The sequence below is a fragment of the Georgenia sp. SUBG003 genome, assembly GCF_000715355.2.
Classification (GTDB): Bacteria; Actinomycetota; Actinomycetes; order Actinomycetales; family Actinomycetaceae; genus Georgenia.
In genome coordinates this window covers 4008198-4118731 of record NZ_CP180204.1, presented here as the reverse complement: position 1 = coordinate 4118731, position 110534 = coordinate 4008198, and the positions used below count along the sequence as shown (strand labels likewise).

95 protein-coding genes, 61 pseudogenes and 1 other annotated feature (2 of these 157 cut by a window edge) are annotated in these 110534 nt (G+C 75.5%); of the genes and pseudogenes, 69 read left to right on the top strand and 87 right to left on the bottom strand.

Going from position 1 to position 110534, the window contains the following annotated elements:
• Both DA06_RS22640 and DA06_RS22635 read right to left on the bottom strand, forming a co-directional pair.
• Positions 1 to 805, bottom strand: partial view of a glycosyltransferase gene (locus DA06_RS22640; RefSeq protein ID WP_418606100.1) — the 5' portion only. 98 nt of this gene lie to the left of the window's left edge; the window shows 805 of its 903 coding nt (coding positions 1-805); its start codon is at positions 803 to 805; the stop codon falls past the left edge of the window.
• A gap of 543 nt (positions 806 to 1348) precedes the next feature.
• Positions 1349 to 1683, bottom strand: a pseudogene (locus tag DA06_RS22635) (alanine racemase); the annotation flags it as partial.
• Between the two features lie 553 nt (positions 1684 to 2236).
• Here DA06_RS22635 and DA06_RS22630 point away from each other — a divergent pair.
• Positions 2237 to 2506: pseudogene (locus DA06_RS22630) on the top strand (hypothetical protein); the annotation flags it as partial.
• 146 nt (positions 2507 to 2652) lie between these two features.
• On the opposite strand, the pseudogene DA06_RS22625 reads toward DA06_RS22630, so the two are convergent.
• The 7 genes and pseudogenes from DA06_RS22625 to DA06_RS22595 all read right to left on the bottom strand — a co-directional run.
• Positions 2653 to 2712 (bottom strand): annotated as a pseudogene (locus DA06_RS22625) (hypothetical protein); the annotation flags it as partial.
• 122 nt (positions 2713 to 2834) lie between these two features.
• Entirely contained in the window at positions 2835 to 2996 is a 162-nt protein-coding gene (locus DA06_RS22620; protein WP_418606099.1) for a SipW-dependent-type signal peptide-containing protein, read from the bottom strand.
• Positions 2997 to 3207: 211 nt separating this feature from the next.
• Positions 3208 to 3897 carry a hypothetical protein gene (locus tag DA06_RS22615; protein WP_418606098.1) on the bottom strand — a complete coding sequence of 230 codons (690 nt, stop codon included), beginning with the start codon at positions 3895 to 3897 and terminating at the stop codon, positions 3208 to 3210.
• A gap of 494 nt (positions 3898 to 4391) precedes the next feature.
• Positions 4392 to 4880 (bottom strand): annotated as a pseudogene (locus DA06_RS22610) (phytase); the annotation flags it as partial.
• Positions 4881 to 4961: 81 nt separating this feature from the next.
• Positions 4962 to 5591, bottom strand: coding sequence for an SLBB domain-containing protein (locus tag DA06_RS22605; RefSeq protein WP_418606097.1), 630 nt, complete (start codon positions 5589 to 5591; stop codon positions 4962 to 4964).
• A 197-nt stretch (positions 5592 to 5788) separates the two neighbouring features.
• Positions 5789 to 6211, bottom strand: coding sequence for a hypothetical protein (locus tag DA06_RS22600; protein WP_418606096.1), 423 nt, complete (start codon positions 6209 to 6211; stop codon positions 5789 to 5791).
• A 49-nt stretch (positions 6212 to 6260) separates the two neighbouring features.
• Complete coding sequence (locus DA06_RS22595; protein WP_418606095.1) at positions 6261 to 6500, bottom strand: proteasome accessory factor PafA2 family protein; 240 nt, start codon at positions 6498 to 6500, stop codon at positions 6261 to 6263.
• Between the two features lie 367 nt (positions 6501 to 6867).
• Positions 6868 to 7008 (bottom strand) — a sequence feature (His leader region).
• Here DA06_RS22595 and DA06_RS22590 point away from each other — a divergent pair.
• Positions 7005 to 7550, top strand: a complete 546-nt coding sequence (locus tag DA06_RS22590) for a hypothetical protein (RefSeq protein ID WP_418606093.1) — start codon at positions 7005 to 7007, stop codon at positions 7548 to 7550. (Overlaps the previous feature by 4 nt.)
• 63 nt (positions 7551 to 7613) lie before the next feature.
• Here the strand turns inward: DA06_RS22590 and DA06_RS22585 are convergent.
• The 3 genes and pseudogenes from DA06_RS22585 to DA06_RS22575 all read right to left on the bottom strand — a co-directional run.
• Positions 7614 to 8029 (bottom strand): annotated as a pseudogene (locus DA06_RS22585) (TIM-barrel domain-containing protein); the annotation flags it as partial.
• 6 nt (positions 8030 to 8035) lie between these two features.
• Positions 8036 to 8438 (bottom strand): annotated as a pseudogene (locus tag DA06_RS22580) (aconitase family protein); the annotation flags it as partial.
• Positions 8439 to 9326: 888 nt separating this feature from the next.
• A complete protein-coding gene (locus DA06_RS22575) occupies positions 9327 to 9509 on the bottom strand; it encodes a hypothetical protein (protein WP_418606092.1) in 183 nt (60 codons plus the stop codon).
• A gap of 54 nt (positions 9510 to 9563) precedes the next feature.
• Here DA06_RS22575 and DA06_RS22570 point away from each other — a divergent pair.
• Positions 9564 to 9798: pseudogene (locus DA06_RS22570) on the top strand (helix-turn-helix domain-containing protein); the annotation flags it as partial.
• Between the two features lie 444 nt (positions 9799 to 10242).
• Here the strand turns inward: DA06_RS22570 and DA06_RS22565 are convergent.
• From DA06_RS22565 to DA06_RS22545, 5 genes and pseudogenes are all read right to left on the bottom strand, one after another.
• Positions 10243 to 10512: a hypothetical protein gene (locus DA06_RS22565; protein ID WP_418606091.1), complete on the bottom strand. Its 270-nt coding sequence runs from the start codon at positions 10510 to 10512 to the stop codon at positions 10243 to 10245.
• Positions 10513 to 10961: 449 nt separating this feature from the next.
• A pseudogene (locus DA06_RS22560) lies at positions 10962 to 11329 on the bottom strand (ATP-binding cassette domain-containing protein); the annotation flags it as partial.
• 43 nt (positions 11330 to 11372) lie between these two features.
• Positions 11373 to 11687 (bottom strand): annotated as a pseudogene (locus DA06_RS22555) (CCA tRNA nucleotidyltransferase); the annotation flags it as partial.
• Positions 11688 to 12147: 460 nt separating this feature from the next.
• Positions 12148 to 12456 carry a glycosyltransferase gene (locus DA06_RS22550; protein WP_418608175.1) on the bottom strand — a complete coding sequence of 103 codons (309 nt, stop codon included), beginning with the start codon at positions 12454 to 12456 and terminating at the stop codon, positions 12148 to 12150.
• Between the two features lie 488 nt (positions 12457 to 12944).
• A complete protein-coding gene (locus DA06_RS22545) occupies positions 12945 to 13148 on the bottom strand; it encodes a hypothetical protein (protein ID WP_418606090.1) in 204 nt (67 codons plus the stop codon).
• A 185-nt stretch (positions 13149 to 13333) separates the two neighbouring features.
• Here DA06_RS22545 and DA06_RS22540 point away from each other — a divergent pair.
• The 3 genes and pseudogenes from DA06_RS22540 to DA06_RS22530 form a co-directional block, all read left to right on the top strand.
• Positions 13334 to 13516, top strand: a pseudogene (locus DA06_RS22540) (ABC transporter ATP-binding protein); the annotation flags it as partial.
• A gap of 60 nt (positions 13517 to 13576) precedes the next feature.
• Positions 13577 to 13708, top strand: a pseudogene (locus DA06_RS22535) (ATP-binding cassette domain-containing protein); the annotation flags it as partial.
• A gap of 239 nt (positions 13709 to 13947) precedes the next feature.
• On the top strand, positions 13948 to 14688 hold the full coding sequence (locus tag DA06_RS22530) for a hypothetical protein (RefSeq protein ID WP_418606088.1): 741 nt from the start codon (positions 13948 to 13950) through the stop codon (positions 14686 to 14688).
• Here DA06_RS22530 and DA06_RS22525 read toward each other — a convergent pair.
• Positions 14680 to 14922, bottom strand: coding sequence for a DUF1731 domain-containing protein (locus tag DA06_RS22525; protein WP_418606086.1), 243 nt, complete (start codon positions 14920 to 14922; stop codon positions 14680 to 14682). The two genes, DA06_RS22530 and DA06_RS22525, sit on opposite strands and share 9 nt — an antisense overlap.
• Positions 14923 to 15172: 250 nt before the next feature.
• On the opposite strand from DA06_RS22525, the pseudogene DA06_RS22520 reads away from it, so the two are divergent.
• Positions 15173 to 15409: pseudogene (locus tag DA06_RS22520) on the top strand (ABC transporter ATP-binding protein); the annotation flags it as partial.
• An 83-nt stretch (positions 15410 to 15492) separates the two neighbouring features.
• Here DA06_RS22520 and DA06_RS22515 read toward each other — a convergent pair.
• Together DA06_RS22515 and DA06_RS22510 are read right to left on the bottom strand one after the other, a co-directional pair.
• The gene (locus DA06_RS22515) at positions 15493 to 15729 is read right to left on the bottom strand and encodes a hypothetical protein (RefSeq protein WP_418606085.1); all 237 of its coding nucleotides are present in this window, start codon (positions 15727 to 15729) and stop codon (positions 15493 to 15495) included.
• Between the two features lie 386 nt (positions 15730 to 16115).
• A pseudogene (locus DA06_RS22510) lies at positions 16116 to 16400 on the bottom strand (GreA/GreB family elongation factor); the annotation flags it as partial.
• Between DA06_RS22510 and DA06_RS22505 the strand changes: the two are divergent.
• Positions 16384 to 16905, top strand: coding sequence for a hypothetical protein (locus DA06_RS22505; protein ID WP_418606083.1), 522 nt, complete (start codon positions 16384 to 16386; stop codon positions 16903 to 16905). The pseudogene DA06_RS22510 and the gene DA06_RS22505 sit on opposite strands and share 17 nt — an antisense overlap.
• A 184-nt stretch (positions 16906 to 17089) precedes the next feature.
• On the opposite strand, the gene DA06_RS22500 is transcribed toward DA06_RS22505, so the two are convergent.
• From DA06_RS22500 to DA06_RS22490, 3 genes and pseudogenes are all read right to left on the bottom strand, one after another.
• Complete coding sequence (locus DA06_RS22500; RefSeq protein WP_418608383.1) at positions 17090 to 17353, bottom strand: hypothetical protein; 264 nt, start codon at positions 17351 to 17353, stop codon at positions 17090 to 17092.
• 49 nt (positions 17354 to 17402) lie between these two features.
• Positions 17403 to 18215 (bottom strand): hypothetical protein, encoded by an 813-nt coding sequence (locus tag DA06_RS22495; protein ID WP_418608382.1) that lies wholly within the window; start codon positions 18213 to 18215, stop codon positions 17403 to 17405.
• Between the two features lie 188 nt (positions 18216 to 18403).
• A pseudogene (locus DA06_RS22490) lies at positions 18404 to 18783 on the bottom strand (GTP-binding protein); the annotation flags it as partial.
• Between DA06_RS22490 and DA06_RS22485 the strand changes: the two are divergent.
• On the top strand, positions 18767 to 19288 hold the full coding sequence (locus DA06_RS22485; protein WP_418606082.1) for a GNAT family N-acetyltransferase: 522 nt from the start codon (positions 18767 to 18769) through the stop codon (positions 19286 to 19288). The pseudogene DA06_RS22490 and the gene DA06_RS22485 sit on opposite strands and share 17 nt — an antisense overlap.
• A gap of 670 nt (positions 19289 to 19958) precedes the next feature.
• Positions 19959 to 20810: an energy-coupling factor ABC transporter ATP-binding protein gene (locus DA06_RS22480; RefSeq protein ID WP_418606081.1), complete on the top strand. Its 852-nt coding sequence runs from the start codon at positions 19959 to 19961 to the stop codon at positions 20808 to 20810.
• Here DA06_RS22480 and DA06_RS22475 read toward each other — a convergent pair.
• Entirely contained in the window at positions 20707 to 21129 is a 423-nt protein-coding gene (locus DA06_RS22475) for a hypothetical protein (RefSeq protein ID WP_418606080.1), read from the bottom strand. The two genes, DA06_RS22480 and DA06_RS22475, sit on opposite strands and share 104 nt — an antisense overlap.
• A 170-nt stretch (positions 21130 to 21299) precedes the next feature.
• Here DA06_RS22475 and DA06_RS22470 point away from each other — a divergent pair.
• A pseudogene (locus DA06_RS22470) lies at positions 21300 to 21476 on the top strand (ACT domain-containing protein); the annotation flags it as partial.
• A gap of 245 nt (positions 21477 to 21721) precedes the next feature.
• Here DA06_RS22470 and DA06_RS22465 read toward each other — a convergent pair.
• Positions 21722 to 21907 (bottom strand): ComEA family DNA-binding protein, encoded by a 186-nt coding sequence (locus DA06_RS22465; protein ID WP_418608174.1) that lies wholly within the window; start codon positions 21905 to 21907, stop codon positions 21722 to 21724.
• A gap of 54 nt (positions 21908 to 21961) precedes the next feature.
• Between DA06_RS22465 and DA06_RS22460 the strand changes: the two genes are divergently transcribed.
• The 4 genes and pseudogenes from DA06_RS22460 to DA06_RS22445 all read left to right on the top strand — a co-directional run.
• Complete coding sequence (locus DA06_RS22460) at positions 21962 to 22288, top strand: copper transporter (protein ID WP_418606079.1); 327 nt, start codon at positions 21962 to 21964, stop codon at positions 22286 to 22288.
• 54 nt (positions 22289 to 22342) lie between these two features.
• Positions 22343 to 22723, top strand: a complete 381-nt coding sequence (locus DA06_RS22455; protein ID WP_418606078.1) for a (2Fe-2S)-binding protein — start codon at positions 22343 to 22345, stop codon at positions 22721 to 22723.
• Positions 22707 to 22886 (top strand): annotated as a pseudogene (locus DA06_RS22450) (FAD-dependent oxidoreductase); the annotation flags it as partial. The gene DA06_RS22455 and the pseudogene DA06_RS22450, both read left to right, overlap by 17 nt.
• Positions 22883 to 23455, top strand: a pseudogene (locus DA06_RS22445) (lyase family protein); the annotation flags it as partial. The pseudogenes DA06_RS22450 and DA06_RS22445, both read left to right, overlap by 4 nt.
• Positions 23456 to 24082: 627 nt before the next feature.
• Here the strand turns inward: DA06_RS22445 and DA06_RS22440 are convergent.
• On the bottom strand, positions 24083 to 24781 hold the full coding sequence (locus DA06_RS22440; RefSeq protein WP_418606077.1) for an urease accessory protein UreD: 699 nt from the start codon (positions 24779 to 24781) through the stop codon (positions 24083 to 24085).
• Between the two features lie 69 nt (positions 24782 to 24850).
• On the opposite strand from DA06_RS22440, the pseudogene DA06_RS22435 reads away from it, so the two are divergent.
• The 4 genes and pseudogenes from DA06_RS22435 to DA06_RS22420 form a co-directional block, all read left to right on the top strand.
• A pseudogene (locus DA06_RS22435) lies at positions 24851 to 25138 on the top strand (B12-binding domain-containing protein); the annotation flags it as partial.
• A gap of 418 nt (positions 25139 to 25556) precedes the next feature.
• Positions 25557 to 25775 (top strand): annotated as a pseudogene (locus tag DA06_RS22430) (SDR family NAD(P)-dependent oxidoreductase); the annotation flags it as partial.
• A gap of 19 nt (positions 25776 to 25794) precedes the next feature.
• Positions 25795 to 26045 (top strand): annotated as a pseudogene (locus DA06_RS22425) (HisA/HisF-related TIM barrel protein); the annotation flags it as partial.
• A gap of 111 nt (positions 26046 to 26156) precedes the next feature.
• A complete protein-coding gene (locus tag DA06_RS22420) occupies positions 26157 to 26909 on the top strand; it encodes an IS3 family transposase (RefSeq protein WP_418606076.1) in 753 nt (250 codons plus the stop codon).
• On the opposite strand, the gene DA06_RS22415 is transcribed toward DA06_RS22420, so the two are convergent.
• Positions 26873 to 27385, bottom strand: a complete 513-nt coding sequence (locus tag DA06_RS22415; RefSeq protein WP_418608172.1) for a DUF222 domain-containing protein — start codon at positions 27383 to 27385, stop codon at positions 26873 to 26875. The two genes, DA06_RS22420 and DA06_RS22415, sit on opposite strands and share 37 nt — an antisense overlap.
• 74 nt (positions 27386 to 27459) lie before the next feature.
• On the opposite strand from DA06_RS22415, the pseudogene DA06_RS22410 reads away from it, so the two are divergent.
• Positions 27460 to 27906, top strand: a pseudogene (locus tag DA06_RS22410) (helicase-associated domain-containing protein); the annotation flags it as partial.
• A gap of 147 nt (positions 27907 to 28053) precedes the next feature.
• On the opposite strand, the pseudogene DA06_RS22405 reads toward DA06_RS22410, so the two are convergent.
• Positions 28054 to 28122 (bottom strand): annotated as a pseudogene (locus DA06_RS22405) (hypothetical protein); the annotation flags it as partial.
• Positions 28123 to 29354: 1232 nt separating this feature from the next.
• On the opposite strand from DA06_RS22405, the gene DA06_RS22400 reads away from it, so the two are divergent.
• Together DA06_RS22400 and DA06_RS22395 are read left to right on the top strand one after the other, a co-directional pair.
• Positions 29355 to 29744, top strand: a complete 390-nt coding sequence (locus DA06_RS22400) for a hypothetical protein (RefSeq protein WP_418606075.1) — start codon at positions 29355 to 29357, stop codon at positions 29742 to 29744.
• Positions 29745 to 30143: 399 nt separating this feature from the next.
• Complete coding sequence (locus DA06_RS22395; protein WP_418606074.1) at positions 30144 to 30755, top strand: enoyl-CoA hydratase-related protein; 612 nt, start codon at positions 30144 to 30146, stop codon at positions 30753 to 30755.
• Between the two features lie 110 nt (positions 30756 to 30865).
• On the opposite strand, the gene DA06_RS22390 is transcribed toward DA06_RS22395, so the two are convergent.
• Entirely contained in the window at positions 30866 to 32053 is a 1188-nt protein-coding gene (locus DA06_RS22390; protein WP_418606073.1) for a hypothetical protein, read from the bottom strand.
• Between DA06_RS22390 and DA06_RS22385 the strand changes: the two genes are divergently transcribed.
• From DA06_RS22385 to DA06_RS22365, 5 genes and pseudogenes are all read left to right on the top strand, one after another.
• Entirely contained in the window at positions 32030 to 32266 is a 237-nt protein-coding gene (locus tag DA06_RS22385; protein ID WP_418606072.1) for a hypothetical protein, read from the top strand. The genes DA06_RS22390 and DA06_RS22385 overlap by 24 nt on opposite strands.
• A gap of 278 nt (positions 32267 to 32544) precedes the next feature.
• A pseudogene (locus tag DA06_RS22380) lies at positions 32545 to 32658 on the top strand (pentapeptide repeat-containing protein); the annotation flags it as partial.
• 67 nt (positions 32659 to 32725) lie between these two features.
• Positions 32726 to 32902 (top strand): annotated as a pseudogene (locus DA06_RS22375) (pentapeptide repeat-containing protein); the annotation flags it as partial.
• A 43-nt stretch (positions 32903 to 32945) separates the two neighbouring features.
• A pseudogene (locus DA06_RS22370) lies at positions 32946 to 33259 on the top strand (ATP-dependent DNA ligase); the annotation flags it as partial.
• Positions 33260 to 33769: 510 nt separating this feature from the next.
• A pseudogene (locus DA06_RS22365) lies at positions 33770 to 34642 on the top strand (polyprenyl synthetase family protein); the annotation flags it as partial.
• Between the two features lie 90 nt (positions 34643 to 34732).
• On the opposite strand, the pseudogene DA06_RS22360 reads toward DA06_RS22365, so the two are convergent.
• The 3 genes and pseudogenes from DA06_RS22360 to DA06_RS22350 form a co-directional block, all read right to left on the bottom strand.
• Positions 34733 to 35031: pseudogene (locus DA06_RS22360) on the bottom strand (MFS transporter); the annotation flags it as partial.
• A 28-nt stretch (positions 35032 to 35059) separates the two neighbouring features.
• Positions 35060 to 35396: pseudogene (locus tag DA06_RS22355) on the bottom strand (non-canonical purine NTP pyrophosphatase); the annotation flags it as partial.
• A gap of 199 nt (positions 35397 to 35595) precedes the next feature.
• Complete coding sequence (locus DA06_RS22350; protein ID WP_418606071.1) at positions 35596 to 37221, bottom strand: hypothetical protein; 1626 nt, start codon at positions 37219 to 37221, stop codon at positions 35596 to 35598.
• Here DA06_RS22350 and DA06_RS22345 point away from each other — a divergent pair.
• Together DA06_RS22345 and DA06_RS22340 are read left to right on the top strand one after the other, a co-directional pair.
• Positions 37208 to 37648, top strand: coding sequence for a hypothetical protein (locus DA06_RS22345; protein ID WP_418606070.1), 441 nt, complete (start codon positions 37208 to 37210; stop codon positions 37646 to 37648). The two genes, DA06_RS22350 and DA06_RS22345, sit on opposite strands and share 14 nt — an antisense overlap.
• A 462-nt stretch (positions 37649 to 38110) precedes the next feature.
• On the top strand, positions 38111 to 38722 hold the full coding sequence (locus DA06_RS22340) for an NAD(P)/FAD-dependent oxidoreductase (protein ID WP_418606069.1): 612 nt from the start codon (positions 38111 to 38113) through the stop codon (positions 38720 to 38722).
• Positions 38723 to 38744: 22 nt separating this feature from the next.
• Here the strand turns inward: DA06_RS22340 and DA06_RS22335 are convergent.
• Positions 38745 to 38900: pseudogene (locus DA06_RS22335) on the bottom strand (aminotransferase); the annotation flags it as partial.
• 47 nt (positions 38901 to 38947) lie between these two features.
• On the opposite strand from DA06_RS22335, the pseudogene DA06_RS22330 reads away from it, so the two are divergent.
• Positions 38948 to 39143: pseudogene (locus DA06_RS22330) on the top strand (DNA repair protein RecO C-terminal domain-containing protein); the annotation flags it as partial.
• A pseudogene (locus tag DA06_RS22325) lies at positions 39140 to 39439 on the top strand (undecaprenyl diphosphate synthase family protein); the annotation flags it as partial. The pseudogenes DA06_RS22330 and DA06_RS22325, both read left to right, overlap by 4 nt.
• 447 nt (positions 39440 to 39886) lie before the next feature.
• Here the strand turns inward: DA06_RS22325 and DA06_RS22320 are convergent.
• Together DA06_RS22320 and DA06_RS22315 are read right to left on the bottom strand one after the other, a co-directional pair.
• Positions 39887 to 40879, bottom strand: coding sequence for a helicase-related protein (locus tag DA06_RS22320; protein ID WP_418606068.1), 993 nt, complete (start codon positions 40877 to 40879; stop codon positions 39887 to 39889).
• A complete protein-coding gene (locus DA06_RS22315) occupies positions 40819 to 41316 on the bottom strand; it encodes a hypothetical protein (RefSeq protein WP_418608381.1) in 498 nt (165 codons plus the stop codon). The genes DA06_RS22320 and DA06_RS22315 overlap by 61 nt, the downstream gene beginning before the upstream one ends.
• On the opposite strand from DA06_RS22315, the pseudogene DA06_RS22310 reads away from it, so the two are divergent.
• Positions 41249 to 41671: pseudogene (locus tag DA06_RS22310) on the top strand (MFS transporter); the annotation flags it as partial. The gene DA06_RS22315 and the pseudogene DA06_RS22310 sit on opposite strands and share 68 nt — an antisense overlap.
• Here DA06_RS22310 and DA06_RS22305 read toward each other — a convergent pair.
• The 7 genes and pseudogenes from DA06_RS22305 to DA06_RS22275 all read right to left on the bottom strand — a co-directional run.
• A pseudogene (locus DA06_RS22305) lies at positions 41611 to 41871 on the bottom strand (cyclase family protein); the annotation flags it as partial. The pseudogenes DA06_RS22310 and DA06_RS22305 sit on opposite strands and share 61 nt — an antisense overlap.
• A gap of 1235 nt (positions 41872 to 43106) precedes the next feature.
• A complete protein-coding gene (locus DA06_RS22300; RefSeq protein ID WP_418606067.1) occupies positions 43107 to 44039 on the bottom strand; it encodes a DUF222 domain-containing protein in 933 nt (310 codons plus the stop codon).
• Positions 44027 to 44632, bottom strand: coding sequence for a hypothetical protein (locus tag DA06_RS22295; RefSeq protein ID WP_418606066.1), 606 nt, complete (start codon positions 44630 to 44632; stop codon positions 44027 to 44029). The genes DA06_RS22300 and DA06_RS22295 overlap by 13 nt, the downstream gene beginning before the upstream one ends.
• Positions 44629 to 45294, bottom strand: a complete 666-nt coding sequence (locus DA06_RS22290; RefSeq protein ID WP_043505317.1) for a hypothetical protein — start codon at positions 45292 to 45294, stop codon at positions 44629 to 44631. The genes DA06_RS22295 and DA06_RS22290 overlap by 4 nt, the downstream gene beginning before the upstream one ends.
• Positions 45291 to 45593, bottom strand: coding sequence for an ATP-binding cassette domain-containing protein (locus tag DA06_RS22285; protein ID WP_043505315.1), 303 nt, complete (start codon positions 45591 to 45593; stop codon positions 45291 to 45293). Before DA06_RS22285 ends, DA06_RS22290 begins: the two co-directional genes overlap by 4 nt.
• 1221 nt (positions 45594 to 46814) lie before the next feature.
• Positions 46815 to 47684: pseudogene (locus DA06_RS22280) on the bottom strand (ABC transporter permease); the annotation flags it as partial.
• A gap of 116 nt (positions 47685 to 47800) precedes the next feature.
• Positions 47801 to 48406, bottom strand: a complete 606-nt coding sequence (locus DA06_RS22275; RefSeq protein WP_418606064.1) for a hypothetical protein — start codon at positions 48404 to 48406, stop codon at positions 47801 to 47803.
• A gap of 614 nt (positions 48407 to 49020) precedes the next feature.
• On the opposite strand from DA06_RS22275, the gene DA06_RS22270 reads away from it, so the two are divergent.
• Positions 49021 to 49287, top strand: a complete 267-nt coding sequence (locus tag DA06_RS22270; RefSeq protein WP_052437046.1) for an EboA domain-containing protein — start codon at positions 49021 to 49023, stop codon at positions 49285 to 49287.
• Between the two features lie 408 nt (positions 49288 to 49695).
• On the opposite strand, the pseudogene DA06_RS22265 reads toward DA06_RS22270, so the two are convergent.
• Positions 49696 to 50234, bottom strand: a pseudogene (locus tag DA06_RS22265) (FtsW/RodA/SpoVE family cell cycle protein); the annotation flags it as partial.
• A gap of 608 nt (positions 50235 to 50842) precedes the next feature.
• On the opposite strand from DA06_RS22265, the gene DA06_RS22260 reads away from it, so the two are divergent.
• A complete protein-coding gene (locus tag DA06_RS22260) occupies positions 50843 to 51490 on the top strand; it encodes a hypothetical protein (RefSeq protein WP_418606063.1) in 648 nt (215 codons plus the stop codon).
• Between the two features lie 394 nt (positions 51491 to 51884).
• Here DA06_RS22260 and DA06_RS22255 read toward each other — a convergent pair whose 3' ends face one another.
• Both DA06_RS22255 and DA06_RS22250 read right to left on the bottom strand, forming a co-directional pair.
• Complete coding sequence (locus DA06_RS22255) at positions 51885 to 52127, bottom strand: hypothetical protein (RefSeq protein WP_418606062.1); 243 nt, start codon at positions 52125 to 52127, stop codon at positions 51885 to 51887.
• Positions 52128 to 52362: 235 nt separating this feature from the next.
• A pseudogene (locus DA06_RS22250) lies at positions 52363 to 52755 on the bottom strand (RsmE family RNA methyltransferase); the annotation flags it as partial.
• On the opposite strand from DA06_RS22250, the gene DA06_RS22245 reads away from it, so the two are divergent.
• The 3 genes and pseudogenes from DA06_RS22245 to dhaM all read left to right on the top strand — a co-directional run bounded on the left by DA06_RS22245 (position 52694) and on the right by dhaM (position 55116).
• Positions 52694 to 53995, top strand: coding sequence for an amino acid permease (locus DA06_RS22245; protein ID WP_418606061.1), 1302 nt, complete (start codon positions 52694 to 52696; stop codon positions 53993 to 53995). The pseudogene DA06_RS22250 and the gene DA06_RS22245 overlap by 62 nt on opposite strands.
• Positions 53904 to 54161 (top strand): annotated as a pseudogene (locus DA06_RS22240) (thiamine pyrophosphate-dependent enzyme); the annotation flags it as partial. The gene DA06_RS22245 and the pseudogene DA06_RS22240, both read left to right, overlap by 92 nt.
• A gap of 199 nt (positions 54162 to 54360) precedes the next feature.
• Entirely contained in the window at positions 54361 to 55116 is a 756-nt protein-coding gene (gene dhaM, locus DA06_RS22235) for a dihydroxyacetone kinase phosphoryl donor subunit DhaM (protein WP_418606060.1), read from the top strand.
• A 319-nt stretch (positions 55117 to 55435) separates the two neighbouring features.
• Here the strand turns inward: dhaM and DA06_RS22230 are convergent, their stop codons facing one another.
• The 3 genes and pseudogenes from DA06_RS22230 to DA06_RS22220 all read right to left on the bottom strand — a co-directional run.
• Positions 55436 to 55771, bottom strand: coding sequence for an alanine racemase (locus DA06_RS22230; RefSeq protein ID WP_418608171.1), 336 nt, complete (start codon positions 55769 to 55771; stop codon positions 55436 to 55438).
• Positions 55759 to 55971: a hypothetical protein gene (locus DA06_RS22225; protein ID WP_418606059.1), complete on the bottom strand. Its 213-nt coding sequence runs from the start codon at positions 55969 to 55971 to the stop codon at positions 55759 to 55761. The genes DA06_RS22230 and DA06_RS22225 overlap by 13 nt, the downstream gene beginning before the upstream one ends.
• Positions 55972 to 56072: 101 nt before the next feature.
• A pseudogene (locus DA06_RS22220) lies at positions 56073 to 57144 on the bottom strand (DUF3866 family protein); the annotation flags it as partial.
• Between the two features lie 258 nt (positions 57145 to 57402).
• On the opposite strand from DA06_RS22220, the gene DA06_RS22215 reads away from it, so the two are divergent.
• The gene (locus tag DA06_RS22215) at positions 57403 to 58173 is read left to right on the top strand and encodes a hypothetical protein (protein WP_418608170.1); all 771 of its coding nucleotides are present in this window, start codon (positions 57403 to 57405) and stop codon (positions 58171 to 58173) included.
• A 69-nt stretch (positions 58174 to 58242) separates the two neighbouring features.
• On the opposite strand, the gene DA06_RS22210 is transcribed toward DA06_RS22215, so the two are convergent.
• From DA06_RS22210 to DA06_RS22175, 8 genes and pseudogenes are all read right to left on the bottom strand, one after another.
• Positions 58243 to 58731, bottom strand: coding sequence for an MFS transporter (locus DA06_RS22210; RefSeq protein ID WP_418606058.1), 489 nt, complete (start codon positions 58729 to 58731; stop codon positions 58243 to 58245).
• Positions 58677 to 59234, bottom strand: coding sequence for a hypothetical protein (locus tag DA06_RS22205; protein ID WP_418606057.1), 558 nt, complete (start codon positions 59232 to 59234; stop codon positions 58677 to 58679). Before DA06_RS22205 ends, DA06_RS22210 begins: the two co-directional genes overlap by 55 nt.
• The gene (locus DA06_RS22200) at positions 59212 to 59472 is read right to left on the bottom strand and encodes an antitoxin (protein ID WP_418606056.1); all 261 of its coding nucleotides are present in this window, start codon (positions 59470 to 59472) and stop codon (positions 59212 to 59214) included. Before DA06_RS22200 ends, DA06_RS22205 begins: the two co-directional genes overlap by 23 nt.
• A gap of 13 nt (positions 59473 to 59485) precedes the next feature.
• The gene (locus DA06_RS22195) at positions 59486 to 59920 is read right to left on the bottom strand and encodes an iron chelate uptake ABC transporter family permease subunit (protein ID WP_418606055.1); all 435 of its coding nucleotides are present in this window, start codon (positions 59918 to 59920) and stop codon (positions 59486 to 59488) included.
• A 67-nt stretch (positions 59921 to 59987) separates the two neighbouring features.
• Positions 59988 to 60098: pseudogene (locus DA06_RS22190) on the bottom strand (iron chelate uptake ABC transporter family permease subunit); the annotation flags it as partial.
• A gap of 19 nt (positions 60099 to 60117) precedes the next feature.
• Positions 60118 to 60246, bottom strand: a pseudogene (locus tag DA06_RS22185) (iron ABC transporter permease); the annotation flags it as partial.
• Positions 60247 to 61226: 980 nt separating this feature from the next.
• Positions 61227 to 61529, bottom strand: a complete 303-nt coding sequence (locus DA06_RS22180; protein ID WP_418606054.1) for a hypothetical protein — start codon at positions 61527 to 61529, stop codon at positions 61227 to 61229.
• A gap of 194 nt (positions 61530 to 61723) precedes the next feature.
• Positions 61724 to 62470, bottom strand: a complete 747-nt coding sequence (locus DA06_RS22175) for a hypothetical protein (protein ID WP_418606052.1) — start codon at positions 62468 to 62470, stop codon at positions 61724 to 61726.
• A 127-nt stretch (positions 62471 to 62597) separates the two neighbouring features.
• Here DA06_RS22175 and DA06_RS22170 point away from each other — a divergent pair, with 127 nt between their 5' ends.
• Positions 62598 to 63242: a dihydrofolate reductase family protein gene (locus DA06_RS22170; RefSeq protein ID WP_418606051.1), complete on the top strand. Its 645-nt coding sequence runs from the start codon at positions 62598 to 62600 to the stop codon at positions 63240 to 63242.
• Positions 63127 to 63657 carry an ADP-dependent NAD(P)H-hydrate dehydratase gene (locus DA06_RS22165; RefSeq protein WP_418608168.1) on the top strand — a complete coding sequence of 177 codons (531 nt, stop codon included), beginning with the start codon at positions 63127 to 63129 and terminating at the stop codon, positions 63655 to 63657. The genes DA06_RS22170 and DA06_RS22165 overlap by 116 nt, the downstream gene beginning before the upstream one ends.
• 321 nt (positions 63658 to 63978) lie before the next feature.
• Here DA06_RS22165 and DA06_RS22160 read toward each other — a convergent pair.
• From DA06_RS22160 to DA06_RS22145, 4 genes and pseudogenes are all read right to left on the bottom strand, one after another.
• A pseudogene (locus DA06_RS22160) lies at positions 63979 to 65739 on the bottom strand (ComEC/Rec2 family competence protein); the annotation flags it as partial.
• Positions 65740 to 65795: 56 nt separating this feature from the next.
• Positions 65796 to 66119 (bottom strand): hypothetical protein, encoded by a 324-nt coding sequence (locus DA06_RS22155; RefSeq protein ID WP_418606050.1) that lies wholly within the window; start codon positions 66117 to 66119, stop codon positions 65796 to 65798.
• A complete protein-coding gene (locus DA06_RS22150) occupies positions 66116 to 66634 on the bottom strand; it encodes a flavodoxin family protein (protein WP_043505181.1) in 519 nt (172 codons plus the stop codon). The genes DA06_RS22155 and DA06_RS22150 overlap by 4 nt, the downstream gene beginning before the upstream one ends.
• Positions 66635 to 66785: 151 nt before the next feature.
• Positions 66786 to 67034, bottom strand: a complete 249-nt coding sequence (locus DA06_RS22145; RefSeq protein ID WP_418606048.1) for a hypothetical protein — start codon at positions 67032 to 67034, stop codon at positions 66786 to 66788.
• Positions 67035 to 67812: 778 nt separating this feature from the next.
• On the opposite strand from DA06_RS22145, the pseudogene pyrF reads away from it, so the two are divergent.
• Positions 67813 to 68379 (top strand): annotated as a pseudogene (pyrF, locus tag DA06_RS22140) (orotidine-5'-phosphate decarboxylase); the annotation flags it as partial.
• A gap of 163 nt (positions 68380 to 68542) precedes the next feature.
• Here the strand turns inward: pyrF and DA06_RS22135 are convergent.
• Positions 68543 to 68731: pseudogene (locus DA06_RS22135) on the bottom strand (glycosyltransferase); the annotation flags it as partial.
• Between the two features lie 116 nt (positions 68732 to 68847).
• Here DA06_RS22135 and DA06_RS22130 point away from each other — a divergent pair.
• The 5 genes from DA06_RS22130 (at position 68848) to DA06_RS22110 (ending at position 71234) form a co-directional block, all read left to right on the top strand.
• Positions 68848 to 69618: an ATP-binding protein gene (locus tag DA06_RS22130; protein ID WP_418606047.1), complete on the top strand. Its 771-nt coding sequence runs from the start codon at positions 68848 to 68850 to the stop codon at positions 69616 to 69618.
• A complete protein-coding gene (locus DA06_RS22125) occupies positions 69611 to 69847 on the top strand; it encodes a hypothetical protein (protein ID WP_418606046.1) in 237 nt (78 codons plus the stop codon). The genes DA06_RS22130 and DA06_RS22125 overlap by 8 nt, the downstream gene beginning before the upstream one ends.
• A 294-nt stretch (positions 69848 to 70141) precedes the next feature.
• Positions 70142 to 70573 carry an HAD-IIIA family hydrolase gene (locus DA06_RS22120; RefSeq protein WP_418606045.1) on the top strand — a complete coding sequence of 144 codons (432 nt, stop codon included), beginning with the start codon at positions 70142 to 70144 and terminating at the stop codon, positions 70571 to 70573.
• Positions 70510 to 70710 carry a hypothetical protein gene (locus DA06_RS22115; protein WP_418608379.1) on the top strand — a complete coding sequence of 67 codons (201 nt, stop codon included), beginning with the start codon at positions 70510 to 70512 and terminating at the stop codon, positions 70708 to 70710. The genes DA06_RS22120 and DA06_RS22115 overlap by 64 nt, the downstream gene beginning before the upstream one ends.
• On the top strand, positions 70707 to 71234 hold the full coding sequence (locus tag DA06_RS22110) for a glycosyltransferase family 9 protein (protein WP_418606044.1): 528 nt from the start codon (positions 70707 to 70709) through the stop codon (positions 71232 to 71234). Before DA06_RS22115 ends, DA06_RS22110 begins: the two co-directional genes overlap by 4 nt.
• On the opposite strand, the gene DA06_RS22105 is transcribed toward DA06_RS22110, so the two are convergent.
• On the bottom strand, positions 71218 to 71646 hold the full coding sequence (locus DA06_RS22105) for a hypothetical protein (RefSeq protein WP_418606043.1): 429 nt from the start codon (positions 71644 to 71646) through the stop codon (positions 71218 to 71220). The genes DA06_RS22110 and DA06_RS22105 overlap by 17 nt on opposite strands.
• A gap of 59 nt (positions 71647 to 71705) precedes the next feature.
• On the opposite strand from DA06_RS22105, the gene DA06_RS22100 reads away from it, so the two are divergent.
• Positions 71706 to 72566, top strand: coding sequence for a DUF58 domain-containing protein (locus DA06_RS22100; RefSeq protein ID WP_418606042.1), 861 nt, complete (start codon positions 71706 to 71708; stop codon positions 72564 to 72566).
• Between the two features lie 5 nt (positions 72567 to 72571).
• Positions 72572 to 73504 (top strand): GNAT family N-acetyltransferase, encoded by a 933-nt coding sequence (locus DA06_RS22095; protein ID WP_418606041.1) that lies wholly within the window; start codon positions 72572 to 72574, stop codon positions 73502 to 73504.
• 69 nt (positions 73505 to 73573) lie between these two features.
• Here DA06_RS22095 and DA06_RS22090 read toward each other — a convergent pair whose 3' ends face one another.
• Positions 73574 to 74875, bottom strand: coding sequence for a Mur ligase family protein (locus DA06_RS22090; protein WP_418606039.1), 1302 nt, complete (start codon positions 74873 to 74875; stop codon positions 73574 to 73576).
• A gap of 78 nt (positions 74876 to 74953) precedes the next feature.
• Positions 74954 to 75454: a phosphotransferase family protein gene (locus DA06_RS22085; protein WP_418606038.1), complete on the bottom strand. Its 501-nt coding sequence runs from the start codon at positions 75452 to 75454 to the stop codon at positions 74954 to 74956.
• Between DA06_RS22085 and DA06_RS22080 the strand changes: the two genes are divergently transcribed.
• Complete coding sequence (locus DA06_RS22080; RefSeq protein ID WP_418606036.1) at positions 75350 to 77152, top strand: DEAD/DEAH box helicase; 1803 nt, start codon at positions 75350 to 75352, stop codon at positions 77150 to 77152. The genes DA06_RS22085 and DA06_RS22080 overlap by 105 nt on opposite strands.
• On the opposite strand, the gene DA06_RS22075 is transcribed toward DA06_RS22080, so the two are convergent.
• Entirely contained in the window at positions 77085 to 77696 is a 612-nt protein-coding gene (locus DA06_RS22075) for a hypothetical protein (RefSeq protein ID WP_418606035.1), read from the bottom strand. The two genes, DA06_RS22080 and DA06_RS22075, sit on opposite strands and share 68 nt — an antisense overlap.
• On the opposite strand from DA06_RS22075, the gene DA06_RS22070 reads away from it, so the two are divergent.
• Positions 77578 to 77985: a substrate-binding domain-containing protein gene (locus DA06_RS22070; RefSeq protein ID WP_418606033.1), complete on the top strand. Its 408-nt coding sequence runs from the start codon at positions 77578 to 77580 to the stop codon at positions 77983 to 77985. The genes DA06_RS22075 and DA06_RS22070 overlap by 119 nt on opposite strands.
• Here the strand turns inward: DA06_RS22070 and DA06_RS22065 are convergent.
• Positions 77952 to 78563 (bottom strand): NAD(P)-dependent oxidoreductase, encoded by a 612-nt coding sequence (locus DA06_RS22065; RefSeq protein ID WP_418606032.1) that lies wholly within the window; start codon positions 78561 to 78563, stop codon positions 77952 to 77954. The two genes, DA06_RS22070 and DA06_RS22065, sit on opposite strands and share 34 nt — an antisense overlap.
• Here DA06_RS22065 and DA06_RS22060 point away from each other — a divergent pair.
• Positions 78484 to 79398 (top strand): annotated as a pseudogene (locus DA06_RS22060) (YifB family Mg chelatase-like AAA ATPase); the annotation flags it as partial. The gene DA06_RS22065 and the pseudogene DA06_RS22060 overlap by 80 nt on opposite strands.
• On the opposite strand, the pseudogene DA06_RS22055 reads toward DA06_RS22060, so the two are convergent.
• The 5 genes and pseudogenes from DA06_RS22055 to DA06_RS22035 all read right to left on the bottom strand — a co-directional run bounded on the left by DA06_RS22055 (position 79280) and on the right by DA06_RS22035 (position 83716).
• Positions 79280 to 80430: pseudogene (locus DA06_RS22055) on the bottom strand (Rossmann-like and DUF2520 domain-containing protein). The pseudogenes DA06_RS22060 and DA06_RS22055 overlap by 119 nt on opposite strands.
• A gap of 46 nt (positions 80431 to 80476) precedes the next feature.
• Positions 80477 to 81235, bottom strand: a pseudogene (locus DA06_RS22050) (M17 family metallopeptidase); the annotation flags it as partial.
• 148 nt (positions 81236 to 81383) lie between these two features.
• Positions 81384 to 81851, bottom strand: a pseudogene (locus DA06_RS22045) (lipid II flippase MurJ); the annotation flags it as partial.
• A 103-nt stretch (positions 81852 to 81954) separates the two neighbouring features.
• Positions 81955 to 82500 (bottom strand): annotated as a pseudogene (locus DA06_RS22040) (lipid II flippase MurJ); the annotation flags it as partial.
• A 4-nt stretch (positions 82501 to 82504) separates the two neighbouring features.
• Positions 82505 to 83716, bottom strand: a complete 1212-nt coding sequence (locus DA06_RS22035; RefSeq protein WP_418606030.1) for a hypothetical protein — start codon at positions 83714 to 83716, stop codon at positions 82505 to 82507.
• Positions 83717 to 83875: 159 nt separating this feature from the next.
• Between DA06_RS22035 and DA06_RS22030 the strand changes: the two genes are divergently transcribed.
• Both DA06_RS22030 and DA06_RS22025 read left to right on the top strand, forming a co-directional pair.
• Entirely contained in the window at positions 83876 to 84298 is a 423-nt protein-coding gene (locus tag DA06_RS22030; protein ID WP_418606028.1) for a hypothetical protein, read from the top strand.
• A gap of 153 nt (positions 84299 to 84451) precedes the next feature.
• On the top strand, positions 84452 to 84670 hold the full coding sequence (locus DA06_RS22025) for a DUF4244 domain-containing protein (RefSeq protein WP_418606027.1): 219 nt from the start codon (positions 84452 to 84454) through the stop codon (positions 84668 to 84670).
• Positions 84671 to 84870: 200 nt separating this feature from the next.
• Here DA06_RS22025 and DA06_RS22020 read toward each other — a convergent pair.
• Positions 84871 to 85266: pseudogene (locus DA06_RS22020) on the bottom strand (cation transporter); the annotation flags it as partial.
• Positions 85267 to 85408: 142 nt separating this feature from the next.
• On the opposite strand from DA06_RS22020, the gene DA06_RS22015 reads away from it, so the two are divergent.
• Positions 85409 to 86767, top strand: a complete 1359-nt coding sequence (locus tag DA06_RS22015; protein ID WP_418608166.1) for a hypothetical protein — start codon at positions 85409 to 85411, stop codon at positions 86765 to 86767.
• Between the two features lie 188 nt (positions 86768 to 86955).
• On the opposite strand, the pseudogene DA06_RS22010 reads toward DA06_RS22015, so the two are convergent.
• Positions 86956 to 87435, bottom strand: a pseudogene (locus tag DA06_RS22010) (DUF6350 family protein); the annotation flags it as partial.
• 519 nt (positions 87436 to 87954) lie between these two features.
• On the opposite strand from DA06_RS22010, the gene DA06_RS22005 reads away from it, so the two are divergent.
• Complete coding sequence (locus DA06_RS22005) at positions 87955 to 88197, top strand: hypothetical protein (protein WP_418608165.1); 243 nt, start codon at positions 87955 to 87957, stop codon at positions 88195 to 88197.
• 182 nt (positions 88198 to 88379) lie between these two features.
• A complete protein-coding gene (locus DA06_RS22000; protein ID WP_418606026.1) occupies positions 88380 to 88973 on the top strand; it encodes an enoyl-CoA hydratase/isomerase family protein in 594 nt (197 codons plus the stop codon).
• Positions 88974 to 90329: 1356 nt separating this feature from the next.
• Here DA06_RS22000 and DA06_RS21995 read toward each other — a convergent pair.
• The 3 genes and pseudogenes from DA06_RS21995 to DA06_RS21985 all read right to left on the bottom strand — a co-directional run.
• Positions 90330 to 90794: pseudogene (locus DA06_RS21995) on the bottom strand (FAD-dependent monooxygenase); the annotation flags it as partial.
• Between the two features lie 270 nt (positions 90795 to 91064).
• Positions 91065 to 91856, bottom strand: coding sequence for a helix-turn-helix transcriptional regulator (locus tag DA06_RS21990; RefSeq protein ID WP_418608164.1), 792 nt, complete (start codon positions 91854 to 91856; stop codon positions 91065 to 91067).
• Positions 91822 to 92040, bottom strand: coding sequence for a hypothetical protein (locus DA06_RS21985; protein WP_418606025.1), 219 nt, complete (start codon positions 92038 to 92040; stop codon positions 91822 to 91824). The genes DA06_RS21990 and DA06_RS21985 overlap by 35 nt, the downstream gene beginning before the upstream one ends.
• A 26-nt stretch (positions 92041 to 92066) precedes the next feature.
• Between DA06_RS21985 and DA06_RS21980 the strand changes: the two genes are divergently transcribed.
• The 6 genes and pseudogenes from DA06_RS21980 to DA06_RS21955 all read left to right on the top strand — a co-directional run.
• Positions 92067 to 92267 (top strand): hypothetical protein, encoded by a 201-nt coding sequence (locus DA06_RS21980; RefSeq protein ID WP_418606024.1) that lies wholly within the window; start codon positions 92067 to 92069, stop codon positions 92265 to 92267.
• Positions 92225 to 92779, top strand: a pseudogene (locus DA06_RS21975) (UvrD-helicase domain-containing protein); the annotation flags it as partial. The gene DA06_RS21980 and the pseudogene DA06_RS21975, both read left to right, overlap by 43 nt.
• A 325-nt stretch (positions 92780 to 93104) precedes the next feature.
• Positions 93105 to 93401 (top strand): sacsin N-terminal ATP-binding-like domain-containing protein, encoded by a 297-nt coding sequence (locus DA06_RS21970; RefSeq protein WP_418608162.1) that lies wholly within the window; start codon positions 93105 to 93107, stop codon positions 93399 to 93401.
• A 148-nt stretch (positions 93402 to 93549) separates the two neighbouring features.
• Entirely contained in the window at positions 93550 to 93960 is a 411-nt protein-coding gene (locus tag DA06_RS21965; protein ID WP_043505023.1) for a hypothetical protein, read from the top strand.
• A gap of 82 nt (positions 93961 to 94042) precedes the next feature.
• Positions 94043 to 94522: pseudogene (locus DA06_RS21960) on the top strand (Mur ligase family protein); the annotation flags it as partial.
• A gap of 106 nt (positions 94523 to 94628) precedes the next feature.
• A pseudogene (locus DA06_RS21955) lies at positions 94629 to 94934 on the top strand (glutamate ligase domain-containing protein); the annotation flags it as partial.
• Here the strand turns inward: DA06_RS21955 and DA06_RS21950 are convergent.
• On the bottom strand, positions 94874 to 95566 hold the full coding sequence (locus DA06_RS21950; protein WP_418606022.1) for a nucleotidyltransferase family protein: 693 nt from the start codon (positions 95564 to 95566) through the stop codon (positions 94874 to 94876). The pseudogene DA06_RS21955 and the gene DA06_RS21950 overlap by 61 nt on opposite strands.
• Positions 95567 to 95606: 40 nt before the next feature.
• On the opposite strand from DA06_RS21950, the gene DA06_RS21945 reads away from it, so the two are divergent.
• The 3 genes and pseudogenes from DA06_RS21945 to DA06_RS21935 form a co-directional block, all read left to right on the top strand.
• Positions 95607 to 96248: a class I SAM-dependent methyltransferase gene (locus tag DA06_RS21945; RefSeq protein ID WP_418606021.1), complete on the top strand. Its 642-nt coding sequence runs from the start codon at positions 95607 to 95609 to the stop codon at positions 96246 to 96248.
• Positions 96245 to 97471: pseudogene (locus tag DA06_RS21940) on the top strand (DUF3710 domain-containing protein); the annotation flags it as partial. The gene DA06_RS21945 and the pseudogene DA06_RS21940, both read left to right, overlap by 4 nt.
• A 594-nt stretch (positions 97472 to 98065) precedes the next feature.
• Positions 98066 to 98428, top strand: a pseudogene (locus DA06_RS21935) (superoxide dismutase); the annotation flags it as partial.
• 990 nt (positions 98429 to 99418) lie between these two features.
• Here DA06_RS21935 and truB read toward each other — a convergent pair.
• From truB to DA06_RS21915, 4 genes and pseudogenes are all read right to left on the bottom strand, one after another.
• Positions 99419 to 100303: pseudogene (gene truB, locus DA06_RS21930) on the bottom strand (tRNA pseudouridine(55) synthase TruB); the annotation flags it as partial.
• Positions 100304 to 101485: 1182 nt separating this feature from the next.
• The gene (dprA, locus tag DA06_RS21925; protein WP_418606020.1) at positions 101486 to 102358 is read right to left on the bottom strand and encodes a DNA-processing protein DprA; all 873 of its coding nucleotides are present in this window, start codon (positions 102356 to 102358) and stop codon (positions 101486 to 101488) included.
• Positions 102359 to 103718: 1360 nt separating this feature from the next.
• Positions 103719 to 104228 (bottom strand): TIM-barrel domain-containing protein, encoded by a 510-nt coding sequence (locus DA06_RS21920; RefSeq protein WP_418608160.1) that lies wholly within the window; start codon positions 104226 to 104228, stop codon positions 103719 to 103721.
• Entirely contained in the window at positions 104228 to 104698 is a 471-nt protein-coding gene (locus tag DA06_RS21915) for an ROK family protein (RefSeq protein WP_418606018.1), read from the bottom strand. Before DA06_RS21915 ends, DA06_RS21920 begins: the two co-directional genes overlap by 1 nt.
• Positions 104699 to 104929: 231 nt before the next feature.
• Between DA06_RS21915 and DA06_RS21910 the strand changes: the two genes are divergently transcribed.
• A complete protein-coding gene (locus tag DA06_RS21910) occupies positions 104930 to 105100 on the top strand; it encodes a hypothetical protein (RefSeq protein WP_418608377.1) in 171 nt (56 codons plus the stop codon).
• A 287-nt stretch (positions 105101 to 105387) separates the two neighbouring features.
• On the opposite strand, the pseudogene DA06_RS21905 reads toward DA06_RS21910, so the two are convergent.
• Positions 105388 to 105973, bottom strand: a pseudogene (locus DA06_RS21905) (ABC transporter permease); the annotation flags it as partial.
• A 782-nt stretch (positions 105974 to 106755) separates the two neighbouring features.
• Between DA06_RS21905 and DA06_RS21900 the strand changes: the two are divergent.
• Both DA06_RS21900 and DA06_RS21895 read left to right on the top strand, forming a co-directional pair.
• Positions 106756 to 106905: pseudogene (locus DA06_RS21900) on the top strand (AraC family transcriptional regulator); the annotation flags it as partial.
• A gap of 149 nt (positions 106906 to 107054) precedes the next feature.
• Positions 107055 to 107669, top strand: coding sequence for a hypothetical protein (locus DA06_RS21895; protein WP_418608376.1), 615 nt, complete (start codon positions 107055 to 107057; stop codon positions 107667 to 107669).
• 282 nt (positions 107670 to 107951) lie between these two features.
• Here DA06_RS21895 and DA06_RS21890 read toward each other — a convergent pair.
• Positions 107952 to 108116, bottom strand: a pseudogene (locus tag DA06_RS21890) (hypothetical protein); the annotation flags it as partial.
• On the opposite strand from DA06_RS21890, the gene DA06_RS21885 reads away from it, so the two are divergent.
• Positions 108052 to 108426, top strand: a complete 375-nt coding sequence (locus tag DA06_RS21885; protein WP_418608375.1) for a hypothetical protein — start codon at positions 108052 to 108054, stop codon at positions 108424 to 108426. The pseudogene DA06_RS21890 and the gene DA06_RS21885 overlap by 65 nt on opposite strands.
• 286 nt (positions 108427 to 108712) lie before the next feature.
• Here the strand turns inward: DA06_RS21885 and DA06_RS21880 are convergent, their stop codons facing one another.
• The 4 genes and pseudogenes from DA06_RS21880 to DA06_RS21865 form a co-directional block, all read right to left on the bottom strand.
• Positions 108713 to 109033: a lactate racemase domain-containing protein gene (locus DA06_RS21880; RefSeq protein WP_418606017.1), complete on the bottom strand. Its 321-nt coding sequence runs from the start codon at positions 109031 to 109033 to the stop codon at positions 108713 to 108715.
• 263 nt (positions 109034 to 109296) lie between these two features.
• Complete coding sequence (locus DA06_RS21875) at positions 109297 to 109836, bottom strand: hypothetical protein (RefSeq protein WP_418606016.1); 540 nt, start codon at positions 109834 to 109836, stop codon at positions 109297 to 109299.
• 290 nt (positions 109837 to 110126) lie between these two features.
• Positions 110127 to 110438 (bottom strand): annotated as a pseudogene (gene rpsI, locus DA06_RS21870) (30S ribosomal protein S9); the annotation flags it as partial.
• Positions 110378 to 110534, bottom strand: partial view of an Ig-like domain-containing protein gene (locus DA06_RS21865; RefSeq protein ID WP_418606015.1) — the 3' portion only. The gene runs 143 nt beyond the window's last position; the window shows 157 of its 300 coding nt (coding positions 144-300); its start codon lies beyond the right edge, outside the window; the stop codon is at positions 110378 to 110380. The pseudogene rpsI and the gene DA06_RS21865, both read right to left, overlap by 61 nt.

Below are 110534 nucleotides of genomic sequence, written 5' to 3'. Positions count from 1 at the left end.
GGAGCTGCGACGGTTCCTGCGCGACCGCTCCAACATCTTCTTCGTCTTCATCTTCCCGCTGATCCTCGTGCTCCTGATCGGCTCGCAGTTCGGCGGGAGCGGTCCCGGGCGCGTGGTCGTCGTCGGCGAGGGCAGCGACCTTCGCACGGCGATCGTCGAAGCCCTCGAGGACGACGACGTCCGGGTCACGTCCGCGGACGCCGACGACGCCCTCGAGCAGGTGGCGCGGGGACGGACCGACGTCGCCCTCCAGATCGAGCCCGGCGACGCCGACGCGTTCGCCGCGGGAGGGGACGAAGTCGGCGTCGAGGATGACGAAGTAGTCGCCCGTGGTCCTGCCGAGCGCGTGGTTGATGTTGCCGGCCTTCGCGCCCTTGTTGTCAGCTCGCGTGAGATAGCGGACGCCGAGCTCGGCGGCGAGCGCCTCGACCTCGGGCGAGCGGCCGTCGTCGAGGATCCACGTCTCGTGCCTGCCGCGCATGGCACGTGCCGCGGCGGCGGTGGCGCGGATGGTCTCGACCGGTTCGCCGTACGTGGTGATGACGTCGACGGTGACCGGGACGCCGTCGAGCTGCATCTGGTCCGTGGCGAGCGGGGCGTTGAGGTCCCAGTCGACCGGGACGAACAGGTTCCGGCTCGCCTCGTTGTAGGTGAAGTCGCGCGGGCTGTGCGTGGAGGACAGCTGGGTCCACAGGGAGATGAGGACCTGGCCCATCATGATCGACTCGCACACGACGACGAGGAGCCAGGGCAGCAGGTCGCCGGAGTTCCCGGGGCGCAGCAGGAACGAGGCGTAGAGCAGCACGCCGATCGTGGCGAGGTGGGACGATCGCCGGGACGGAGCCTTCGGACCGGTCGTCGGCCGGCAGTGCGCTGACGCCCGACGAGGCGCCCGCCCGCCTGGTCGCCGTCGGCAGCTCGTTCGTCCCCCCGACAGGTCCGTGCGGCCAGGGCGCACGTGACGGGCGTCCGGGTGCTCGCCGTGTCCGCCGCCGTCATGGCGATCACGGTGCTCACCTCGGTCGCCGGCCAGACACCGGCGGTGATCGAGGCCGGTCGCAGCACCCTCTCGTCCGTCGTCGCCAGGCTCGGCGACTCGGTGCAGCCGGACACGCCCGCGGCCGCGGCGGGCGAGAGCGTGGGCGGCCTCGTGACGGGCGGCTTCGTCGGGGGGGATCGAGGTCGACCTCGGCGCGGAGGCGTTCGCCCTGCGCCGTCCAGAGGTGCGCGAGCTGACCGACGAGCTGGGCCTGCCCGTCGAGGTGCCCGCGGGCGGGTCGTGGGTGTACTCGGCCGGTCACGCCTTCCCCATCCCCGCCGAGAGCATCCTCGGGGTCCCGGCCGACCCCCAGGGCGCCGAGGCGGACAGGTCCAGGTCCGCCTCCAGCGCCCGCGCGAGCGGGGCGCCGGGTGCGAAGAGCCACGTGAGGATGCGGGGACGCGGGGAGGCGCCGGCCGGTGGTGCGGCCGCGTCCAGGCCGGCCCGCAGCTCGAGGGCCTCGGCCAGCTGGGCGACGCCGAGCCAGGTGGCGCCGCCGTCGAGCGCGGCGCGTGCCACGGGCAGCAGACCGTGGCCGTACGCGTCGGCCTTGACGACGGCCATGACCTGCGCCGCCGGGGCGGCGTGCCTCAGCACGCCGACGTGTGACGGACCGCGGAGAGGTCGACGACGGCGCGGGCCGGTAGGCCGCGCGCTCCGGCGGCCGGGCGCCGGGGGAGTACCCGCGCTGGTCGGGCGCGAGCGTGCGCAGCCCCTGGCCCTGCAGCGTGGGCGTCACCTCGTCCCAGCAGGACCCGTCCTGGGGGAACCCGTGCAGCAGGAGGACCGTGCCGCCGTCGACGGGGCCCTCGTCCCGCACGTCGAGCACCAGCCGGCCGCGGCGCACCTGCCTGACCCGCACGGCCTACCTCGCCCCGCCGCGCCCGCGGGCGCAGCGCCGAGACGGTTCCCGCCGCGCCGTCGGGTCCACCGCGCCGACGTCGCTACCCCGCATCTCCGACGACCCCACCGCGAGCCTGGCGCCTCGCCTGCTCGCCGCCGTCGTCGCCGCCGCCGTCGCCGTGATCTGGACGATCGACGTCGTCCGCGACGTGATCGTCGTCCTCGCGCCCTACTCGACCTCCTCGGACCTCGGCGTCCTGCTCGCGTCCGCGCTCGGCGCCGCCGTCTCGTGGACCGCGGCCGTCAGCACGTGGCTCGGCCGGCGGCGCGTCCGGAGCGCACTCGCCGGGGAAGCTGGCTCCGGCGCACGAGGCCTCGGCCCTGCACGAGCTGCACGGCGGCGCGGTCACCGCGGGGGGTGCGGCCCGCACCGACCCTCGCGCCGGCCACGTCGTCCTGCTGACCCCGGAGAACGCCCGCTCCACCGCCATCCTCGACCGGTACCCGCCCGATATCACCGCGACCGGCGACCCCGAGCAGCCGTTCGAGACGACGTCGTCGTCCCCGCGCCATCTCCTGCACCCGGAGCTCGCGCTCCTGCTGAGCACCTCCGGCAGCACCGGATCCCCCAAGCTGGTGCGGCTCTCCCACCGCAACGTCGTCAGCAACGCGGCGGCCATCGCCGGCGGAGATCCCGCCGAGGAAGAGGCCTCGGCCACTGCGTACGCCATGATCAGCGCCGGGGACGGCTCACGCTTGAAGGCGTTCACCAGGCCCAGGACGAGGCCGACGATGGCGCCGCCGAACGTCAGGAGCGGGCTGGCGCCCATCACGAGCCAGTTGACGCGCGACGACGATGACGCCGAGGACGAGTCCGGTCTTGACGATGACGTCGTCGTACGTCATCCGGCCGGTGTCCGCCGGGGCGGCTGCCGGGCGCTGGTAGGCCCGCTCAAGGTCCTCGACCTGGCCGGGCTGGTAGGCGCCGTAGCCGGCGGGCTGCCCGTGACCCGGCTGGCCGTACGGGGCCTGGCCGTGGGGCGCCTGGCACGGTGGCCTCGTCGTACCAGTTCGCGAAGGTCCCACCCCCGCCGGCCAGGAGCGCGACGCCCACGCCGGTGGCGACGAGCGCTTGGTGAGCTTCGAGCGGGAGCGGGGCTTCTCAGCGGTGGTCGAGGCCATGAGGGAGGGTCCTTGTCGGTGAGGTTCGGTCTCGGGCACGGGTCTTCCGTGCTGCTGGGAGCAGCCTGGCGGCCCGACCTCAACCGGCAGTTCAGAGCACCTTCGTGTCACCTCAAGAAAGGCGCAAGATCCGGACCGGACCCTCAGGTCCGGACACTTCGCTCCGCGACGGCGGGGTCCGGCACGCCCGCAGCATCGCGAAGGTCTCGTGGTCGGGGCCGAGACCGACCTTGCGACGGGTGCCTCGGTACAGACGGGTCAGCGCCGCCGTCCCGCGCCCGAGACCGTACCGAGCACCGCGTCCCGTACCCCGCCCGGGCGCCACGTGCCGGCAGGAGGCCGAGGCCGGTCGGAGGGATGCCCCTCCCGGGCAGCCACACGGCGATCGGGGAGACGGTCGCCCACCGGGAACGAAGTCGCTCGGCGGCGAAGCGGGTGCCGAGCGCCATCGGGTCACCGGCGATGAGGTCCCACGGCCGTTCCTCGTGGGCGGCGAGCAGGTCGGTGGTCTGGGCGGGGGCGGTGCCGAGGAACAGCTCCCGCAGGTTGACCAGGACCTGCCCGAACCCCTTTCTGCCCCGCATGCGCGGGAACGTGGCGGCGAGGTCGCGCTCGTCGAGGTCCGGAGCGGCCTGCCACGGGACGGGTCGCTCGACGGTCTGGTCTGCCTGCTGCCGGCCGACGCGGTCACGGACCTGGCGCCGGTCGCCCCGGCACCAGAGCTCGGTCCGCTCCACCACCACCTCCTCGACGCGCTCGCCGGCGGCGGAGGGCGCTTCTTCCGCGAGCTGCTGCCCCCGGACAGCGTCGACGAGGCAGGACGCGCCCGCCACGTGCCCCCCTGCCGAGGTGCTCGAGGCCCTGTGGGAGCTCGTCTGGGCCGGCCTGGCCACCAACGACACGCTGGCACCGGTCCGTTCCCGGCTCGGCGCGGGCCGCCCGGCCCATGCCTCACGCGCACAGTCGGCGCGTCCCCGCTCGGTGCGCACGGGGCGCGGGGCTGCGCCGCGGGGCGCTCTCCCGTGCCGGCCTCGCCGGTGCGGCCCGCTCGGGGACGTCCGTGAACCTTCCCGCGGCGGTCGGCCGGTGGTCGCTGCTGCCCCGCGGTCAGGAGGCCGGGCCGGTCCCCCTCGGGGAGCGGGGCCCGGGAGCGGTGTGGTGGTGGTCCAGGGCGGTGACAGCACTGGCGGTTCCCTCCGTGCCGACGCGTACAGCTCTCCCCCGGCCGCCGGTTGCTGCCGGTGCTGTCCTCGACCGACGCTAGGCAGCGCGTGGTGAGCAGATGATGGCGTCATGAGGGCGCTCTCATCGCCTGCACACCTCCCGTTCACCTGCGTCTGACGGGAGAGGTGGCCCGCTCCGGCGGGAGCGGGCCACCGCCGCGGGCGGCCGAGCCGGCTGTCAAGCCCGGGTGTTCACGCTCACCGGCCACGTGCCGGTCCACGGCGTCCAGCCTGGAGGGTCGGTCGTCGACCGCGCACCCCTCCGCCTGGGACCCGGTGCTCAGGTCGCGCACCTTCGTCCCGGTGACCGCGCCCGAGAGGCTGAGCCGGTACTGGTCGAACTGGCCCGAGGCGTCGGTGGCCTGCGTGGCGAAGGCGTACAGCGTGCCGTCCGGGCTGGCGTAGAGGCACGTGCCGTACGGCTCGAACCCGAGCGGGGTGCGGCCCGCGGGCGAGAGGGTCCGGGTGCGCGGGTCGAGGAAGAAGTACGCCAGGGCGTCGTTGGTGCGGTCGCTGGCGACCACCAGCGTCCGCCCGCCCAGGACCCCGGAGCGCAGGTCCGTGTTGTTCGTCTCGCCCGTCTGGAGGAACTGAAGCTGGTTGCCGGGCGTAGGCTACGCAACCGTAACCTTCGGTTCGTGGATTCCTACAGAGATCCGGCCCCTTCCCTGGCGTCACGTGGTGATGTGTGCGGTTCCACAGCGACCGAGCGCGGCCCGCGCCACGGCGTCGCCCCAGCGCGGCGGGTCGCGCCCGGTCGCACCGAGCGCGGCGGGTCGACGAGTGCAGCGGCCGGGTCGGGTGCGGCCGGGCTCGTCGACCGCTACCTTCTCGGCCTGTCGGGGCCGACAGACCCACGACGTCGCACTCGACGCACACGCCCGGGGCAGTGACAGGGCCGGGCAGCTGCAGGGGGGAGCTACAGGACGGAGAGGCCGGCGCGGTCGCGAAGCCAGTCGGCCGCGATGTCGAGGAAGAGGTCGTTGCCCGTCCCGCTCCCCCACCGAGACGCGGACGCCCTCGCCGGCGAAGGCTCGCACGAGCACGCCCTGCGCCCTCGCCGTGTCGGCGAAGGCAGTTGCGCGCCGGCCGAGCTCGAGCCAGACGAAGTTGCCCTGCGCGTCCGGGATCCGCCAGCCCTGCTCGGTCAGGGCGTCGGGTCGCTCGCCCTCGTGGGGCACGTAGACCTGCTCGCCGTCGACCAGAACCCGGGCGAGGTTGACCGCCCCGACGTCCGCGTCGCCCACGGCCCCGCCGGCGGCGTCGACGGCGTCTCCGACCCGCGCGCCGCCCGGCAGCTCCACCACTCGCGGCGCCCCCGACCGCGCCGGCGACGTGGACGACCACCGACGCGGGCGACGACGGCTCTGCCGCGCCTGCCGGAGCCGGCGAGGTCGCGCCGCCCGGACCGGCGGGCGTGGAGACCGCCTCCTCCGGCGCGGCCTCCGTGTCACCGGGCGCGGCCCCGGACCCGGACCCGGGTGGAGGGAGCGGGACGGGCTCACCGGGCCTGCTCAGCCACGCTCCGGCGACGATCGCGAGCGCACACACCAGCACCACCGCGGCCGCGACACCCGCGGACCGTACCGTGAGCGCCCACCTCCGGCGGGCGGGCACGACGTCGTCCTCCGGGGCGACCTCGAGGTGTCCGGCCGTCGCCGTGTAGGCGGCCGCGGTGAGCGCGCGCAGCCGTGCCCCCCGGTCGCGTCGACGAGCCTCCACCCCGCCGACGGTAGGGAGCGCAAGGTCCGTGCGACCCTACACCTGCTCGGCGGGTGGCGCTGCGGTCGAAGGCGTAGGTGCCCTCGCGCGTCCACGCCTCGTTCCAGCGGTCCTCGATCCCGTCGAGGCTGACCTTCTCCGGTACCGGACGGCGGGGGAAGGTCTCGACGTCGACGGAGGGGGCCAGGGATGCATCGCTCATGGTGACCGATTCTTCCACGACGGCGGACGTGGCCGTCGTCACGCTCCGCCTACCCGGTCCCGCTCAGCCGGCCGGCCTCACCCCCGGTCCAGGCGGAACCCGCGGCGTCCGCGAGCGGGTCCTCCCCCGCGTAGTCCCACCGCACCTGGCCGCCGCGCCCGGCGCTGCCGGGGCTGGAGGCGTACGCGGAGACGACGTGCGAGGAGAGCACCATCGGGTTCGCCTGCGGGTTGCCGGGCTCGATGAGGCCGTACTCGGTCTCGATGCCCATCGGGCGGTGGACGCTCACGTATCTCCCTCGCGGTCTACAGGTACCCCGGCACCGGGGTGATCGTCTCGATGCCGTCCTCGGACATCTCCCCGCCCAGCGCCACGCCGCCGTGCAAAAAATTTTTTTCCCCCCGGGGGGAAAATTTTTTCCCCCGGGGGGAAATTTTTTGGGGGGCCCCCCTTTTTTCCCCCCAAAAAGGGGGGAAAACCCCCCGGGGGGGTTTTTTAAAACCCCCCGGGGGGGTTTTTTAAAAGGGGGGCCCCCCTTTTTTGGGGGGTTTTTTTAAAAACCCCCCAAAATTTTTTCCCCCCGGGGGGGAAAATTTTTTTCCCCCCGGGGGGAAAAATTTTTTTGGGGGGCCCCCCTTTTTTCCCCCCAAAAAGGGGGGAAAAACCCCCCGGGGGTTTTTTAAACCCCCCGGGGGGTTTTTTAAAAGGGGGGCCCCCCTTTTTTGGGGGGTTTTTTAAAAACCCCCCAAATTTTCCCCCGGGGGGAAAATTTTTTCCCCCGGGGGGAAATTTTTTGGGGGGCCCTCCAGCCGGGCTATGCCGGGCAGCAGCGGCCTACGGGCAGTCCCAGCCGGGCTACGCCGGGCAGCAGCCGGCCTACGGGCAGTCCCAGCCGGGCTATGCCGGGCAGCAGCCCGCTTACGGGCAGCCCCCCGGCTACGCCTACGGCGGAGCGCCGGTGGCGCCCCCTGCCCAGCAGGCGTACACGCAGCGCAAGGCGTCGGTCGGAGAGGCGTTCCGCTACGCCTGGCAGGGCTTCAAGGCCAACGCCGGGCCCTGGATCGTGGCGGCCCTCGTGCTCCTCGTGGTGTCCGGGATCGGCTCGAGCATCGAGCAGTCGATCCGGAACCGGAACGTCGACGCCAACCGGCTCGACCCGACGATGACCTTCGCGTTCGACCCCGCGGCGACGGCGGTCAACCTGCTCTTCATGGTCATCAACTTCGCCATCACCGCGGGCTGGTCTCCGCGGCGCTGCAGACGGTGGACGGCAGGCGGCTGGCGTTCGGCGACTTCTTCCGGGTACCGAACTTCGCCCAGGCGCTGCTCGCCGCCGTGATCATGGCGATCCTGACCGCCCTGGGTTTCATCCTGCTGGTCATCCCCGGCCTGGTCGTGCTCGTGCTCGCTGGGCGATGTAGGGGTTGAGCCAGACGCTCACCCTGAGCCCGCGCTCACGCAGCCGCGCGAGCATGGCCTCCGGGTGCGGGAGACGCGCGGGTCCCACTCGAAGTCGGTCCAGGAGAAGTCCCGCATCCAGAACGTGTCGAAGTGGAAGACGCTCAGCGGCAGCTCGCGCTCGGCCATGCCGTCGATGAAGCGGTTGACCGTGGCCTCGTCGTAGTCGGTGGTGAACGACGTCGAGAGCCACAGGCCGTAGGACCACGCCGGCACCTGGGCGGGGCGCCCGGTCAGCGCCGTGTACCGCTCGAGCACCTGCGCCGGCGTGGGGCCGTAGATCACGAGGTACTCCAGGGCCTCGCCCGGCACGGAGAACTGGACCTGCTCGACGGCCTCGCTGCCCACCTCGAACGAGACCGTGCTCAGGAACTGGTAGCGCTCCTTGTTGCGGCCGTACTCGATCTCGACGTTGCGCTCGACGCGTCCGCGCGGCCGAAGACGTCGATGACGACCGAGTGGTCGATGACCAGCTCGGCGGGGGCGAGCGGGTTGATGCGGGCGGGTCGCCGCCGAGCTCGGCGACGGCCTCGCGCATGGTCGCGAGGTCGACGACGCAGGGCACGCCGGTGAAGTCCTGCATCACCACGCGGGCCGGGGTGAACTGGATCTCGGTGCTCGGCTCGGCCTTGGGGTCCCAGCCGGCGAGGGCGCGGACGTGGTCGGCCGTGACGTTCTTGCCGTCCTCGGTCCGCAGGAGGTTCTCGGCGAGGACCTTCAGGCTGTACGGCAGGCGCTCCAGCCCCTCGACGGCCGAGAGCCGGAAGATCTCGTAGACGGCGACGCGGCCACCGCCGACGCAGACGCTCCCGTGGTCGTCGTCGGCACGACGGGACTGCGCTGGGAGGACCTCTCGGCGCTCGCCACCCCGAACCTGTGGGAGCTGACCGGCGGGGGCGCCGCGGCCAACCTCGTGGTGCGGTCGGTCCGCTCGACCACCTGCCCGGCCGACGGCTGGCTCGCCCTCTCCGCCGGACGCCGCGCCGCCGACGTCCCGATGGAGGACTACGGCACCTGCCGCCGCCTGCAGAGCGTCGCCGAGGACGGCGCCGTGCCCGCGTGGCAGACCTACCTCGACGCCGCTGCGGGCGACGGTTACGACGCCACCCCCGGCCTGCTCGGCGACCTCCTCGTGTCCACCGGCACGCCGTCGCTCGCCGTCGGCCCCCGGCTCTCTGGAGGACCTCGCTGGCCGTCCAGGTCCCGGGACACCGGCACCCTCCGCGCCTGCGGCGGTCGCCGTCGGAGCTCTTGCCGGACTCACCTGGGCCGCCGGTCTGCGCGGGTACATGCTCGCGCTCGCGGGCACTGCCTCGACGTTCGGGTGGCGCGGCACGTTCCTCGCGCTGCTCCTTCCTGGCGCGGTCACGGGCGCCCTCCTGGGCTGGGCGGAGCACCTGCGCCGCACCGGCGGCCGGCCGCGCTGGCGTGGCTCGCGCTCGCCCCGCTCGTCCTGGCGGTCGCCCCGCTGGTGGCGCTGCCCGGAGCGGTCCAGGCGCTGCTCACCCAGGGCCTCGGCGGCGGCGCCGTCGCCTTCGCGCTGACGGGTGTCGCCGGAGGGTTCGCACTCTCGCGCCGCGGCCCGCGCTCGGCTTCCACCGTACCGGAGGACCCGTCCGGGCCTCGCGGACGACGCGTCATGCGCTACCGCGTCGCGCTAGTCGTGCGTCTGTCTGTCGTGGTCGCGGTCGTACTTCTTGTCGTGGTCGTACCGGTCGTGGTGGTCGCGGTCGTACCGGTGACCGCGGTGGTCGTCGCAGTGGTCCTTGAACTCCTTCACGGCCTTGCGGTACGAGCCGGCGTGCTCGCGGTGCCTGCCGTGGTCGTCGCGCCAGCTCACGTCCCAGTGGCCGCGGTGCTTGAAGAAGTGGACGTTCCAACACTCGTTGTCGTGGAGGTCTCGTCCGCCGCCCGGGTGTCACTCGGATACCTCAGCGAGGTGGAGCGCGGCCAGAAGGGAGGCCTCCTCCGAGCTGCTCGCCTCCATCTGCGAGGCGCTCACGTTCCGCTGAGCTTCGTGCTGCGCGCCGTGTCCGACCGCGTGGCGGTCGCCGAGGGGCGTGCACGTGCCCGACACGGTTCCCGACGAGCTCCTGCGGCGCGAGAGCCTGCTCACGCCCGTCGGCTGACCGTCGGACGGACGCCAGGCAGCTGGTCGTGCCCCTGCGAGCCCCGGAGCGATCCGGCTCGTGGTGTCTCCGGGGGCACGGCGTGCCCCGGGCTGCGGGTGCGCAGGGCATTGGCGCGGGACGTCGCCCTCCCCGCGCCGCGTCGACCTGCGAGCGAGGGAGGGCGTCACCTCCCCCCGCGTGCCGGGCGACCTGCGAGCGAGGGAGTGACGTCCCCCCCGCGTGCCGGGGGCGCCTACCTCTCTGACGGAGGCCCGCCGCCGCCCTCGCGCACCAATGCCGCATGGGGGCGGGTCGGGGGCGTCGCCCCCGACGTGCCGCGCCAACCGGGCTAGAACGGAGGCGGGTCGTCGTCGGAGGTGGGTCCCGACGGCGTCCATCCCGCAGGCTCCACCTGAGGCGAATCGGTGCCCTCGGCCCGGAGGGGATCCCGCCCTGCCTCCGTCACCGGCCACCCCCGCGGCCCCGCGCCAGCTTCGCGCGAACCGTGTCAGCCAGGCGCGCATCGTCGCGTGGGTCGACCGGTGCGAGCAACGCTCGCATCAGTCGCGCGGCGCTGGAAACGCCGAAAAGCATCACGTCGCCCAGACGCTCGGGCCGTCCGGCACGGACCAGCAGGGCGAAGCGGCATCGCCCCGGCATGCGCCGGGCGCGGCACCATTGCCACTTTTGTTTAATAACTTCAGCAACAACCTTTTTGTGACTGAATGCCATGTTTCATTGCTCTCCTCCAGTTGCACATTGGACAAAGCCTGGATTTACAAAAACCACACTCGATACAACTTTTCTTTTCGCCTGTTTTCACGATTTTTGTTTTATACTCTAATATTTTCAGCACAAATCTTTTTACTCTTTTCAGCCTTTTTTAAATTCAAGAATATGCAGAAAGTTCAAAAGTAATCGACATTAGCGATTTTTCTTTTTCTCTCCATGGTCTCACTTTTTCCACTTTTTTGTCTTGTCCACTAAAAACCCCTTGATTTTTTCATCTGAATAAATGCTACTTTAGGACACATAATATTAAAAGAAACCCCCATCTATTTAGTTATTTGTTTGGTCACTTATAACTTTAACAGATGGGGTTTTTCTGTGCAACCAATTTTAAGGGTTTTCAATACTTTAACACATACATACCAACACTTCAACGCACCTTTCAGCAACTAAAGGGTGACCCGGCGGCACAGGGCCTCGATCTCGTCGAACCGGTGGGAGATGAAAGAACCGCAGCGCCGTCGTCCCGCAGAGCCCGCACGACGGTGAAGAGCCGCTCCACCTCGACGCCCGAGAGCGCCGCGGTCGGCTCGTCCATGACCAGGATCCGGGCGCCGCGGGAGATGGCCTTGGCGATCTCGACGATCTGCTGGTCGGCGATGGACAGGCCCTGGGCCAGGCGGTCCGGGGCGATCGGGACGGCGAGCCGGGCGAAGAGCTCGGCGGCCTCGCGGTGCATGGCGCGCCGGTCGATGGCGCGGGCGCGGCCGAGGGGCTGGCGGCCGATGTAGATGTTCTCGGCGACGGTGAGGTCCGGGAAGTCCCTAGCCGCTCCGCCATGGCGGACATGGCGGACATGACGTCGGGTCGACGTCGAAGCCGAGCTGTGCGGTGAACCGCGCCGCCCGCATGATGCGCAGCGGGTCGTCGTCGAAGGACTGGGTGGCGCTCACCGGCGTGCGCAGGAGGTGCTCGGCGAGGTCGCCGAGGCCGTCGTGCGGGTCGACGAAGACCATGTCCGGCACCCGCACGGCCATCGCGTTGACCGTGAAGTCCCGGCGGGAGAGGTCGCCCTCGAGGGTGTCGCCGTACTGCACCTCGGGCTTGCGGGAGCCGACCTCGTACGCCTCGGTGCGGTAGGTCGTCACCTCGACGACGGTGTCTCCCTTGCGGGCGCCGATGGTGTCACGAAGCTGCACGAGCAGCGGCGCGAGGGCCAGCGTCTCGGGCACCCGGGGCGCGTCGACCATCAGCGAGGAGGAGGAGACGGGCACCTCCGCACGCCGTTCGTAGGGCACGGCGATGGCACGGCGCAGGTGGACCAGACCCACGATGTCGTCGTTCCCGTCGCCGATCACGGGAACGCGAGTGGCCGGTCGCGCGGGCGAGGTCGACGCGTCGGCGGCGGTGTGCTCCCGGGTCATGGTGCGGACCCGCCCGCGGTCGGTCATGACGTCGACGGCGGTGAGGGCGCCGAGCCCGTCGACCGGGTGAGCAGGGTCGCCGTCGAGACGTCGAGGGTGCCGTGCTCGGCGGAGCGGCGCACGAGGGCGGCCAGCTCCGAGGCGGACCGGCCGCCGGAGAGCTCCTCGGCGGGCTCGACGCCGAACCGGCGCAGGACCCAGTTCGCGGACTCGTTCAGAGGTACGACGCGCGGGCGTGGTGCACGACCGCGGTGGGCACGACCACCACGCGGTGGCCGGCGAGGCGGGCACGGCGGGAGAGCTCGAGGCCGTCGCCGAACGGGCCCAGGGCCGGGTCGGTCCCGCCGAGCGTCCTCCCACACGCTCGCGCGCACGAGCGCCCCCTGCCCGTGCCGACCGCGAGGACGTCCTCGCGGTGGCGTGCTGGCCCTGGTCGATCTCGCCGGGCTCGATGTCGGCCACGCGGCGGGCGGTGCGGGTGGCGCGCACGCCCACCTCGAGGAGGCGGTCCGGCTCCGACCAGTCACGCTGCTTGGCGCCGACGATCGCGACCGAGCGTCCCGACTCCGCGACGTGCAGGAGCTGGTCGAGGGCCGCGGGGGCGGGCGCCGAGTCGTCGTGGAGCAGCCAGAGCCAGTCGGGCCGGGCGCCCGGGTCGGGGGCGCCGCCCAGGACGCCGACCGCACGGATCTCGCCCGTGGTGACGGGGGTCAGCTCGCCGGTCACCCGCGACCAGGACCCGCTCAGCGAGCCGGTGGCGCGCTCGCGCTTGCGGGCGCGCTCGGCCGAGGACGTGGGCTCCCGGAGACGAGTCGGGATCCTCGTCCGGGACAGGCCAGAGCGCCCAGGAGCTCGTGCACGGCCTCGACGAACGTGCGTCGCGTCCGTCTCGTGGACGGGAACAGCGCCCCCGCAAGGGAAACCCGCTCGCGATGACGATGCACCGCGCCAAGGGCATGGAGTTCGCGAGGCTGGTGCTCTTCGACATCAGCAAGGACCGCGTGCGGCCCACTACGCCGTCGACAAGCTCAGCGGCCGCGCTCCTCGAGCGAGGCGATGGTCCGGGTCATCGAGGGTCGCTGCACATGGTCGTGCTCGGCCAGCGTGCCGGGCCGTCATCGGCCCGAGGTGGTACAGGGCGGAGAGCACGGAGTGCTGCGCCTCCGTCACCTCGAGCGTCGACTCGTTGCGCAGCCGGCGCGAGAGACGGAGCACGGCGATGCGGCACGTTGGTCGCCAGGTCGGGGCGGCGCTCCGCGCGGTGCTGGGGTGTCGAGGTCTCTGTCATTCCGGTCGTTAGTCTAGGTCATTAGTGTTGCTAATTACTAGGGCTAAAGGTGAGGTGGGGCACCGCGCTCACGACGCCGGGCCCCGCGGTGACCGAGCCCGCGCCATCTCTCGTCGAGCACGACATGCACATGGTCCGGCACATCTCCGACTGGGTAGTCGTGATGGCCGAGGGCCGGATCGTGGCGGAGGGCCCCGCGGGCAGCGTGATGCACGACCAGGCCGTCGTCGACGCCTACCTGGGCTCGCACCAGGACCGCGACCTCGGCGACGACTCGCTTCTCGAGGAGGAGTGACCGGCATGACCGCGTCGACGACCGGGAGCGCCCTGCACGCCGGCGCCCGCCGGCGAGCCGATCCTCGCCGCGCGCGACGTCGTGGCGGGCTACCTGCCCGGGGTGAACATCCTCAACGGCTGCAACCTCGAGGTCCACCCCGGCGAGCTCGTCGGGATCATCGGACCGAACGGGGCCGGGAAGTCCACCCTCGGGGCCGAGCTGCTGACCGCGCCCGCCGGCAGCCCCGCCGTCGCCCAGCTGCTCACCGACGTCGCCGCCGGGCTCGGCGAGGCGCAGAACGTCCCCGTGCAGGTCACCGACGTCCGTGCCCCTGCCCGAGGACGACCCGCGCGGCGTGGGCCTGGCGGCCGGTGCGCTGCCGCTCGTGCTCGGCGGCATCGCGACCGCCTCCGCGCTGCGCATGCAGGTGCCCCGGGCAGGGCCGGCGGGTGGCCGGGGTGCTCGCGGTCGGCGTCGTCGGCGGAATGGCGATGGTCGCCATCCTGCAGGGCTGGTTCGGAGCGCTGGAGGGGAGCTACTGGGCCAACGCGGGCGTCGTCGCGCTCGCGATCGCCGCCACCGCGGCCGCCCTCCTCGGCCTGGAATGCGTGGCCGGGCTGCCCGGGATGGTGCTCGGCGGTGCCACCGTGCTGCTGCTCGGCAACCCGCTGTCCGCTCTGACCAGCGCGCCCGAGCTGCTGCCCACCGGCTGGGGCGCGCTCGGCCAGCTGCTGCCGCCCGGCGCGGCGGGCACCGCGCTGCGCTCCACCGCCTACTTCGACGCGCCCGCCGTCGTGCACCGTCTCGTCGGCGCGCGCGACACCGCGCTGAGCCGCGGCGGCACCGGGACGCTCGAAGGGCTGACCGTCCCGGGGTCGCCGGCCGCGGAGGAGGACGACCGGCTGACGGAGCGGCTGCGCACCGCCGGGCTGCGGCCAGAGGGCCTGGTGACCACGGTCGAGGACGTCGCCCTCGTGTCGGCCGACGGCGGGCCGGCACCGCGTGCGGTCGTCGAGGCGGTCCTGCGCCAGGAGGCCTACCGGCTCGTGCCCCTCGACGCCGACCGACTCTCCGGCGCGGAACCGCAGCCCGTGGCGGCGCAGGAGGCCCGCTGCCTCCGGATGGTGCTCGCCGGACCGCGGCCGTGGCGGCTGAGCGAGACGTCGGCGTGCGGCGGCGGGTCAGGCTGACCGGCGGCCGGTCCCGGCGTCCGTCACGGCGGGGCGGCCGCGGTCCGCCACCCACGGCGCGGCCGAGGCCAGGTCCGGGTGGAGGTACGCGAATCCGTCGTCGAGCAGCACATGCGGCACGACCCGGCGGGAGGAGGCGAGGAAGTCGGCGAAGTCTCCGCCGGCCAGGGCGAGCGCGGCCCGCGGGGCCCGCACGACGGCGGGGCGGTGCATCGCCTCGGCCAGGGCCTCCACCAGCTCGGCCTGCCGGACGTCGCGGGCGCGACGAGGTTCACGGGGCCTGTCACGGTCGAGTCGACCAGGTGCAGCTGGGCACGGACGTGGTCGGCCAGGGTGATCCACGGGAACCACTGCCGTCCACCGGCGATCGGCCCGCCGAGCCCGAGCCGGATCAGCATGGTGAGGGGGGCGATCGCCCCGCCGGAGGGCGCCAGGGCCGGCGCGGTGCGCAGGAGGACCACCTCGGCCCCCGGCTCCCGCGCGCGCGGAGGTGCTGTCCTTCCTGCGAACCTGCGTGCGTGAGCTCGGCCAGACCATCGTCATGGTCACCCACGACCCCACGGCCGCGGCCTACGCGCAGCGGGTCGTCCTCATCGCCGACGGCCTGCTGGCCGGCGAGATCACCGACCCCACCCCGGAGTCCGTCCTCACCGGCCTGGACGCGCTGCGCCCGGAGGCGATGGTCCGATGGCGTCGGGCCGGGCGTCGTCGGGACGGATGACGGGCGCGGGGAGGCGGTCGGGGCGGTCGTCGGCCGGGGGCCGGGCTCGTCGTCCAGCCCGTCGACGACGCCGACGCCGACGCTCACCACGACACCGGCGAGAACCAGGACGAGAAGGTTGCGCCGCCGGCGGCCGCCCTGCGCAGGGCCGTCCCGGCCGGGTGGGGTGCGGGCGCCGGGAGCTCGCGCGACTCCTCCTCGGCCGTCGCACCTGACCGCCTCCACTCGGGGTGGCCCGCCGCGTAGACGGTCTCCACGGCGTACTCGGCGAGCACGACGGCACCGTCGCGGACCTGGTCGAACGTCTGCCTCACGCTCATCGGACCTCGCTCGCGGCGGTGCGCGCGTCGACGGGATCTTGCACGCCGGTCCAGGGTACGTCGGCGCCGGCCTCGACCGGGCAGTGCGGAACGGAGGCGGCGGGGACCTACGTCTCTGGCGCACCGCACCCGGGCGGGCCGACCCTGGGGAAGAACGGCACCACCAGGCCGTGGCTGCCGGCTGTGCTCTCGACCACGACCTCGGAGCGCTGAGATGACACTGCACCTTCCCTCAGGAAGTCCCCGCCTCGAGACCGGTCCCTACGGCCCGGCGCCGAGGCAGCACGGCACCGACGCGCATCGTCGCGGACACGTCCGGGCGTGGACGCGCAGACGACGACGGGCCGCCCCCGAGGGCGCGTCGTGAGTTCTCGCTCAGCCCCGGAAGGCTTGACCTCGCCGATCCTGACCTCGATCCGGGCCCCGTTCGGCGCTTCGTAGGTCACGGTGTCGCCGGCCGACCGGCCCACCAGCGCCGCACCGAGCGGAGAGGACTCGGAGACACGTCGATGTCCACGTCCACGGCGCCCTCGCGGGAGCCGAGCAGGAACGTGCGTTCCTTGCCCGCGATGGTCGCGGTGACGACCATGCCCGACTCGACGATGCCGTCGTCCGGCGGCGGCTCGGCCCACGTGCGCGTTGCGGAGCAGCTCGGTGAGCTCCGGCGTTCGGGGTGATCATGGCCCTCGGGGCGTCGGCGCCGCCGCCGGCCCGCTGATCGGCGGGCTGATCACCTCCGCGATCAGCTGGCGGGCGGCCTTCGTCTTCCAGGCCCTGGTCATCGGCGTCATCGTGCTGCTGAGCCGGAGGATCCGGGACCCGCTCCCCGCGGACCCGGGCCGCGAGTTCGACACCGGCGGGGCGGTCGTGTCCGCCGTCGGCCTCGTGCTGATCGTCGCCGGCATCCTGGCGGCCGACGACAACGTCTGGCTGATGCTCGCCCTGCTGGCTCTGGGCGTGCTGGTGCTCCTCTGGTTCTTCCGTGGGGTCCGGGCCAAGGAGGAGCGCGACGCGACCGTCGACAGCACGAGCACGGTGATCTGGACCACGACGAGCGCCTGGAGCTGGGTCACCTCCTGGACCCGTTCCGAGTCCGGCGTGGTGGTGGTGACCACCGCGGACTCCTGGCTGGAGACATCCAGCCACAGGATGAGGGAGCGCCGGCGACCACGTTGAGCAGCGCCAGGCAGCCCCACGCGGTGGAGGCGGGCCGGTTCGCCGCGACGGCGTAGAGCGCCAGGACCGCGGCGATCTCGATGCTCGAGGTGTCCCGGCTGACGGCGAGCGAGACGGCGAGCAGGGCCGCCGTCGTCACGAGCACCCGCACGCGCCCGGCGCCGCCACCACAGGGCCGTCGCAGTCAGCAGGACGACGGCGAGGACGACGACCCGCTCGGCCCGGCCCGGTGCGTCGTCGCCGAGGAGCTCGGGAACGACCTCCCCCGCCCAGCGCGGGGAGGAGGTAGGCCGCGACGACGACGGCGTCGAGGACCCGCGGGTGGTGCAGGAAGAAGCTCCCGCGGCGTCTCCGCCGGCGAGGTGCCGTCCGGGGCCACCGCCCGCGTCGTCCCCTCGCGGGCCGCGGCGTCGTCCCGCTCCGGGTCCGACGTCTGGTCCTCGCGCATCAGTCCACCTCCGTCCGGCGTCGTCGGATCGGCAGCGCCAGCAGCACGGTCAGGCCGACGACGACACCCTGCGCCCACGTCCACGCCCTGGCGCCCGGCGCCCTCGTAGGCCACGGTCAGGGTCCCGGTGTGGGCGGGCAGGTCGAACGCCTGCCGCCACCCGTCGGTGGTCGCCCGCAGCGGGCGCCCGTCGTACCACGCGCGCCAGCCGGCGTCGGCGCGCTCCGCCAGCACAAGCGTGCGCCCCCTCCGGTCCCGAGGGAAGCTCGGTGCCGATCCGGACCTGCCCGGCCTCGACGTCCTGCACCCAGGCACCGTCGGCGTCCACCACCCGGGCGCGGGCCACGGAGTCCGCCGCACCGGGCTGCCCCTCCTCCCGCGAGACCCGCCAGACGGCACCGGAGTCGTTCTCCGTCACCCGCTCGAGGCCCGCGGTGGCGTCGAGCTGCTCCACGAGCGCGGCGCGCTCCGCCGTGGTGGGCTCGGTGCCGGCGGGCACGTACGTCGGCTCGGGCCGGACGAGCACGATCCCGACGGCGTGGCGCCCGAGCACCGCCCCCGACGTCGTCGGCGGCTCCGACAGCCATCGCCGCGACGACCTGGGCGAGCATCGCAGGTCGATCTGGCCGGTGATGGATGATCGAGGTCGGTGGGCAGGGCCAGCAGCAGGATCGGCGCGAGGTCGAGGACGAGGAAGCCGAAGTTCCGCGCGGTGCCGAAGTGCTCGGTCCCGACCGAGGCCACGACGAGGAACAGCACCGTCACCACGATGATCGCGTGGTCGCGTCCCAGCCGGAGGGTCGGCCTGAAGGCGAGGCGCTCCTCGCGTCCGGTCGGGCGAGTTCTTCTGGTCAACGGACACGGGAGGAGCTCCTCCTCAGCGAGGCGGCCAGGCGCAGGGAGACCAGGCGGTCGAGGCCGATCGCACCGATGATGAGCGCGCCGACGATGGCGCGCTGCCAGAACTGGTCGATGCCGAGCGCGGGCAGGGCGTTGTTGATGACGGTGAGGATGAGCGCGCCCAGCGCGGCGCCGAACACGGTGCCGGACGGCGCGCGCGGCTGCGGGTGCCGGGTCGGCCAGGTCGGCGCGGGAGACGGCGACGACGCCGTGACGGACGCCCAGCCCGTCCAGGGCGGCGAGGTGCTCGGCCGTCTGCGGCATCCACGGGTCGTCCGCGGCCACCACCAGCAGCGCCACGGGCACGGGCCCCACGCCGGCGAGCATCGTGGGCACGAAGCGTTCGTGGCCCGGGACGTCGACGAACGCGACGTCGCCGCGCCGGGCAGCGTGGTCCAGCAGAACCCGAGCTCGATGGTCAGGCCGCGGCGGTGCTCCTCGGGCAGCCGGTCGGGGTCGGTGCCGGTCAGGGCGCGGACGAGGGTGGACTTGCCGTGGTCGACGTGGCCCGCCGTGGCGACGACGTGCACGCCTCAGCCCTCGACCGCCGCCGCGGCCGCGCGCACCGCCGCGACCAGCTCCTCGTCCTGCTCCGGCGGCACGGGCGCACAGGTCCAGCAGCAGCCGGTCGCGCTCGACCCGGCCGACGACGGCGGGCGTGCCGCGGCGCAGCGCGGCCGCGAACGGCACGGGGAGGGTGAGAGGGACCCCCGAGATCGAGACGCGGTGCGCGCGCACAACAAGGCCTTCGGCGACCAGTGGGGGTCTCAGCCGCACACCCCCGAGACGTGGGCAGAGGGCCGTACCCATCACGTGCCGAGCTGGAGCTTCGTCGCCCTGGACCGTTCCAGCGACCGCGCGCAGGTGGCCGGCTACCTGATGTCCAGCCGTTACGACCAGGACTGGCCGGCGCTCGGCTGGAGCGAGGGCTACACCGAGATCCTGGGCGTCCTCCCCGACTGGCGGGGCAAGCACGTGGCGACGGCCCTGCTGACCCGCGCGATGCGCGCCTACGCCGACGACGGCATGCAGTAGTGGGTGGACCGCCGCTTCACGGTTCGCGGGGCCGGCACGGTGGTCACCGGCACCCTGCCCGCCGGTCGGGTCGCGCCCGGCGACCGGCTGACCCACGACGGCGGCACCGTGCGCGTCCGGGCGGTGCAGTCGCTCGGCCGTGAGGTCCCCGCGGCCTGCGGGGTCGCGCGGGTTGCGCTCAACCTCACCGGCGACGACGGGGGCCTCGAGCGCGGGTCGGTGCTGGTCACGCCCGGCGCCTGGCACGTCACCGACGCGGTGGACGTCCGCCTCCGGCGGGCCGGTGCCGCGGCACCCCCCGCGCCCCTGTCGCAGCGGCCCCTGCTGCACGTCGGTGCCGCGTCGGTGGAGGTCCACCACCGCCCGCTCGGGGAGGACCTCGCCCGGCTGCGGCTGCGCCGTCCGCTCCCCCTGCGGGTCGGCGACCGCGCCCTGCTGCGTGACCCCGGCAGCCGGGCCCTGTGGGGCGTCGTCGTCCTGGACCCCGCCCCGCCCGAGCTCGTCCGTCGCGGCGCCGCGACCCGCCGGGCGCGGGCGCTGGCAGGGGCCGGCGCCCCGCTCACCGTGGCGGCGCTGGCCGCCGCCCTCGCGCCGTGCCGGACCGGCCGGGCAGCGGCGACCACGGCGGAGCCGCCGGTCCCGGCGTCCCGCACCGGGCGGGGGAGGCGTGATGGCGCTCGTCGAGCTCGAGGACGTCTCCTACAGCTACCCCGGCGGCACGCTCGCCGTGGACCGGGTCTCGCTCGCCGTCGCCGCGGGGGAGTCGGTGGCCGTGATCGGTCAGAACGGTGCGGGCAAGACCACCACCGTGAAGCTGATGAACGGCTTGCTGCGGCCCACGTCGGGCACCGTCCGCGTGGACGGCGTCGACACGCGCACGCGCACGGCCGCGCAGGTGGCCCGCCGGGTCGGGTACGTCTTCCAGAACCCCGACGACCAGATCTTCAACAGCTCCGTGCGCCGGGAGATCGCCTACGGGCTGCGCCGGCTGCGGCTGGAGCCGGCGGAGGCCCGGCGCCGGCTCGGGGAGGCGGCCGACCTGGCCGGCCTGGCGGGCCTCCTCGACGAGAACCCTCACGACCTGCCGCTGTCCGTGCGCAAGTTCGTCACCATCGCCTCGGTGCTGGCGGTCGACCCCGACGCCGTCGTCCTGGACGAGCCGACGGCCGGCCAGGACCGGGCCGGGCTCGAGCGCATCGCCGCCATCGCGGCGCACCTGTCCGCACGCGGGCGCGCGGTCGTGACGATCACCCACGACATGGAGTTCGTCGCCCGCCACTTCACGCGCGTGGTGGTCATGGCGCAGCGTCGGGTGGTCCGCGACGGCGCCGCGGCGACGATCTTCGGGGACGCCGCGGCGATGACGGCGGCACGGCTGGCGCAGCGGCGCGTTCCGTCGGCGGTGGCGTCCGTGACGGTCACGTCTGCGGGGTCCGGTGCCGGCGTGGGTGTGCCGGACTCCGTGGTGGCGTCGCCCGAGGACGCTGACCGCGGCTCCCTCGACGGTCACGGGGGGCGGTGACGGGTGCGACGACCGTGATGTCGTCGGCGATGTCGCCGACCACGTCGCCGTCGGTGGAGCTGTCCGTCGGGGCGTCGGTGCCGGCGCCGGCATGTCGGGGACGTCCTCGACGCTGACGCCCTCCGGGTACGGGGTGTCCTCGCCGCGGGGTGATCCACTGGTGCGGCGTGCCGTCGGAGATCCACGGCGTGATGCCGCCGTGCAGATGCAGGGTCGCCCGATTCTCGGGGTAGCAGTGGCCATGGGCCACCATCGTCTCCTTGCCGGGCTCGCTGCACATGGGCCGCTGCGGGTCGATGGCGGTGGGGTCCTGCTCCATCGCCTCGTGTCGCGGCGCACGGTGAGCAGCTCACCGGCCACGTCCTCCGTGATGAGGTCGATCGTGACGTCGTCCATGCCCCCAGTCTGGCATCCACGGGCCGCGCCGGTGGCCCGTACCCGCAGACCGGAACGCGCCCCGCCGTCGACCGGGCGGCTACCCTGCCGCCGGTGAGCACCCAGAAGGAGCACCTCGTCCTCGCGCTGTCCTGCCCGGACCGGCCGGGCATCGTCCACGCCGTCTCCGGCGCGCTCGCCGAGCACGGCGGCAACATCACGGAGTCGCAGCAGTTCGGCGACCCCTCCACCGGGCTGTTCTTCATGCGGGTGCAGGTCGAGACGACGGCGCCGCGCCGCGAGGTCGAGGACGCGCTCACCGCCATCGCGCACGAGTTCTCGATGACGTTCACGCTCGACGTGGTCGGGCGACCGCCACGTGCGCGCCACCCACGCCCGCGACGGCGCCGGCACGAGCCGGGCGTCCAGCGGTGCGGGCGGCACGGTGCTCTGCTCCTGCACCGGACGACGGCGCCGCACGGTCCTACCCGGTCCCCGCGGCCCGCCCGTGGTCGTCGGCGCAGCCGTCGGGACGGTCACACCGTCACCAGGGGACGCAGCCGCTCGAGGGTGGCGGGGCCGATACCGGAGACCTCGTCGAGATCCTCCACCGAGCCGAAGCCGCCGTTGAGCTCCCGCCACTCCAGGATGCGCTGGGCGATGGCGGGGCCGACGCCGGGCAGCTCGTCGAGCTCGGCCGCCGTGGCGGTGTTGAGGTTCACGGGCCCGCCGCCGCCCTCCGCCGCCTCCGCGCGGCCCGCGGCGCCTCCCGGGCCGTGACGGCCAGCGGTCGCGGGTCCGTGACCGTCGGGGCCGCCGTCGGCGACCTCGACCTCGTGGGCGCCGTGCGCGCCGACGACGAGGCCCGGGACGCCGTGACGACCGTCGACTCGATCGGCGAGGTCACGGCGGCCATCTCCACCCCGCTCGCCCTCGCGGTGTCCATCTCCGGCAGCACGGACGCTACGGCTTCCAGAACGGTGCCGAGCAGGCGGTGCCTCCGCGCGTGGAGATCCCGGCCGCGGAGCCGGCCGCCTCCGCGACCGCGCCCGCCGCCGAGCAGCCCACCGAGGAGCCGACGGACGCATGAGCCGCCGTCCTGACCTCCTTCGCCGTCGAGGGGCGCGTCCGACCGCCCGTCCCCACGAGTACGGGAGGTGCTGCCGTCACCGTCGGACCCGGCTCGGAACTTCTCCGAGGGCGGCCTCGTCCCGGGCGTCCATCACGTCGTCAAGGGCGCCCTCCGTCGAACCACCTCCAGGACGCCCTCGACGTCGAGCACCTCGGGGTGGGAGAGGTTGCTCAGTCCGGTCGTTGCGTCCGCGGCGGCGGCCCGGCTGGCCGCGCAGTGGTCGGTGGGGCGGCCTTGGGCGGTCGCTGGCCTCTCCGGACGCGGCGGCCGGCCGCGCGGGATCTTCTGCGGCATCGGCATCTGCCACGACTGCCTCGTCACGGTCGACGGCGTCCCCAACCAGCGAGCCTGCCTCGTGCCGCTGCGCAGCGGGATGGTCCTGGAGAGCGGTGACGGCCGTGGCTGAGCGTGACGCGACCTTGACGGCCGCCGCCGGGAGCCCCGCGGATCCGGAGGGCTCCGCCGTCGTCCACGACGTCGCGGTGGTCGGTGCCGGGCCCGCCGGGCTCGCCGCTGCCGTCACCGCCGCCGAGGCGGGCGCACGGGTGCTGCTGCTCGACGCCGCTGGCAGGCGGAGCTGTACGCCGACGTCGCGCGCTTCAACCGGGTGCTGCACAACCTCGCCACGGACGTGTGGACCTACATCTCGCTCGGCTACTTCCGCCAGCGCCTGTCCGCCCAGGGCTCCACCGGCTCCTCCACCATGCCGCACAAGGTCAACCCGATCCGGTTCGAGAACGCCGAGGCCAACCTCGAGATCTCCTGCGCGCTCCTCGACACCCTCGCCGCGACGCTGGTGACGTCCCCGCCTGCAGCGCGACCTCACCGACTCGAGCACGCAGCGCAACATCGGCACCGCGTTCGGCCACTCGCTGCTCGCCGTCGACAACGTCCGCCGGGGGCCTCGCCGGCCTCGACGTCGACCACGACGCCCTCGCCCCGCGACCTCGACTCCAACTGGGAGGTGCTCGGCGAGGCCGTCCAGCAGGCCATGCGGGCGGCGTCGATCGCCGGCGCCACCGGCATGGAGGATCCCTACGAGCGCCTCAAGGAGCTCACCCGGGGACGCCGCGTGGACGGCCCGGGCATGCGGGAGTTCATCGCCGGCCTCGGTCTGCCCGACGACGTCGAGGCCCGTCGTCCCTCCGGCCGAGCTCGAGGTGATCCTCAAGGCACGGCTCTCGACCACCTGGTCGCGTCCGGCAGGCAGGTGACGTCGCGCACGACGACCGAACCCCCGGGTTGCCGTGCGTCGCAGGGGCGTCGGCGCGGGCGATCTGATCCCCGGCGTCGGAGCGGTCTCCGGCGCATGGCGCCGGGGCGCCGTCGTGCGTTCGTGATCCGCGCGGTCGAGATCGTCGCCGGACCGAACTTCAGCTGTTGCTCTCGAGGTACTCGTCGTACGGGGGGATCGTGCCGTCGAGCACCGGGATGTCGACGTCCTGCGAGCCGGCGTTGCTGGCGCTGACGCCGCGCGGGAGGCCGTCAAGGCCACGCTCGCGACCATCGCCGCGGCCGCCGCGCACGCCCACGAGGAGGCCGACGCCAAGGGCGGCAAGCCGGCGAAGGCTGAGCCGGCGGGCAGGGCGACAGCAGCCTCCGCCCCGAAGAGTTCCACACCGAAGGTCTCCGTGCCGGAGACGCCTGCAGCCGGGTCGCCGGCGGAGCCTGAGGAGACGGCGGCGGCCACGCCTGCGGTCGAGGCCGGCGGCGCGTCGGAGCCTTCCGCGCCGGAGCTGGTCCCGAGCGGGACGACGGCGGAGACTCAGCGTGCAGCAGCGGCCTCCGAGGGGCAGGCCGCGACGTCTCCCGAGGGCACGCCTGCTGCGGCGCAGCCCACGGAGGAGCCCGCCGCACCGGCCAGGACGGGCAGGACCCGTGCGCGCCGCAAGGCGACGAGCCCGACGACGGCACCCGCCCCGTCGCAGCCCGAGGCCGCGCAGGCGCGATCCCGGGGTCGGTCCGGGAGCCCGGGAGCAGGTCGACGTCCTCGACGAGGAGCTCGCTCCCCGCGGCGGTGACGCGGGTGCGGCTGCGCACCGGGCCGCCTCGCTCCCCCCGTGCGCCCGAGGACGACCGTCTCGCGCAGCAGCGCCCGCGCGCCGTCGTCGAGCATGACGCGGGTGGACCGGGTGACGTCCGCCCCGTCCGCGACGACGAACGGCAGGGCCTCCCACTCGAGACGGGCGCCGGCCTCAAGCGTCACCGTCACCGACCAGGACGACGGCGTCCCGCCGGCGTCGAAGGCCACCGTGCCTGCGGTCTCCACGATCTCCAGCCAGGCGCCGGCGCCGACGCGGACGTCGATGCTCACGTGGTCCCCACCGAGCAGCAGCGCCCGGGTGGCGACCAGGCCCACACGGGCGCCGGCGCCGTCCCCACCGAGCACGCGCGGGCTGAGCGCACCGGGCACGACGGTGCACCGCGCCCGCCCCGCCGCCCGCTCGACGGCGAGCGCGGTCACTAACGCGATCCGGCGCGGGCCTGGACATGGGCATCGTCAACGCCGGGATGCTCGCGGTCTACCGAGGACATCGACCCCCGGCCTGCGCGAGGGCCGTCGAGGACGTCCATCCTGGCCCGCCGCGACGACGCCACCGACCGGCTCCATCGCCCTCGCCGACGGTCCTACCCGGGAGCGGCCCGGGAGGGAGGGCGGCGACGGCGCGGCGCCCGGAACGCCTGGCGGGACGCCGGCGTCCAGGACCGGATCCGTCACGCCCTCGTGCACGGAATCTCCGACCACGTGGTCGAGGACGCCGAGGAGGCCTACCGGGAGCTCGGCTCCGCGCTGGCGGTCATCGAGGGCCCGCTCATGGACGGCATGGACCGCTCTCCCGCGTCGCGTCCATCACCGACGGTCACGGAGAGGGACGTTGCTGGGGAAGGTCGGCGGGTGATCCGGTCAAGTCGCATCGGGCACCTCGCTGTTCGGGATCGTTGGTCCGTCCACTCTCGCGCCACCCGGCGCCCGGACGCCACAGCACCCGGGGCCGGCGCAGGGACCCGGCAGCCGCACGCAGGAACCCCCGCGGAGCCCCACAGGCGCACGAAAGGCCGGCACCTGTACCGGTACCGGCCTCTCGGACGACGGGTCCGCCCGCCCGTCAGGCGGACTTCTCGCGGGGCGTCCGCCGCTTGCTCGCCTTCTCGCGCGGCACGAGCGTCGGGTTGACGTTCTCGAGGACCACCTCGCGGGTGACGACGACGCGGGCCACGTCGTCACGGTCACGTCATGGGTGTCGTGCAGGGCACCCGGGCGGCGCTCGAGCAGATGCTGCACCAGGGTCGGGGTGGTCGTCAACGTCTCGTCGCTGCTCGGTGAGATCCCGGTCCCGTACGCGTCGGCGTACTCGATGTCGAAGTCCGCGCTCCGCGCCCTCGGCGTGAGCCTGCGCGCGGAGCTGCGGCTGGCGGGGGAGTTGGACGTCCACGTGTGCTCGGTGCTGCCGCCCAGCATCGACACCCTGCGCGACCGCCGGAGACCCGGTCGAGCTCGCGCGGCGCTACGACGCCGAGGGCGACGAGATCACGTTCCTCGACGTGTCCGCCTCTGCCGAGCACGGGAGACCACCATGGAGGTCGTCTCGCGCACGGCGGAGCAGGTGTTCGTTCCCCTGACCGTCGGCGGCGGGGTGCGCTCGGTCGAGGACGTCTCCCGGCTGCTCAAGGCCGGCGCGGACAAGGTGGGGGTGAACACGGCGGCGATCGCGCGGCCGGAGCTCATGTGCACGACGGTGGGCTGGAAGGTCTCGGCCAGGCGCACGACGTGGCGGACCATCTGGGCGAGCCGCTCGGCCGGGGCAGCGGCCAGCGACGCGGGGGTGACGCGCCGGTAGGTGACACCGTCGACCCGGTCGGCGCCACGCGCCAACGGGAGTCCCACGGTGACCGGGTATCCGATCCGGGTGACGGCTTCGACAGCGATACCGGCCTGCCGCTGCGAGCGCAGGACAGAGTGGGAGAGGACGGAGTACCGCACCACCGTGCCGGGCAGGGACGGCAAACGGGCTGGGGACCTGCTGAACCGGGACTTCACCGCGCCGGCACCGAACCTGGTGTGGGTCACCGACTTCACCTACGTGCGGACCTGGGAGGGGTTCGTCTACGTCGCTTTCATCGTCGACGTCTTCGCCCAGCGGATCCTGGCCTGGCACGCCCAGCGCACAAAGGTCACCGACCTGGTCATGGTCCCGCTGCGCATGGCGATCTGGCAGCGCGACCGCGAGGAGCGGCCCGTCGCCCGCGGGCAGCTGATCCACCACTCCGACGCGGGCAGCCAGTACACCTCGATCCGACTGACCGAGCACCTGGCCGTGGAGGACATCGCACCCTCGATCGGCACCGTCGGCGACGCCTACGACAACGCCCTGATGGAGTCGATCATCGGCCTGTACAAGACCGAGTGCATCGCCACCACCGTCTTCCACGACGGGGCGTACAAGACCCTCGCCGACGTCGAGTTCGCCACCGCCGGGTGGGTCGCCTGGTACAACAACACCCGGCTGCACTCCAGCATCGGGATGGTCCCGCCCGTCGAGCACGAGCAGGCCCACTACGCTGCCCTCGAGCCCGAGGCCCAGCCAGTATGAGAGCGGCACGAAAACCCGAACGCTTCAATGCGGTGGTCCAGGTCGCACACCACCGACGGCCGCGCGCAGCCGGGGAAGGTGCAGGTGAGGTCCCGGGCCTTGACGGTGCGGGTCAGGTCCGCCCCGGGCCGGTAGGCCGTGGTGGAGAGGTCCGTGAAGTGGCCGTGCTCGTCGGTCAGCAGGGCCCGCCAGGTCGCGTCCTGGGCGAGCTCGCGGGCGAGCTCGGCGGGGATGGGCCCGTATCCGGCGAGGTGGCCGGCCTGGTGGTCCAGGCCGAGCAGGGTGCCGGCGCCGACGGTGATCTGCGCCCCCGCCCGCGCCGTCCGCGTGGGCAGGGGGTGGCCGGCCAGGTCGACGCCGCGGTCCAGGACGGTGGCGAAGAGGTCGACGAACGCGTCGGCCTGCACCTGGGCGCGGGTGCGCTCGTCCTCGCCGAGCCCGGTGCCGTCGGTCGCCGCCCGTGCGAGGGCCCCCAGGGCGCCTTGACGGTGTGGGCGTGGTCGGCGCGCACGTAGGCGGTGATCCAGCCATCGCGTCCGGGGCGGGGGTGATGGTGACCTTGCGGGCGGCGTGCTCGGCCCTGCGCCGCGCCGCCCCCGCCGTGCTGGCCGAGGCCGACGTGCTCGGGATCACCGGGGCCGGGGCCCTCACGGACGTCGGGCGGGCGCTCGTCGACGGCGCCGACGACGACGTCCTCACCGAGACCCTGGACGCCGCCCTCCCGGAGCCGGTGGGCGACCTGCTCGTCCAGGGCGACCTCACCGCCGTCGTCCCCGGACGGCCGCTGCCGGAGCTGCGGGAGCTGCTCGAGTCGTGCTCGGACGTGGAGTCGCGCGGCTCGGCGCTGACCGTGCGCTTCACCGCGGGCTCCGTCCGGCGGGCGCTGGACGCCGGCACGGGCGCCGCGGAGCTCCTCGACGCCCTCGCCTCCTACTCGCGCACGCCGCTGCCGCAGGCGCTGGACTACCTGGTCCGCGACGCCGCGCGTCGCCACGGCCAGGCGGCGTGGGAGTCCCCGAGCACCGCGGCGATCGGAACACCCGCGGGGACGGCACTGCCGGGCGCCGTCGTCCCGAAGTCCCCCGTCCGAGTGTTCCACCTCCGGCAGAGTCTCCATCGGGACGCCGAAGAGCTCGCACAGCTCCGCGTCCCACGCGAGGTCGTGGATGTTGTACAGCAGCGTCCGCGAGGCGTTGCTCGCGTCGCACCGCACGGCGCGCCGCCGGTCAGGCGCGCGACCAGGAACGCGTCGGAGTCCCGACGACGACGTCGCCGGGGGCGGTGGCCGTTCGAGACGACGAGGTCGTGGAGCCACGCCATCTTGGTGGCGGAGTACATCGGGTCCAGGTGCAGCCCGGTGCGGCCGGCGACCAGAGCGGCGGTCTGCGGCGTCGCCCCCGAGCACCTGGCCGAGCGGCTCGACGGACTCGACCGCGCGTCGCCGCCGCGGCGCTCACGGACGACGGCGAGCTTCAGCTGGAGGGCGGCCCGCCTGCAGCTCGTCGACGCGCTGGAGGCCGGCGACCTCACGCTCGCCGATGCCGCCCAGCAGCGCGCGACCGAGCTGGCGACCGGTCTCGGCCGGCCGCTGTACCTGTGGTACCCGCCGATGTGGGACGCGATGCGCGCCCTCCTCGCCGGCCGGTACGCCACCGCCCCGGTTCTGGTCGAGACCTTCGCCGACCAGGCCCGCCGCTCGCACTACGCCGACGCCGGGATGGTGCGGACCATCCAGCTTCTCGAGCTGCACCTGATGACGGGCGGCGCCCCGGAGGTCCTGGCGGAGGTCACGGACCTGGCCGAGGCGGCCCCGGACCGGTGGAGCTTCGCGGTGGCGGTCCTGCACGCCCGGACGGGCGACGCGTCGGCGGCACGGCTGGCCCTCGAGCGGTACGCGGCGGCGGACTTCGACAACGTCGCCGACGACCTCAGCCGGAGCACGACCCTCGCGTGCCTCGCGGAGGCCGCGGCCGCCGTCGGGACGCCGGAGGGGTGCCGGCGGCTCGCCGGCCTGCTGGCGCCGTGGAGCGGGCACGCGGTGGTGCTCGGCTCCGGCGCGCTGTGCCTGGGCGCCGCCGACCACTTCCTCGGGCTCGCGCTGCGCGGGGCGGGGGGCGGTCTCGGCCGCCTCGAGCGCCTGCACGCGGCGGCCGAGCTCGTCGGCCTGCTCGCGGGCGCCCCGCAGTGCCGCGGTCAGCTCGCCGAGGTGCTGGTCGACCTCGGCGGGGGTCGTAGCCGCGCAGGACGGTGCGGAAGGATGTCTGGCTCATCGGGCGTCGCGTTCCTTGTCGTGGTGGGTGGTGAGGTCGTCGGCGGGGCGTCGGGTCGTCGGTGGGGGGCAGGGTCGGGGGTCCGGTACCGCAAGGGCGTCGATGACGCCGGAGAGCTGACCGAGCTCGGTCGCGATCCGGTCGCGGCGCGCGGTGAGGGCGCGCACCTCGGCGCGTGCGCCGTCCAGCAGCTCACGTGCCCGGGTCCGCAGCTCGTGGGCCTCCGCCCGGGCCTCGGCGACGATGCGGGCAGCCTCGTCCGGTCCCGAGCTGGACGGGCCCGAAGGAGATCGACGGCAGGCGGACCGAGGACTCCTGGCGCTCGCACCAGGTGCCCCTCGCCAGCGCCCGCGACACCGACGAGCACCTGCACGATCTGGAGACGTGGCTGAAGAGCTACCGCGCCGACGAGCTGTTCGACGAGGCCGGGAAGCTGCGGCCCGAGATCGCCTCCGTGGCCCCCACCGGGCACCTGCGCATGAGCGCCAACCCTCGCACGAACGGCGGGCTCCTGCTGCGGACTTTCAGATTCCACAAAAAGAGTGTTTCAAAAACTGCTCTGTAAAAAAGAAAAGGTTCATCTCTGTTAGTTGAATACACACATCACAAATAAGTTTCTGAGAATGCTTCTGTCTAGTTTTTTATGGGAAGATATTTCCTTTTTTCACCATAGGCCTGAAAGCGCTCCAAATGTCCACTCCAGATACTACAAAAAAGAGTGTTTCAAACCTGCTCTATGAAAAGGGAATGTTCAACTCTGTGACTTGAATGCAAACATCACAAAGAAGTTTCTGAGAATGCTGCTGTCTACTTTTTATTGTAATCCCGTTTCCAACGAAATCCTCACAGCTATCCAAATATCCACTTGCAGATTCTACAAAAAGAGTGTATCAAAACTGCTCTGTCAAAAGGAAGGTTCTTCTCTGTTAGGTGAGTAGCATACGTCATAAAGGAGTTTCTGAGAATGTTTCTGTCTAGTGGTTATGGGGAAGATATTTGCTTTTTCACCGTAGGCCTCAGAGCGCTCCAAATATCCACTTGCACATACTACAAAAGCGGTGCGGCCGCGGCGGCGTTCGCCTTCCTGCGGGCGCTGGCGGAGTGCCGCAAGCCGGTCGTCGCGGCGGTGCAGGGCCGAGCGGTGGGCGTGGGGCTGACGATGCTGCTGCACTGCGACCTCGTCCACCTGGCCGACGACGCCCTCCTCTCCGCACCGTTCCTCGACCTCGGCCTGGTGCCGGAGGCGGCGTCCACGCTCACGCTGCCGGCCCGGGTGGGGCACGTGCGGGCGTTCTCGGTGTTCGTGCTCGGCGAGACGGTCAGCGCGCAGGAGGCGCACGGGTGGGGCCTCGCCAACACCGTCGTCGCGGTGGACGAGCTCGACAGCTACGCGCGCGCGTCCGCGGCTCAGGTGGCCGCCCGGGCGCCCGGCGCGGTGGCGGTGACCAAGGCGCTGATGCGGGACCCGGACGCCCTCGTCGGGCGGATCGACGTCGAGGGCCGGCACTTTCTCGAGCGGCTGCGCTCGCCGGAGGCGCAGGCGGTGTTCGAGCGGCTGCTGCGCCGGCGGGGCTAGCCGCGGCGAGGTCGGTCGGCGGCAGCCATACCCGGTCGCGCGCCTACGCCCGAGCCGGGTCGCGGGCGCCGCGCAGACCTTGGTCCCTCCCGCACACTCACCCGTGCTCCCTAGCGTGAGAAGCGGACATGGTCGTCCCCTTCGTCAACCGAGGAGCAGTCATGAGGATCGCGGAGAAGGTCTTCGTCGTCACCGGCGGCGGCAACGGCATCGGTCGCGAGGTCGTGCTCGCCCTGCTGGCGCGTGGCGCCCGCGTCGCGGGCCGGCGTGCGCGGCGGCGAGGGACCCGGCGTCTGCGGCGGGAACGGGACCGCCGGAGCGACCTCGCGCGTGCGCCGTCGGGCCTGAGCCAGGTCGTGGTAGGCGAGGTAGCGGCCGACGTCGGCGGCACCCTCGCCCAGGTGGAGCGTGTCGAGGTCGAGCAGGCCGATCCCGTCCGTGAGAGGCACCAGCTGGGCGGGGGTGAAGTCGCCGTGCGAGAGTACGGGCGCGGTGGTGTGGCCGGCCGCGAGGACCCGCCGCGCAGGCGTCAGCGCCCCGTCGACCCGGTTGGCCACGTGCGGCCAGGCGGTCGCGACGACCTCCAGCTCGGCGTCGACCGCCCGGGTCAGGTCGCGCTCGCGGACCGCGCCGGCGGGATGCAGCAGGGCCAGCCGGAGCGCCACCTGCGACCACGCCCCGGACGCCGGCACGCACGCCTCGATCACGGCGGCGCCGCTCGCCACGAGGAGCACCACCGGCGCGAGGACGACGGCGAGCAGGCCGAGGCCCGTCCGCCACCGAGGGTGCCGCGCGATCACCGCCCCAGGGTAACGGTCCCGTCGCGCGCGAGATGTCCGGTTCCGGGACGCCGCGCCGCAGGCCGCGCCGGTGGTCGCGCGGGCCGCCGGCAGTGGTGCGCGCCGAGCGGCGGACCGGTCAGGGCAGGGGCGGCACCGGCAGCGGCGACCAGGTGGGGCGGGTGCGCCGCCGAGCGCGACCTGCACGGCGACGACCGCCGCGACCCCGAGCACGAGGACCACGAGCAGCGCCCGGAAACCCCGGGTGGGCGTGAGGACGTCGATCATCGCCCGGGCCCCGTCCCGGGCGGACCTGCTCGTGGGCATGAGCCAGGCGACCACCAGGGCGAGAAGCGCACCGGCCCACAGCGCGGCAGGCCGCTGGACGCCGCCCTCCAGCGTCAGCGGGGCCTGGAGGCCGACCCAGGTGGTCGCGGCGCCGAGCAGCACGCCGAGCACGACCCCCGGGAGCAGGGCCAGGATCCCGCGTACGAGGTGCCAGGGCAGCCCGGCGAGCATCCTGGCGTCGTCGCCCGGCCGGAGGCCGCGCCGCAGCCGGGACGAGCGGCGGGCGCGCCGGCCCACCCGGTGGTCGCGGCGAGCACGAGGAGCGCCGTCGCCAGGACCGCGAAGGCGCCGGGGAAGGACGCCGGCGGCCGCGCTGACGCCGAGCCCGACCGCGCCACGGTGAGGGTGCGGCGGCGCGGGGGGGCCCCGGTGGGGCGGGCGTGAGCACGGCGCGCCCCGGGCGCGAGGACGGGACGGCGGGCGGCACCACCACGCAAGCGGCGCCCGCACGGGAGTCCCGGCGGTGCCCCGCGTGCCGGAGCCGGACGTCGCACGCCGCCTCGGGCCCGCCCCCGCCGGCGGCCTCGCCGGAGCGACGCTCGCGGGCGTGGACCTGACGGGGGCGGACCTGACCGGGGGTCGAGCTGGACGAGCTCCAGATCGAGGCGTCCGGTCTCGACCGGCTGCGTGGCGCGGACGGGTGGTGGCTGCGCACCACCCTGGTGGACTGCCGTCTGGACGGCGCCGACCTCGCCAACCTCCGCGCGGAGGACCTCTCGCTGCTGCGCTGCAGCCTGCGGGACGTGCGGCTCGTCGGCGCCCAGCTGCCCGGCGCCCGGCTGCGCGGGGTGCGCCTGGACGGGGCGAGGGCGTCCCTGACGAGCTGGCGGGGGGACGACGTGGCAGCACGTGGTGCTGCGGGGCGCGGATCTCAGCGAGGCCGACCTGACCGGCGCCAGCCTGACGGACGTGCTGCTCGAGGACTGCGACCTCACCGGTGCGCAGCTCGCGCGGGCGCGCTGCGAGCGCGTGCGGCTCTCCGGGGCACGCGGCTGGCGGCCGGCGGCCGTCGCGGTCTGACGTCCGCGGTTACAGGTCCGTGGCGGGTGTCCGGACGCGCGTCCTGTGGTGGAGTAGCCCCAGCGGCCAAGCGGCGCCCGCGACCGAGCTCGAGGTGGGCGGGCGGACCGTGCGGATCTCCAACCCCGACCGCGTCTACTTCCCCGGCCCCGGCCACACCAAGCTGGACCTGGCCAGCTACTACGTCGCCGTCGGCGAGGCGTGGTCAACGCCCTGCGCGAGCGGCCCTGCATGCTCCATCGCTTCCCCGAGGGGATCGAGGGGGAGAAGGTCCACCAGAAGCGCCTGCCGCACGGGGCCCCCGACTGGGTGCAGACCGTGCGGGTGCACTTCCCCCGCTACGACCGCGACGCGGACCTCGTCGACGACGGTGCGCCGGACCACGGCGCCGGGCCCGACGCGGACGTCGCCCAGCAGGACGGAGTCGACCACCTCGGCACCGGCCGCGACCCGCACGCCGGCGCCGAGCACGCTCCGCCGCACGGTGCCCTCGACCACGGCGCCCGGGCCGACCACCGCGTCCTCCACCCCGACCGTCCGCGAGGATCCGGGCCGGGGCCTGCCGCCGCACCCGTGTGGTCACCGGCCAGGCCGGATCGTCCAGGTCGAACGGGGCGCGCTCGAGCAGGTCCATGTGGGCACGCCAGTACTCGTCGACGGTGCCGATCTCCTGCCAGTACCCCTGGTGGCGGTGCTCGACCGCCCGGCCCCGGCCCACGAGGGCGGGCAGGAGGTGGTCGCCGAGATCCCCCGAGGCCGTCGGCGCCCCCGGCCACGGCGGACGTCCTCGAGCCCGGCGAGCAGCGCGGCGGGATCCACGGCCAGCACCGTGCGCGTGCCGCGGACCGGTCCGCATAGGGTCGGGGCATGGACAGCGACCTCACCGACCTCCGCGACGCCGTGTCCGCACGCGTCCTGGCCGCCCTGGACGAGCGCACCTCGCCCTTCGCCGACGTCGGCACGCCGCTGGCCGAGTTCCTCGCCCCCGCCCGGTCGCTCCTCGGCGGCGGCAAGCGGCTGCGGGCCCTGCTGTGCGGTGCCGGGTGGGCCTGCGCCACACCGGCTCCCCTCGGGGGCCCCGTCGTTCTCGCCGGCAGCGCCCTCGAGCTGTTCCAGGCTGCCGCGCTGGTGCACGACGACGTCATGGACGACTCCCTCACGCGCCGCGGGATGCCCGCCGCGCACCGCCGGTTCGCCGGCGAGCACGCCGGGCGAGCCTGGCTCGGCAGCGCGGACTCCTACGGCCAGGCCGGCGCCATCGTTCTCGGCGACCTGCTCCTGTCGCTCTCCTCGATGGAGATGGACGCGGCGCACGCGGCGGCCGGACCCGCGGCCGGAGGGCGCGCCCGGCGGCTCTACGACGCCATGACGGCGGAGGTCGCGCTCGGGCAGTTCCTCGACGTCCGGTCCCAGGCCCAGCTCTGGGACGACGACGGCGACGCCGCGCTGGCCCGCGCGCTGCAGGTGGTCCGCCACAAGTCGGCCCGGTACTCGGTCGAGCACCCGCTCGTGCTCGGCGCGGCGCTCGCGGGCGCGGACGACGGCCTCCTCGCCGCGCTCTCCGCCGTGGGCCTGCCGCTCGGCGAGGCGTTCCAGCTCCGCGACGACGAGCTCGGCGTGTTCGGCGACCCCGCCACGACCGGCAAGCCGGCCGGCGACGACCTGCGCGAGGGCAAGCGGACGGCGCTGCTCGCGATGACGCTGCACCGCGCGGACGAGGCGGAGCGGGCGCTCCTCCGCGAACGGGTCGGCGCGCCGACCTGGGGGAGGAGGAGGTCGCGCGCCTGCAGGACGTCATGCGGTCGACCGGTGCGGTCGAGGCTCACGACGTCGGCGGACCGGGGAGTCGAGGGCGGCGGCCACGCCCAGCAGCAGCGCGAACACGTACACGTGCCACAGCTGGGCGGCGTCGGTGAGCACGAGCGCACCCAGACCCGCGGCGAGCAGACCCATGGAGCCCTGGGTCGCGATGAGCATCTTGCGCCGGTCGAGGCGGTCGGCGAGCAGCCCGGCGTAGGGGCTGAGCACGAGCATCGGCAGGAACTGCAGGCCGGTGACGACGCCGACGGCGAACCCGGACCCGCGGGGAGGATCGCCAGCACCAGCCAGTCCTGGGCGACGCGCTGCATCCACGTCCCGACGTTGGCGACCAGCGCGCAGCGCGGCCGCGCACGCGAAGTGCGCCGAGCGGTGCTGCGCGGGCACCTCCGCCAGCTGGGCAAGGAGGAGCTCGAGGTTGGCGCGGTCGTCACCGTGCCGGCCGGACCACCGTGCCGAGAAGACCCCCGGCGCCCCCGAGGACGTCCACGCACAGACCGGAGTCGTCGGCGACGGCGGGCAGGCCGGTCGCCGCGGCGAGCGCCCGGGCCTTGATCAGGGCGTTCTCCGCGAAGGTGACGCCGTCCTCCACCGGAGGCTCCGCGCCGACGTCGCCGGCCCCGACGACGTCGGTGGCCCGGAGCGCGGGCAGCAGGGGGTGGAGGATGTCCCGCAGCGGCGAGCGCGCTCGAGTCGGCGCGGCGCCACGGTGTGCGGCACCTGGCGATGCGACCCGAGTCGCTCCACGTCACGCCCGACGCCGAGGTCCTGATCACCGGACTCGGCACGGACGCCGTGCTGCTCGGTGTCGCGGACCCGGACGGCTCGCCGCTCACGGCCACCCGGCGCGACGCCACCGACCTCGTGCGGCTGCTCTACCTGGGCCTCACCGGCGTCTGGCCGGCCGCCGACGAGGCACCCGCCGCGCCGCGCAGCATCAGCCCCGAGGTCCCTGGTGACCTCGACGAGCTGTGCACCCGCACCCTCGCCGACGGGGAGGGACCGCGCAGCACCGGTGAGCTCATCCGGCTGCTGGCCCCGTGGCCCGACATCGACGCCGCCACCGTCCTCGCCGGGCCGCGGCGCCCGGACCACCCTGGTGGCCCCGCAGGGCGTCCTCGGTGACGGACTCCGCCACCCCCAGCTCCCCGGTGTTCAGGGCCACGAGGGCGGCGAGCACGGCGGGCAGCTCCGGCAGGGGCACGGCGGCGCCGTTGGCGGTGAGAGTGTCGGAGGCCCGGACGAGCATCCACAGCGAACGCGTCGGCTGGCCCCGGACCGACTCCCACAGGCCCTGCGCCATGAGTGCCGACGCCACCGCGAGGGAGGTCGGCGAGCCGTGCCGGGCGCCGCGGCGAGCATGCGCTCGGCCCCCTCGACGTCGCCGGTCCCGAGCATGGACACCGCGCCCAGCGGGGCCGAGGCGCCGAGGCGGTCCTCACCGGCCCAGCGGTAGAGGTCGGCGGCGCGGGCGAGCATCCCCCGCTGCGCCCACACCGACGCCCCCACTCGCCGGTGCTGCTCGAGGCGACCGGTGCGTCGGGGGAGCTGCCCTGCGCGTCCGGCCCCGCCGGAGCGACGGCGGAGCTGTTCCCGGTTCCCGGCTCCGCGACATCCTCGGCGCTCTGGGCCGGGACGTCGAGGACCCGCCCCTCGGCGGGGGAGAGGATCCGCACGTCGGCGAAGGAGCCGAACCGCGGGTCGCCCAGGCGGTCCACCGCGGCGGCCGGGCTGACGACCGGGTAGTCGCCGAGCTCGCCGAGCGGCGCCAGCATGCCGTTGAAGCTCTGCACGCCCGCCGCGGTCACGGTGACGTACCAGGCGGCGCCCGTGCGCTCGCCTTCGACGAGCTGGTGGGCGACGACCTCGGTCATTCGCGGGTCGCCGTAGTCGTTCTCGACGAGCTCGAACGCCGCGGGATCGTGACCGGCTGCCTCGAGGAGAGCGCGGACGGGTGCGAGGGCCTCCTCGCCCCGGGGTGCCGGCGGCGCGTCGGGGTTGTCGCACCACTCGTACGGCGCGGGGGCGCCGCGCGAGGGAGCGTCAGGTGCGGCGCCGCCGCCCGGCTCCGCGGGCATGGTGGCGCCGCCCTGGTCCCCGCGCCGGCACTGGTGGGGGTCCTTGGCGGGGTCGTAGAAGTTGGCGGTCGTCGTCCCGTCGGGTGACACGGTCAGGTACGCGCCGCTGCCGTCCGTGACCCCCATCTGCCACGCGCCGCCCACCTGCTCGGGCTCGCCCTCGAGGCCGAGCGCGGCGCCCAGCGCTGCCGTGCGCTCGGCGCTGAAGCTGGCGGACGGGTCGTAGGTCCACGCGCTGAAGGTGCCCGCCTCGTCCGACAGGCCGACCGCGTGGAAGCTCATGTGCGACACCGCCGGCGCGGGGTAGATGGCGGCGTCCGCCCGGAGGGCCTCGGGTGCGCCCGTGCCGGTGGCACCGTCCGGGTCGCCCAGGCCGATGGCGGGAGACGCGGTCGGTGACGGGACCTCGGTGCTGCGGCCCACCCCCCGGCTCAGCCCCGGCCCCACGCAGGCCGACGGCGTCGTGGAGTACTGCGACGCCGACGTGATGCGGCGGATCCGGCGGCGCTCGCTGTCGAACCTGCGCAGCGAGGTCGAGCCGGTCCCGGCCCGTACCCTCGGGGTGTTCACCCCGCGCTGGCAGCAGGTGGCACCGGTCGGTTCGCGGCCGGAGCTGCGCGGCTCCGACGGCGTCCTGACGGTGGTCGACCAGCTCGCCGGCGCGCTCGTCCCGGCCTCCGCCCTCGAGTCGCTCGTGCTGCCCGCCCGGGTCCGGGACTACCGGCCGGGCCTGCTCGACGAGCTGACCGCCGCGGGCGAGGTCGTCTGGGCGGGACGCAGCGCCGGTCACCGCGACCCGGGGTCCGTGGCCTTCCAGCGGCTGCTGGAGGAGATCGCCGCGGCCCTCTGACGGGGGCCGCCGCCGCACCGAGGAAGGAGCTTCCCCTACAACTTCAGATGTTCCGGAGTCAAGGACGACAAGGAGTCATCATGACCAGGATCTCGACCTCTCGGAAGCTCGCCGCGCTCGCCGTGGGAGCCCTCGCGGTGCCGCTGGCCCTGACCGCCTGCGGCAGCCTCGAGGACGGGCTGGACCTGCACGCCCGGGGCATCTCCACGGTGGTGTGGGCGACGGGCTACCGGCGCGCGTACCCGTGGCTGCACCTGCCGGTGCTCGACGCCGACGGCGAGCTGGTCCACGACGCCGGTCGCACCGCGGTGCCGGGACTCTACGTCGCGGGCGCCGCCTGGCAGACCCGGCGCAGCTCGGCCCTGCTCGACGGGTCCGGCGCGACGCCGCCCTCGTCACGGCCGACATCGCCGAGCGTCACGGCGCGCTCGTCGGCGCGGAGTCGTTCGCGGGGGTGGAGCGATGAGGTGGGACGTCATCGTGGTCGGAGGCCGGGCGGCCGGCGCGGCCACCGCGATGCTCCTGTCCCGGGGCGGCCTGCAGGTGCTGTGCCTCGAACGGACCCGCCTCGGCAGCGACAGCGTGTCCACGCACGCCCTCATGCGCGCCGGCGTGCTGCAGCTCAGCCGCTGGGGGCTGCTCGACGAGGTCGTCGCCGCGGGCACGCCGCGCGTCCGCCGCACGGTGTTCCACTACGGCGCGGACCCGATGGTGGTCACCCTCCGCCCGACCGCCGGCGTCGACGCTCTGTACGCGCCGCGGCGCACCGTCCTCGACGCGATCCTGTCCCGGGCCGCCACGGCCGCGGGGGCGCGGATGGAGCACGGCGCGACGGTGACCGGGCTGCTGCGTGACGCCGGGGGGTGCGGTCACCGGCGTCCGGGTGGAGGAGCGGCGAGGCCGTACGCCTTGGAGAACGTGCGCAGGACCACGAGGTTCTTGTGGTCGTCGACCAGCGCGACGCCGTCGGTCGGGTCGTCCTGCCGGACGGAACTCCAGGTAGGCCTCGTCGAGGAGCACGAGCACCCCCCGGCGGGACGGTCTCGAGGAAGCGGCGCACCTCGGACTGGGTAAGGGCGGGCCCGGTGGGGTTGTTCGGGCTGCACAGCAGAACCGCCCGGGTGCGCTCGGTGACGGCGGCGGCCATGGAGTCCAGGTCGTGCCGGCCGGCGGCGTCCACCGGGACCTGGACCGGGCGGGCGCCGGCCACCTGGGTGGCGATGGGATAGGCCTCGAAGGAGCGCCAGGCCATCACGACCTCGTCGCCCGGCTCGCAGACGGCGGCGAGGACGTGGGCCATGCCGGCCGCCCGGCTCCGCGTCACCGGCCCGGGAGACCATGTCCCTGCTCGGGGCGCTGCTCTCCGGGGAGTGGTCCGAGGCCGACGCGTCCGACCCCCCGGCACCGGAAGGAGGCCTCCGGCCTCGTGGCCTCGTACCTGCAGTGGCACCTCGAGCGGCAGCTGCGCTCCCTGCGTCTGGTGGAGCGCGCATGACGACGACGAGGCCGGTCCCGCCACCGCCGCACCCCTCCGGGGAGGTCGCCCCGCGGATGGACCCGCGGTTCGTGCCCCGGCACGTCGCCGTCGTCATGGACGGCAACGGCCGGTGGGCCAACGCGCGCGGCCTTCCGCGCGTCGAGGGCCACAAGGCGGGGGAGGCGGCGCTGCTCGACGTCGTCGCCGGCGCGATCGAGCTCGGCATCACCCACGTCTCGGCGTACGCGTTCTCGACCGAGAACTGGAAGCGCTCGCCCGAGGAGGTGCGCTTCCTCATGGGGTTCAACCGCGACACCGGCACCCTCAGACCCGCGCCCGCATCCGCCCCCACCTGACCGTCCACGTCCCCTACGACACCCTGACCCGGCTCGTCGCGGCCCAGCGGCCCAGTACCGACCACCCCGGTGCCACCTTCGGCCCGCCAGCCAAACCGGACGCGAAGAAGAGCGGGAGGACCCCCACCTCCCACGGCGACGACGACGCGCCCACGGCGCCCACGGCGCCCACGGCGCCCACGGCGCAACCTACGGTCCGTCATCCCCGGCGACCTCGACCACGCCGCCCTCCTCGGCGCCGAACCCGCCACCCTGGCCGACGGCACCCCCTCTCGCCCCCCCAGCTCCTCGCCCGCCTCACCTGCGCCGGCGCCCTGCACCGCGTCATCTTCGGCCCCCGACTCCCCAGATCCTCGACACCGGCCGCGAAGAACGCCTCTTCACCCCCCGCCCAGACCCGCGCGATCATCGCCCGCGGAGGGTCTCCCGCGCGGTGGCCATCGCGGCCTCCGGCGGCGGGTCGAGCAGGGCCAGGTCCTCGACCGGGCTCCCCCAACGGGCCAGCTCGAGCGCGAACGCGGTCAGGTCCGCCGTCGCGATCTCCGGCTCGGGATGGGGACGCAGCCGGGCGTGGTCGTGCTCGGCCCAGCAGCGGTACACCGCACCAGGTCCCTCGCGCCCGGCCCGGCCGGCGCGCTGCTCGGCGGCGGAACGGCTCACCCCGACCGTCACCAGTCCGGCCAGACCGCGCCGGTGGTCCGTCCGAGGCTCCCGCGAGAGCCCGGCGTCCACGACCACCCGCACGCCGGGCACCGTCAGCGAGGACTCGGCGACGGCGGTGGAGACGACGACGCGACGGCGTGGCCCCGGCGTCAGGGCGAGGTCCTGCTCCCGGTGGGACAGCCGTCCGTGCAGCGGACGTACGTCGGCCCCCGCACCGGCGAGGCGGCGGACGACGCCGTCCACCTCCCCTGCCCCGGGCAGGAACACCAGCAGGTCCCCGTCCCGCTCGACGAGCGCCCGCCGGACGGTGGCGGCCACGTGGTCGAGGAAGGCGGGTGTCACCCCGCGCTCGTCCGTGCGCGGCACGCGTGCCGGCGGCGGGCACCAGGCCGCCTCCACCGGGTGCAGCGTGCCCGCCACCCGGACGACCGGTGCCGGTCCGCCGCCGCGAGCTCCTCCACCACCGCCGAGCAGCGCCGCGGTGCGCTCCGCCTCGACCGTGGCCGACATCGCGACGACGGGCAGGTTCTCGCGCAGGTTGGTGCGCACGTCCACGAGCAGCGCGAGGGCGAGGTCTGCGTCGAGGTGGCGCTCGTGCACCTCGTCGAGCACGACGGCACCGACCCCGGGCAGGTCCGGGTCGCGCTGGAGCCGGCGCAGCAGCACCCCGGTCGTCACCACCTCGACCCGGGTGGCCCGGCTCGTGCGCCGGTCGCCGCGGACCGTGTGGCCCACGGTGCCGCCGACCGGCTCGCCCAGCAGCGACGCCAGCCGTCGCGCGGCCGCCCGGGCGGCGAGGCGCCGGGGGCTGGGGTGACGACGACCGTCCCCTCGACGGCGGCCGCGAGAGCGGGCGGCACCAGGGTGGTCTTCCCGGTGCCGGGCGGTGCCTGGACGACGGCGGCCCCGGCGTCGTGCAGGCCCCGGTCGGGGCGCAGTCCCCGGCGCAGGTCCGGCTCCTGCTGGTCGCCTCGGTGGCGCTCATCACCCTGGCCGCGTTCGAGGCCCTCGCGGTCGCGACGGTGATGCCCGTCGTGGTGGAGGATCTCGGCGACCTGCACCTGTACGCGGTCGCGGCCGGCGCCCCCGCTCGCGGCGCAGCTCGTGGGCACGGCCGTCAGCGGTGCCTGGTCCGACGCCCGGGGGCCTCGCGGCTCGCTCGTGGCGGGCATCCTCCTGTTCTGCGCCGGCCTCGTGGTGGCCGGTCTGGCGCCGGCGATGTCTCTCCTGGCGGTGGGGCGCGCCGTCCAGGGGCTCGGGGCGGGGCTGCTGATGGTTCCCCTGTACGTGCTGGTCGGCGCGATGGTTCCCGCCGAGCGCCAGCCCAGGTTCTTCGCCGCGTTCGCCGCGGCGTGGGTGCTGCCCGCACTGGTGGGCCCCGCGGTCGCGGGCACCGTCGCCGACGCCGCGAGCTGGCGGTGGGTCTTCCTCGCCGTCCCCGGCCTCACCCTGGTGGCCTCCGCAGCCCTGCTGCCGGTGTTGTTGATCATGTCCTCCTGGGTCACCCGCGCGGACCAGCCGGTCCGGCACAGCAGCCACCCGCCGGCGGGCAGCTCCCCGTGCTCGGCGACGAACCCCTCGATGTCGCTGACCTCGATGAGGAAGTTCGGGTTCTCGGCCACGCGGTCGGTGACGTCGAGGACGACGGCGGGGGCGAGCAGCGCCGTCGTCGCGACCTCGTCGACGTTCTCCCGCTCCGCGCCGGTGGCCCAGTGGCTGGGCGCGTCGAAGTGGGTGCCGGTGTGCTCGCCGGTGCGGAAGTTGTTCCAGTACCAGGCCGGGGCCCCGGTCGTCGTAGCGGGGAGATCTCCTCGAGCTGGAACCGGGCCGTCTGCCCGAACTGCTCGGGCAGCTCGAGGATCGGGTGTCGTGGCACAGCGGGGCGGTGAGGTCGACGACGCGGACGGCGCCCGAGGTCAGGGGCTGTTCACCAAGGATCTGATGGGCCTGGACGTCTACGCGCGCGGCTCCCGCCGCCGCCGGGCGGACGCGGACCTCGCCGCGCTGCGTGCGGACCACGAGCGCCTGGTGGCCGGTGAGGGTGATCTGGTCGGCGCGGTGCGGCGGGTCGCCGAGGCCTGCCGGGACGAGGCCGAGGCGTGGGCGTCCGGGGACATGGCCCGGGGCCGGGCGATCCGCGCCGAGGAGCGGCAGCTCGTCGAGGACGGCCTCGTGCCGGGGCTCGCGAACGTCGGCGCCCGTCTGGCGCTGGAGGCCGGCGCGCACGTGTGCCGGACGCTGGGCCGGCTCGTGCTCGCCGTGCTCTCGGTCGAGAGCGGCAAGGACTACCAGCGCGCCGTGCTCCGCGGCGACGAGTAGCCGCGGTGCGCGAGGACGGCGAGAGCCGGCCTCGGCGGGGCCCCGCCGGGCGCGCACGGGCGCGAGCCGGTCTACACCGGTGCCTGAGGCAGCGCCGGCGGGTGATGCTGCGCCGTCGCACCCGGGACCCGAACGGGTGGGTGCGCCGGAAGGTGCAGACCGGGCAGAGCCGCTCGCCCGAGCGGGTGGGGAAGCGGGCGCCGCAGCGCTCGCAGCGGGCCGTGGCCAGGGTGGCGACCGGGGAGCTGGGACGCTCCCGGAGCACCTGCGCCCACGACCAGGCCCCCGTGACGGACAGCACGTCCTGCGGGCACAGCTGGACGCACCGAAGGCACCCGTCGCAGGCGGCGGCGTCCTGCAGGAGGGTCGTCACCGCCGCTCCGCCCGCGGCGCTGTGCCCGAGCCGGAGCGCGTCGGCCGGGGCACCCGCGCACGCATACGCCGCCACGCCGTGCAGCCCCCGGGCCGAAGGCGGACGGAGGGTGCGGCGATCCCGGAGAGCCGCGCCGGTACGGCGCCGTCCGGGGACTCCGCGAGCTCGCCCAGGGCCGCGACGAGCCGCTGGTGCGGATCCGCCTGCTCGTCGGGGAGGTCGTGAAGGCCCCCGGCCCCCGCCGCCGACCTCAGGATCGCGTTGTCCTCCTCAAGCGCCGCACCCGCGCCTTGAGGGCCTTGATCTCCTCGCGTTCCTGCGTCGTCCATCCCCGTCCCGGCGCCGGCGTCGACATCGCCCTGACGCACCCACCCGCGCAACGTCTCCCGGGACATCCCCAGACGCGCCGCGACCGCCTCGCACGCCTTGGTGATCGACCCGTACTCCGGGACCTGCTCCCTGACCATCCGCACCGCGCGCTCCTTCGCCGCGGCGTCGTACTGCTTCGGCATACCTGCATCCTTCCTCGCAAGAAACGATGCGGCACACAAACCCGAACGCTTCATCTGCGCCCCCCGCCCGGCCCCGTGTCCCGGTGGGGAGGGGGTGGCCGGCCAGGTCGACGCCGCGGTCCAGGACGGTGGCGAAGAGGTCGACGAACGCGTCGGCCTGCACCTGGGCGCGGGTGCGCTCGTCCTCGCCGGGCCCGGTGCCGTCGGTCGCCGCCCGTGCGAGGGCCCCTAGGGCGGCCTTGACGGTGTGGGCGTGGTCGGCGCGCACGTAGGCGGTGATCCAGGCCATCGCGTCCGGGGCGGGGGTGATGGTGACCTTGCGGGCGGCGTGCTCGGCCCTGCGCCGCGCCGCCCCCGCCTCCGGGTTCACCGACAGGGCGGCGGCCCGGATCCGGTTGCGCAGCCTCGGCCCGGAGAGCCGGTCGGCGTCCCTCAGCAGCCCGGTGACGACCCGGCGGTGCTGGCGGGCCGTCAGGCCCGGCTCGCGGGTGGTCAGGACGGTGGCCTTGCGGGAGTCGATCCGCCCGGTGCTCAGGGCGTCGGCGACCTCGGGGAAGGAGTCCAGCGCGGCGGCGAGGTTCACCTTCGCCGCCCCGACCGCGTTCGTCGAGCCCAGCCGGGCCGCGATCTCGGCCGCGGCCCGGTCCGCCGCCCTGGCCGAGGTGCCCTGCCGGTCGGTCAGCTCGCGCACGAGGACGGCCTGCCTGGCCAGGGCCCAGGACGCCAGGCGCTCGAACGCGGCGATCGTCTCGACCAGCGTCGCGTGATGACGAAGGCGGCGGTCTGGTCGGACCCGACGTCGAGAACCTGCGCGAGCCTGTGGTCCTCCACCAGGGCGGCGCGGCGGGCGGCGTCGAGCACGTCCGCGACCCCGGAGCCCGCCGGCGGCAGCACGAGCGCCTCCACGGCGCGGTCGAGGATCCGGTCGTGGGCGCGCCGGCGGTCCACGCCGCCGACCGTGGTCTCGAGGGCAGCGCCGAGCTCGTAGCGCTCGTCGAGGACGTGCCGGGTCCCCCTGCCGGCGTCGTCCGTGCGCGCTTCCAGTGCCGTGCTCCCCTTGTCCACGTGCTCCCCAGCCCTGGTGCGGGCATCGTCGCCGAGTGTACGCACCGGGTCGCCCTGGGCCGCGCCGACGGGCGGGACGGTGACGTTCTCGGCGGCCGCCACGGGGACGGGCACCGACGTGCCGCCACCGGGTACGGAGGTGTCGCCCGGACCGCTGCCCGGGCCTGCGCCCGGGCGGCCCGAGACGGTGAGCTCGGCGGCGCCGTCGACCATGGTCATCGCGGTGGCGCTGATCTCGGCACGGCGCCGATCTGCGCCCGCTCCGCCAGACGCGCGGCGCGGACGTTCAGCCAGGGCCCGGCCACGCCGGCGACCAGGAGGCACACGGCCAGCACCGTCCCGGCGCCGAGATTCAGCCAGGCGACCAGCACCACCGAGCCGGCGCCCACCACGGCGGCGACGACCGCCGGAAGCAGGGCGCGGACCACGACGTCCCCGACGGCGTCGACGTCCGTGCCCGTGCGGGCCAGCAGGTCACCGCGGCGCAGCCCGGCGACCGCGTCCGCGCGTCCCGCCGCGAGCGTGGTGTACACGCGTTCACGCAGCGTCGCCATGCCCCGCAGCGCTACCAGGTGGGAGGCCAGCCGCTCGAGGTAGCGCAACAGGGCCCGTGAGATGCCGAAGGTCCGCACCGCCACGGCGGCGACCGACAGCTCGAGCACGGGGGGCATCTGCGAGGCCCGGGCGATCAGCCACGCCGCGGTCGCCGTCAGGGCGATGCCGCTCGCGAGGCTCGCACTGCCGGCGAGGACCGCCCAGAACAGCCGCACCCGGTCGAGGTCGAGCAGGGCGACGGCGCGGCGCAGCGCCCGCCGCTCGTCCGCGGTGAGCACCCCACGCACCTCCGTGGCGGGCGCGTGCGTCGTCTGCGTGGCGGTCATCGGGCCGCTCCCGACGGCGCGGAGGTGCCCACGCCGGCCGCGTCGCCGTCCGGGGCTGTGCCGCCGTCGTCGGGTACGGGTCGCGAGACCACCGCGACGACGTCGTCGGCCGCGGCGACCAGGGAGGGCCGGTGCGCGATCACCAGCACCGTGCGCCCGTCGGCGCGCAGCGCGCCGACCGCGTCGAGGACGTGCTGCTCGGACGCGGCGTCGAGGTGGGCGGTGGGCTCGTCGAGCACCACCAGCTGCTGGTCGCCGAGGAGGGCCGCGGTCAGGGCGAGGCGCTGGCGCTGGCCCACCGACAGTCCCGGCCCCGCCGTGCCCGAGCTCGGTGTCCCAGCCGGCGGGCAGCCCCGCGAGCACGGCGTCCAGGCCCGTGGCCGAGGCCGCCGCACGGACCCGCTCGTCGACGGCGGCGTCGTCGGAGCCCAGCACGTTGGCCCGGACGGTGCCGGGGAGGATGACGGGACGCTGCGGCACCCAGGTGACCTGCGCGTGCCAGGAGGCGGGGGAGACTCCGGCGAGGTCCACGCCGGTCGCCCCGCCGCCGGGGCCCGCCGTCGTCGGCGGGCCGCGCCGGGAGGAGGCGGACGGCGCCGCCGTCTTCGATCCCACAGGCGGCTCCAGGCCAGCGGCCCGGTCACGACGGACAGTCGGACCGCGCCGGCGTTCGGAAAGGGTTCCGTCCTCCCGCGCATTCCGCGGCCCCGTGACCCTCCGGCCCGTCCCAATCACGCCCCGCCCGGCCGACGCTGCGGCCGTGCCATTGTTTGTGGATCTCCGGGGCTGCGCGAGGTGGCCAATTGCCGGGGGATCCACAGAATCCGCGCGACGGCGCGACAGGAAACGCCGCAGGTGGTATGGCCTTCAGGTCACCGACCAGAATCGTCGGTATTTCCGCCCCGGACCACTCAGGTCGCGCAGGCCACGCCGGGGGGGACAGGCCGTGCCGGCCGGGCAGGACGCCGAGGTTCCGCGGGCGGCTTCCGCGCCGCAGGACGTGCGGGCGTCGCAGGAAACGTCCGCCCCGCCGGCTCGGGGGCCCGAGACCACGCCGCCCGGCCCGGACGCCGGAGCGTCGACCGGTCGTCCGGCGGCGCACGGCGGCCAGGTCGGCACGCGGGTCCCCGGCGGGGCAGACTGCCGTACCTCGTACGCCCGCGTCTTCGTCCACGCAGCCCGAGGCCGCTGCCGACGCCGAGATGATCCGGCGCCGCTGGCCCGAGGTCGTCGACATGCTCGCCCGGCTCAAGCGCACCACCTGGGCGCTCGTCACGCAGGACGCCCAACCCGGCCCGGTCGCCGGCGGTGCGCTCCGGCTGCTGTTCAGCACCCCGGGGCTCGCGAGCGCGTTCCGCGGCGGTCCTCACGCCGAGTTCGTCCAGCGGGCCCTCGCGGAGACGCTGGGGGTGCAGCTCCGGGTCGAGGGTGTCGTCGACGACGGTGGACCGGGTGGCGGGCAGCCACGGCCCCCGGCTGGTCCTCACCCTGCGGGGGGCACGCCGGTGAGCGCGGCCACGCCGTCGTCGCGGGCCACCCTGGGTCAGCAGCACCATCACGGCCGCGACGGCCAGGAGCACGACGGCGAGCGCGACCGCGGCGTCCGGGTCGACCTCGCGCTGGAGGTAGATCTCCAGCGGCAGGGTCCGTGTGACGCCCTCGAGCGAGCCGGCGAACGTCAGCGTGGCCCCGAACTCTCCCAGGGAGCGCGCGAAGGCGAGCGCGGCGCCGGTGCCGAGGGCGGGCAGCAGCAGCGGCAGCGTGACGCGGCGCAGCACCGTCGCGGGGCGGGCGCCGAGCGTGGCGGCGACGGCCTCGTACCGGGTGCCGGCGGTGCGTACGGCGCCCTCGACCGAGAGCACCAGGAAGGGCAGCGAGACGAAGGTCTGGGCGAGCACCACCGCCGCGGTGGTGAACGCGACGGAGATCCCCGCGGCCTCGAGCCGCGACCCGAGCGCGCCGGTGCGGCCGAGAGTCGTGAGCAGGGCGAGCCCCGACACCACGGGCGGAAGCACCAGGGGGACCAGCACCAGGGTCCGCAGCGCCCGCAGCCCCGGCAGGCTCGAGCGCGCGAGCACCAGCGCGAGCGGGACCCCGAGCAGCACGCACAGCAGCGTGGCCACGGCGGACGTGCGCAGGCTCAGCCCGAGCGCCGCGAGCGAGGCCGGGGACGTGACGAGCTCGGGGAACCGCGACCACGGCACGCGCATCAGGAGCCCGAGAACGGGCACCGCGACGACGAGCACGGCCGCCGCCGCGGCCACGAGCACGGGGCGCGGCAGGTTGCCGGTCCGCGAGGTCGCCGTCGTCACGGCAGCTCGAATCCGGCGTCGGCCACCCGGACCGGCGGGGCGACCGCACCACCGCGTCCGCAACCGGCTCCACGGCATCACCCGCTCCCGCCGGATCTTCCTGCTACCCGCAGGCGTGTTCCTCGGGCTGTTCAGCCTCTACCCACTCTGGACGCTCGTCAGGATGGCCGTCAGCGCCGTCACCTCCGCGACGCTCAACGCGGAGTGGGCGTGGGTGGGCCTCGACAACTTCGCCCGCGGCGGCGGTGCCGACGCCGCCGGTGGCGGAGGGCGTGCCGGACCAGGTCGCGCAGTGGTTCCGCACCGAGGCGGGCGACGTGGTCGCCACCCAGGGCGGGGCGGAGCTCGAGCTCGACGCCGAGCGGCGCGCCGCCGTCGAGCTCGGGCTCGTGCGTACCGTCACGACCTGGTCCGCAGGCTTCCGCTCCGCCGGCGGAGACCCGCAGCCCCCTCTGGAGACCACGTCGCGGTGGGTCAGTCCGCTGCGCCTCGACGGAGAGGGGATCGGGGTGCTGGTGGCCGGGCTGGACGGCAGCGGCGCCGTCGAGCCGCTGCAGCTGCACGCCCTGCCCGGCCTCGCGGACGCCCTGCTCGGCCTCTCCCCGGAGCGGCCCGCCGTCCACGACGTCCCCCTCGACGCGTGGTTCACGGTGGCTGACGGCGACGTGCTGCCGCTCGACGACGCCGCACGTGCGGCCCTCGCCGGCGCTGTCCCGCTCGAGGTCTACCGGCCCTTCGTCCAGGAGCGCTACGCGGCCTCGAACCCGAACCAGCCCGGCTCCGCCGTGCCCGAGGAGCACTCGTGGGCGCCCGCAGCCTGGGTGGCCGCCGCCCTGCTGCTACTCCTCGGCTGGGCCGGCGTGGTCGTGTGGCTGCGACGCGAGAGCGAGGCGGCGGACGTCCGTGAGCCGCGCCCGCCGTCGCCGCCCGGTCGATGGCCGCCCTGCGGGCCGCCATGGCCACCGCCGGCCTCGCCACGCAAGGAGCACACCAGTGACAGGAGGAAGCATGACCGACCAGCCCACGCAGCTTCTCGGGACGCTGGCGCCGGACGCCCGCGACCGGCTCGCGGCGGCGACCGCCCAGGTCGAGGCGGACCCCGCTGTCCTCACCCGCCTCTTCGCCTCCGCCGGCCGGAAGGTGGGCCGCGGCCCGACCGATCCCGACGACGCCCTGGGCGTCGTCCACCCGCTCGTCGAGGACCTCGCCCGCGCCGAGCTCCTCGTCGCCTACGCCCGCGCCACCGGCGACCGTGCCGCCGTCGTCGAGACCTGCGGGACCTGTACCACCACGGAGACGGCGACGAGCGGCGCGCCGTCCTGCGCGCACTCCCCCGCCTCGACGTCGGCGACGTCGCCGTGGACCTGCTGCGCGACGCGCTGCGCACCAACGCGTCCGGCTCGTCGCCGCGGCGATGGGACCGTACGCGACGGCCCACCTCGACGACGCCGCATGGCGCCACGGCGTGCTCAAGTGCTTGTTCGTCGGCGTGCCGCTCGCCGCCGTGGACGGCCTGGAGACCCGGCGCGACGACGAGCTGGTGCGCATGGTGCGCGCGTTCGCCGACGAGCGCACCGCCGCCGGCCGCGACTTCCCCGCGGACGGCACCCGGCTTCTCGCCGGCCCCGAGGGCGGCGCCCACCGGGCCGGCGGCACCGGCGCCGCCGAGCCGTCGTCCTGACCACCCGCTCCCGGCGCCGCCCCGCGCACTCCGTCGCCGGGTCCGTCCCCGCCGACTGCGCCTGTTTGTGCCCACTGTGCTCGTCCGCGCCAACTGCGCATTGCGTTCCGTGCGCACCCGGCGACGGCGCCAGCGGTGGGTGGCGACGTGCTTCCGCCGGGGTGGAGCACGCAGTGCGACGCGCCCGCGGTGGGTGGTGACGGTGCTCCGCGCGGGGGTGGAGCGACGCGGTGGACGGGGTCCAGCGGCGGGGAACGGCAACGGGGACGGCCGCCGGGGCTGTTGCCGGGTGACCGTCCCCGTGTTCGTGGTCCCGCAGCGCAGGAGGGGCGGAACTGTGAGAGCGCCTAGAAGATCGCGAAGACCGCCAGCGCCAGGACGAAGCCCAGCACGGACTCGATGGTCTTTGTAGATCTCCGGCTCGAGCGCGTGGAGCCAGACGTCGAACCGCGCGCCGACGTGCGGGAACCAGCGCCGCCCGCGACCACGGCGCCGCCGGCGAACAGCGCCGAGGCCGATGAGGACCCAGCTCAGGCGCTCGGTGGCCACGTAGAGCATGGCGACGAACAACCCGAAGAACAGCAGCGAGGTGCCCAGGTCGCGCTCGAGGACGAGGACGGCGAGCGAGCGCCCCAGGCGAGCATGATCGGGCCGAGGTCGCGGGCCCTGGGCAGCTGCAGGCCGAGCACCTTCGGGCCCGCCAGGGCGAGCGTGTCGCGGTTGGTCACCAGGTAGCCGGCGAAGAAGACCGCGAGCACGATCTTCCCCAGCTCGGCGGGCTGGAAGGACATGCCGAGGAGACTGATCCAGATCCGGGCGCCGTTGATGCTCACGCCGAGACCGGGCACGAGCGGGAGCACGAGCAGCACCAGGCCCACCACCATGGCGGTGTACGTGTAGCGGCGCAGGAGCCGGTGGTCGCGCAGGAACCACAGCACCGCGACGGCGCCGGCACCGCAACGCAGCGGAGCTCCCCCGCGCAGGTCCACGACGTCGCCGTGGTCGCAGAAGCCGCGCAGCCGCCGCAGCACGGCGGACTCCACCGCGGACAGCGCCCGCAGCGTCAGCGGCTGGCGTGGCCCCCCGGCCGGCGGCGAGCCTCGCCGCAGAGGCGGGAGCCTCGGCCACCACGAGGTGCGTGATCTCGACGTCGTCCTGCCGGGCGGCCCAGTCCACGAGCGCCTTGGTGTAGACGGTGACGTACGGTTCCGTGCTGATCAGGCCGACCCGGACGCGTCCGTCCACGGCGCCTTCTCCTCGTCTCAGGCGCCCCACGGCGCGGGTCGTCGAGCTTTCCCGCCCCGCGGGGGCGCCGCCGTGCCGTTGCCGGCCGCGCGCAGGCCCTCCGGGTAGTCCGGGGCGACCTGGCGGACGTCGGCGGGAGCCGGGTTGCTCGGGCTGGCGATCCCGGCCCCCGCGGGAACGGCGATCCCGGCCCCCGGAGGACATCCCCACGGGCACGACGGCGGAGACGAGCGCCGCGCGGCGGACGACCGCCGGCGGCGATGTCGAGCACCAGTTCCGCCGCTTCCTCGACGCGCTCGAGCCGGACGTCGTGCGACCGCTGCTGCGCGACGCGCTCGCCGGGACCGACCACGCGAGCGACGGCAGCGGCGCCGACGACGGCCCGTGCGAGGTCCTCGACGCCAAGTACGAACCCGGCAGAGCCTCTGCGGTGCTGTACCGGGCCGGCCCGCACCTCGTGCGCGGAACGGTGACGCCGGACGGCGAGCTGGTGCTGACCGCGTACCCGCAGGACCCCGGCCTGCCGACGCTGCCCGCCGTGGTGGACCGGGGCACCTTCGTCCCCGTGCTCCGCGCCGCGCTCGCACCGCACGGCGCGAACGTGCACGGCGCCGAGCTGTCGCTGCTGCGGTACCGGCCCGGCCGCCGGGCGACGTTCCTGGTCACCGCGGACCTGGGCACCCGCTCGGCGCGGTACGTGGCGAAGGTGTACCACGACCCGCGCAAGGCCGCGGCGGTCGCGTCCGAGGGTCTGTCGCTCAGGGAGCAGGCGGGCGCCGAGCTGGTCCTGGCGCCGCTCGTCGCCCACCTGCCGGGCCTCGCCGTCGTCGTCGGCGCTCCCCCACCGCGCGGCGGGAGGTCGTCAGGTCCGCGGCAGCCCCCGCCAGCGTCTCCTCCGCCCCGGCGAGGCGGGCGCGCAGCTTCTCGGCGGTGTCCTCGGGTCCGTCGAGGTAGGTGAGCCGTTCGCGGGCGCGGTCCGCCCAGGCGAGGGCGCCGTCGACGTCGGGGCCGTGGGCGCGGACGAGCTCGGCCAGCGCCGCCCGGCGCTCGTTGACCCACGCGAGCCGTTGCGGGTCGGCGTCGAGGCCGGAGAGGTAGGAGGCGATCTCGGTGGCGACGTCGGAGAGCAGGTAGGACGCCTCGGCCAGCCGCTCGGCCCAGCCGCCGAGGGAGGCGTCGTCGGCAGCGCCCTGCTCGAGGCTGCGACGGGCGTCCTCGACGAGCGTGGTGGCGTCCCCGGCACCGGGTGCCGTGACGTCGTCGCCGCCGGCGAGGCCCTGGTAGGCACGGCCGGCGGCCTCCCGCAGTTCCTCGACGTTGCCGAGGCGGCCCGACGCCGCCGAGGAGCTGCGTCAGGACGCCGCCGCGGACGCGGCCACGCTGGCCGCCACCGTGTCGGAGGTCACCGCCGAGGGGACCACGGCGACGGTTCTCGACCGCGTCGGAACCGAGGCGGACGCCCACCTGGACGCCCTCGGCGGGGTCTGGGTGGCCTGGCCGGAGGGGGCGCCCGAGGGTGCGGTGACGCCGGAACCGGTGCCGACCGCCCCGCCGGTGCCCGATCCGGGCGTCACCGACGTGCAGGAGCTGCTCACGCGGGGGGCCGCAGAGGCCCGGGAGGGTTCGGTCGAGGCCCCGACGGACGAGCTGGCGGGCGTGCTGGCCGCCGTGTCCGTCTCCCGGGCGCAGTCGGCCGGGGACCTGGCCCGGGCGAGCGGCGGACCGGTGCCGGAGTCGACCGCGACGCCCCTGGACCGGGAGGCGCTCCTGGCGCGCGGCGTCGACGGGCCCGTGCCCGGGCCCGGGCAGCACCGCCGCGGCGAGCGGCACGGTGGCCTGCTCGTGCAGGACCAGCACCGCACCACCGGCGGCGACGGCGGAGGCCACGCCCGCGACCAGGGCGCGGGTGTCGACGAGGTCGTGCACGCCGGGCACCCAGGCGCGCCGGGACTGCTTGGCCGCGGCCAGCGTGACGGCCTCCCAGCGCCGTCGTCCCTTGTCGACCTTGGGTCCGGCCCACACCGAGACGGAGCGAGAGGCCTGCCAGGGGACGACGACGTCGACCCCCAGCTCGGTGGCGGTCTCGACGGCCTGCTCGTCGCGGCCGCCCTTGGCGAGGGCCTGGACCAGGACCAGGCGGACCGCCGGCGGCGGTTCCCGGGTGACGCCCGTGACGGCGACGCTCAGCTCGTCCCTGCCCGCGGCCGTGATCGTCCCGGCCACGCGCAGCCCCGCGCCGTCGACCGGGGGCACGGGGCCCCTGCTCGAGGGAGGCGGGGCGAACGGCTCGGCCGCCGGGACGACGGCGGGAACGACGGCGGCCGGTGCGCCCCCGACCGTCGGCGTCGTCGGGGTCCTGCAGTCCGCGGGCCTCACCTTCTTCGCCCTCGCGGGCTACGCACGCATCGCAACCCTCGGCGAGGAGGTCCGCGAGCCGCGCACCACCATCCCCCGGGCGATCGTGACCACGCTGCTGGCCGTCGCCGGCCTCTACGCCGTCGTGGCGGTCACCCTGCTGGCCGTCCTCGGACCCGACAGCCTCGCCCGCTCCTCGGCGCCGCTGGCCGACGCCGTCGCCGCCGGGTCGTGGAGCTGGGCAGTGCCCGTGGTCCGGGTCGGGGCGGCAGCCGCCTGCCTCCCCGGAGGTGCTCCACCCAGGGCCGCGCACCGTCGTCGTCGCGGGCGACGGCGCGGGTCCTGCGCCCGGGACCTCGCCGAGCGGGCCGGCTGGCCCCTGCTCGCGGAGCCCACGAGCGGAGCGCGGTCCGGCCCGGCGGCGATCGGCCCCTACCGGCTGCTCCTCGCCGACCCCCCGGCTCGGCGGAGCGGTCGAGCGGGTGGTGGTCGTCGGGCACCCGACGCTGTCGAGGCCGGTCAGCTCGCTCCTCGCGCGGCGGGACGTCGAGGTGGTCGTGGTCGCGCCCAGGGGACCGTGGACGGACGTGGCGGGCGCGCCTCGCGAGTGGTCGGCGCGGTCGAGCTCGGCGACGGGGTCAGCGGTGGCGACGCGGCGGCCCTCGGGGGCGGCCGCGCCGGTGGGAGGTCGGGCGGCCCTCAGAGCCGCTGGCGGCGGCGGGAGCTCGGCCGTCCACGCGGGTACGAACCCCTGGCTCGACCTGTGGAGGCGTGCCGCCGACGCGGCGGAGCACGTGATCGGGGCGGTGCTCGCCGGGGAGCTGGACGGGCTCTACGTGGCCCGGGCGGTCGCGGCGGCGGGTGGTGCGCGCACGCTCGTCGTCGGCTCCTCGAACACCGTCCGCGACCTCGACCTGGTCGCTCTCCCGTGGGACCCCGGGGTGGCGCCCCGGGCGGTCGCCAACCGTGGCCTGGCAGGCATCGACGGCACCGTTGCGACCGCCACCGGGCTCGCGCTCGGCACCGGAGCGCCGGTCCGGGCGGTCATGGGGGACCTCACCTTCCTCCACGACGCGGGGGCGCTCGGGCGCGGCCGGCTCGAGCGTGAGGTCGACCTGCAGGTGGTCGTGCTCAACGACGCCGGCGGTGGCATCTTCGCCACCCTCGAGCACGGTGCCCCCGAGCGTGCCGGCGACTTCGAGCGGGTCTTCGGCACGCCGCAGGACGTCGACCTCGCCGCACTCGCCGCGGCCTACGGTGCGCGCCACGCCGTGGCGTCGACACCGGCGGCGCTCGACGCGCTGCTCGCCGAACCCGTCCGTGGCCGTTCGGTGGTCGAGGTGCCGGTGGACCGCGCTCACCTCCGCGAGCGCCGCGCCGCCCTCGCCGACGACGTACGGACGGCGGTCCGGTCCCGGGCGCCCAGTCCTCCGCCCTCCTGCTGGCGGCCGCGGCCGAGGCGGCCGAGGCGCTGTGAGCGCGGGACCGACCACCGCGCTGGTGATCGTCTCCCACTCCGCCCGCCTGGCGGACGGCGTGGTCGAGGTCGCCGCGCAGATGGCCCCGGACGTCCTGCTGCGGGCCGCCGGAGGCACCGACGACGGCGGCATCGGCACGAGCTTCGACGCGGTCGAGACCGCGGTGACGGAGCTGCTCGGCACCGACGGGGTCGCCGGGGTCACGGTCCTCACCGACCTCGGCTCGGCCACCATGACGGCCGAGTCCGTCATCGAGAGCCTCGCGGACGACGACGCCGCGCGGGTGACCCTCGCCGACGGACCGCTGGTCGAGGGCGCCGTCGACGCCGGCGCCGAGGAAGAGCGCGAGCTCGCCCTGGCGGGCGAGCGTGGCCAGCCGCTCCGCCGCGTCCTGGAGCCCCTGGGGCAGACCGCGTTCCGCGGCGGGGCGGCGACGCCGGATCTCCTGGATCGCCGAGTAGTCCGACGGGTGCTTGGCCACGATGACGACGTCGATCGCGGCGTCGGCCACCGCGTCCCGGCAGGTGTCGAGAAGCAGGTCGATGAGGGAGCCGCGCACCGCGTCGAAGCCGCCACCGCCGGTACCCAGGGCGGGCACCGCCACCAGTGCGTGCGGCCGCTGGCGGCGCGGCTCGATCCGGGCGTCGGCGATCTCGCGGAGCGTGGCGGCGAGCCGGCCCGCGAGCTCGCGCGCCGCCGTAGCCGCGTCGTGGCCCGGGGGCCGAGCTCCGGCCGATCGGTGTCCGCGTAGGCCCGGGCCATCCGCTCGATGCGGCTCGCCCCTCCGGTGGCGCCGGTGAGGTGGTCGGCGAGATAGATCCCGAGCAGCTCGCGGTCGATCCCGTCCTGCGTGCGGGAGCCGGCGCCGGACCCGCCCGTCAGCTGGTCTGCCATCGCTGTCCCCTTCCTCCTGGCCGGACGCCTGCCGTCGCTCTTCCGTCTGCCGCTGGCGTTGTCCGCCGGCGGGCTCTTGTACTGCCTGGCGTCCGGGGCCATCGGCACGCTCGGCCGGCCGCGCAGCTCGACCATCCCCTCCAGCAGCTCGCGCAGGGTGGGGCGGGCGGCGCCGCTCAGGGCGCCGGACGCGCCCCGAACACCGAGGTGCCGACCCGGACCATCGTCGCCCCGGCGGCGACGGCGATCTCCAGGTCGCCGCTCATCCCCATGCTCAGCTCGGTCGCCCCGCCGGTCCCGGGCGCGCCGCCGGCGACCACGCTCTCGCGCACCCGGGCGAGAGCCTCGTAGGACGCCCGGACGACGTCGACGTCGGGGGAGTTGGCGCCGATCGTCATGAACCCGCGCAGCCGCAGGTTCGGCAGCGAGCCGACGACGGAGGCGAGCTGCGCGGCCCGCGCCGGGTCCACGCCGGCCTTGGTCGCCTCGCCCGAGGTGTTCACCTGGACCATGACGTCGAGGGCGGAGGCTCCGCCGTCGTCCGCGACGGCGTCCGGCGCGACGCGGGCCTCCCCGTCCACCCCGCGACGCCGCGGGCGACCGCGGCGTCGAGCCGCTGCGCGAGGCGCGCGGTGTCGACCGTCTGCACGCAGGTGGCCCACCGCAGCACCTGGTTGACCTTGTTCGACTGCAGGTGGCCGATGAAGTGCATCTCGTGCGCCGGGGTCCCGGGCTCGGCGAGCGTGGGACCGGTGGCGACCAGCTCCTGGGCCCTGTTGTGGCCGAGCAGGTCCGCGCCGGCGTCCAGGGCGGCGCGGATCGGAGGAAGGCGGCCGGATCCTGCTCGAGCCCGCGCCCCATCGTCGAGAGCCGCACCGGCGACGACGCGAGCGCCTCGCCGAGCCCGGACGTGGAGACCTCGAGGAGCCGGTGGATCCCGTTGGGCGCACCGAGCGCGGCAGCCTGCTCGCGCACGCGGTCTCCCAGCCCGGCCGGCACCGCCCGCTCGAGCGCGGCACCGCCGTCGAACCGGGGCACGACCACGTCGGCCGGTGCCAGCGCCACCCGGCCGTACGCGGTCACGGAGTGGTGGGAGACGCCGAGATGCCGCTCGCGGGGGTCCGCGCCGGAGACGCGCAGCGACGCCACGGCCGCACCTCCCAGGGTGGAGGTGGCGTTGACGGCCTCCCCGCAGGCGGTGCCGGAGAAGCCCCAGCGCGTCCCGGTGCCGAGGTTGCCCGGGCCCTGGGCGACGACGACGACGTCGGCGCCGAGCACCAGCCGCGCCGCGAGCAGCCCGGTGTGGAGGGTCACCGCCTCCAGGTCGCCGCCGAACGCCTGCCCGACCGTCACGGAGCCCGCCAGCCAGCCAGCGCCGCGCAGACCCGCCAGGGAGCGGGAGAACCAGGCCGGCAGGGCACCGCCGTCGCTCATCACGTAGGCGACGCGCAGGGCCGGATCGACCGTGCGCACGCCGGCGAGCACGGCGGGGGACCGCGGAATGGAGGTCGGCGACGACGACGGGCATGCCGCCGAGGTCGTCGGCGTCGCGGAGTGCCTGGTGGTGCTCGGACTCCTGCTCGTCGACCCCGAGCACCATGGTCTGCAGCGGGGTGTAGCGGGCCTTGACGAGGTGCCCGGGACCGGGGGGCGGGTCCGCGGGCAGCCGGTCGGGGACGGCGACGACCATCGCGTAGCCGCCGGTGCCGAGACCGCGGGCGAGCGTCGCGGCGGAGAGCGTGACGCGGTCGCCGACGAGGGGATCGCCGACGAGATGCGTGTACGCCAGCGCGCGGCACGTCGCGGCCGCCGGCGCGCTGGTGCACGTGGCGGTGCACGCCGTCGGCGAGCGGACCTGGCCCCGGCCGGTGGGGACGGTACGCACCGCGGCGCTGCGCCGACGGACGGTTCACGACCTCACGGGTCCGCGCCTCACCCTCCTCCTCGCGACGTCGGCGGTCTTCGCCGTCGCCCTCGTCCTCTTCATGCTCATCGCCACCGGCTCCGGCCGGGCGGTGCCCGCGCTGATCACGTCCGACGCGGCGGCCGCCGGCATGACCGGAGGGGCTTCCGGTCCCTACCCGGGCGCCCCGTACGCGGTTCCGCTGCTTGTGGGCCTGGCGCTCGTGCTGGCGGGAACGGCGTGGGTGCTCCACCTGGTGGTCCGGCGCCCCGCGGTGGCCGGCACGCTCGCCGACGACGACCTCGGGCTCCGCCGCACCAGACCTCACGGACGCGGCCCTCGGCGAGCTGTGGCAGCGCGCGGCGGGCCACCACAGGGCTGGACCTCGGCCGCGGCGCGGCGCTCGTCGCGGTCGGCAGCCTCGGACGTCGCGACGGCGGCCCGGCCGCCGACCTCGACCTCCTCCTCGTCCACGACGGCACCCGCTCCGCCGACGACGTGGCCCGGCTCGCCGACGCCTGTGGTACCCCCCTCTGGGACGCCGGGCTCGACCTCGACCACTCCGTGCGCACGCTCGAGGAGTGCCGGCGGGTCGCGTCCGCCGACCTTCCCGCGGCCGTCGGCCTGCTGCACCTGCGCACCGTCGCGGGCGACCCGGTGGTGGGGGAGGGCGCTCAGCAGGCGGTGCTGGCCGACTGGCGCTCCGGGGCGAGACGCCGCCTGCCGGAGCTGCTCGACTCCGTGGCCGCGCGCGCCGAGCGGTTCGGGGAGGTGGCCTACCTCCTCGAGCCCGACCTGAAGGAGGCGCGCGGGGGGCTGCGTGACGCCGTCGTCGTCGGGGCGCTGGTGGCGAGCTGGCTGACCGACCGGCCCCGCGGCGGACCGGACCTGGCCCGCGCGTACGCCGGCCTGCTGGACGTGCGCGACGCGCTCGCGCTGACGACCGGCCGGCGCACGACGCGCCTGACGCTCGCGGACCAGGACGAGGTCGCGCAGCGGTGCGGCTGTTGACGCCGCGGAAGCCGTCGACGGCGACGATCGGCCCGGCGAGCGCCGCCGCTCCCGCGCCCGCGTACATCATCAGGCGTCGGTGGCACCCTGCAGCGGGACCCGGACGTTCCCGGAGTCGACGCCGGCGAGCAGCGCCGAGGAGGCGATGAGCGCCGCGGACCATCCGAGGCCGAGCAGGACCAGGGCTGTCATCGTCACGGCGAGGGTGCCGCCGGCCGCGGCGAGCAGGCCGAGGGCGACGGCGGCCGCCTGCGTCACGATGCCCAGCACGGCCACACGGACCGCGCCGTACCGGTCGGCCAGCCACCCGAAGACCGGGCTGAGGGCGAACATGCCGAGCACGTGGGCGCTGATGACGATCCCGACCACCTCGAGTCCCATGCCGTCGTGCGTCATGTGCAACGGGGTCATCGACATGATCATGACCATCGTCGCGTGGGCGACGGCGATGAGGACGACGGCGAAGCGGGCGACCGGGTGGCGCATGGCCCAGCGCAGGGCGGTCAGGGCGCCGACCGGCCGGACCGGCGCGGCGGGCGCGTCGGGGGGCCGTCGCACCGTGCAGCACGTCGCCCGCGCCGAGGGTGTCCACGACGTCGACGGCCGGCACCGGGGAGCTCCAGGAGGTCGCCGTCGTGCAGCACGGAGACGGGGCCGGCGCCGTGCGACCGGGCGACCAGACGTGGACCGCGCCGCGTCACCGCGGTCAGGAGGCCGGCGTCGCCGGGTCCCGCACCGACCCAGGGCGGGACGAAGTCGGCGGACAGCACGGCAAGGTCCACGTACGGCAGCAGGTCGCCCAGCCCGTCCTTCCACGAGCCGCCGTCGAGGACGACCGTCGTGCCCCGGGAGCGGGCGGACCGGGCCAGGGCGGCCTGGGCGGCGAGGAGGTGCCCGTCGACCAGGAGGACGCCGGCGCCCGCCAGGATCTCGGGCGCGGGAAACGCCACCCCACGGCCCACCGCGTTGGTCGAGACGACGGCGCGCTCGCCCGTGCCGTGGGTGACCAGCACCGTGGAGACGGGCGGGTCGCCGTCGTCAGCGAGGTCGGCGACGGCCACGCCTGCGTCCTCCGGTGACGTCCGCGCGCGCGGGCGTGCCGATCCGGGCGTCGGCCGCCTCGCGGGCGCCGGCGACCTGGTCCGTGTATCGGCCGCCGGTGACGCGGTCGGCGGCGCCGGCCGCTCTGTCCAGCACCGAGTCGCTCACGCTCTCGGCCTTCTCCGACCTCAGGGCGTTCTGCACCTTCTCGTGCTGCCAGGCCTCCTTGGCCTTGCGAGCCAGGTCGTCGAGTCCCATCTCGTCTCCTCGCTCAGGTCGTCAGTTCCCCGGGACGGACCCCGGCGGCGGCCCGGGGCTGGTCGGCTCCTCGGGCGACTCGGCGTAGCGCACCCCCTCGGTGGGCGGGTTGCCCGGGACCGATCCCGGCGGCGGTCCGGGCGACGGCCAGCGCGAGCACGGCCACCCGCGTCACCTCGACACGCACGCCCAGCCCTCCGGCGGTGTCGTCCCCGAGCTGCAGCACGCGAAGCCGCGGGGCGACCAGCGCGACCGCCGGCGCGAGCACCACCAGCACGCCCGCGAGCACCCCCACGTCCGCCCACCCGGGGGTCCCGAGGCTGCCCACCATCCACACCAGCGCCTCGCGCACGTCGTTCACGTTGGCGCGGGAGATGAGGTAGCCGAGTCCTGCGTTGACGAGGAACGCGATGCCGACGCCCACGAGGACGAACCGGTAGCCGCTCACCCCCCGAGCGCCAGGCGAGGGCGTAGATCGCCACGGCGGCGGCGAGCGCGCCGCCGAGCGCGGCGAGCGAGACCACGGCGCCGGACAGGCCCCCGAGGAGGATCGCGGTCGCCGCGGCGAGGGACGCCCCGCCGCTGACGCCCAGGATGTCCGGGCTCGCCAGGGGGTTGCGCAGCACGGTCGTGGAAAAGGGCGCCGGCGAGGGCGAGCGCCGCACCGACCAGCGCACCCAGCAGCAGCCGCGGCAGCCGCAGGCGGAGGAGCACGAAGTCCTCCCCGCCCTCGCCGCGGCCCGCGAGGGTGCGCACCACGTCACCGGCCGCCATCTCGTTCTCCACGGTCAGGCTCAGCCAGGGCGAGGAGGAGCACCAGCGCGGCGAGCACCGCGACGACGACCGTCGCGCGCCGGCCGCCTCGTCACCGCGCGACGCCCGCGTGGACGCCGGCGCCGTGTGGGGCGCCGAGTCCCTGCCGTCGCGCCCGGTCGCGACCTCACCGGCATCCTCGCCGCGGCGCGGGACGGTCAGCTGGGCGGCCTCGTCGTCGGCGGCCTCGAGCCGCGCGACCTGCCCGACCCAGCCCTCGCCCGCGCGGCGCTCGCAGCGGCCGGGTTCGTCCTCCAGCTCGAGGTGCGCCGCTCCGAGGTGACCGAGCACGCCGACGTCGTGCTGCCGGTCGCCCCGCCCGTGGAGAAGGCCGGCACCTATCTCAACTGGGAGGGCCGCGTCCGCCCGTTCGGGCAGGTCCTCGTCTCCCGGGCGCTGGCTGACCGCCAGGTCCTCGACGCCCTCGCCACGGAGATGGGGCTCGACCTGCGTCTCGGCGACCTCACCGCGGTCCACGACGAGCTGGCCGAGCTCGCCGGCTGGACCGGTGCCCGTCCCCCCGCGCCCGCCGTGGCCGCCGGGCCCCTGCCCGCGCCCGGCGAGGGGCTTACGCCGTCGGGCAGGATCCCCGGACCACAGGGCGGACCACCCCGCGCGAGGTCGGCCGCGACCGCGACCGCGGCGGTTCAGCAGGTCGACGCGGCGCTCCCGGCCGACGTCGGAGACGAGCGTCGGCTCGTGCTTGCGGAACGGGTCCAGGAGGTACCGGGCGCCCGTCTCGACGGCGACGGCGAGGCCGTGCCGCTCCAGCAGGCGGGCGACGTCCCGGGTGCGGGCCGGCAGGTCCGGCGCGAACGGGTCGAGGTGCTGGTGGTCGAGCGTGAGGGCGACCCCGCCGTAGCCGAGGTCGGCGAGGACTGCGAGGGCGTCGGCGAGGCGGTGGTCCACGAAGCCGTTGGTGCCGTAGGCCAGCGTCAGCGTCACGTCGTCGCCAGCTTCCTCGCCGTCGTGCGCAGGGCCGGGACGGCGGTGACGAGGGCGCCGCCGAGCACGGGGTGACCCGCGGCGGCGGTCAGGGCCGCCTGCAGGGGCAGCATGCCGCGGATGCCGGTGCCCGTGGCCCGGCGGACCGTCCCGGCGTCGGGGGGAGCCGACCGCGGCCAGCTGCGCCCGTCCGACGGAGGCTCGACACCACGGGGCTGGACCGGCTCGTCGAGCACGAGGCCGGGGACCTCGTCGTCGTCGCGGAGGCCGGCCTGGCACTGCGCGAGCTGCAGGAGCACGTCGCCGCGCGGGCCAGGAGCTCGTCGCCGACGTCCCGCCCGAGCGCCACGACGCCGGTTCGACGGTCGGCGGGGTGCTGGCCACGGGCGCTCCGGGCCGCGCCGCCTCCAGCGCCTCGCCCTGCGGGACCTGGTCCTGGGCACTACCGTCGTGCTGGCCGACGGCACGGTGGCGGTCTCGGGCGGGAAGGTCGTCAAGAACGTCGCCGGGTACGACCTCGCCAAGCTGATGACCGGCTCCTACGGCACGCTCGGCGTGATCGTCCGTGCCGCGTTCCGCCTGCACCCGGTGCGTCCGGATCGCGCGTTCGTGCTGCGCACCGGGCCGCTGGAGGAGGTCGCCGATCTCGCCCGCGCCGTCGTCGCCTCGCAGCTCGCGCCCGCCGCCGTCGAGCTCGACCGGCCCGCCGGCAGCGACGAGGCGAGCCTCGCCGTCCTCCTCGAGGGCACCGGGGCCCGGTCGGGATGGCGGTGGCGAGCAGGTCGCCGTCACCGCGGCGCCCGAGGCGCCGGCGCGCCAGGAGCGCCCGGGCGAGCAGGACGAGGAAGGACGCCATCGCGGCCAGGCCGAGCATCGACGTCGTCACCCGCACCAGGGACGGTACGGGTAGGACGAACAGGACGAGGCACAGGTTGAGCGTCACCACCCGCGCCACCGCGGCGCGGTCGATCTCCTCGTTGACGGCGCGCACGACGGACGGCCCGCCCCCGAGCATCACCGGGGCGAGGTAGCTCAGCGCCGCGAGGAGCACCTGGGCGGCGAACCCGGCGGCGAACGGGGCGGCGAGCAGTCCGAGGCGCTCGACGGCGTCGGGCCAGGTGGGTGCGGTCAGCACGACGAGCCCGAGGGCCGCGGCGCAGAAGGCGGCCCACACGACTGCGCAGGCTGCCGAGAGCGTGGCGAAGGAGCGGGGCGGCTTCGTGCGCGCGATGGTCACCATCGGGCGCACCAGCGACGCCATGCCCCGCCTGACCGAGGCCGTGCTCGGGCGGCGCGCCCCGGTCGAGCGCCGGCACAACCGCTGAGCCGGCTGGCGGGGCCCCCCGCGGCCCCCGTGAGGAGGAACGATGTTCGACCCCGAGGAGCTGGTCCGCCGGTACGCCGTCGCCGACCGCGGCGCGTGGCACCTGCGCGTGAACTTCATCGCCAGCCTCGACGGCGCCGCCACCCACGCGGGCCTGTCCGCCGGCCTGAACAACGCCGACGACAAGCAGGTCTTCGACACCCTGCGGATGCTCTCCGACGTCGTCCTCGTCGGGGCCGGCACCCTGCGCGCCGAGGGCTACGGGGCGATGCGGCTCGACGGCGACGCCGTCGCGTGGCGCCTGGCGCACGGCCTGCCCGCCCACCCGGTGCTCGCCGTCGTCTCCTCCCGGCTCGCGCTCGAGCCGGACGCCCCCATGTTCACGGACGCGCCCGTCCGCCCGCTCGTCCTCACGCACGAGGCGTCCCCGGCCGCGGCGCGCCTCGCGCTCGCGGACGGAGGCGGGGGTGCGCGGCCTCGCCGAGGACGAGGACGGCGAGGTCAGCGGCGCCGACGCGCAGCAGCTGGAGGGGCACGCGAGCAGGGCGGACGCGGTCCTGGTCGGCCCCGGGCTGGGCGAACCGGAGGGCACGCTGGCCCTGCTGCGGGGGCTCGTGCCGCACGTCGCCGAGGAGGCGGTGGTGGTCCTCGACGCGTTCGCCCTCGGGGTGCTGCCCGGCGCCGGTGACGTCCAGGACCGGCTGCGCGGACGGCTCGTGCTCACCCCGAACCTGGCCGAGACGGCCCGCCTGCTCGAGCGGGAGGAGATCCCGGACGAGGACGCCGCCGACGCCGTGAGAGACGCGGCCGCGCGGTTCGGCGCGGTGGTCTGCGGCCACGGGTTCGTCTCCGACGGCGAGCGGACGTGGCGCTCCTCCACCGGCCACACCGGGCTCGGCACCTCCGGCAGCGGCGACGTCCTCGCGGGCGCGATCGTGGGGCTCCTCGCCCGCGGCGCCGACCCGGCGCAGGCGGCCGTGTGGGCGATGCACCTGCACGCCGCCGCGGGTGACGCGCTCACCGCCCGGGTCGGGAAGGTCGGGTTCCTCGCCCGTGAGCTGGTCGACGAGCTGCCGCACCAGCTGCACGCGCTGACGGCGTGAGCGCGGACCCCGGCCGGGCGTCAATATGCTGCGACGCATGACGCGACCAGGCTCGTCCGCGCGCGGTGCCTCCGCGCGACCGCCTGCGGGTGCCTCCGCGCCGCCCTCCCCAGCACCGTGGCGGGTGGGACGGCCGGGGCGGCGAGGAGGTTCGCGGGCACGGCGTAGAGGGGCAGGGCCGGTGCGAGCAGGACGACCACCGGCCCGCACGCCGCCTGCGCCGCGGCGGGGACCGCGACGGCCGTGGCCAGCCACCGCGGCAGCAGGTGCGAGAGCCAGCGCGCCCAGGGCCGCGCCAGCAGGACCAGCCCCCGCCGTCGCCAGGACCGACAGCACGAAGCCGAACGCGCGGGCGAGCCAGGGGTCCACCAGGAGGAGCGCCACCACGGCTGCGCACAGCGCCGGCAGGGCCCGTGCCGGACGGCCGAGGACGAGCGCCAGCAGGACCACGGCGCCCATGACGGCGGAGCGCAGCACGCTCGGCTCCGGCCGCACCAGCGCGACGAACGCGACGAGGGCCGCCGCACCCACGGCGGTGCGCCAGCGTCGCGGCAGCCACACGAAGGCGCCCAGCACGGCGCCGAGCAGGATCGCCACGTGCGCGCCCGAGACCGCCGTGAGGTGGGTGAGGGAGACGGCCTCCATGTCGGCGCGGAGGTCGTCCGGGAGCTCCCGGTCGTCACCCACGGCGATCCCGGGCACCAGCCCTCTGCCCTGCGGCGAGAGCTCTGCGGTCGCGTCGCGGAGGGAACCCCGCAGGACGTTGACGGCACCCAGGAGCCAGGGTGGCGCGCCGAGCCGCTCCGGGTCGCGCGAGGTGACGAGCAGGGCGGCGGCGTCGTCCCCCGGTTCCGTCGCGACGAGGGAGCCGCGCACCCTGACCTGCTCGCCGAGCGTCAGCGCGCCCCAGGAGGCGGGCCCCAGGACGGCCACGCTCGCCCGCGCCGACGACCGCGCACCGCGCCCGGCCACCTCCTCCACGTCGACGAGCACCCGGAAACGCTCCGTGGTGTCCCACTCCCGGCTCGCCACGACCCGCGGCTCCGCGGCCACCCGGGCGGTCACCTCCGCGCTGGCGCCGTGCGCGACCAGCTCGCAGAGGACACCAGCGGTCCGGGCCTGGACCTGGGCGGCCGGTGGAGGCCAGCACCGCGGCGACCCACCACGATCGTCAGCAGCGCCGCGGCCGACGGCGGACGGCCCGGCCACGTCGATCCCGCGCCGCACCGGCTGGTGCTCGCGCTCCACCAGGTGCGCGGTCAGGTCGCGCACCGTCCAGCCCTCGCACAGCGTCGGTGCGTCGGGGTCGGCCTCCCGCAGGGTCTCGACGAGCGCCGCACGCTCGGCCTCCATCCACGCCGTCCCCATGGCCACCTCTCCTCGCTCTGTGCGGTGCGTCGGGGCTAACGGTGCCACGACGGCGGCGCGGACGCGTTGTGTGCGAGGATCGTCGCCTGCCCCCGCCGTGGAAGTCACCGGAAGGACCCGCCGTGCCCGTCCCAGCGCCGGAGGCCGCGTCCCCGCGCCGCCAGGACGGACCGCGCCCCTACGCGCTGCCCGGCGGCACGCTGCGTCGCAGCCTCGCCCTGATCGCCCGCGGCATCGCCGACTCGCGGCGCACCTCGACCATCGCGATCGTGGCGGCCGCCGTCTACGGCGCGGGCACGGTCGCCGCCCGGCGCAGCGCCTCGGCCGGGTCGGGGCCGGGCAGGTCGCGAGACGTCCGACCGCCGCGAAGAACTCGGTCTCGCGGACCAGACCGTCGTCGTCGTCGCCCGACGGGAGGGGCAGGCCGAGGAGCCGGCGCGCCCGGGTGGAGATCCAGCCGCTGTGCACGTCGCCGGAGAGGAGGACCACCGGGCGGCCGGCGGCGACGGCGTCGAGGGCCGTCAATGTGGGGCGGTCGGCCCAGGTGGCGTGGCGGAAGCCGTACGCGAGGACGGGCTCCTCGGCGGAGAACGGGACGGTGGCGAGGTGCGCGCCCAGGAGCTCCAGCGCCTCGGCGGCGCTGCGCGCCGCGGAGACGTCGAGCCGGGTGAGGGTCTGCGCCCACTGGGTGAGGTGGACGTGGTGGTCCCACAGTCCCGGGACGGCCCAGCGGCCCTCGGCGTCGACCTCCTCCTCGCCCGCCGCCCGCGTCAGCGTGGGGGGCGACGGCGGTGACCGTGCCGTCGGTGATGCGCAGGTCGACCGGCCCGCCGGGGGGGCGACCGGGGTGGACGCCGGCGCGGCGAGCAGCCGCTCCAGGGTGACCAGCCCGCCCAGCCGGTCGCGTCGACCACGGCGACGACGGCGGCGCTGTCGTAGACCCGTCCGGGCATCGCCGCCAGCACCGCCCCCGCCGTGTCGGTGACGGCGGCGACCGGGACGTTGCGCGAGGCGTGCCGGGCGGCCGTTCTCAGCTGCGCGCTCAGCTCGCCGTCGAGGTCGCCCGTGGCGGGCGCCTCGCGGGTCTCCTTCATCCCACCGTCGCGGCCACCTTCCGTGTCAGGGCGGCGCCCCAGTCACGTGCGCGGTCGCGCTCGCCCTCGCGCAGGGGCCCATCCGCCTCCTCGACGACGAACCCCTCAGGATCAGCGACGACGTCGAAGCCGTGCTTGCGCAGGGCGCGCGCCACTCCGTGGGACGCGCCGCCGGCCAGTGCCGACGGCAGGCGGGTGTCGAACGCGGCCGCGCGCTGCCCGGTGCCGGCCGCCGGCAGGCCGACGAGCCACTCGCGCACGCCGTCGTCGATCTCGCCGCCGGTGCCGATCTCCTGCGGGTGAGCCTTGCCGCGGGACCAGGGCCGGCTCATGCCCAGCATGTGGGTCGGTCCGCCGACCACCAGCAGGTCGGCACCGTCGACCTGCTGCGCCGTCGCCTCCTCGACGCCGACGACGGTCACGTCGGCGCCGGCGTCTCGTGCGCCGTCGGCGATGGCCGTGGCGATCTCGCGGGTCTGGCCGTAGTGCGTCTCGTACACCACAACGACATCCATGGCTTCTCCACCTCCGAGCGGGACGTCGTCGTCCCGGCGTTCCCATGGTGCGCGCGTCGGCCGCCGACGCACCAGGGGCCAAGGGCCCGCCGCCCGCGTTCGGCATCCTCGGCGGAGCCGCCACGCGGAGCGCCGGGCGCCCTCCGCTGCCTCAGGGCACGAGCACCGCCGCACCCTCGTAGGCGTCCGACGCCAGGTCGGCGAGCGTGGCGGCCGCCTCCGTCAGCGGCCGCACGAGCGTGGTCGGCCGCAGGTCCGTCCGGGCGGCGATCCGCAGGAACTCCTCACCGTCGGCCCGCGTGTTCGCGGTGACGCTGCGGACCTCCTTCTCGTAGAAGAGCTCGCGTTCGTAGTGAAGCGGCGGCACGTCGCTGAGGTGGATGCCGGCGATCACGAGCACGCCGCCGCGGTCGAGGGCGCGCAGCGCGGTGGGGACGAGGTGGCCGGCGGGCGCGAACAGGATCGCGGCGTCCAGCGGCTCGGGCGGCAGGGCGTCGGCGGGGGCGGCGGAGCTCCGCGGCGTCGAGGTCCGCGCCGGTGCGGGCGAGCCGGTCGCGGGCCGGCTCCGCAGCCTCTGTTGCCACCCGGTCGAGCTCGTCGAGCCGGAGCACGTCGTCGTCGCCGGCGTGGCCGGCCCGGACGTCGCCGGTGAGCAGGTCGGCGTCGAGAAGGAGGGGTCCCACAGTGGTGGCCGGCCAGTACACCTCGCCGAGCAGCTCGGCCGTGGTGTCCTGACCGACCCACTCTCGCCAGGCGCCCGCCAGTTCACGGGCGACGTCGTCGCGGTCCTGACTGCGCTCGTCCGCAGCGGTCTCGTCCGCGGCCCGGCGTTCGTCGGCCTCTCCCGCTGCCTGATCGGCGTGGTCCGCGTCGGTCCTGGCGCGCGCGAGCTCGACGGCGCCCTGCAGACGGTTCCCCGCCTCGCCCGCCCGTGCCTGTGCTGCGGAGGCGACCTCACGGGCGCGAGCGGCGGCGTCCTCGAGGTCGTGCGGCGTGATCAGGAGGTGCTGGGCCGCGGGCCGCTCCTGCGCCTGCGGGTCGCCCACGAGCAGGGTGCGGACCGGTTCTGCGGTGCCCGCGACGGTCTCGGTGCGAGCCTCCAGCCCACCGGGGAAGGGCGGTCGTCGCCAGGTGGGCGCCGCGCAGCCCGGCCCGGGCCTCGTCGAGGACGCCGGCCCATGGACGCCCACGGCCCGGTGTGCGTGGGCATCGACCCGCACCCGGGGCTCCTCGCCGCGTGGGGCCTGCCGGACGACCCGGCCGGCCTGCGCACGTTCGGGCTGCGCGTCGTGGAGGCGCTCGGTGGTCGGGTCGCCGCTCTCAAGCCGCAGTCGGCGTTCTTCGAGCGGCACGGCTCGTCGGGCGTGGCGGCGCTGGAAGAGGTGCTGGCTGCCGCCCGGGCCGCCGGCACGCTGACGATCCTCGACGTCAAGCGCGGGGACATCGGCTCCACGATGTCCGGCTACGCCGCGGCGTACCTCGGCGACGGTCCGCTCGCCGCCGACGCGGTCACCCTGTCGCCCTACCTGGGCTTCGGCTCGCTCCGGCCCGCCCTCGACCTCGCCCGGGAGCGGGGACGCGGGGTGTTCGTGCTGGCGCTGACGTCGAACCCCGAGGGGGCGTCCGTCCAGCACGCCCGGACGGCCCACGGCTCGGTCGCCGGCGACGTCGCGGTCGGCGCCCGTGCGGAGAACGACGAAGCACCCAACCGGCGCCTCGGCTCGGTGGGGCTCGTCGTCGGCGCGTGCGGCCGCCGCGCCACGGCGGCGAAGCTCCTCGCCGTCGGCCAGCATCGCCGTGACGCGCTGGGCCACCCAGGTGGCGTCGAGGGCGGAGTCCTCGACGATGACGCCCCCCGCCGGCGGCCACGACGTCCGCGGCGTTGAGCCGCTGCTCGCCGTTGCCGACGGGCAGGGGCACGTAGACGGCGGGGAGACCGATGGCGGCGAGCTCGGAGACGGTGCCGGCGCCGGAGCGGCACAGCACCAGGTCGGCGCAGGCGTAGGCGAGTTCCATGGCACCGAGATACTCGCGCACGTGGTAACGGTCGGCGACCTCGGGGACGTCCCGGGCAGCGGCGGCGACGGCGGCCCGCACGTCGCCGTCCTTGCCGCGACCGGTGAGGTGGAGCACCTGGGCGCCCGTGCCGACCAGCGCGGCGGCGGCGCCTGCGCGCCGTCGGGGACCAGCTGCGCGGCGCCGGACCCCTGGGCGTGGCCTACTCCGGCGGGGTCGACTCGGCGCTCCTGCTCGCCCTCGCGGTCCGCACGCTGGGCCCGGACGAGGTCGTCGCCCTCCTCGGCGTCTCCCCCTCCCTGGCCCGCTCGGAACGGGCGCGCGCCCACGAGACCGCGGCCTTCATCGGCGCCCGCGTCGTGGAGGTCCCCACCCGCGAGTCCCAGAACCCCGACTACGCGCGCAACGACGTCGACCGGTGCTTCTTCTGCAAGGACGAGCTCTTCACCCGGATCGGCGAGGAGGTCGTCGCCGCCCACGGGCTGGCGGCGGTCGCCTACGGGGAGAACGCCGACGACGCGGGGGCGTCCGGACCGGCCGGGCGCACGGGCGGCGACGAACCACCGGGTCCTGCGTCCGCTGTCCGTGGCCGGGCTGACCAAGGCGCAGGTGCGCCTGGTGGCCCGCGCCCTCGCGCTGCCGGTGGCCGACAAGCCCGCCGCGCCGTGCCTGGCCTCGCGCATCCCGCACGGCGAGGAGGTCACGCCCGAGAAGCTCGGGCAGGTCGAGCGCGCCGAGGAGGTCCTGCGCGAGCTGGGCTTCTCCGACGGCCGCGTGCGCCACCACGGGGACATCGCCCGCATCGAGCTGCCGACGGCGGAGATCGCCCGCGCGGGCGAGGAGACGTCCGCCTGGCCCTGGACGCCGGGATCCGGGAGGCGGGTTTCCGGTTCGTGGCGGTCGACCTGCGCGGGATCCAGTCCGGCGCGTTCACCCTGCCGCTGCTGGCGGTGGGCGGCCGTGGCTGACGGGCCCGGCCCGGTCACGCGGGCCGCGCAGGACACCGCGAGCGGTGATCTCGCCGTCGACGGCGTGGCCGAGCTCGACCACGACCGCGCCCGCTCCGACGCGCTCATGCGCGCCCCTCCCACGGGGCCCCGCGTGGGCGCCCAGGAGGCGGAGACGGGGGCGCGGGGCGGTTCCGCTGGCACCTCGCCACCGTCGCCGCTGGCCTCGCCGGAGCGGCCGCGAGCCTGACCGCCTCGGTCGGTGGCGGCCGCGCAGCCGGGCGGACCGCCGTCGTCGCCGGCGCCACCGCCCTCGGCCTGACCGCGGACTTCGCCCGACGCCGCATCGCGCCCGGCCCGCGCCCCGGCGAGGAGGGCTGGCGCTCCGAGTGGACGCGCATGGCCGTCACCAGCGCCGCCATCCCGTGGCTCGCCGTCTGGCACCGGGCGCGCGGCGCGCTGGCCTACCGCCGGGGGGTCTCCTCCCTGGCCCCCGCCGCTGCGCGCCGTCCTCCTCGACCGCGACGGCACCCTCGTGCACGACGTGCCCTACAACGCCGACCCCGGCAAGGTCCGCCTCGTCGACGGCGCCGCGGACGCGCTGCGCCGGCTGCGCGGCGCTGGGCTGGCCACGGGACTCGTCACCAACCAGTCGGGCGTGGCGCGCGGGCTGCTCACCGAGGGCGACGTCCGCGCGGTGAACGCGCGGCTCCTCGACGAGGTCGGCGGGCTCGACACGGTGCAGCACTGCCCCCACGGGCCTGACGACGGCTGCGCGTGCCGCAAGCCGGGACCGCTCATGGTCCTGCGGGCCGCCGCGGAGCTGGGCGTGGCGCCCTACGAGTGCGCGGTGGTCGGCGACATCGGCGCGGACGTCGCGCGGCCCGGGCCGCCGGCGCCGGTCGGTCCGTCGTGCCGACGGCGGAGACCCTGCCGGAGGAGGTCGAGCAGGCGGACGTCGTCGCCCATGACCTGACCGCGGCGACGGAGCTGCTGCTGGCGGCGGCAGGGGACGCGCGCGAGCACGGTGCTCCCGGCGAGCGCCCCCTCCATGACGACCGCGCCGCTCCCGGCCGCGCCACCCGCACGCCGGACCTGGCGGTGACACGATGACCCGCGTCCTGGCCGTCCGGCTCGACAACGACGGCGACGTCCTCCTGGCGGGCCCCGCCGTCCGCGCCCTCGCCGCCTCCGCCGGCTCGCTCGACCTCCTCGTCAGCCCCGCCGGCCGGTCCGCCGCCCGGCTCCTCCCGGGCGTCGACGACGTGCTCGTCGCGGACGTCCCGTGGTCCGGGTACGTCCCGCCGGCCGCGGACCCCGCACGCCTGCAGGCCCTCGTGACCCTCCTCGCGGAGCGGCACTACGACAGGTGCGTCATCTTCACCTCCTTCCACCAGAGCCCGCTGCCGATGGCGCTTCTCGCCCGCATGGCCGGGATCGGGTACGTCGCCGGCACGAGCGTGGACTACCCCGGCTCGTTGCTCGACGTGCGCCACCGCCGCCCCGAGGGCCTGCACGAGGTGGAGGCCGCCCTCGACCTCGTGCGTGCCACGGGGGGCCTCGCCCGCGGCCGACGACGACGGCCGCCTCGCCCTGCGCCGCCGGTCGGCTGCGGGGCGCTCACCCGTCGAGGGTAGGGCCAGCCGCCGGTGCGTCGCCGTGGCGGCGCACCAGCCGGTACGCCAGGCCGACGGCGAGGACGCCCACCCCCGCCACCACCGAGGCGACCGGCAGGGTGAGCACCAGTATCAGGCAGGCGGCTGCGCCGACAACCTGCACCCAGCGGGGGTAGAGCCGGTGGTCGGCGCCCTGCGTGAACGCCGAGACGTTCGCGACGGCGTAGTACAGCAGCACGCCGGCCGAGCTGAACCCGATGAGCTCGCGCAGGTCCGCGACCGACACGGCGACCACGACGACCGCCGCGACGGCCGCCTCGGCGCGGTGCGGGACACGGAAGCGGGGGTGAACGGCGGCGAGGGGCCGCGGGAGGTCGTCGTGGCGGGCCATCGCCAAGGTCGTGCGCCCGACGCCGGCGAGCAGCGCCAGCAACGCGGCCCGCGTTCTCCTCGCGCCGGCACCTGCCCTCCCGCCTGGCGCGGCTGCGGGAGATGGACGGACGCACGGCCGTGCTCGTGCGTGGGCAGGGCACCGAGTTCGACTCGCTGCGGGAGTACGTCATCGGCGACGACGTCCGGGCGATCGACTGGCGCGCCACCGCCCGGCGCGGCGACGTGGTGGTGCGCACCTGGCGCCCCGAGCGGGACCGGCGCGTCCTCGTCGTGCTGGACACCGCCCGGCTCTCCGCCTCCCGGCTGGGCGACGCGCCGCGGCTGGACGCCCAGATCGAGGCGGCGCTGCTGCTCGCGGCGCTGGCCTCCCGCGCCGGGGACCGGGTGGACCTCGTCGCCGTCGACAACCAGGTCCGTGCCCGGGTGTCCGGGGAGCAGGGCGCCCGGCTGATGAGCGCGCTCGCCCAGGCGATGGCGCCGTTGGAGCCGTCGCTGGTGGAGATCAGCTGGACCACGGTCACCCAGGTGGTGCGGGACACGCTCTCCCAGCGGGCGCTGGTGGTGCTCCTGAGCGCGCTGGAGCCGTCGGCGGTGACCTCGCGGCTGCTGCCGGTGGCGCAGGCCCTCACGGCCGACCACACCGTCGTCCTCGCCTCCGCGTCGGACCCGGAGGTGGCGGCGCTGCGCGCCGACCGGTCCAGCTCGGACGCGGTGTACGACGCCGCGGCCGCCGAGCGCGGCGAGCTCGAGCGCGACGCGGTCGCCCTCCGGCTGCGCCGCCGGGGGGTCGAGGTGGTCGAGGCCGCGCCGGACGACCCGACCCGGCCGTCCTCGCGCGGATCGTCGCGGCGCGGCTCGCGGCCCGGGGAGGACGGCCGGGACGTCGAGCTCGGCACCGAGCCGCGCTACCTGCGCCGGCCCGACGTGCACGTGGCCGGTGCGCCCAAACGGGTGTCCTGACCGGTATGGACGTGCGGCTGCGCGCGCTCCGGCTGGAGGACCTGGACCGGGTCATGCAGCTGGAGGACCAGCTCTTCGGGCCGGGTGCCTGGAGCCGGGGCGCCTACGTCGACGAGCTCACCGACGCGCCCGCTCGCACCTACGTGGCCGCCGTGGTCGACGCGCCGGACGGAGAGCTGGTGGTCGGCTTCGCCGGCCTGGCCGCCGGCGAGGAGGCGCAGGTCATGACCGTCGGCGTCGACGCGGCCTTCCGCCGGCAGGGCATCGGCACCAGGCTCGTCGACGCGCTCCTCGACGCGGCACGCCGGCAGGGCGCCCGTGCCGCCGCGCCGGACCGCTGGCTGCGCGGCATGCGTGAGGCGCCGGTGGTCGTCGTCCCCTTCTCCTCCGAGGCCGCCTACCGCCGTCGCTACGCCGAGCCCGACAAGGCTCGTCCCGCCGCTGCTGCCACTGCCGCTGCCGGCCGTGCGAGAACCGCCGGTCCGGTGGCCGGGTCCGGCGGGGCCGACGCCGGAACGGATCGCGATGCCCGCTGGGGCGTGCCGTACTGGCACGTGGACGCCGGGATGGCCTCGCTCCTCATTCTCCAGACGGCGGTGGACGAGGGGCTCGGGGCGTGCTTCTTCGGCGTCCCGGCCGCGCGGGTGCCGGCCGTGCGGGAGGAGTTCGGCGTCCCGGACGAGTACGCGCCCGTCGGCGCGATCACGGTCGGGCACCCGGCGCCGGAGGAGACCCCGGGTGGCTCACCCACCCGCGCCCGCGCCGTCCGCTCGACGAGGTCGTCCACCGCGGCCGCTGGACGCCGTGACCGCGTCGCCCCGGCACCTGCTCCCGCCCCGGCACCTGCTCCCGCACCTGCACCTGCTCCCGCACCTGCACCTGCATCCCGCGCGCGCTCACAAATCGCCGGCGGCCCCGTGCGCCTCGGGCATCAGTAGGTGGCTCCGCGCAGAGTGAGTCCGCCCAGGCCCACTGATCCTGCTCAGGGTCGCTCCCGGAGCGCTCGGTCAGCGCCGACCGCCCGGGACAGCTGGGCGCGGACCTCCGCCGGGAGCACCGCCCAGTCCGCCGGGGTGTCCAGGTCGGTCGAGGTGCCGGGCCGGAGCACCACGTCCGGCACCACGCCGTGCCGTCGGGCCTCGCGCTCGTGCGCCTCGCGGCTGCCCGGGCCGAAGCGGAACCGGAAGCCGCTGACGGTGCGGTCGAGCACCAGGACGTTCGTGCCGGTGCCCAGCCGGTCCGGGGCCGGGCGACGAGGCGGAAGGCGGCCCGTCCGGCGTCGTCGACGCGCACGTCCTCCGCCCGGCGTCCGCGGCGTCGGAGCGGCCGAAGTACAGCACCTTGCCGGGGGCGAGCGAGGCCATGGCGGCGACCCGGGCGTCGTCGGCGTTCAGGACGGCGGTGCCGCCCGGCGCGAGGCCCGCGACGAGCTCGGACTTGGCGCGGGCGACGTTCTCGATGCCCCCGAACTCGCCGAGGTGGGCGCGGCCGACGGCGAGGACCACCGCGACGTCGGGCGGCGCGACGGACGTGAGGTACTCCAGGTTGCCGACGTGGTCGGCCCCCATCTCCAGCACCAGCGTCCGGGTGGTGCCGGTGGCCCGCAGCACGGTCAGCGGCAGGCCGATCTCGTTGTTGAAGGACCCGGGCGGGGCGATGCGCTCGCCGAGCGGCGCGAGCAGCCGGGCGAGGAGGTCCTTGGTGGTGGTCTTGCCGACCGAGCCGGTCACGGCGACCACCCGCAGCGGGTCGTCGGCGCCGCGGCGCGCGCGGAGCTCGGCGAGGACGTGCCTGGCCAGGCGCCCCAGGGCGGCCGCGACGTCGTCGACGAGGACGGTGCGGCCGGCGACCACCACCGCGGCGAGGTCCGGCCACCGGCCGACGAGGTGCGGAACCAGGGGAGGCGCGCCGTCGGTGGCCCGGGCGAGCGTCTGGTGGTTCTCGACGTAGGCCTGGAAGCCGTGGGCGAGCACCTTGACGAAGAACTCCCGCCCGCCGGTGCGGTCGCCGTCGAGCCGGCACCGGACCACGCACCGCGAGCCCGGCCGGTAGCTCACCGAGCCGACGGTGCAGCGGCGGACGGGCTCGCCGAGCAGCTCCTCGAACCGGCGGCGCGCCTCCTCGGCGTCCAGCAGCACCCCCAGGCCCGGCAGGGCGTCGTCGTCCGCGAGGGTGCGCCGCGTGGTCGTCCCGCCGGCGATCTCGACCACGACCACCTCTCCGCCGGACCGGTCGAACGCCACCCGCACGCTCCGGTCGGGGGCCCAGCGCACCTGGTGCACGCCGCCGCTGCGGGCCTCCGCCGCCACCACGCGGTCCGCGAGGCTGACCAGGTGGTCCAGCTCGCGCCAGTCGGTACCGGCCGGGGGCGCCGGGCCAGGCGGTGGTCATCGCCGCCGCCAGGTGCGGTCCGCCAGCTCGACGCACTCGTCGACCCGCTCCGCCCAGCCCGGCTCGTGCAGCTGGACGCGCCGCCCCGCAGCACGCAGCTGGAAGAGCACGTCGTAGCACGCGGCGCGCGCGAGGCGGCCGGCGTCGTCGCACGGGCCGTACCCCGCGAGGAGGGCGGCGACGAGCTCGTCCCCGTCCGCGGTGCCGACCATGGCCCACCACCGCAGGTCGGCACAGATCTTGCCGACGTCGAGCGCCGGGTCCCCGGACGTGACGCGGTCGAGGTCGACGATCCGGAGGCGGTCGCCGTCGACCAGCACGTTGTCGCACTTCATGTCTCCGTGCAGGAGGTGCCCCGCCTCGGCGGGGAGGTCGAGGAGCTCGGCGAGGACGTGGTCCGTCAGCCGGAGCAGCCGCGCGCCGGTCGGCGGACGCAGGGCGGTGACATGCTCGGTGGCCCGCCGGGTCGCCGCCGCCTCCGCCGTCGGCGCCGACACTCCGGCACGGCCGAGGCCGCCTGGGCCCACCGGCACACGGTCGTCGCCACGGGGACCGGGTCCGGCAAGTCCCTCGCCGCCTGGCTGCCGGCCGTCTCCGCGGTCCGGGCCGGCGCCGCCGACGCCGCGCGTCCCGGTGCGGGCAGCATCGCCGCGTACGACCGCCGCCCCACCACGCTGTACCTCTCCCCCACCAAGGCGCTCGCCGCGGACCAGCTGACCGGGCTGCACCGGCTGCTCGACGCCGCCGGGCTGCGCGCGGTGCGCGTCACCACGTGCGACGGCGACACCCCGCTCGAGGAGCGCGACTGGGCCCGCGACCATGCCGACGTGGTGCTGTCCAACCCGGACTTCCTGCACTTCTCGATGCTCCCCGGCCACCGGCGCTGGCAACGGCTGCTCAAGGGGCTGCGCTACGTCGTCGTGGACGAGTGCCACGCCTACCGCGGCGTGCTGGGTGCCCACGTCGCCCTGGTGCTGCGGCGGCTGCTCCGCCTGGCCGCCCGCTACGGCGCGACGCCGACGGTGCTCGCCGCCTCCGCCACGACCGCCGAGCCGGCGCTGACCGCACGACGCGCTCGCGCACGCCTGCCCGCGACGGTCCGCGGGCACGTCGGCGTGGTGACGTCGGCGGGGCGGGTGGTGCGCCTGGACGTCCTCGACGCGCCCGGGCTCCCGCCCGCCGGAGCCGCGCCGAGCCTGTCCGGCGGTGTGCCGCTCACCGAGCTTCTCGCCCTGGAGAAGGACGAGGAGGTCGTGGGCCTCGCGCGTCTCGACGACGACGCCGCCCCGCTCGTCCTCGCCACCGCGGGCGGAGTGGTCAAGCGTGTCACGAGCGACCGGCCGGCCAACAAGGACAGCTGGCAGGTGATCGCGCTCGGCGACGGGGACCGGGTGGTCGGCTGCGGCCACGCCGCCGACGGCGACCGGCTCGTCCTGGTCTCCTCCGACGCGCACCTGCTGCGCTTCGACGCCTCCGCCGTGCGGCCCCAGGGCCGGGCCGGCCGCGGGATGGCGGGGATGCGGCTCGGGGACCGCGCACGGGTGATCCACCTGGGCATCATCGGCGACGACGACGTGTCCGCCTCCGTCGTCGACGCCGGGCCGGAGGACGAGCGCCGTCCCGGGCGGCTCGTGGTGGTCTGGGGGCCGCCCGGAGCACCCGGCCGGACCACGCTGGCGGTGACGCTCGCCGCGGAGCTCGCCGTCCTCGCCGGATCGGCCAACCTTGTCGACGCCGACACCGAGGCTCCCTCGGTCACGCAGGTGCTGGGGATCCTGGACGACGCCTCCGCCGTGGCCGCCGTCGCCCGTCAGGCCCTCAACGGCAGGCTCGACCCGACGGTGCTGAGACGGCTGTGCCCCGTCGTCGACGGGAACCTGCACGTCATGACCGGGCTGACCAGGGCCGACCGGTGGCGCGAGCTCCCCGCCGCGGCTCTAGAAGTGGTCTGGGACGTCGCCCGTGCCTCGGCGCCGTGGACCGTCGTCGACACCGGCGCGACGCTGGACGGTGATCCGGACGGCGCCTACGGGCCCCGCCGCCACGCGGCCACCGCGTCCGCCCTGGCCGCGGCGGACGTCGTCGTCGTGGTGGGAGCCGGCGAGCCCGTCGGTATGCGACGCCTGGTCATGGCGCTCGGCGAGCTGTCCGACGCGACCTGCTCGCTCCCGGCGCGGCCCGCACGGTGGTCGTGAACCGGGTCCGCGCGCAGGCCCTGCACCAGGTCCGCGCGCCCCAGGAGCAGCCCGGCCTGCGGCCGCCGAGGAGCTTGTCGCCCGACGCGGTCACCAGGGCGGCCCCGGCGCGCAGGGCGGTCGCGGCGTCCGGCTCGTCCGGCAGCCGGGGATGGGGCGCCAGCAGACCGGAGCCGATGTCGGCGACCACGGGCACCGGCAGGCGCGCCAGCTCGCGGACGGGCACGGTCGAGGTGAACCCCGAGACGAGGAAGTTGGACGGGTGGACCTTCAGGACGAAGGCGGTGCCGTCGTCGACGGCGGCGGCGTAGTCGTCCAGGCGGACCCGGTTGGTGGTCCCGACCTCGCGCAGCGTGGCGCCGACGGACTCGAGCAGCTCCGGGATGCGGAACCCGTCGCCGATCTCGACCAGCTCCCCGCGGGCGATGACCACGCTGCGCCCCGCGGCCAGCGCGAGGGTGACCAGCGCGAGGGCGGCGGCACCGTTGTTGACCACGTGGACCCCGCCGGCGTCCGGGACCGCGGCGGCCCTGGTCGTCGCCAACACCGCCCAGGTGCTCCCCGTGCTCGAGCACCTGGCGGCGGCGCGGGTGCGCGTCCCGGAGGACCTGTCCGTCGTCGTGTTCGACGACAACCCGTGGCTGCACCTGCACCGTCCCGCGCTCACCGGGGTCGAGGTGCACGTGCCGCTGCTCGCCGCGCACAGCGTCGAGCGTGCGGTCAACCCGGCGGCCGGCGCCGGGCCGGTGCTCGTGCGCGCGGACCTCGTGGTCCGGAGCTCGACGGCGCCGCCGCAGGGTCACGGCGCCGGTACGGCCTCCGGGACGGCGTAGACGTCGACCACCCGGGAGTCGTCGAGGGAACCGAGGCCCGCGTCGTGCGCGGCGACGAACTGCTCGTGCGCCGCCCTGAGCACAGGCACCGGCAGGCCCGCCGCCTCGGCCGCGTCCGCGACGATCCCCGAGTCCTTGACGAAGATGTCGACGGAGGAGAAGACCTGCTCGCCCGGGGCCGACAGCATCTTCGGGCCCCGGTCCCCGAGCATCCACGAGGCCGCGCCGCCACGGGTGAGGAGGTCCAGCGCCCTTGCCTGGTCCAGGCCCAGCCGTCCGGCGAGCGCGAGGGCCTCGGCCGCGGCGACCAGGTGGACCGAGCAGAGCAGCTGGTTGACGACCTTCATGACCTGGCCGTCCCCCACCCGGTCGCCGACCACCTCCGGGGTGCCAACGGCCTCCAGGACGGCGCGCGCCCGCTCGACGTGCTCGGCGGCGCCGGACACGAAGAGCAGCAGGGTGCCGGCCGTGGCGCCGGCGACCCCACCGGTGACCGGCGCGTCGTTCGCGCTCGAGGTCGCCGCAGCCGGCGGGCACCATCTCTTCCTCCTCGGCGCCCCCGGCGCCGGCAAGACCATGCTCGCCGCCCGGCTGCCCGGCCTGCTTCCCGACCTGGGGGAGGCGGAAGCCGTCGAGGTCTCGGCCGTCCACTCGGTCGCCGGCACGCTCGACCCGGCCGCCGGGCTGCTGCGGCGTCCGCCGTTCGAGGACCCGCACCACACCGCGACACCGGCGGCGGTGATCGGCGGTGGCAGCGGCTTTCCCCGTCCCGGCGCCGCCACGCGCGCGCACCGCGGCGTTCTCCTGCTCGACGAGGCGCCCGAGTTCTCCCCGCGGGTGCTGCAGACGCTGCGCCAGCCCCTGGAGAACGGAGAGCTCGTGCTGCAGCGCGCTGCGGGGGCGGCCCGCTATCCCGCCCGGTTCCAGCTGGTGCTGGCCGCGAACCCCTGCCCGTGCGGGAAGGCGGTCGGCAAGGGGCTGGCGTGCACCTGCAGCGCGGTCGAGCGTCGCCGGTACCTCGGCCGGCTGTCGGGCCCGCTGCTGGACCGCATCGACATCCAGGTGGACGTCGCGCCCGTCACCCGGGCCTCGCTGGCCGTCTCGGCACCCCTCGAGGGCTCCGCCGTCGTCGCCGCCCGGGTGGCCGGGGCCCGCGCACGGCAGAAGGCGCGCCTCGGGGAGACACCGTGGCGCACGAACGCCGAGGTGCCCGGCGCGTGGTTGCGTGGCGCCGAGGGCCGGCTGCCCGCCGACGTCCGCGTGGCCCTCGAACGGGCCCTGGACCGCGGCGCCCTCAGCATGCGCGGAATGGACCGCGTCCTGCGGCTCGCCTGGACCCTCGCCGACCTCGCCGGCCGGGAACGACCCACCACCGCCGACGTCGGCACCGCGCTGGCGCTACGGACCCGAGGAGGAACGGATGGCTGACCTGCCCTTCGACGCCGGCGACCCGCGGCTGGCGGCGGCCGCGTGGAGCCGTATCGCCGAGCCGCCCGACCGGCACGCCGGGGCCCTGGTCGAGAGTCTCGGCCCGGTGGAGGCACTCGGGTGGCTGACCGCGGCGGCGCGTGGTGGCCCGGGCGAGGTGCCGGTAGGTGTCGGCGACGTCGGCGAGCTGCTCCCCCAGCCCGTCGAGCGCGGCGAGGTGGGACTCGACGGTGCCGACGTCACCCCGCACGACCGGCCCGGTCAGGCCCTGCTCGCCGCCGCGCACCGCGCCGTCCAGGGCCGCGGAGAGCAGCGGCGCCAGGTAGGTGCCGGGCTCCTCCAGGCCGGCGGCCTCGAGGACGCGCTCGGCCTGCGCCACCAGGGTGACGAGGTGGTTGGCCCCGTGCGCGAGCGCGGCGTGGTAGACGGGACGGTCGGCCTCCGCCACCACCACGGGCTCGCCGCCGATCTCGACCACGAGGGCTGCGCGATGGGCAGGACGGGCGCGGCGGCCGTCACCGCGAACGGGCAGCCGGTGAGCCGGGAGACGTCCAGGCTCGTGCCCGTGAAGGTCATCGCCGGGTGGACCGCGAGGGTGATGGCCCCCGCCGACCGGGCGGGCGCGAGCACCTCGGTGCCGTAGCGGCCCGACGTGTGGACGACGAGCTGGCCGGGCTGCCAGCGCCCGAGCTCGGCGAGCCCGCGGACGAGGTCGGCGAGGACGTCGTCGGGGACGGTGAGGAGCACCAGCTCGGCGCGCTCGACGACCTCCTCGATCTCCAGCACGGGGACGCCGGGAAGCAGGGCGTCGACACGGTCGCGGCTCTCGGCGGAGACGGCCGTGGCGCCGACGACGGCGTGGCCCACGCTGCGCAGCGCGCTGGCGAGGACGGCTCCGACGCGCCCGGCGCCGACGACTCCGACGCCGAGACGTCCGCGCCCGCGGGCAGCTCGCCCTCGCCCTTTGCCGGCCCGGGCGGGGCCGGCGGCATGTCCAGGTGCCCCACCGTCCCGCACCGACGAACCGCTGGAGGAACAGCGCGGCGACGACGGAGCCGCCGCCGACGTGCACGTCGGTCGCGGTGTGGGCGACGTCGGCGACGGCGGAGTCCAGGGCCGCCCGGTAGTCCTCCACGAGCGGCATGCGCCAGGCCTGCTCTCCGGTCGCCGCGGCGGCCGCGAGCAGCTCGCCCGCGAGGTCGTCGCCGCCCGCGTCACCACCGGCCGAGTAGAGGGCGGCGTGGCCACGGCCGAGCCCGCGTGCGGCCGCGCCGGTCAGCGTGGCGATGTCGACGACGACGTCGGGCGCGAGCGCGGCGGTCGCCCACGCGAGGGCGTCGGCCAGGACGAGGCGGCCCTCGGCGTCGGTGTTCGAGATCTCCACGGTGGTCCCGTCGAAGGTGCGCACGACGTCGCCGGGACGGTAGGAGCTGCCGCCCATGGCGTTCTCGGCGAGCGGCAGCACGGCGGTGACGCGCACCGGCAGGCCGAGCTCGGCCGCGCCGAGCGTGGCGGCGAGAACGGCGCCGGCGCCGGCCATGTCGGTCTTCATCGGCACCATGGCCTCGCGCGGCTTGAGGGACAGACCGCCGGTGTCGAAGGTGATGCCCTTGCCGACCAGGACGACGTGCTGCTCCGCGCGGCCTGGCTCCCAGGTGAGCACCACCAGGCGCGGCGGCGTCACCGAGGCGCCGCCGACGGCGAGGATCGCCTCCATGCCCTGACGGCGCAGCCACGTCTCGTCGTGGACCTCGACGCCCAGGGTGCCGCCCTCCGCGGGGGCGGTCCGGACCAGCTCGGTGACCTGCTCGGCGAGCCACACCGGGTTCTTCGTGCTCGACGGCGTCGCGGCGAGCAGGCGGGCCAGCCACGTGACGCGGGCGGACGCCCGGGCCGCGGCCAGCCCGGCCCCTGTCCACCGCGTACAGCGCCCGCGAGACGTGGAAGATCAGCGCGTAGCCCAGCAGCCCGGGGGCGAACCAGGTGATGGCGCCGGTCATCCCGGCCATGTCGTCGCGCAGCGAGAACACCGCGGTGGCGGCCGGCGCGACGGCGACGAGCAGCGCCAGACCCACCAGCGAGGCGGCGACGACCAGGCGGGTGGACCCTGCCGCCATCCGTGCGAAGCCCGCCCGGTCCCCGGTGCCGGCCCGCTCGGACAGCCGCGGGAACACCGCCGTGGACAGCGGCACCGCGAGCACGGCGTACGGGAGGAAGTACACGGCCTGGGCGTACCCGTAGACGTTGATGGTGCCGGTCTCGCCGTGAACGTTCGCCAGGTACAGCACCACGAGCACGCTCGCCTGCTGGGCGAGCAGGGCCCCGAGGCCGGCGGCGGCCAGATGGCGGGCACGCCGTCCCACCCCTGGCGGCATCCGCAGCGCGGGCCGCAGGCGGACCCCGGTGCGCAGCACGGGCACGAGCTGGCACAGGCTCATCGCCGCGACGCCCGCCGTCGTCCCCCCAGGCGAGCCAGCCGACGGCGGCGGACGGCAGCGCGGCCGGGTCGTCCTGGCTGCCGCCGGCCAGGGCACCGAACGCCACGTAGGTCGTGACGACGACGAGGGAGGAGAGCAGCGGCGCGAAGGCGGGCCAGAAGAACCGCTTCTGGGCCTGCAGCACGCCGGAGAGGACCACTCCGACGCCGTAGAGCGGTATCTGGACCGCGAAGATCCGCAGGAAGGTGACGGTGAGGTCCAGGGTGCCGGCTCCGGCGTCGTCCCCCAGCAGGGCCCGGGCGACGGGACGTGCGACGAGGGCGACCGCGGCGGCGAGCGGCAGCAGGACGCTCAGGGTCCAGGTCAGGAGCGCCGAGGCGGTGCGGTCGACCTCGGCACGCAGGTGCTTCGCCAGCGGGACGGCGAGCAGGGGGACGACGGCGCCGGCGAGCGCCCCGCCCGCGGCCACCTCGAACAGGACGTTGGGGATGCGGTTCGCCGTCTCGTAGGCCTGGGCGGACGCGGACGAGCCGAGCGTCCAGGACTGCACCAGCCAGCGGCCGAACCCGACGGCGCGCGAGAGGAGCGTCAGCACGGTGATGAGCCCCGCGGCGCCGAGGACCCCGCCGGCCAGCCTGCGAGCGGTCATCGCGTCAGCGGGCCCGGCGGCCCAGCGCATCGAGGCGGCGCAGCGGCCCCGTGCGCTCGATCACGCGCGAGAAGCTGACCCGTTCGCTGAGCAGCGTCAGGCCGACGGCGGCGGCCAGCGACCCGCCGCGCACGACGCGGGACGGCTGCGCCGCGAGGGCCGTGCCGACGAGTCCGCCGAGGGCGTTCGCCCCGGTGTCCGCCGAGCATGGTGACCTCGCCGAGGTCGTCGGCCGTCGCCGCGCGCGGCCGAGTCCCCGCCGGGACCGGGACGCCCGCGTCGCCCCCCGACAGCCCGCGTCGCCCTCGACAGGTCGACGCGCCAGAGACCGTCGGGCGAACCGCGTCGACGGCGCGCTCGACCGGCGGAGCACGGCCGCGCCGTCGTCCCAGAGAACTCCCAGGTTCCGGCAAGCGTCGTCCCAGGCGGCGGGTGTCTCATGGATCCATCGACAACGACGGAGGATCCATGAGCAACGACGACGAGCGGTCGACCCCCTGGACCAGGCCGGAGACGCCTGGACCGCGGGCCTGGCAGGGCTCCCACGAGTCCACGGCGCCCTGGCAGGGCAACGAGCAGTCCCCGTACGCGGGCGGTTCCGGCCCCCGGCCGACGGGGCCCTGGGCCGGGTCGTCCCACGCCTCCCACCAGCCGGGGCAGACGCAGACGCAGGCCCTGCCCGGCCACGACCCCGCTCGTCGGCGGCGAGGCTCAGCGCGCCGACGTCCTGCCCGGCGAGGAACGCCGCCGAGGCCTCGACGGGGACGAGCACCCCGGCCCGGGCGGCGAGCATGGCGGTGAGCAGCCCGTCACCGACCCCCACCTGGCACTCGGCGCCCGTCTCGGTGGCCACGGTCCCGACGAGCAGCTCCGCCAGGGCGTCCTCCGACCCGACGTGCCGCACGGGGCCGCGGGCGAGGAAGACGACCATCCCCGGACGGACGACCTCGACCTCGGCGACCACGGTCTCCACTGCCTGGACGAGCGGCTCGAACGCGCGGGCGTCACGGACCGGGTCGACGGGCACGAGCACCAGCTCGGGGCAGAGCTGCTGGGCGCTGCGCCGTCGCATCCCCTGGCGCACCCCGGCGGCGCGGGCGGGCGCGGAGGCGACGACGACGCCCCGGTTGTCGTGGACGGCGACGGGGAGCTGGGGGTCCACCAGCCCCTCGGCGACGGCGGCCGCCACCGGCCAGTCGGGGACCCACAGGACCACCCGGCGCGCGACTCCTGCGGGCGGCACCTCACACCGCCCGCAGGAGAGTCGGTTCCTGGACGAGCCCCGCGGCCCCGGCTCCGGTGTCGGGACGCACCCCAGCACCCCGGTCCTCCTCGGCACCGCCGACGCCGCCGAGGCCGTCGGGCCGACGCGGACGTGGACCTCGCGCGCCACGGCGGCACCGGCCCTGCCGGTGGCCCGGACTGCGAGCTCCTGGTCGACCAGATGGCCCCCACCCCCTGGCCGAGCCCCTCCCAGCCGGACCGGGTGGCCCGCAGCACGAGGTGGGCGCCGGGCCAGTCGTGCGTGCTGAGCAGGACCGCTCCCCTGGTTCGCACGCGGGCGGCGATCGAGCGGCGGTCCCGCTCCCCCAGCGCCGGGCAGCGGCCGACGACGAGGACGTCGAACCCGTCGGCGAGCGCACCGACCACCGCGGGGCACCGGGAGGCGCAGGAGGCCGCCGCCCGGCTCGGCGTGCGGCTCGTGCTGCCGCTCGGCCTGTGCTTCCTGCCTGCGTTCGTGCTGCTCGGTCTGGTCCCGGTGGTCCTCGCGGCCGGTGGCGCCGTGCTGGGCGGCTGAGCCTCCACACGCCCCGCGGGCGCCGCCTCGTCCACAGCCACGGCGGCGCGGCCGGATCCGGGCGGACCGACCGGCGCAGGCTCGGTCCTGACGGACTGCAACGCCGGTCCGCGACACAGGAGGCGCCCACGGGCGCGGGGAGGGAGAGCACGAATGAGCGTTCGACGTCGTTGGGGGAGGGTCCGGGTCGCGCTGACCCGGCGCGTGAGCGCGCTGCGCGCCACCGGGGAGGCCGGGATGGCGACCGCCGAGTACGCGATCGGCACCGTCGCGGCTGCGTCCCTGGCCAGCATCCTGCTGTGGATCCTCAAGAGCGACTGGGTCCGGGAGCTCGTCTCGGACCTGATCCGCAAGGCGCTCGGGCTGGGATGAGAACGCACCGACGTCCGCCGGCGGGCGGGGCATCGCGCCCCCGTCCGCCGGCGGGCGGCCGCGAGCGCGGCGGGGTCACCGCCGAACTGGCTCTCGTCCTGCCCGGGGTCGTCCTGCTGCTCGTCGCCCTGCTGACCGCGGGCCGCCTCGACGGCGGCGACGAGGGCGTCGACGTCCACGTCCTCGGTGAGCGTCACGTGCGCGGACTCGGTGGCGAGGTTCACGGTGGCGGTCGCGCCCGGGACCTTGTTGAGCTTCTTCTCCACGCGTGCCACGCAGGACGAGCAGGTCATCCCGTCGACGGCGAGGTCCACCTCGCGCAGGACGGACGGTTCGGTGGCGTCCGCCGTCGTCCCCGGCGCTGCCGCGGGGGCGGTCGTCGGATGGGACGTCTCGGCGGCCGGGGCGGCGGACCGGCGGCGCGTGACCGTCCCGGTGTACCCGGCGGCCGCCACCGCGTTCAGGAGGTCACCGTCGCTGACGTCCTGGCTGAGCTCCACGTGCGCGGACTCGGTCACCAGGTTCACGGTGGCGCTCACGCCGGGCACCTTGTTGAGCTTCTTCTCCACGCGCGCCACGCAGGACGAGCAGGTCATCCCGTCGACGGCGAGGTCGACCTCGGCGACTGGGGCGAGTGGTGCGCGGGGATCGGTGGAGGTGGGCACGGGGGGACCTTTCGGGGGTCGACGGCGCCGCAACCGGCCCCTGGTCGGGGCGGACGCCCGCGCCCGCGAGCCCATGCCGGAGCCGGACCCGTCCGAGACCCCGAGCCCCTCCGCGGGCGAGGCGTGGCTGCTGCGCTCCCCGGCGCGCACCCAGCAGGTTGCGGTCATCGACCAGCGCATCGGTTCGGTGCTGGAGGCGGTCCGCGAGGTCGCCCCGGACGCCACCGTGCTCGTGGCCTCCCTCGCGGACTCCGGCACCCGGTCGATGATGCAGCTCGCCGTCGCCGACGGGCCGGCGCTCGGGAACGTGCCCGCCGACGGCGCGGTCCTGGACGCCCGGTCGACCCGGCAGCCCGGCATGGTGCAGTCCACCGACCTGATGCCGACCCTGCTCGCGTGGCTCGGGATCGACGGGCCCCCCAGCCTCGTCGGAGCGCCGCTGCAGGTGCAGCCCGACGGCCGCACCGGGGCCGAGCGCGCGGCCCATCTCAAGGACGTCAGCGACCACGCCGTCGCCGTCCGGCCCCTCAAGGGGCCGTTCCACTCCGCGCTCGTCGTCGTCAACCTGCTGCTCTACGCCGCCGTCACGGTCGGCCTCAACCGCAAGAACCTCGACCGGGCCGCGGACCGGCTGGGGCGCCGCGAGTCCCACACCGCACGCCGCGCGGCCGAGGCCCTGCGCTCCCGCCGACCGGCGACGGCACTCGGCGTCGGGCTGTTCTGCCAGTCCGCCTCGGCCGGGCTGGCCCTGCGCTCGACCGCGGCCCGGCGCGGGCTGCCGGTGGCGAGCTTCCTCTCCTCCGGGCTGCGCGTGGACGTCTCCGGCAACGACACGATGCAGTTCTGGTCCGTGCACGAACCCACCGCCGTCGGGGCCGTGTACCTGGAGTCGATCGGCAACCCGCGCAAGTTCTCCCGGATCGCCCGTCGCCTCTCCGCGACCACCCCGCTCGTCGCCGTCGTCTCGGGCCAGACCGGCCAGGCGACCCCGCCCGGCCACGCGGTCCGTACCTCCACCCAGCCGCAGCGGGTGCTCACCGAGATGCTGCGCCAGGCGGGGGTCGTGCGGGCCCGGACGCAGCGGGAGATGCTCGACGTCGCCGGACTGCTCCTGGCCCAGCCCCTGCCCGCGGGGCCGCGCACCGCCGTCGTGTCCTCCTCCGCCTCCCTCGCGGCCCTCGTCGCCGACGTGGCGGCCGCGCAGGGCCTGCAGGTGGCGGGCCGGCCCGTCACCCTCGACCCGCTGGCCGGCGCCGAGGCGTACGAGTCGGCCCTGACCGCCCTGCGGGCGCGGGACGACTGGGACGCCGTCGTCATCGCGGTCTCGCCGCCCCTGGGGCGCACCGACCCCGCCGTGGCCGCGCCGTCGCACGAGCCGCGGCCGACGACCCGCGCACCTGGGTGGCGAGCGTGTACGGCCTGCACGGGCTGACGGCGGACCTGAGCGCGGGGGAGGCGTGCGTGCCGTCCATGACCACGGTGGAGGACGCGGTGACCGCGCTGGCCGGTGCGGTCCGTCATGCGGCCTGGCGCGAGCACGCCGACGACCCGCTCGTCGACCCGTCGGGGATCGACCCCGTGGCCGTCGGCCATCCGCCCGGGGCCGACGGATCCCGACGCCGCGGCGGTCAGCAGACCCGTGAGGACAGCGGCGCCGAGCGCGGCGACGACGGCGCTGCCGGCGGCCCGCGAGAGCGACTCCTCGCGGTGCCGGTGCAGCAGAACGCCCACGACGACTCCCACCAGCGCCGGGACGAGGACGATCCACTGCATCGCGGGCGCCTCCGGGGACGGCAGGGCGCCCAGCGCGGGGACGGCCGGCAGCGGGGCGGTGAGCACCTCCCCGGGGGCGAAGGACGTTCCCGTCCCCACGGAGAACCCCGGACCGGCGACCCAGGACAGCGCCCACACGGCAAGGGTCGGCAGGTAGAGCAGCTGCGCGAACGTCATGAGGGTGGCGCCGAGAGGGTCGAGGACGTACGCCTCGTGGACCAGGAGCACCCGGTCCCACCCGACGACCGTTCCGACGCCCAGGGCGACGACGGCCAGCGCGGCGAGGCCCACCACGGACCAGCGCGCTCCACGCAGCCCGGTCGTCACCCAGCCGGGGGCACGCCCCCACCAGGTCGCCCGGCTCTCCCCGAGCGCGGACCTGCACCGCCGCGGACCTGCGTCGCCGCGCGCACGGCACCCCGCGGGACCGCGAGTGCTGCGCCGGCTGCGTGCCGTTCTGCGGTGACGGCCGGTCCGCACGTAGCCTGGCGGCTCGTCCTGACCCCGAACGCCCTGGAGACCGTGTGACGCGCCCGACCCCGTTGCTCGCCGTTCCGTTGGCCGCAGCGCTGACCCTCACCGCCTGCTCCTCAGCCAGCCACGACGACGCGACACCGGGGACGACGGCGCAGCCCACCACCGCGGAGCCCGCGGTCAGCCGGCCTGCGGCACCCGCCGCGACGACGGTGCTGACGTCCGAGGGGGAGGCGGCGCTCTCCGCCGAGGCGTCGCGAACCTTCTTCGAGGCCGCACCCCTCACCGTCGTCGGGACACCGGAGACGGCCCTGCAGGCCTCGTCGCTCGGGATCAGCCTGGGCGTGCCTGTGCTGATCGACGAGGCCGAGCCTGCCGGCGGGACCGCGGACGCGGCCGCACCTACCGCGGCGGCGGGCGGGGGGTCTGGCCGAGCAGCTCCGGCTGCCGCAGGAGAACCTGCTCTCCCCCGCCACGCAGCGCCGGCTCGCGTGGGAGGTCAAGCCCCGCCCGAGCATCGGCCAGGTGACCGACCGCCTCACCGCCCTCGGCGCCCGCCCCTGGCAGGTCGAGCGGGTGGCCGACGCGATCACCCGGTCGCTCCGGACCGTCTGACCCCCGGCGCGGCAGCCGACCCGCAGCGCCGCCGGACAGCCTTCGGTAGGGTCTCCTCGCAGTACCTGATACCGACAGTGCCGTCTATCTGGAGAGCGTCGTGACCACCACCTCCCGCACCTACACCGAGCGCGCCACCGTGGTGGTCGCCTCCGACGTCCCGGTCCCCCGACCTCGGCACCGTGCTGGTGCTCACCCTCGCGCAGCAGGACGGCAGCGACCGGCCGTGCACCCTCGGGCCGACGGGGCTGGCCAACGTCGAGCGCGCCCTCGCCGAGGCCACCCGGCGTGCCACCACGGGTGCGATCGCCGCCGTCGTGCTGACGGGCAGCGGGCGGACCTTCCTGGCCGGCGCGGACCTGCACTTCGTCCGCACGGTCACGGACGCCGAGCAGGTCCGCGAGCTCGCCGAGGCGGGCCACCGGGTGGTCGCCGCGATCGCCGACCTCCCGGTGCCCACCCTCGCGCACCTGAACGGCTCGGCCCTGGGCGGGGGGCTCGAGCTCGCGCTCGCCTGCGACTACCGCGCCGCCGACCCGGACGTGCGCGCCGTCGGCCTGCCCGAGACCCACCTCGGCCTGCTGCCCGGGTGGGGCGGCTGCACCACGCTGCCGAGGATCGTCGGGCCGGACACCGCGCTGCAGGTGATCGTGCCAGGGCGACGTGGGGGGTGGCGGAGCCCGGTCCGGGCGAGCTCGCGCGCGACGTCGTTCAGGGAGTGCCCGCCCGCGAGCAGCGTGTCGACAAGCGCCCGCTGGAGCGGGCGGACGCGGTAGGCCGGGGTGACGGCCAGCAGCGCGGACCGCACGAGCGGCACCACCGTGCCGTCGTGCAGCATCAGTCCGGCGGCCACCGCCTCGGAGACGAGGGCGTCCCCCTCCGCCGGCGAGCGGGTGAGCACGGGCGGGACGGCCTCGCCGGAGAGGTCGAAGCCGACGGCGGAGGCGAGCAGGAGGTCCCGCAGGCCCGCGTCGAGGTGCTCGAGCTCGTGGCCCACCTGCAGCGCCACCGCCCGCACCACGTCGGCGGCCCACAGCCCGGTGGTGCGCATGGCCGAGACCAGGCGGTTGACCAGCCACGGCATGCCGCCGGTCTCGTGCAGGATCCGGTCGACCTCCGCGGCCGGCACCGGTCCGCGCAGCGTCCGCCCCGCGTACGCGAGGACTTCCGCGGGGCCGAGCGGGCCGAGCACGACCGGTGGCCGCTGCTCGGCGAGGGCGGAGACGAGCCGTCGCAGCCCGGGTGCCACCGGCCACGGGCGGTAGGCGACGACGAGGTCGCCGTCGTGCTGGTCCCAGTGACGCAGCACGTGCTCGAACGCCGGCTCCGGCAGGCTGTGCGCGTCGTCGATGAGCACAGCGCCGAAGGCGGCGAGGTCCTTCAGGTCGAGCTCGGAGCGCGCGAGCCGCGTCTCGACGCCGGCGCTGCGGTACGCGTCGGCGAGGTCGGCCAGCAGCGCCGACTTCCCCGACCCGCCGACGCCGACGAGCGTGGCCGCCCGGCGCGACGGCGGCCCGGTGGTGATCTCCTCGTACAGGGCGGCCGCCGCGGTGCCGCGGGCCTCCCGCAGGACGGCCGGCCGTGAGCCGATCATCCCCCACCCGCCGGAGGGCTCGCGCTGGTGGCGCCCCCGCCCGGCGTCCCGGTGGCCGCGGGGCCGGGCAGCTCGCTCTCGCCCGCGGTGGCGGTCGCGAACGGCGACGGAGCCGGTGGACGAACAGGCCGCGCTCCTGAAGGTCTCGCACCGCCCGTTCCGGCCACGCCCCCGCCGGCCCGCACAGCAGCACGTGGAACCCCGGAGCCGCGACGGCCTGGTGGAGGGTGCCGAGCCGGAGCGGCGCGTCAGGGAGCCGGTCTCCCGCCCGCGGCCCGTGCCGCGGCGCGCCAGGACCCTCGACCGAGAGCGGGCTGCGCCGGTAGCCCACTCCGAGCTCGGCGACGGCGCGAAAGCCTGCCGCCCGCAGGCGCGTCGACCGCAGGACGAGCGGCACGACGGCGGCGGCGAGCCGCGAGCGGGCGAACCTCAAGGGCGCGGCCGAGGACGTCGCCACCGTGAAGGCGCGGTCGGTCAGGCGCAGCACGGCCCGTCCGACCGGGATTCGCTCGGGCTCGTACGTGTCGAGCAGGCTGGCGGGCGCCCGGCCGGAGGCGACGAGCGCCAGCTTCCACCCGAGGTTGACCGCGTCCTGGATGCCGGTGTTCATGCCCTGCGCGCCCGCGGGGCTGTGGATGTGGGCGGCGTCGCCCGCGAGCAGCACCCGCCCCGAGCGGTACCGCGCGGCGTGGCGCAGGTGCAGCCGGAAGTTCGTGGTCCACACCGGGTCGTGCAGGCGCACGCCGCCGACGAACCGCTCCACGAGGGACTGCAGCTCGGTGAGCGCCACCGCTCCCCCGGCGACGGCGTGCTGGCGGCGTGGGCGCATGGCGATCAGCCGCCAGGTCGCCGGGCGGCCGATCGGGAAGAACAGCAGCGTGCCGTGCCCGGAGACGAAGGCGTGCGCCGGTCCGGGCTCGAGGCCGTCGGCCTCGACGTCGGCGAGGACGAAGGTGGGCGGGTAGGTGCCGCCGCGGAAGGCGATCCCCGCCGCCCGCCGCACGGTGCTGTGCGCGCCGTCGCACCCCACGACGAACCGTCCGACCGCTCCCGGGACGTGCGGCGGCCGGGCGGGGGGGACGTCGTCGCCGGCCTGCTCGAGCCTGCCCGCGGCGTCGGACAGGCCGCCGGCCTCGCGCCCGAGCGCCTTGACCTGGCGCCACAGGCGCAGGGCGAGAAGGACGCCGACGCCGAGCGCCGCGAGCACGAGCACGATCCAGGTCAGCCACCACACGGGCGCCAGGATATCGGGCTGCAGGGCAGGGAGCGCCGGTCAGGCGAGGCGACCGTACTCCTCGAGCGCGCGGCGGGCGCGGACCGCGACGTCCCGGGCGAGGTCCGGCGGCGAGACGGCGAGGACGGCGTCGCCGAGAGACAGCAGCAGGTTGCTCACCCACGCGGGGTCGCCGGCGCGGAGCGTCACCCGGAGGTTGCCGTCAGGAAGGTCGGTGACCTCCTCGACCGGGGTGTGCTCGGCGACCCACCGGGCCGGCGACGTGAGCTCGAGCGTGACGAGGCGGCCGTCGCCCTCCCACGGCCGCTCGTCCCGCGCGACCAGGTCCGGGTGGGCGTCCGCCGCGGCGTCGAGCACGTCCACGGCGAGGATGCGGTCCAGGCGGAACGTCCGGGAGCCCTGGGCGCGGTGGCACCAGGCGCGCAGCGACCAGGTCACGCCGTCCGAGCGGACCTCGACCGGGTCGACGTCGCGCTCGGTGACGACGTCGGCGGCCGAGACGTAGCGCAGGTGCAGCCGCCGGCCGCCCGCGATGGCTTCGCGGAGCGCCTGCAGCGTGCCGCTGGGCGCGTCGGCCCGCAGCTCCACCTGGACGGACGCGGCCTGCTCGGCGGCCCGCCCCGTGGCGGCGGAGAGCTTCTCGATCGCGGAGTCCAGCGCGCCGGGCTCGCGCTCGAGGCCCGGGTGGGCCTCGGCGACCTCCCGCAGCGACCGGAGCGCCAGCAGCAGCGCGATCGCCTCGGAGCTGGACAGGCGCAGGGGGCGGTCCATGCCGCGGGCCTCCGTGAGCGTGAGCTCACCGTGATCGAGCGCGTCCGCGGAGAAGTCGATGAGGTCGTCGGGGAAGTACCCGGGGGGTACCGGTCACCCACAGGAGGTTGACGTCGGCGAGGACCTGCGCCTCGGTGGTCCCGAAGCGCGCCGCGACGTCGGCCACGGGGGCGCCGCGGTGCTCGCCCAGGTACGCCACGAGGGCGAGCAGCCGGGTGAGGCGCTCGGCCGTCGTCTCAGCCACGGGCCACCCCCCTGCACGCGCTCGGCGTGGTCCAGCGCGGCGACGGCGCGCAGCCGCCGCAGGACGGCCTCGCGCAGGTCGAGCGGCTCGAGCACGAGCGCGGCCTCGGCGTAGGTCGCGAGCTCCTCGGCGAGCAGCTCGGCGTCGGAGTAGGGCAGCTCGACGACGTCACGCGACGACGCAGGTGCTGGTCCGGACGCCCGCGTCCTTCGCCTACTCCGTGCTGAGGATGCGCGCCGCGGCGCTGCACGAGCCGCCGCCGACGCTGATCACGGGTCCGGAGCAGGACCAGATCCTCGCCGAGCTGCTGGACGGGCACCGCGCCGGGCTCGGCGCCTCGGTGCGCTGGCCGGACTCCGTGGGGCCGGACACGCTGGCGCTCGGGGCGTTCCGCGACGAGCTGCGCGACCTCTTCATGCGCGCCGCGGAGCTCGGGCTGGGCCCGGAGGAGCTGGCGGAGCGCGGGGAGCGGTACGGCCGGCCCGAGTGGGTCGCGGCCGCGGCGCTGCTGCGCGAGTACCAGCAGGTCACCGCGCTGGGGGAGCTCACGCCGGACCGGGGTGCCAGGCTGGATGCCGCCCGCATCGTCGACGAGGCGACCGCCGCGCTGCGCGCCTGGGAGCAGGAGGTGCCCGGGCTGCCGCGGCCGAGGTGGTCCGCCGTGGTGGTCGACGACCACCAGGACTCCACGCTCGCGACCGCGCGGATGCTCCGGACGCTGGCCGACGACGGTGCGCAGCTCCTGCTCTTCGGCGACCCCGACGCCGGCGTCCAGGGTTTTCGCGGCGGCACACCGGCGCTCGTGGGGCTGGCCGAGACCCGTGAACCGCTCGGGGGTTTCGCGGCCGGGCGGATCGATCTGGGTACAGCTCACCGGCAGGACGCGGTGCTCCGGGCCGTCACCGCGGCCGTGACCGCGGCGGTGGGCACGGTCGGCGCCGCAGGCCACCGTCAGGCCGTGGCCGCCGTCCCGGACGCGCCGGGAACGCCGGACGCTCCCCGCGGCCTCGAGCCCGCCGTCCTCCGCTCCCGCGCGCAGGAGGGGGCGTGGATCGCGCGCCCGCCTGCTGCTGCGCCTGACCCGCACCGCGCGCGGCGCGGAACTCCTCGCCGCCAACACCGGCGCCCCGCTGACCGCCGACGGCGTCGCGGCCCTGGCGTCGATGCGTGCCTCCGCCAAGCGGGACGGTGGTCAGGTGGGCCGTTTCGGTGTCGGCTTCGCCGCCGTCCGTTCCGTCAGCGACGAGATCACGGTCGCGACCACGCCCTCGCCTGACGGGGACGGGGCGGGTGCCGACGGGGACGGGGCGGGTCCTGACAAGCCAGGGGCGGGTCCTGACAAGGCCAGGGGCCGGTCCTGACGGGCCCGGAGCCGGTCCTGACCAGCGAGGGGCCGGTCCTGACCAGCCCGGGGCCGGTCCTGACGGGAACGGCGCCGGTCCTGACGGGGACGAGAGCGAACCCCGTGGCGCCGCGGCGCCTCCCCGGAAGGGTGAGCCCGCCGTCGGGGTGCGGTTCTCCCTCCGGGGCACCGCCGCGCTGCTCGCGGAGCTTGCGGCCGACCATCCCGCGCTGGCCGAGGAGGTCGGGCGACGCCACGGGGACCTGCCCGCCCTGCGTCTGCCCTTCGCCGGGGAGGGGCTGGCGGTGCCCGAGGGCTACACGACCGCGGTCACCCTCGACCTCCGCGGCCCCGCGGAGGTCGAGGCGGTCCGCAGGACGCTCGCCGAGGTCGACGACATCGTGCTGCTCGCGCTTCCCGCGCTCGCCGAGATCGTCGTGGAGACCGACGCGCCCCACCCCGCCGTCTGGTCGACGTGCGCGACCGCTGGTACGCGGCGCACGCCGAGGGGGTCCTGGACCCGCAGGTCGTCGCCCAGCGACCGGTCGAGGAGCGCGAGCGCACCGGGTGGGCCGTGACCTGGGCGGTGTCGCGCGGGCCGCGGCCGGCCTGGACTTCGTGGCCGTCGCCGGCGCCCACGGCAAGACCTCCACCTCGGCGATGCTCGCCGTCGCCCTGCGCGCCGCCGGCGAGGACCCGTCCTACGCGATCGGCGGAACCGTGCTGGCCCTCGGGACCGGCGCGCACCTGGGGAGCGGGCGCGCGTTCGTCGCCGAGGCCGACGAGTCCGACGGTTCCTTCCTGAACTACGCGCCCCGCGTGGCGCTGGTGACGAACGTCGAGCCGGACCATCTCGACCACCACGGGAGCGAGGCGGCGTTCCGCCGCTCCTTCGAGAACTTCGTGGACCGCCTCGTCCCGGGCGGGCTGCTCGTCGCGTGCGCGGACGACGCCGGGGCGCTCGCCCTGGCGCGGCACGCCGTCGCCGCCGGGACGCGGGTCGTCACGTACGGCCGCGGGCCCGCCCCGGAGGGGGTGGAGGCGCACGCCGTCCTCGGGCCGGCGATCTCGATGACCGGGAGCGGGTCGACGGCCGGGCTGAGCCTCGCGGGCCCTGGTGGTGCCGTCGTCGAGGTGGAGCTGACGATGCGGGTCGGCGGGGCGCACATGCTCCTCAACGCTGCCGGCGCGTGGTGCGCCGGGCTCGAGCTCGGCGTCGGCCCGGAGGAGATGGCCGCCGCGCTGGGTGCCTTCACCGGCACGGGCAGGCGCTTCGAGCACCGGGGGGGAGGCCGCCGGGGTACGAGTCGTGGACGACTACGCCCACCACCCGACCGAGGTGGCCGCCACGCTGGGCACCGCCCGGCTCGAGGCGGCGCAGGGGCGTGTGGTCGTGCTCTTCCAGCCCCACCTGTACTCGCGCACCCGGACGTTCGCCGAGGAGTTCGCCCTCGCGCTGGGGGCGGCCGACGAGGTCGTCGTCACGGACGTCTACGCCGCCCGCGAGGACCCGGTCCCCGGCGTGGACGGCAGCCTCATCACCGACGCGATGGCCCGCCGGGGTGGCGGCGCCCGGGCGCGGTACGTCGCCGACCGGCTCCGCGCGGCCCGCCGGCAAGGTCCCCGCACTCGACCGAGCACGGGCCGGTGGCGGCGCAGGTACGCCCGTGCCCCCGAGTCACCGGCGGCCTGCTCGGCCGCGCCGGCGAAGTGGTGCGCTCCCAGCAGGACGGGGTGGCCGGGCACGCCGTCGTACGCGGCACGGGCGAGCGCACCAGGACCGGACGCCGAGCCCAGGAGGCGGCGGACCACGGCCGCTCCGACGTCGGGCAGGTCGACGAGGTGGATCAGCGCCCCCCGCGCGGACCGCTCGCGGAGCGCGGCGATCCCGGTGCGGAGCGACTCCCCCATGCCCCGCTCCCACGCCGCGCAGACGGTGATCTCCACCCCCGTGCCGACGCCGGCGAGCGCCGCACGCGCCTCCCGCTCCCCGGCCCCCAGGACGACGACGACCTCCCCGCAGCCTCCCGCGAGCAGGACCTCGGCCGTCCCGGCGCACCCACGGCACTCCGTCGGTGGAGACCAGAGCCTTGGGCATCCCCATGCGCCGGCCGCGCCCGCGGCGAGCAGCAGGCCCGTCACGGCGAGCGCTTCGGTGGTCGGCACGTGGCCAGTGTGGTCCATGTCCGCAGGAGGGACCGCCCGCTCGCGGTAGGAAGGTCCCGTGGAGGAGAGCACCCGGGACGACGGCGCACGCTGGGACGCCCGGTACCGCGACGCGCCCGACCCCGTCCCCCGGCCGCCGGACGGCCTCGCCGGGCTGGCGGACCTGGTGCCCGCCGGCGGTCGCGCGCTCGACGTGGCGTGCGGACTCGGGGCGGTGACGCTGTGGGCGGCGGGGCTGGGCTTCAGGGTCGACGCGCTGGACGTCTCTGCCGTGGCGATCGCGCGCCTGGCTGCCCGGGCCGCAGCGCTCGGCGTGGCCGAGGCGGTACTGGCCCGTGTGGCGGACGTGTCCGCGGGACTCCCCGCCGACCTTGACGGCCCGTACGAGCTCGTCGTGTGCCAGCGCTTCCGTGACCCGGTGCTCCACGGGTCGCTGCCCCGTCTGCTGGCACCGGGCGGGCTGCTCGTCGTGACGGCGCTGTCGGAGGTCGGTGCGACGTCGCGCTCCAGGTTCGCGGCGGCCCCGGGGGAGCTCGGCACACTGGCCCTCGCCTCCGGCGGCGAGGTGCTCCGGGACGTCGAGGGCGAAGGCGAGGCCACGGTCGTGGTGCGCCGGCCCGGGGGTCGATCGGGCTCGGCGGACGGTCCCGTACGGCAGGATCGTCGCGACGGGTCGGGCGGGGCACGGGAGGGCTCATGAGCATCGAGGTCGATCTGGCCGGGCTGGACGCGGCCATGGCGGAGCACGACTTCGCGTACCTGCTCAGCCCTGGCCGCGAGCGCCCGCACGTGGTGGCCGTGGTGCCCCGGCTGGTCGACGGAACCCTCGTCGTCGACTCCCCCGGCCGGTCGGCGGCCACGCTGGCCGTCGGGCACCCGGCGGTCACCCTCGTCTTCCCGCCCCGGCGGGCCGGCGGGTACACGCTCATCGTCGACGGCGACGCGTCGCTCGTCGGTCGCGACGGGGTCGCCGCCACCGACCACCTGCACCACCGGAGCCGTCAGCACCAGCGCCGCGGACACCGCCGCCGCGGCCAGCACACCGCCCACGACGGCGGCGACCGGTCCCCACAGCGAGAGCGCGAGCGCCGCGCCGCCGCCGACCAGCAGCGACACCAGGTGCACCCCGGCCGAGGGAGCGAGACGCTCGCGGTAGAGGGGGGTGGTCGTCGCGGTCGGGGTTCTCTCCACCCCCTCACTCTGCCAGTCCGGTCGCACCTGGCCGAAGCCGACCTTCCCGACCGCCCCCCGCGACCGTGTCTGCGCGCGGCCCGGTGCCGCGGGTACAGTCGTGACGCGCCCGCCGGCAGCGCCGCCGGGTCCGAAGTTCATCGAGGAGACACTGACGAGATGAGTCTGTTCCGGCGCCCCAGGCGCGACACACCGGCCGACGCGGGCGACCCCGCCGCCGACGACGCGACCCAGGACGGCGCCGACGCCGTCGCGGAGACCCACGCGCGCGGGCCGCGCGACGTCGACGACGTCCCCGAGCTCGGCACCCGCCTGGACCTCGGCGCGCTGCGCGTGCCCGCCCGCGCGGGCATGCAGCTGCGGCTCGAGGTGGAGAAGAAGACCCGCAACGTCGTCGCCGTGACGCTCGGCCTCGACGCTTCCGCGATGCAGCTGCAGGTCTTCGCCGCGCCCCGCACCCTGGGCATCTGGGACGAGCTGCGCGAGGAGATCTCCGCCTCGGTCGCCAAGCAGGGCGGCACCGCCGAGGAGGTCGACGGGCCGTTCGGCACCGAGCTGCTCGCCCGGCTGCCCGTCAGGACCCCCGAGGGCGGTACCGGGCACCGGCCCGCGCGCTTCGTCGGCATCGACGGCCCGCGCTGGTTCCTGCGCGCGGTGCTCACGGGCCGGGCCGCCGTGGACGCCGAGGCGGCCGCCGAGCTCGAGGCCGTGCTCGGTGACGTCGTCGTCGTCCGCGGTCCCGAGGCCCGTGCGCCCCGCGACGTCCTTCTCCTGCACGCACCCGGTGCCGCCCCCCGCACCCGCGGCCCCCGGCCGAGGAGGAACCCGGTCTCGACCCGTTGCGCCGGGGGCCGGAGATCACGGAGGTCCGGTGAGCCTGCGGGTGGCCGACGCCCTCCACCGGCTCACCGCCACACGGGAAGAGCTGGAGGCCGACGACGAGCGGCGGATCAGCTACGTGCCCGGCGCCACGCCGGTGGCGGAGGTGGTCCCGCGCCGCCGGGCGGTCGTGGCCGGGACGGTGACCGCCCTGACCTACCGGCCGCGCAGCCAGACACCGGCCCTCACGGCACGGCTGTCGGACGGCACGGGGAGCCTCGAGCTGATCTTCCTCGGCCGCCACGACGTCCCCGGCATCGAGCCGGGCCGGCGCCTGGTGGCCGACGGCATGGTGTACGACGACCACGGGAGACCTGGCATGTTCAACCCCGCCTACCGCCTGCTTCCCCGGGCGGCCTCCGCGTGAGCGCCTCGCCCGCCGAGCCCGGCCGGTCCGACGAGCCCCTCGACCCGGCGGCGCCCGCCGGGTCCGGCGAGCGGCCGCAGCCGGAGCGCGGGGACGCCGAGCGCGTCGCCGAGGCCATCAAGGACTCCTTCGCACCTTCGACGCCTTCAAGAACCAGTTCGCCGCCGTCGCCACCGGCATCCAGGGCTCCGGCTGGTCGGTGCTCGCCTACGACTCCGTCTCGGGCGGGCTCGTGATCTTCCAGATGTACGACCAGCAGAACAACGTGCCGGTGGGCACGATCCCGCTGCTGCAGCTCGACATGTGGGAGCACGCCTTCTACCTCGACTACCTCAACGTCAAGGCGGACTACGTCAAGGCGTTCTGGAACATCGTGAACTGGCAGGACGTCGCCGCCCGCCTGGGCAGGGCGAACCCAGGCGAGCGGACTCATCGTCCCCGCGACGACGGCGTCGCGCACCACCTTGTCCCCGAGCGCGACGAGCAGCCGGCCGAGTGTCTCGGGTGGCGTGCCGCGTCCGGGCGGTCCACCGACGGCGGACGCGACCGTGCCGTCCCACAGCTCCGCCTGCACCCGCCGCCAGCGCAGGAGCGGTTCCTGGTCGTGGGCAGCCTGCGCCCCCGGCACCCCGAACGCGGCTCCGCGCACCAGAGGTGCCCCGCCGCACTCCCGGAGCACCTCGTTCCGGCGCTCCCGCGCCTCCCGGGCCGCTTCGTGCGCCACGATCCGGGCGCGGTCGTCCGTCACCCGCACGACCGCGAGGTCGTCCCGGCCGACGGCGGCGCCGAGCCCGGCCACCGCCATCTCGAGTGCGGCAGGGGACGTCGCCAGCTCGTCGAGCGGGCGCCCGGCGGACGGGCAGCACGAGCACGGGTCGAGGTGCCGCCACCCGTCGGGCCCCACCACCCAGGGGTCGAGGTCCGGCGCCACCGGCCACAACGCCTCGTCGAGCGCGTCCGAGAGGTGGTCGACCACGTGGCGCAAGCGCCAGGAGTCGTCCGGGGTGCCGGTGTAGAGGACCAGCTCCACCTCGTCAGGGGCGGTGGCGGCGACATGGCCGGCGAGCACGGCAGCGGCCGGGGGCGGCCGTGCCCGGGCCGGCGAGGTCAGCGAGATCCATGCGCGCTACGAGGCCGACCTCGCGCGACCCGCGCGGGGTGAGGCGCAGGGTGACGAGGACGGCGGACTCGGCGGGGTGGAACCCCAGCCGGAACGGGATGTGGGCGATCAGGTCGCGGGAGTCGGTGAGACGGACGGTCTGTGTGGTTGCCATGCGACCATCCAGCCCTCGGCGGACACGTTCGTGCCGGAGTCCTGTGCACAGCCGCGGCGCTCCCGCCACCTGTGCAGAGACGCGGCCCGTCGGCCACCTGTGCATGACGCGGCCCGTCGCCCGCCCGCAGAGTCGGTGCCGCCCGGCCGGACGGGACGACGCGAACCGCGCGCGCGGGCCGCCGGCGGGGCCGTCGTCCTCCCGCGGCGCGAGCGTCCTTCCGAAGCGGACGGCGGCGGTCTCGGCGTCGTCGAGCTCGCGGGCGGGGAAGCACACCCGGGCCGCATCGGTCAGGGACAGCACGGGCAGGCCTCGCGGCTCGGCCGTCCCGGCGTCGTCGGCGACCTCGGTCACGAGGCGTTCCACCGTGCGGGCCACGTCGAGCGTGAAGGGGCCGACGGCGGTGCGGCGCAGCGCCGTGAGATGGCCGCCGGTGCCGAGGGCCTCACCGAGGTCGCGCGCGAGGGCACGCACGTAGGTGCCGGACGAGCACCCCACGACCACGTCGAGGTCGACGACCACGGCGCCGCCGGCCGATGTCACCCGTGGGGCGGCGGTCGGCTCGAACCGGTGCACCGTGACGGTGCGTGCGGGCAGCTCGACGTCCTCCCCCGCCCGTACGCGGGCGTACGACCGGCGCCCGTCGACCTTGATCGCCGAGACGGCGCTGGGGACCTGCTCGACCGTGCCCCGCAGGCGCGCGAGGGCCGGCCCGAGAACGGTCGGGTCGACCGTCCCGGAGCCGTCGAGCAGCGCCTGCGCCCCGCCGGCCTGCGTGATTTCGCCTTCGGCGTCGTCGGTCACGGTGCTCTGGCCGAGCCGGATCGTGGCCGTGTAGACCTTGTCCGCGCCGACGAGGTACGTCAGCAGCCGGGTCGCCCGGCCGACGCCGAGCACCAGGACCCCGGTCGCCATGGGGTCGAGCGTCCCGGCGTGGCCGACCTTCTTCGTCGCGGCCAGCCGTCGGGCGCGCGCGACGACGTCGTGGCTGGTCCAGCCGGCGGGCTTGTCGACGACGACGAGGCGTACGGGGCGGTCGCCCAGCTCGTGCGCGAGGCCCTCGCCGTCGCGCGCGCAGGCACGACGACGCCGGCCGTGGATCCTTCGGCCCCCGACGGCCCGGAGGTGGTCGCGGCGTTGCTCGAGGGCGAGGGGTTCGGCGCGGAGCACGCGAGCGGCGTCGCGGTGCACGTCCGCGACCTGCTGGACGGGCGTCCGCTCACCGCCGAGCCCGCCGACCTGTTCGCCGGGTGGGCGGCCGTGCTCGACGCGCTGCCCGGACGCGAACCGCTGTGGGTGGTCGAGGACCTCCACGCCGCGGGCCCGGACCTGCGCTCCTTCCTCGCGCACGTGCTCGCCCGTCCCGGACGGGGCCTCGTCGTGCTGACGGCGCGTCCCGACGCCTCCCTGACCGACGCCGGTCCGCTCTCCGGCGTCCCGGTGCTGCACCTGCCGTCCCTCGTCGACGCCGACACGGAGGCGCTGGTGCGCCAGCTCGTCGGGGCCGGCGCCGTCCCGGAGGAGTACGTGCGTGGCATCGTGCGCGTCTCCGACGGCAACCCGCTCTTCGTGGAGGAGCTGCTGCGCTCCTGGATCCTCGGCGGGGTGCTGACGGCCCGCGACGGCGGCTGGACGTTCGACGGCGGGCTGGAGCCGGCGCTGCCCACGACCGTCCACGCGATCTACCAGGCGCAGCTCGACCGGCTCGCCGCGGGCTCGCGCGCCGTCGTCGAGCGGGGATCCGTGCCGGGCACCACCTTCCCCTCCGCGGCGCTGCCCGCCCTCGGGGTCGAGGACTACTCCCCGGCGCTGGACTCCCTCACCCGGGCGGGGCTGCTCTCCGGCCCGCACGACGGCCTCGTCCTTGACCAGTCCTACACCTACCGCCACGCCCTCCTGCGCGACACCGCCTACGCCTCGCTCGCCCGCGGGCGGCGGGCCGAGCTGCACGTCCGGTTCGCCGACTGGGTGCGCGAGCGGGGGCCGGCCGAGCTCGTCGGCCTCCACCTGGCTCTCGCCCTCGAGTCGCTGCCCGGCACCGCCGCCGAGCTGGACGGCCGGAGGCCTGACGACGTGGCGGACGAGGCAGCCCGGTGGCTGGAGCGTGCCGCGACCGAGCAGCTGGTCCCCGCCGCCCGGCCCACCGGTACGCCCCGGCCCACCGGCACGCGTGGCCCACCCGTACTCCCCGCGCGCCCCGGGCGTCCTTCTCACCGGACCGCCCGGTCACCCTGCCGGTCGCCGTGCGCGTGCCCACGTGGAGCCCCTCCGCAGTGCCCGTCCCTCGAGCTCGAGGTGTCCGAGCGTGGCACGCACCTCCGACGGGGACAGGCCGGCGGCCCGCGCGAGGTTGGCGACGGGTGCCGAGCCACGCAGGGGCAGCGCGTCGAGCACGCGCCGGGAGGTCGGGTCCAGGTCGTCGAGCAGGCCTGCCTGGACCGGGCGGTCCTCCGTGAGGTGCTCACCTGGTGCGCCGGTGAGCTCGAGCACCTCGGCGGCGTCGGTGACGCACACCGCCCCCTGCTCGCGCATGAGTCGGTGGCACCCGGCCGACACCATGGAGGTGACCGGCCCGGGCACCGCTCCCACCGGTCGGGAGAGCTCTGCGGCGCGGGCCGCGGTGCTCAGGGCGCCGGACCGCCAGGCGGCCTCGACCACGACCGTCGCGGCGCCCAGGGCGGCGATGAGTCGGTTGCGCGCGAGGAAGCGGTTGCGGGAGGGGACCGAGCCGGGCGGGACCTCCGAGACCACGGCACCCGTGGCCGCGACCGCCTCCAGCAGTTTCGTGTTCCCGACCGGGTAGAGGCGATCGACGCCGCCGGCGAGGACCGCCGTCGTCGCGCCGTCCACGCCGAGGGCTCCCCGGTGGGCGGCGGCGTCGATGCCGTACGCACCGCCGGACACCACCGTCGTCCCCGCCTCGGCCAGTCCCACCGCCATCTCGGCAGCGACGTGCTCGCCGTACGAGGTCGCGGCCCGCGCCCCGACGAGCGCCACGGCCCTCCCGTGGTGGACGGCGTGGCCGCGCACCCACAGCGCCAGGGGCCGCTCGACGCCGAGGTCGTCCAGCGGCGCGGGCCAGTCAGGATCGCCGGGCACGACCAGACGTCCGCCGAGCCGGTGGAGCGTGTCCAGCTCCCGCCGGACGTCCAGGTTCTCCAGGCGCGGGACCCATCCCGCGACGGCCCGTTCCCAGCGCTCGGCGGCGACTCCCGCCGCGGCGGCGACGGCCTCGTCGGCGCCCTGGCGCCGCTGCTGCCCGCGGTCACGCTGCCCACCGGCCGCGCCGAGCGGGACGAGGGCATCTCGGCCTTCCTGGCGACCCACGGGTACGACGGCGTGATCCGCTCCGTGCCCGCTCCGCCGTCGGCCTCGCGGATGCGGCTGGACCTCGTGGAGGGCTTCGGCATGCCGGCGCCCGGCGGGGACGCGGTGGAGTCCGTGCAGACCGAGGTGGACCACGTGGTCGACCTCGTCGTGGACCACGCGCTCTCGCGGCCCGAGCAGTCGCTCGCCGTCGTGGCCCTCAACCCCCGTCACGCCGAGCGGGTGCGCGAGGCCGTCACCGCCGCGGTGACCGGCAGCCCCGCCGTGGCCGAGTTCTTCCGTGCCGACCGCGAGGAGCCGTTCACCGTCGTCGACGTCGACGCCGCCGGCGGGCTGCGCCGCGACGTCGTCATCCTCTCGGTCGGGTACGGCAAGACCCCGCACGGGCGGGTGCTGCACCGGTTCGGCACCGTCTCGGGACCGGACGGGCTCGCGTGCCTCGTCGACGCGCTCGACGCCGTGCGCCACCAGCTGGTGCTCGTCAGCTGCATCGGGCCCGGCGACCTCGACCGCTCACGCCTGCGCCGGCCGGGGCCGCAGCTCCTCGCCGACCTCATCGAGCAGTCCGCCACGGGGAACCTGCCCGGCGCCGAGGCGGACTCCGAGCCGGCCGAGAGCCCGGACCAGCTCCTCGTCGACCTGGCGGAGCGGCTCTGGCGCCTCGGGCTCACGGTGGTGCCGCGCTACGGCGTGGAGGGCGGGGTGCGCATCCCGCTCGCCATCGGCCACCCCGAGCTGCCCGGCGAGCTCCTGGTCGCGGTGCTCACGGACGACGCCGAGTACGTCGCCGAGCGGTCCCTGCGGCGTCGCGACCGGCACTGGGTGCAGGGGCTCGTCGCACGCGGCTGGCGGGTCCGCATGGCGTTCTCCACCGCCGTGTTCATGGACCCGCAGGCCGAGGCGCAGGCCATCCTCGACACCGTCCTGGAGGTGGTCGAGGAGCGGCGCGCCGCCGCGCTCGCCGCCCGGCCCGGCACCCCGGACATGACCGCGCTGCCGCACACCTACACGACCGGGCAGACGGCCGCCTCGGGTGACGAGGCGGCCCCTCGGCTCGGGCATAGACACATTTCGGGCGGCTTCCCGGGCTGCGGGACCCATGCCAGCCGACCACGCAGCTCTCCACCTCTGCTCACGCGTGCGAGTGACGTGCATCCGCTGCGACCGCCACTGGCGCCTGTCCAGCTTGGCGCGTACGTGCGCGCAACGGATCCGACGAGGCCTGCTCGCGCCGGTCCTGATTCGCGCACAGTCCGGAAAAGGGTGTTGTCGCCGCGAAATCCGTGAGGCTCTCGCGGCCCTGGCCCGCTAGGCCCGCTAGGGGAGAGGGAGGTGACCGCGCGAGGGAGAGGTTGGTCCGACCGGTCGCCTTCCCCCTTCCTGCGGGTGCGGCGGCGGACGTAGCATGCTGTGGCGAATCGAGGTGGCGGTGGGCGTCAGGATCGCGCTGCTCGGTGACTTCTCGGTCGAGGTGGACGGGGAGTCGGTGCCGCACGCCCTGTGGAGACTCCCACGACGTCGAGTTGTCCCCCGCCCACGTCTGCGCGTAGCGCTGGATGCCGGCGTGCCCGGCACGGCAGACGATGTAGGGACGGACGGTCCGGTTCTTCTCGGCGATGGCGTCTCGCGTCACCCGGCACATCAGGTTCGCCATGACTGTGCGGAGCCGGGCGATCGCGCGCGCGCGCCGTCGAAGTCGCAGCGGGAGTCCTTGTCGATGATCCCGTCGTACTCGCAGTTGTCGTTCCAGACCGACGTCGTGCCCTTGTCCAGGACGGCCTCGGTGAGCCAGCGCTTCCACGCCTCCCGCGCGGCGGGCCTCGTGAAGTCGACGAAGCGGCCGGGACCGCCCCACCACGTGCCCACAGCGGGCCCCTCGCCGGCGCTCGCAGCGGCGTCGGCGCTCCGGGTCACGAAGACGTCGGCGGCGGCGAACTCGCCGACCTCGCGGCCCTCCCGCAGCTGCGCCACGGCCGTGACCACGGCGTGCTCGATCGCCCCCGGGTCCGTGGGGTCCGTCGGGAAGGTGGCCGTCGCGCCCAGCCGCCCGTCCTCGTCCACGACCCCGGCCGCGATCTTGGTCCCGCCGATGTCAACGCCGATTGTCAGCATAAGTCCCACCTCGTTCGTCAAAAGTCTCGCCGGCATCTTCGCGGCTCCGGCGTGTTCGGTGCGAGAGGCACGCCGACGAGCCGTTCCGGCCGATAATGTGCACCATACGGACGCCCCCTCTGCCGATGGAGACAGCATGGACGAGTTCACCACCCCTCGCCGGGTCGAGGTCGACCCGCGCGCAGCATCACCGACTACCTGGTCGACCATGCGCGCCAGCGGCCCGAGCAGGTGCTCTACGAGCAGAAGGTCGGCGAGGAGTGGGTGAGGTACGACGCCACGTGGACCCTGGCGCGCGTCGAGGAGCTCGCCAAGGGGCTCATCGCCGCCGGCGTCGCGCGCTCGAGGTCATGGTCCTGCGGGACCCGGACAGCCAGGACGAGCGCCGGCTGCGGGAGCTGAGCGACCAGTACGAGCTGCCGGTGCTGAGCATCCACGCGACGCTGCTGCTCACCCAGGGCGTCTGGGGCAACGACCCGTGGGACAAGGTCGACCGGGCGACGGAGCTGGCGCACGACGTCGGGGCGGACGTGGTGGTGCTGCACCCGCCGTTCCGGTGGCAGCGCTCGTACGCCGAGCACTTCGTCGGCGCCGTCGCGGAGCGCGAGCGCCTGGACGGGATGCGGCTCGCCGTCGAGAACATGTTCCCGTGGCGGGCGCGTTCCAAGAAGCGCGAGCGCGTCATGCAGGCCTACCTGCCCGGCTGGGACCCGCTCGAGCACGAAGCCGAGGAAGCCGAGGCCGGCGAGCGTGAGGATCGCCTCCGAGCGTTGAGGGTGATGATCAGCGGCAGCGACCGGGTGGCGTTGCGCAGCACGTGGCGGAACAGGATCCGACCGGTGGAGGCGCCGATCACCTGCGCGGACTCGACGAACGGCTCGGCCTTGAGCCGGACCGTCTCGGCGCGCACCACCCGGAAGTACTGCGGCACGAACACCACGGTGATCGAGATCGCGGCCGCCATGATGCCGCCCCACTTCGACGACTGCGCCCGAGATGACGATCGACATGACGATCGCCAGCAGCAGGGTCGGGAAGGCGTAGACGGCGTCCGCGATCGTGACGAGGACGCGGTCGAGCCAGCCGCCGAGGTAGCCGGAGAGCAGGCCCAGCAGCACGCCGAGGAAGAGCGAGGCGGCGATGGCGATGACCACCGTCGAGATCGCGGTCTGGCGCCCCAGATGACCCGGGAGAGAACGTCGAAGCCGCCGACGGTCGTGCCCCAGGGATGCGCGTCGCTGGGCGGGGCGGTGCGGGGAAGCTGCCGCCGTCGTCGGAGACGGTCTGCCCGCTGAGGAAGAGGGCGGTGCGCGCCGCCAGGCGGGCCTGTCCTCGGTGGGGGGCGAGGAGGTGGCGGTGGGGTGCTCACCCCGGCATTCTGGGCGAGACCGTCCGTCCTCTCCCAGCGAATTTCGGCTGGACCCGGTCATCTCCTCCGGGACGGCTGCCCCGGTGACGCGAGGGCTTCCCGGGAGCGGGCAGGATGCGCGGAAGGGACGGAAGCGGAGGTCGACGGTGCGAGTTCTCCTTGCGGGCGCCACGGGCGCGATCGGAGTTCGTCGAGCGCGACGACGCCGCCCACCGCGCGGTCATCGAGGCGCGCGGCAAGGACAGGCGCGGCAACGGCACCGCCTCGGCGACGGTGACGATGTCGCTGACGGCCGAGGGGACGCGACCCGGGCGGAGGTCGTCACCGACCTGTCGGTCACCGGCAAGCCCGCCCAGTTCGGCCGCGGTGTGATGCAGGACGTCTCCGACAAGCTGCTCGGGCAGTTCGTCGCCTGCATCGAGGGCCAGTTCTCGGAGGCCGGCGACGGTGCGACGGGGCACTCCGGCGCGGCGGAAGCTGCGGCGGGGGTGCCCGCCCCTGCTGCCGTGCCTGCTGCCGCGGCGGAGGTGTCGCGGTCGTGCGGCCGGGGCGAGGCGTGCAGCAGGCTGGTCGAGGAGCTGCTCTGCGCGCAGGACCTGCGTGGGGTGGGGGTCCCAGGAGGAGAGTGCGGCTGCTCGTCACGCAGCTGCTGGTCAGGCTCCTGCGGGGCGAGCGGCGTGACGCCCGCATGGCCCCGCGCGAGGGACGGATCGCCGACGTCGTCCACTACCTTCACGACCACTACGCCGAGCCGATCGACCTTGCGACCCTGTCGGAGAGGTTCTTCATCAGCCCGTTCTACCTCTCGCGCGAGTTCAAGAAGCACACCGGCACGACGATCATCGGCTACGTCAACGGCCTGCGCGTCGGCCGCGCCGAACGGCTGCTCCAGGAGACCGGGGCCTGGTCCTCGAGACGCCGGGGACCTTCAAGGCCGCCGACGAAGCGATCGCCCATTTCACCAACCTGGAGCGGGCCTATGAGGCGATGGAGACGGAGGCGCACAAGGAACAGGTCCTCGCTCACATCCCGGACCACCACAGGAACCTGGTCGAGGCCCGGAACCGCGCCGACCGGCTCGACACCCTCGGCGTCCTGCGCCCCGGCGACACCCCGTTCCGGCTGTGGCGCCTGCACACCGAGAAGGGCCTGCTCGACGGTGCCGCCGACGACAACCGGGCCGCGTACCGCAACCAGCAAGGCGTCTTCGAGGCCCGCGCCCGCGAGCGCGACCTGGCCGACCAGATCGGGGAGGTCCAGCAGCAACGGCGCGACAACGGCGGCGACGCCCTGGAGAGCCTGGGCCGCCAGATCGAGAAACTGACCGAGGAGCGCGACACGGCCGTCGCGAACCGGGAGCGGTTCGACGAGCGGACCGCGGCGCTGGATCTGACGGTGACCACGGCGGCTGACCTCGCCGCGGCGCAGGACGCGGCCCGCCGCTTCCTCGACGGACAGGCGTCGGCCGAGCAGGAGTTGGAGAACCGGCTGGACCGGGCACCCGGCGGCACTCAGGCGGCAGCGGGCGTCCGTGGAGAGGGGACGAGAGAGCTGGAAAGATCCGCATGGCCCCAACCTCCTTCCCTGATCCCCGAGCCTTGACCGCCACCACGCACGCGGCCTCGTGGGACACCGCACCTGCGCCCGCCCGTGCCGCCGCCGTGCCGCGGTGCCACCCGAACGGTACGGACGCGCCCAGCGTCGAGTCGACACAAATTCCCGCAACTCTGATGGGCGTGCTCCGACCAGGCTCGACGAGGCGCTCGCCACAACGCCGAAGACTCGAAAGGACGCCTGGGGCCAGTCTCGGCAGAGAATGGCCGGCGAAACCCGGGCGACGTCGGAGGGCTCGGAGCGGGCCAGGTAGCTGTTCGGCCGCTTCTGCTCGTTCAGCCTGACGAAGGTTCCCGCCTCCACCAGCTCGGCCGCGAAGCGGTCGTACTCCTCCTGCGACCCGTCGCAGACGTAGATGCGGTCCGGCCTGGTGAGCGCCGCGATCTCCTGCACCCAGCTGTACAGGGTGGGGTCCTTGATCTCCAGGCCGCTCATCTCCACGGCGGTACGGGGTGCAGAGTCCGTCATCGTCATCCTGCTGTCCTCCGATGTGTCTTCCGAGCGCTGTTCGACGCCTGTTTCCACTGTCCGCTCATCGGAGGACTCCTTTCAAGCCACACTAGGTGTAAAACGGCGAAAGTTTCGCTACCGTCAACCCATGTCTGTCGAAAGCCCGTCTGACAAGACAACCAGAGCTTCGGCCGATCCGCTCGTCCTCGGCCGCCGCATCCGGCACGCACGCACCAGCCGCGGCATGACGCTGCGCGAGCTGGCCTCCGCCGTCGGCTCGACGGCGGCGCGGTGAAGGCGCCGGGCACCTACACCGCGACGGGCAGCGTCACGGTCGCCGCGCGGGCGCTCACCGGATACACCTTCAGCGCCGGCGCGAGGACGACGTGGACGCACACCTTCTCCACCTCGACGGCCGGCGCCCGCTCCGGCCGAGCAGCGGTACGGGTTCTTCCTCAACGACTCGTGGTCGTCCAAGGCGAACCACGTCTTCGCCTACGGCCGGTTCGCGACCGTGCCGGCCTCGGTCACGACGGCGACGCACAGCTTCTCGCCGGGGATGCGGTCGACGGCCGCGTTGATCAGGGCCCGCACCGGCGTGATGCCACGGTGCCGATGATGTCGAACGAGAGATGAGCGCCCCCGACCCAGTGCGACATGTCGATGCGTCGTGACCCGACAGCCCGGGGAAGAAGTACTTGTCCGCCGGACATGCCGACGACCTCGTGCGGCAGGACCGGGCCGACGACAAGGGAGACGTCGTGCTCCACGACGGCGCGGTTGACGATGACGTGCATCGGCCGGTCGGTCAACCGCCCGCCGGAGTACCGGGCGACCTCCTCGGCGGGGATCGTGCCGAGGTCGGCGAAGGTCTCCGGCTTCCACCACTCGTGGTTCAGCACCCGCCACCCCGGGTAGGTGTCCTCCAGCAGGGGCGGCGCCTGGACTGACTGGACGGTCGGAGCCGACCGAAAGTCCTCGCCCGGAGTGCCGGATCAGGTGATACTGCCGGTACCGGCAACGACGGCGGGAGGCAGACATGACTGCTACCAGGCAGTCCGACGTACGCGCCACCGAGACCCACGAGGTCACCGAGCGCGAGGCGAGGAGGGTGGCCGAGCGCCCGCGAGACCGGCTGGGAGCAGCCGTCCTTCGCCAAGGAGCTCTACCTCGGGCGCTTCCGGCCCGATCTCATCACTCCGCACCCGCGTCCCGAGCCCGAGCTCGCCGCGCGCGGCGAGGCGTACCTGGCGGAGCTCGCCGAGTTCCTGCGCACGGTGGACGTCCGGGCCATCGAGCGTGACGCGCGCATCCCGGACGAGGTGGTCGCCGGGCTGGCCCGCATGGGCACGTTCGGCATCAAGATCCCCGCCGAGTACGGCCCCACCATGAACGGCGGGGTCGAGGGGCCTCGACGACGACACCTCCGTCGGCGGCCCCGCACGACGACGTTGCAGGGGCAGCAGCAGGGCCGATCGACTCCTCGGCCTGGGGGGGCTCGGGTGGGGCGACCCCGGGGGGGGGTTGCACGCACCGAGGGATCAGCTGGGGGGCGGGGATGTCGACGTCGAGCTTCTTCCTCAGGGTGGCGGCCATGTCGATCTCGGGTGAGGACGCCGAAGCCCTGCGCGGCGAGCGCCTCGCGGACAGCGGTGGCGGCGGGCTCGAACTGCTGGTCGAGGGTGACGGAGATCCCGTAGGTCATGAGCTTCTCTCGTGGGGGCGCGGCGGTCGCCGGGCCGGGGTCGGGCGGTCGGGCGGACCGGTCGGGCTGATCGGTCACGCGCCGGTGGACGCCGTCTGGTGGGCGGCGGGCTTTGAGCGCACCTCGTCCAGCACGCCGTCGGTGCCGAAGAGTCGGGCCATGGTTCTACCTCCGAGTGGGTGGGTTGTGCGGCGTCCATGGTGCCAGTTCGTCGGCGGGCAGGACGCACGTGCCGGAACGCGCCGCGGCCCCGCCCGAGACAGCTCGGTGCGGCGCGGACGAGGCGCTGATCAGCGCTTCGAGTACTGCGGGGCCTTGCGGGCCTTCTTCAGACCGGCCTTCTTGCGCTCGACCGAACGGTCGTCGCGGCGGAGGAACCCGGCCTTCTTCAGCGCCGGACGGTTCGACTCGCGGTCGATCTCGTTGAGGGCGCGGGCGATGCCCATGCGGAGGGCGCCGGCCTGGCCGGAGATGCCGCCGCCGTTGATGCGGGCGATGACGTCGAAGCGGCCGGCGATGTCGAGCAGCGTGAACGGCGAGCTCACGAGCTGCTGGTGGAGCTTGTTGGGGAAGTAGTCCTCGAGCGAGCGCCCGTTGATCTTACGGTGAACGTCACCTGCGAGGTGCTCCGGTTGCGCGACGTCCTGGCGGTGACGGCGAGGACGTGCTCACCGAGTGCGAGACCACCCAGCTCGACG

Coding starts and splice junctions, on each gene's coding strand:
- DA06_RS22600 (WP_418606096.1), bottom strand. CDS start 6,211: ATGAGCGATGCATCCCTGGCCCCCTCCGTCGACGTCGAGACCTTCCCC.
- DA06_RS22565 (WP_418606091.1), bottom strand. CDS start 10,512: ATGGCATTCAGTCACAAAAAGGTTGTTGCTGAAGTTATTAAACAAAAG.
- DA06_RS22515 (WP_418606085.1), bottom strand. CDS start 15,729: ATGAGCGTGAGGCAGACGTTCGACCAGGTCCGCGACGGTGCCGTCGTG.
- DA06_RS22500 (WP_418608383.1), bottom strand. CDS start 17,353: ATGCGCGAGGACCAGACGTCGGACCCGGAGCGGGACGACGCCGCGGCC.
- DA06_RS22480 (WP_418606081.1), top strand. CDS start 19,959: ATGGCGCTCGTCGAGCTCGAGGACGTCTCCTACAGCTACCCCGGCGGC.
- DA06_RS22475 (WP_418606080.1), bottom strand. CDS start 21,129: ATGGAGCAGGACCCCACCGCCATCGACCCGCAGCGGCCCATGTGCAGC.
- DA06_RS22395 (WP_418606074.1), top strand. CDS start 30,144: ATGTTTCTGTCTAGTGGTTATGGGGAAGATATTTGCTTTTTCACCGTA.
- DA06_RS22390 (WP_418606073.1), bottom strand. CDS start 32,053: ATGCTCGCCGGGCTGCCCTGGCACCTCGTACGCGGGATCCTGGCCCTG.
- DA06_RS22340 (WP_418606069.1), top strand. CDS start 38,111: ATGAGGTGGGACGTCATCGTGGTCGGAGGCCGGGCGGCCGGCGCGGCC.
- DA06_RS22315 (WP_418608381.1), bottom strand. CDS start 41,316: ATGCCCGCCACGAGCGAGCCGCGAGGCCCCCGGGCGTCGGACCAGGCA.
- DA06_RS22295 (WP_418606066.1), bottom strand. CDS start 44,632: ATGACCATGGTCGACGGCGCCGCCGAGCTCACCGTCTCGGGCCGCCCG.
- DA06_RS22290 (WP_043505317.1), bottom strand. CDS start 45,294: ATGACCGCCACGCAGACGACGCACGCGCCCGCCACGGAGGTGCGTGGG.
- DA06_RS22270 (WP_052437046.1), top strand. CDS start 49,021: ATGGGACCGTACGCGACGGCCCACCTCGACGACGCCGCATGGCGCCAC.
- DA06_RS22230 (WP_418608171.1), bottom strand. CDS start 55,771: ATGGTCCAGGTGAACACCTCGGGCGAGGCGACCAAGGCCGGCGTGGAC.
- DA06_RS22225 (WP_418606059.1), bottom strand. CDS start 55,971: ATGCACTTCATCGGCCACCTGCAGTCGAACAAGGTCAACCAGGTGCTG.
- DA06_RS22200 (WP_418606056.1), bottom strand. CDS start 59,472: ATGGGACTCGACGACCTGGCTCGCAAGGCCAAGGAGGCCTGGCAGCAC.
- DA06_RS22175 (WP_418606052.1), bottom strand. CDS start 62,470: ATGGTGACCATCGCGCGCACGAAGCCGCCCCGCTCCTTCGCCACGCTC.
- DA06_RS22170 (WP_418606051.1), top strand. CDS start 62,598: ATGTTCGACCCCGAGGAGCTGGTCCGCCGGTACGCCGTCGCCGACCGC.
- DA06_RS22155 (WP_418606050.1), bottom strand. CDS start 66,119: ATGAAGGAGACCCGCGAGGCGCCCGCCACGGGCGACCTCGACGGCGAG.
- DA06_RS22150 (WP_043505181.1), bottom strand. CDS start 66,634: ATGGATGTCGTTGTGGTGTACGAGACGCACTACGGCCAGACCCGCGAG.
- DA06_RS22110 (WP_418606044.1), top strand. CDS start 70,707: ATGACCCGCGTCCTGGCCGTCCGGCTCGACAACGACGGCGACGTCCTC.
- DA06_RS22100 (WP_418606042.1), top strand. CDS start 71,706: ATGGACGGACGCACGGCCGTGCTCGTGCGTGGGCAGGGCACCGAGTTC.
- DA06_RS22095 (WP_418606041.1), top strand. CDS start 72,572: ATGGACGTGCGGCTGCGCGCGCTCCGGCTGGAGGACCTGGACCGGGTC.
- DA06_RS22070 (WP_418606033.1), top strand. CDS start 77,578: ATGACCACGCTGCGCCCCGCGGCCAGCGCGAGGGTGACCAGCGCGAGG.
- DA06_RS22065 (WP_418606032.1), bottom strand. CDS start 78,563: ATGGTCTTGCCGGCGCCGGGGGCGCCGAGGAGGAAGAGATGGTGCCCG.
- DA06_RS22025 (WP_418606027.1), top strand. CDS start 84,452: ATGAGCGTTCGACGTCGTTGGGGGAGGGTCCGGGTCGCGCTGACCCGG.
- DA06_RS22015 (WP_418608166.1), top strand. CDS start 85,409: ATGCCGGAGCCGGACCCGTCCGAGACCCCGAGCCCCTCCGCGGGCGAG.
- DA06_RS21950 (WP_418606022.1), bottom strand. CDS start 95,566: ATGGACCACACTGGCCACGTGCCGACCACCGAAGCGCTCGCCGTGACG.
- DA06_RS21920 (WP_418608160.1), bottom strand. CDS start 104,228: ATGTGCCGGGTGACGCGAGACGCCATCGCCGAGAAGAACCGGACCGTC.
- DA06_RS21915 (WP_418606018.1), bottom strand. CDS start 104,698: ATGCTGACAATCGGCGTTGACATCGGCGGGACCAAGATCGCGGCCGGG.
- DA06_RS21895 (WP_418608376.1), top strand. CDS start 107,055: ATGGAGACGGAGGCGCACAAGGAACAGGTCCTCGCTCACATCCCGGAC.
- DA06_RS21875 (WP_418606016.1), bottom strand. CDS start 109,836: ATGACCTACGGGATCTCCGTCACCCTCGACCAGCAGTTCGAGCCCGCC.